Here is a 115,343-nt window from a genome sequence, read left to right on the forward strand (position 1 = left end):
TGCGGTGAGCGGCGCCGTGACGGCGGGCCTCACTGCGCTGGCAAGCCAGGCGGCCGTGGCCCTCATCAACAACCAGGGCGACGTGGGCAAGACCCTGCACGACCTGGGTTCCAGCGCCAGCGTCAAGAGCCTGTTGACCGCGATCGTCACGGGCGGGGTGCTCGGTGGATTGAACATGAACCCGACCGGCCTGCCGACGGCGGGCGCGGGCTCGCAGGAATTCCTGACGCAGTTGGGACAGAACCTCCAGGCGGGTGCGGCCAGGGCGCTGATCGACACGGCGATCAACGGGGGCAGCCTGGAGGACAGCCTGAAGAGCGGGCTGAAGGCGGCGATCCTGGACACGGTGGCGGCGCAAGCGGCCAATGCGATCGGTGGCCTGAGCATGGGCGACGATGCGGTGCTCGACGGCTTCACCAACAAGGTGGCGCATGCGATTGCGGGCTGCGCCGTGGGGGCGGTGCGTGCGGACAACGCGGGCGGCTGCGGGGCCGGGGCGCTGGGCGCGGCGGTGGGCGAGATGGCTGCCGAGGCTTATGGGCGGCAGATCGACACGACGCAGTTCGCCGCGATGCTGGGCGGGATCGCGGTGGCCATCGCGGGGGGTGACGCGACGCAGATCAACCTTGCGAGCCAAGCGGGGGCGAATGCGGCGGCGAACAACTATCTGAATCACACTGAAGCAGCCCGACTCGCGCCGGCCGCGAGTGCCTGCAATAAAGGCAACTTGGATCAGTGCAGGGTTGCCACGAACCTGATAGCGACCAGTGACGCGCGAGATGACGCGTTGGTGTCTGCTTGCCTCGCTCCACAAAGCCAAGCCTGTAGCTCCGCAATTGCAGACTTCAAAATCGCACAAGCGTCCTATGCTGGGTTCCCAGCCCTTAATGGGACGGCCGCTTTCAGATTTGTCAACGCAACGCTAAGTTGGGTGCCCGTCGGGTCAATGCCAGACACGACGCCTGGCGAGGTGTTCCACGGTTGTGGTGGGCCAACCAATGTTTGTGTGGTGACCAGCGAGAGGGACCCCCAAGGCAACTACATTTTCCGGCCCGCCAGTCCTCTTGAGGCCGCCGCTGAAAGCGGTGCCATCACCGCGATCACCCGTGATGCAATTATTCGAGGAGCGATTGACTACGGTCTGGATGCCATTGCGATAGCGGCAGCGGCTCGCCTCGGCAGTACAACAGTGACGGCATCGGATGTTGCAGGCCTACGTATCGTCAATGGAGAGGTGCTGAATAGCCGCGGCACAGTGATTGGGCGGCAGGACGCCGCGACGGGGCTCTTTGTACCGGCTACCCCGCCTGCGGGAACGCCGCCAGGGGCGAATATTGGCTCCCAGTCGCGCTTGAACGAACTCACAACACTGTTCGACAAGCAGAATGTGACGAGCGAGATATCGCTCTATGGCAGGACGTACACCGCAACGGTCGAAAGTAATCGAACAGGAACAACGAAGGTGTTCAATACGACCAATCTCTCCGATGCGCAATTGGAGGCGCAGGCCAAGGCCTACGTCAACGATTTGACTGGGGGTGCGGCGCTCAACCCGGTTGCGGGGAATCCGCCCAATGTGTGGCTAGCGAGGCTGGCGGATGGGACGACGGTGAACTTGCGGTCTGTGTCGAGCTCTGTGATTGGCGCCACTGGACGTGAGGCGCGATGGACCATTGACGTAAAAGACAACCCTCAGCTTGCGGGGGTCATCGCTCGTGATCGTGTCGAGATCAAATTCAAGTAGAGACTTCATGCTGACCAACGAACAGTTCATATTTGTGGCTGAGGGCTGCGAGGGCATGGAACTAGATGCCGTTTGGGACTATTTCGCGAAGCCATTCGGAACCCGATTCCTGGTGCATGGTCACGCATCGTTCCACGCCCGTCGCGAAGCGTTCCTCTGGGTCCTTCGCCGCTTGCTCGACGAGCACCGCATTGAGCTAGTGAACATGCAGACGCATAAACCCATTGGTGGCACTGTGGACGAGCAAGTGAACCGCTTCAGGAGTGCATTCCCCAAGGACGATGCCGAAATGAACAATGGCATCTGGTTCTTCACCGAGGCGTGCCCCGGCGGCTCCGCCTGGAAGCCGCATGTCGATGAGCCAGATGATCGTGTCGATCGCCCACACTGAGGGTCCAATAGGTTTTCCTCTTGCCCACGCCGACGGCGACCTCAACGTGCGCACCACGACCGCAGCAGGCTCCTTCGGCAACAACAGCATCGACCGCGTGGCGGGCCTGTACGTCAGCAACCCGGGCGGCACGCTGGTGGCCAGTGCCGGGCATGACGCGAACCTGATCGGCGCCATCCTGTCCAACCAGGGCCCGGGCGGCACCACCTCCGTCACCGCCAGGAACGACATCAACCTCGGCACCGTGACCGAATCCAGAACCCTGGCCGGCGCGGGCAAGGGAACATTGCTGGCGGCAAGCAGTTCCAGCGAACTGGGAGCCACCATCGCGACCCAAGGCACCACGACGCTTAATGCAGGGCGGGATGTGAACGCGCGCCAGGCCACGGTGGATGCGGGTGGCGGCTTGCTGAGCGTGCACGCCGGCCATGACATCAACATCCGCTCGGGCGCTGCACAAACCGCCGGCAACTACACCGCCGAGTTCACCGACAAGGGCCTCCTCAGCCGCACCACCACCAAGGCCTCCGGCAGCTACGAATCCAGCACCAGCGTGGGCAGCAGCTTCTCCGGCGGCCTGCTCGCGATGACCGCGGGCAACAACATCGCCATCGAAGGTTCGCGCATCCGCGGCACGCAAGGCGTGCTCGTCGACGCGGCCAACGATCTGGCCATCGTGGAAGGCCGCAGCACCGGCGGCATGCGCATCGACGTCGACAAGACCAAGAAAGGCATCAACGCTGGCGCCGCCCTGGGCGGCATGCTCACCACCGGCCTCCCCGTCCTCTTCGGCGAGGGCAGCAGCAGCGGCACCGGGATCGAAATCCAGTCCGACATCGCATCGCCCAGCACCATCGCCAGCAGCAACGGCGGCATCCTCCTGCAAGGCGGCAACAGCGTCTTCCTGCAGGGCGTGCAGGTCGATGCGGGCAAGGACGTCTCCATCAAGGGCGGCAGTGTCGTCATCCAGGCGGCCACCAACAGCCAGTCGGTGACGGGCGCGACCCGCAGCAAGAGCCCGTGGTACGACTTCGGCCATGCGGCCGTGCTGCTCGATGCGGCCGAGGGCATCAATGCGCGCGAGCAGACCTCCACCCGCATCGACGACACCCGGCTGGCGCGCACCGGCATCAGCGGGGCGAACGTCAACATCACCGCCGCCGACACCTTGGCGCTGGCGGGCACCACCATCGACGCGCCCGGCAAGGTGACCCTCAAGGCCGACACCCTCATCATGGGCACGCAGGCCAGCGAACAGACCACCTACGTCACCAGCCAGGGGCGCGACCTGGTCTACCAGATCGCCCGCGACAACGGCCATACCGACCAGACGACCGGCTACAACCAGATCAACGCGGGCAACCTGGCCATCGATGTCAACCATGTGCAAGCCGGGCTGGGCGCGCGCGACAGCATCGAGGCGCTGGCCCGGCAGCCGGGCATGGGCTGGGTGCAGCAACTGATCAACGACCCGAGCTTCAACGGCAAGGTCGACTGGGCCAAGATCGAGGAGGTGCACAAGACCTGGGACAACGGCCACCAGGGCCTGACGCCGGAGGGGGCGGCCATCGTGACGGTGGTGGTGGCGTACTTCACGGCCGGGGCGGCATCGGGGATAGGTGCGGCGCTGGGTGATGCGGTATCCACTGCGGGCGTGGCGGCCATGGGCGAAGGAGGTCTCATCGCCGCCGGGGGATTGACCGTTTCCACTGCGGTGAGCGGCGCTCCAAGCCCGAGGGCTATCGCACGGCCAGGGTCACGGCTGGATTCAATCTCAACGCAGCCTTCTGATCTTCCATGCCCATCGGTGAGCCCTCTCGCGCGGTCTTCAAGGCGGTCGGGGCGACGACCCAGCCACGACTCTGCGCCTTCTTGCGGATCGAACCTGCGAGGGCAACGAGTCAGTTCTGCGCCGCCGCAGCGGGTGGCCGCATCGCAGACCATTCGCATGCCTTGTCATAGGCATGGCCCAGGCGCAACACCGCCAGGTCGGCATTGACCGGGCCGGCCAGTTGCAAGCCCATCGGCAAGCCCTGCGCGCCAAAGCCGGCGCGCAGGTTGAGCGTCGGCACGCCGGCCAGGGTGAAGGGCGTGACGATCTCCATCCAGTGGTGATAGGTCTTGCTGGGCACGTCGGCCACGTGCGGAGGCCAGTGCAGTTCGGCGTCGAAGGGGAACATCTGTGCCGTCGGCGCGGCCACGAAATCGAACTGTTCGTAGAGGCGCACGAAGGCCCGGTAGACGTTCGACCTGAACATCGTGGCCTGGTGCAGCGACGCGGCATCGAGTTGCTTGCCCTGCTCCATTTCCCACAAGGCCTCGGGCTTGATGTGCATGTGAAATGCGGGGTCGGAGCCCAGTGCGCTGAGCTTGCCGCTGACGATGAGCTGGCGCAGGCGAAGCCAGGCGGTCCAGTTCTGCTCGCGGGGAACGTCGAGCACGCACGGCTCGACCTCGCAGCCCAGCGAGCGGAATGTCTGCAACGCGGATTCGCACAAATCGCGCACGCCGGCCTCGACGGGCAGGTCGGGCCAGATGCTGCCGAGCCATCCGATGCGCAAGCCCTTCGCGTCGCCGCTCAGGTCCAGCGCGTCGGCGGAGGGCAGGGCGTCGGTCATGGAGAGCGGCACGCGTGCGTCGAAGCCGGCCTGTACGCACAGCAGACGTGCCGTGTCTTCGACCGTGCGGCCCATCGGGCCGTCGCAGCCCAGTTGCTGAAAAAACAGCTCTTCGTCAGGCGAGCCCGGCACGCGGCCGCGCGAGGGGCGCATGCCGATCACGTTATTGAACGCGGCGGGGTTGCGCAGCGACCCCATCATGTCGCTGCCATCGGCCACCGGGAGCATTCCCAGCGCGATCGCCACCGCCGCGCCGCCGCTGCTGCCGCCGGCCGTCTTTGTCGGGTCCCAGGCATTGCGGGTGACGCCGAAGACCTTGTTGTAAGTGTGCGAGCCGAGGCCGAACTCGGGTGTGTTGGTCTTGCCGATGATGACGGCACCCGCCGCGCGTGCGCGGGCGACATGCAGGCTGTCGACGCGGGCCGGGCTCTTCGGCGCGAGCGGCGAGCCCATTGACGTGGGCAGGCCGATGGCATGGCTGAGGTCTTTCACCGCCAGCGGAAAGCCGTGCATCCAGCCCATGCGCTCGCCGCGCGCGAGCTGCGCATCGCGTTCGCGGGCATCGGCAAGGCAGGCGTCCGGGTCGCGCCGCGAGACGATCGCGTTGAAGCGCGGGTTCAGCGCATCGATGCGTGCGAGCGAGGCTTGCATGACTTCGACACAGGACACGTCCCGGCTCGCAATGCGGCGGGAGAGTTCGGTGGCGTCGAGTTCGGACAGTTGGGCGGTTGGCATGGCACCGGCATCGTAGCCCCGCTATATCTGAGCGCAAGGGCGCGCAGGTTTGGAGTTTTCCCTGCCTCGACAAGGCACTTCAAGCTCATGCCGCAAGAACATAATGTGCCGACTTATGGAAACCAAGTGGCTGGAAGATTTCGTCAGTCTGGCTGAAACGCGCAGCTTCAGCCGTTCCGCCCAACTGCGGCACGTGACACAGCCGGCGTTCTCGCGGCGCATCCAGGCGCTCGAAGGCTGGGCTGGCACCGATCTGGTCGACCGCACCTCCTATCCCACGAGCCTGACGCCGGCGGGGCAGACGCTCTACGGCCAGGCGCTGGAGATGCTGCAGGGCCTACAGAGCACGCGCGCCATGTTGCGCGGCCACACCGCGGCGGCGCAGGACGTCATCGAGTTTGCGGTGCCGCACACGCTGGCTTTCACCTTCTTCCCGGCATGGGTCACGATGCTGCGCGAGCGCTTCGGGCCGATCAAGAGCCGGCTGATCGCGCTCAACGTTCATGACGCGGTGCTGCGCCTGGTGGAAGGCAGTTGCGATTTGCTCATCTCCTACCAGCACCCTTCGCAGCCGCTGCAACTCGACGCCAACCGCTACGAAATGGTGAGCCTCGGCAACGAGCGGGTGTCGGCCTGGGTCAAGCCCGATGCCGACGGCGCGCCGTGCTACCGGCTGCCGGGCCGCGCCGGGCGGCCGCTGCCATACCTGGGCTACGCGCCGGGCGCCTACCTGGGGCGCGTGGTGGACCAGTTGCTCAAGCAGTCGGGTACCGCGATCCATCTCGACCGTGTGTATGAAACCGACATGGCCGAAGGTCTCAAGGTGATGGCGCTGGAAGGCCATGGCGTCGCCTTCCTCCCGTACAGCGCGGTGCGCCGCGAGGTGAAGGCTCGCCGGCTGGTGAGCGCGTTGCCGCCGGAGATGGACGGCCTCGACGTCACGCTCGAGATCCAGGCCTATCGCGAGCGGCCCGGCGCGGCGCCGGCTGCAAAGTCTTCGGGGCGGGCGGCCAAGGGCGCCGCCACGGATGCCGTGCCCGCCAGCAAGAGCGCGGCCGATGCGCTGTGGGCCTACCTGCGGGCCAGTCCGGTCGCGGTGACGCGCGGCAACGCCGCGTGAAGCATCCATGACGATCCTGCATGACGGCGCCCGCATACGGCATTGGCGCACGTCGGCACGCGAACATACAGTCGCCGCAGTCTTGCTGTCATGCACTCATCCACCTGCGCGCCGGGAGTGCGCATCTCTTAAAGTCGAGGCCTAGCAATGGATTCCAACTTTCGTACCGAACACGACTTCCTCGGTGAAAAGCAGATTCCCGCAGTCGCTTACTGGGGCGTGCACACGGCCCGTGCGGTCGAGAACTTTGCGATCTCCGGTACGCGCGTGTCGGCCATGCCCGACCTGGTGCGCGCGCTGGCCCACGTGAAGAAGGCCGCGGCGCGTGCCAATGCCGACCTCGGCGCGCTCGACCGGGAGCGCGCGGGCGCGATCATCCTGGCATGCGAAGACCTGATCGAGGGCAAGCTGCTCAACGAATTCGTGGTCGACGTGATCCAGGGCGGCGCGGGCACCTCGACCAACATGAACGCGAACGAGGTGATCTGCAACCTCGCGCTCGAAAAGATCGGTCACGAGAAGGCGCGCTACGACGTGCTGCATCCGAACGATCACGTCAACGCGTCGCAGAGCACCAACGACGTCTATCCGACGGCCGTGCGGCTCGCGCTGTGGTTTGCGATCGGCCGGCTTCTCGTCTGCATGGCCAACCTGCGCCAGAGCTTCGAAGCCAAGGCGCTCGAATTCCGCGATGTGCTGAAGATCGGCCGCACCCAGTTGCAGGACGCCGTGCCGATGACGCTGGGCCAGGAATTCCTGACCTACGCGATCATGATCGGCGAGGACGAGGAGCGCCTTTCCGAGGCCCGCGCGCTGATCGAGGAAATCAACCTCGGCGCGACCGCCATCGGCACCGGCATCAATGCGCCGCACGGCTATGCCAACCTGGCCTGCCAATACCTGGCGGAGCAGACGCAGGTTCCGCTGAAGCAGGCCGCCAACCTGATCGAGGCCACGCAGGACACCGGCGCCTTCGTGCAACTGTCGGGCGTGCTCAAGCGGGTCGCCACCAAGCTCAGCAAGACCTGCAACGACCTGCGCCTGCTCTCCAGCGGGCCGCAGGCCGGCTTCGGCGAGATCCGCCTGCCGGCGCGACAGGCCGGTTCGTCGATCATGCCGGGCAAGGTCAATCCAGTGATTCCGGAAGTGATGAACCAGGTCGCATTCGAGGTCATCGGCAACGACATCACCGTCACGCTGGCGTCGGAGGCGGGGCAATTGCAGCTCAACGCCTTCGAGCCGATCATGGGCTGGAGCCTGTTCAAGAGCATCCAGCACCTGGGCAACGCCTGCATCACGCTGCAGAAGAACTGCGTGGAAGGCATCGAGGCCAACCACGAGTTCCTGGCGAAGCGGGTGCGCGAGTCGGTCACGCTGGTCACGGCGCTGAATCCGATCATCGGCTACGAGAAGGCCGCGCTGATCGCCAAGACCGCGCTCAAGTCCGGCGGCCCCATCGATGAGGTGGCCGAGGCGCTGGGCATCATGACGCGCGAGCAGATGGCTGCGCTGCTGGTGCCCGAGCACCTGACGCAGCCGGTGCGGCTGGTCAAACCGGTTCCGCCGGCGGCGATTCCTTCGGGCACAAAGCCTGCTTAGCATTCGATGCAATTGCGCTGTGCGTCGATCCCGCAGGGTGCCTTGCGCACCAGAACCGGGCGCGGGTATTCCCGAGAACGTGGATGCTTAGAATTTCGGACGATGTGCCACCATTTATCCAAGGAGTCTTCATGAAGAAACAGCTACTGGTTCTTGCCATTTCCGCCGTCGCCGCAAGCGGGGCATTCGCGGAAGAGACGCTGGCCAAGATCAAGGCCTCGGGCGTCATCACCGAAGGCGTGCGCGAATCGTCAGGCCTGTCGTACACGCTGGGCAACGGCCAGTACACCGGCTTTCACTACGACGTTTGCGCCAACATCATCAAGGACCTTGAAAAGGTCGTTGGCAAGAAGCTGGAAACCAAGTACCAGCCGGTGACCTCGCAGAACCGCGTGCCGCTGGTGCAGAACGGCACCGTCGACCTGGAGTGCGGATCCACCACCAACAACGCCACCCGCGCCAAGGACGTGTCCTTCGCCGTGACCACCTACGTGGAAGAAGTGCGCATCGCCGTCAAGGCCAACTCGGGCATCTCGTCGATCAAGGACCTGAACGGCAAGACCGTGGCCACGACCACCGGCACCACGTCGGTCCAGACGCTGCGCAAGAATGAACGCGCCGGCGGCATCGACTTCAAGGAACTCTATGGCAAGGACCACTCCGACAGCTTCCTGCTGCTCGAATCGGGCCGCGCCGATGCGTTCGTGATGGACGGTTCCATCCTGGCCTCGAACATCGCCAAGGCCAAGTCGCCTGCCGACTACAAGATCGTCGGCGAAGTGCTGAGCGTCGAGCCGATCGCCATCATGATCCGCAAGGACGACCCGGCATTCAAGAAGGCCGTGGACGACAGCATCAAGAACCAGATCAAGAGCGGCGACCTGGCCAAGCTATGGGACAAGTGGTTCCTGAAGCCGATTCCGCCGGCAAACGTGACGATCAACCTGCCCTTGTCGCAAGCCACCAAGGATGCGTGGGCGAATCCGAACGACAAGCCGATGGAAGACTATCAGGCCAAGAAGTGATCGCACTGCGACGCTGACTTGCAGGACGCCCGCCAACTCGGCGGGCGTCTTACTTCACATCGGCGCTCGCCGACTTTCGATGTTTTAGAGGAGACTCCCGATGGGAAACTGGGCTTGGCTAACAGAGGATCCGGGGGGCAAGCACCCGACGTACTGGGAGTGGATGCTGAGTGCGTGGGGCTGGACGGTGTCTGTCGCCCTGTTGGCGCTGGTGGTGGCCCTGGTGCTGGGCTCGCTGATCGGCATCATCCGCACGCTGCCTGACAACCCCTGGCTGGTTCGATTCGGCAACGCCTGGGTCGAGTTGTTTCGCAACATTCCGCTGCTGGTGCAGATCTTCCTTTGGTACCACGTGATTCCGGCCCTGGTCCCGTTCATGAAGGGCGTGCCGCCGTTCATGCTGGTGGTGCTGGCGCTGGGTTTCTTCACGTCGGCGCGCATCGCCGAGCAAGTGCGCTCGGGCATCCAGGCGCTGCCCAAGGGCCAGCGCTACGCGGGCATGGCGGTGGGGTTTACCACGCCGCAGTACTACCGCTACGTGATCCTGCCGATGGCCTATCGCATCATCATGCCGCCGCTCACGAGCGAGACGATGAACATCTTCAAGAACTCGTCGGTGGCCTTCGCGGTCTCGATCGCCGAGATGACGATGTTCGCGATGCAGGTGCAGGAAGAAACGTCGCGCGGCATCGAGGTCTACCTGGCCGTGACGGCGCTCTACGTGATTTCCGCGCTGGCCATCAACCGGCTCATGTCGTTCATCGAGAGGAAGACCCGCGTGCCGGGCTTCATCGTTTCGGCCGGCGGCGGGGGGCATTGAGATGAAGCACCCCCGAAGCGCCTGCGGCGCCTCCCCCTCCAGGGGGCGCACCCAGCGGCCCGGCAAAGCCGGTTCCGCGGGGGAAATCAAGCACCCCCGAAGCGCCTGCGGCGCCTCCCCCTCCAGGGGGCGCACCCAGCGGCCCGGCAAAGCCGGTTCCGCGGGTGCCCACGAACAGACTTCGCCGTGCTCGTCCTGTGTTCATGCGTCGCGGGAGACGCTCGGCGTCATGGAGCAACTGAAATGATGCATCTCGACCTCTCCTTCTACAACTGGGACGTCATCAGCAGTTTCGTCCTGAAGGGCTTCTACTTCAGCCTGACGCTGACGCTGGTGGCCACGGTGGGTGGCGTGATCTTCGGCACCTTGCTCGCGCTGATGCGCCTGTCCGGCAAGAAGTGGCTGGACGCGCCCGCCGCGGTGTACGTCAACGGCATGCGCAGCATTCCCCTGGTGATGGTGATCCTGTGGTTCTTCCTGCTGATGCCGGCGTCGTTCTACGCGCTGTTCGGCAAGGCGGGCGTCAACTACCGCTCGGAAATATCGGCGGTGATCACCTTCATCGCCTTCGAAGCCGCTTACTTCAGCGAGATCATGCGCGCGGGCATCCAGTCGATTCCGCGCGGCCAGGTCCATGCCGCGCAGGCGATGGGCATGACCTATGGCCAGCAGATGAAGCTGGTGATCCTGCCGCAGGCGTTCCGCAACATGCTGCCGGTGCTGCTGACGCAGACCATCATCCTGTTCCAGGACACTTCGCTGGTGTATGCCATCGGCGCGTACGATTTGCTCAAGGGCTTCGAGACGGCGGGCAAGAACTTCGGACGGCCGATCGAGGCCTACCTGCTGGCTGCCGTCGTGTATTTCATCCTCTGCTACGCGCTGTCCTATCTCGTCAAGCGCCTGCACAAGAAGATCGCCATCATCCGATGATCGGAGTTAAGAAATGATTGAAATCAAGAACGTTTCCAAGTGGTACGGCCCGGTCCAGGTGCTCAACGATTGCTCGGTCAGCATCAAGCAGGGCGACGTGGTCGTGGTCTGCGGCCCGTCGGGCTCGGGCAAGTCGACGCTGATCAAGACGGTGAACGCGCTCGAGCCCTTCCAGAAGGGCGAGATCACGGTCAACGGAATTGCGCTGCACGACCCCAAGACCAACCTGCCACAGCTGCGCTCCAAGGTGGGCATGGTGTTCCAGCACTTCGAGCTGTTCCCGCACCTGTCGGTGACCGAGAACCTGACGATCGCGCAGATCAAGGTGCTCGGCCGCAGCCCTGAGGAAGCCAAGACGCGTGGCCTGAAGATGCTCGATCGCGTGGGTCTGATGGCGCACAAGGACAAGTTCCCGGGTCAGCTGTCCGGCGGCCAGCAGCAGCGCGTGGCGATTGCCCGCGCACTGAGCATGGACCCGATCGTGATGCTGTTCGACGAACCCACCTCGGCGCTCGACCCCGAGATGGTGGGCGAAGTGCTCGACGTGATGGTGACGCTGGCCAGGGAAGGCATGACCATGATGGTGGTCACGCACGAAATGGGCTTTGCCCGCAAGGTGGCCAGCCGCGTGATCTTCATCGACGTGGGCGGCCGCATCCTGGAAGACTGCTCGAAGGACGAGTTCTTCAGCCATCCGGAAAACCGCCAGCCGCGCACCAAGGATTTCCTGAACAAGATCCTGGCGCACTGAACCCTGCGCTTGCGCACCATTGAAAGCCCCCTTCGCGGGGCTTTTTCGCTTGTGGCACCGCCGACGAAGATGGCCGCACCCGGCGGCCTCGGATCAAAGCCGCTGCAGATGCGGGTGCTTCGCAAAAAGTTCCGCCGCCCAGTCGACGAAGGCCCGCACCTTCGGACTCAGGTGCCGGTTGGGCGGATACACCACGTGAACCGGCAACGGGTCGCGCGTCCAGTCGGGCAGCACCTCGACCAGTTCGCCCCGCTCGATGTGCGGCGCGGCCTGGAAGGTCACGCATTGCGAGATGCCGAAGCCGGCCAGCACCGAGGCAAGGTGCGCATTGCTCTCGTTCACCGACACGCGGTATGTCACCGACAACTCGATTCGCTCGTCGCCCTTGATGAACTCGTGCGGGTAGTTGCGTCGCGAATTCGACGCGAAGAAGCCGACGACGTGGTGCCGTTTTTCCAGATCGCCCGGATGCTGCGGCATGCCGTAGCGCTGGATGTAGGCCGGCGATGCCACCGTCGTGAATGGCATGGTGCCGATGCGCCGCGCCACCAGCGATTGGTCGGACAGGTCGCCGGCGCGGATCACGCAGTCGACGTTCTCGCCGATCAGGTCCACCGGCCGGTCGGTCACCCCGAGGTCGACCTGGATGTCCGGATACTGGTCGCAAAAGCCTTGCAGCGCCGGGATGATGATCATCTTGGCGGTGGACGAGCCCACGTCCACCCGCAGCCGCCCCTTCGGGCTGGCCTGCGCGTTGGTCATGCTCGATTCGAGGTCGTCGAAGTCGTTCAGCAGGCGCGCGGCGCGCTCGTAATAGGCGGCACCGTCCGGCGTGACGGTGACGCGGCGCGTGGTGCGGTTCAGCAGTTTCACCTGCACCCGTTCCTCCAGCGCCTGGATCTGCTTGGTGACCGTGCCCTTGGGCAAGTCGAGCGAATCTGCAGCCCGCGTGAAGTTGCCGGCTTCGACAACCCGGACGAAGGCGCGCATCGCGTGAATGGGGTCCATGGGTCAACTCCTGGGGCCCCGGCCATGTCGCCGGGGGAGCGGGATTCTCAGAGCGAAAACCCGCGATTGTTCATTGTGCGGAAACAGAGTGGGATGCTCGAGGCTGATTTCAACCCACTGAAGGCGCCTAGTATTCCAACCATCGCAGTTTTGTATTGACCCTTCGCAGGTACACCCATGTCACCCCGTCCATTGTTGCCCGCCGAGAACGCCGAAGCGTCGAGTGCCGCCGAATGCGACATCACGATCGAATTGCCGAAGCGTGGTGCGGTAAAGGCGCGCACCTACGGGGAGCGCACGGGCGTCGTCGGGTCGCCGCTGGTCCTGCATTTCCACGGCGGCACGTTTGCATGCGGTGATCTCGACGACGGACGCATGGTGGCGCGATTGCTGGCCGGCACCGGTGCGGTCGTCGTTTCGGTGGCCTATCCGCTGGCACCGGAGAACCCGTTTCCCGGCGCAATCGAACTGGGTTTCGACGTGCTGGAGTGGCTCTACAAGAACCGGGTGAAGCTTGGCGGCAAGGGTGCGCGGATGTTCCTCGCGGGCGAAGAGGCCGGCGGCAATCTGGCAGCGGCCGTTGCCCTGATTGCGCGTGACCGCGGCCATCCGCCGCTCGCGGGGCAGATCCTCTTGTCGCCGATGCTCGACCCCTGTACTGGAACGCCGTCGCTGCGCAAGGCGATGGACGACGCAGTGCAATGCAAGTGGGCAGCCGGCTGGGCCAAGTACCTCGGCCGTCCCAAGGATGCGATGCATCCCTATGCGGTGCCGGGCGCGTCGCTCCGGCTCGGCCAGTTGGCACCCACGCTGGTGCTGGTCGGGCAGGACGATGCGATGCGCGATGAAGCGATGACCTATGCGGGCCGCCTGCGTGAAGCGGGCAACGAGGTGCAGAGCATCGTGTTGCCGCCAGCCTCGCAATGGGCCGAGGCATTGTCACAGGGCGCCAGCGGCGAGTGTCCGTGCGCCGTGACGGTGAAACAGCACTTCCGCGAGTTTTTCAGCGCAACGACGCCGCCCCCGGCGAACTGAGACCGACGACGACGGGGCCGCCCGCATGAGCGCCGGCCGCCGGGATTCCAGGCCGACAGAGACCTCGGCTCTTTTTACAAGACAAATGCTTTCTGGCGCCCCCCCGCGCCGGCTGGCCCTTCGCTTTCCCGAATTGACCCAAAGGACGAAACATCATGACCAAGCAACAAATTACTTCCGCGGCGCGCAAGGGCCTGTGGCCGGCCATCACCGGCCTGACGGCGGTCGTGGCCGTTGCTTCCGCGTTGTTTGGGGGCATGCATTCGATGCAGGCCGAGGCCAGCAGCCCGCCAGCCGCGCCGCAGGCCATTCCTGTGTCGGTGGCGGCGGTGGCTGCCAGCGACGTCACGGCGTGGGACGAGTTCTCGGGCCGGCTCGAAGCGGTCGAACGCGTCGACGTGCGCTCTCGCGTGGCCGGCGCGGTGCAGGCGGTTCACTTCAAGGAAGGCTCGCTGGTGAAGCAGGGCGAGTTGCTGATCACCATCGACCCTGCGCCCTACGCAGCCGACGTGGACCGCGCCGAAGCGCAGGTTGCGGCAGCGCAAGCCCGCGTGACTCAGGCCCACAGCGAGCAGGAACGCGCCAGCCGCTTGTGGAACGAGCAAGCCATCGCGCAGCGCGAGTTCGACGAGCGCAGCAATGGCAAGCGCGAGGCGGAGGCCAACCTGCGCGCCGCGCAGGCGGCCTTGCAGACGGCGCGGCTGAGCCTCGGCTACACGCAAGTGAGGGCGCCGGTGTCGGGCCGCATCGGCAAGCTCGAAGTCACGGTCGGCAACCTCGTCGCAGCGGGCCCGGGGGCACCGGTGCTGACCACGCTGGTGTCGGTGAGCCCGATCTACGCAAGCTTCGATGCCGATGAATCCGTGATCGTCAAGGCGCTGAAGGACCTGCCCGGCGGCGCCAGCGCACGCAACCTGATCGAGCAGATTCCGGTGCAGATGGGCACCGCTGCCAGCACCGGCACGCCCATCGAAGGCAGGCTGCAGCTCATCGACAACCAGGTCGATGCCCGCAGCGGCACGGTGCGCGTGCGCGCCGCCTTCGACAACAAGGACGGCGCGTTGATCCCCGGCCAGTTCGCCCGGATCCGCATGGGCCAGGCCAGGAGCAGCAACGTGATGCTGGTGAGCGAACGCGCCATCGGTACCGACCAGAACAAGAAGTACGTGATGGTCGTCAACGGCGACAACAAGACCGAGTACCGCGAGGTCACGCTCGGCGCGCCTGCCAACGGATTGCGCGTGGTGGCCAGCGGCCTCAAGGTCGGCGAGCGCATCGTGGTCAACGGCCTGCAGCACGTGCGCCCCGGCGCGCTGGTGGCGCCGCAGACCGTGCCGATGGATGCGACTGCCCAGGCGCCCGCGGCCAGCAAGGTCGTCGCCTCGAATTCCTGAAGCGCCCGGGCGCTTCTGAAAGCACATCATGAATCTCTCGAAATTCTTCATCGACCGGCCTATCTTTGCTGGCGTGTTGTCGGTGCTGATGCTCATCGCCGGCCTGCTCGCGCTGCGCAGCCTGCCGATCTCCGAGTACCCGGAAGTCTCGCCGCCCTCGGTGGTGGTACGCGCGCAATACCCTGGCGCGAACCCCAAGGTGATAGCCGAGACCGTCGCGTCGCCGTTGGAGGAATCGATCAATGGCGTCGAAGGCATGCTCTACATGGGCAGCCAGGCGACCACCGACGGCGTGATGACGCTGACGGTGACGTTCCAGCTTGGCACCGACCCGGACAAGGCGCAGCAACTGGTGCAGAACCGCGTCTCGCAGGCCGAGCCGCGGCTGCCCGAGGAAGTGCGCCGGCTCGGCATCACGACCGTCAAGAGTGCGCCAGACCTGACGATGGTGGTGCACCTCGTGTCGCCGAACGATCGCTACGACATCAACTACCTGCGCAACTACGCGGTGCTGAACGTGAAGGACCGGCTCGCGCGCATCCAGGGCGTGGGCCAGGTGCAGATCTTCGGTGGTGGCGAGTACTCGATGCGCGTCTGGCTCGACCCGCAGAAGGTTGCGCAGCGCGGGCTCTCGGCGAGCGACGTGGTGAATGCGATCCGCAGCCAGAACATCCAGGCTGCGGCCGGTGTGGTGGGTGCCTCGCCAGGGCTCTCGGGCGTCGACATGCAGTTGTCGATCAACGCCCAAGGCCGTCTGCAGAACGAGGAAGAGTTCGGCGACATCATCGTGAAGACCGGTGGCGATGGCGCAGTCACGCGGCTGCGCGACATCGGCCGGCTCGAGCTTGGCGCGGCCGACTATTCGCTGCGCTCGCTGTTGAACAACGACGCGGCGGTCGGCATGGGCGTGTTCCAGGCGCCGGGCTCGAATGCGCTCGACATCTCGGCCAATGTGCGCAAGACGATGGACGAGCTGGCGAAGAACATGCCCGAAGGCGTGGAATACCGCATCGCCTATGACCCCACGCAGTTCGTGCGCGCGTCCATCGAATCGGTGCTGCACACGCTGCTCGAGGCGATCGCGCTCGTGGTGCTGGTGGTGATCCTCTTCCTGCAGACCTGGCGCGCGTCGATCATCCCGCTGCTGGCCGTGCCGATCTCGGTGATCGGGACGTTTGCGATGTTGCATGTACTGGGCTTCTCGATCAATGCGCTGAGCCTGTTCGGGTTGGTGCTGGCGATCGGCATCGTGGTGGACGATGCGATCGTGGTGGTCGAGAACGTGGAGCGCAACATCGAGGCGGGGCTGACGCCGCGCGAGGCGACGTACCGGGCAATGCGCGAGGTGTCGGGGCCGATCATCGCGATTGCGTTGGTGCTGGTCGCGGTGTTCGTGCCGCTGGCGTTCATCACCGGCCTCACGGGCCAGTTCTATCGGCAGTTCGCGGTGACCATCGCGATTTCGACGGTGATCTCGGCGATCAACTCGCTGACGTTGTCGCCCGCGCTCGCGGCCTTGCTGCTGCGCGGCCATGACCATCCGAAGGACGCACTCACGCGCGGCATGGACCGCGTGTTCGGCTGGCTGTTTCGCGGATTCAATCGCCTGTTCCATCGCGGCTCCGAGGCCTACAGCGGTGGTGTCAAGAACGTCATCTCGCGCAAGACGCTGATGCTCGTGATCTACCTTGCTCTGATCGGCGTGACCTTCGGCCTGTTCAAGGCCGTGCCGAGCGGCTTCGTGCCGGCGCAGGACAAGCAATACCTCATCGGCTTTGCACAACTGCCCGACGGCGCCACGCTCGACCGCACCGAGGACGTGATCCATCGCATGGGCGACATCATGAAGAAGAACCCGAACGTTCAGGATGCGGTCGCGTTCCCGGGCCTGTCGATCAACGGCTTCACCAACAGCTCCAACTCGGGCATCGTGTTCGCGACGCTCAAGCCCTTCGACGAGCGCAAGCGGCCCGACCAGAGCGGCGGTGCCGTCGCGGGCCAGTTGAACCAGCAGTTCGCGGGTATCCAGGATGCATTCATCGTGATGTTCCCGCCGCCGCCGGTGGCGGGGCTGGGCACCACGGGCGGCTTCAAGCTGCAACTGGAAGACCGCGCCTCGCTCGGCTACGACGAGATGGACGCGGCCGTGAAGGCCTTCATGGCGAAGGCCTCGAAGGCGCCTGAACTGGCCGGCATGTTCACGAGCTGGCAGGTCAACGTGCCGCAGCTCTATGCCGACATCGACCGCACCAAGGCGCGCCAGCTCGGCGTGCCCGTGACGGACATCTTCGACACCATGCAGATCTACCTCGGCAGCCTGTATGCGAACGACTTCAACAAGTTCGGCCGTACCTACAGCGTGCGCGTTCAGGCCGATGCGCCGTATCGTGCGCGCGCCGAGGACATCGGGCTGCTGAAGGTGCGCTCCAACTCCGGCGAGATGGTGCCGCTGTCGGCGCTGATGAAGGTCAATTCGAGCTTCGGCCCTGAGCGCGCCATGCGCTACAACGGCTACCTTGCGGCGGACATCAACGGTGGCCCCGCGCCGGGCTATTCGTCGGGCCAGGCGCAGGACGCGGTCGAGCGCATTGCGGCCGAGACGCTGCCCAAGGGCATCGGCTTCGAATGGACCGAGCTGACGTACCAGGAGATCCTTGCGGGCAACTCGGCGGTGCTGGTGTTCCCGCTCGCGATCCTGCTGGTGTTCCTCGTGCTCGCCGCGCAGTATGAAAGCCTGACGCTGCCGCTCGCGATCATCCTGATCGTGCCGATGGGCCTGCTCGCCGCGATGACCGGCGTGTGGATATCGAACGGCGACAACAACGTGTTCACGCAGATCGGATTGATCGTGCTGGTGGGCCTCAGTGCGAAGAACGCGATCCTGATCGTGGAGTTCGCGAGGGAACTGGAGTTCGCGGGCCGAACGCCGATACAGGCCGCGATCGAGGCGAGCCGGCTTCGCCTGCGCCCGATCCTGATGACCTCGCTGGCCTTCGTGATGGGTGTGCTGCCGCTGGTGCTCTCGACCGGCGCCGGCGCCGAGATGCGCAGCGCGATGGGCGTGGCCGTGTTCGCCGGGATGATCGGCGTGACCGCCTTCGGCCTGTTCCTCACACCGGTGTTCTATGTCGCGCTGCGCAAGCTGACCGGCAACCGGCCGCTCAAGCTGCATGGCGAGGTGCCGCACCTCGAAGCGTTCAAGACGGGCGCCGGTGGCGGCGCACTGCACGCGCAGCCAGCGGCGCCGCACGAGTCGCATGAATGAATGAGGCAGGAGTTCCGACCATGACAACGAACCGTATTTCTTCCGCCTTGCGTGGCGCATTGCTGCCGCTGGTGGCCGCTCTCGTGCTGGCCGGTTGTGCTTCGACCGCGGACCTGTCGTCCGGTGTCACCACGCCGGCGCAATTCAGGGAGCAGGCGGCGGCCAACGTTTCAAGTACGCCAGTGCAAGCCGATGGCGCGTGGTGGCGTGCCTTCAACGACGGCGAACTCGACACGCTGGTCGAGCGTGCCGCGGTCGCCAACACCACCGTGCAACAGGCTGCCGCCCGGCTGGCGGAAGCACGCGCCGTCGCCCGCGCTGTCGACGCCGATCGTTCGGTGCAAGTCGGGCTCGGCGCCGGCGGGATTCGCGGCGCGGGCCTGGACCGTGGCGACGGCAGCAAGCGGGCAGCGTCGCTGATCACCGCCGGCGCCACGGTGTCCTACGAAGTCGACCTGTTCGGCCGCCTCTCGGGCGCCAGCAACGCCGCCGCGCTCGATGCGCAATCGCGCGAAGCCCTGCTGCAAAGTGCGCGTCTTCTGGTGCAGGCCGAGGTGGCGCAGAGCTACCTCGCGCTGCGCGCGCTCGACGACGAGCGTGCCATCGTGCGCGATACGGTCGAGGCCTACCGCGGCACGCTCAGCGTGACCCAGAGCCGCTACCGCGCCGGCGATCTGGCCGAACTCGACGTGGTGCGCGTGCAGACCGAACTGGCCTCGAACGAATCCGACGCGCTTGCGCTGGACCGCCAGCGCGCGCAACTCGAGCACGCGCTCGCAGTGCTCACCGGAGCGGTGCCGTCGCAGTTCAGCGTGAGCACCGCCGAATGGACGACCGCGCTGCCGTCGATTCCCGCGGGGCTTCCGTCGACCGTGCTCGAGCGCAGGCCCGACGTCGCCGCTGCGCAAAGAACGGTAGAAGCCGCCCAGGCCCGCGTCGGCGTGGCGAAGACGGCATGGTTCCCGACGTTCTCGTTGACGGGTGCCGGTGGATACGCGTCGTCGGACTTGGGTGACCTGTTGAAGTGGTCGGCCCGGTCGTGGGGCATCGGTGCGCTGGCGTCGTTGCCGCTGCTCGACGGCGGCCGGCGCGAAGCGGACTTGAAGGGCGCATCGGCCCGGCTCGACGGGGCCCTCGTGAGCTATCGCGAGCAGGTGCTCGTTGCGTTCAGGGAGGTCGAAGATCAACTCGCGGCGCTGCGCCTGCTCGACGAACAGTCGGTGGTGCAGGCCCGCGCGGTGGCCTCGGCCCGCCGGGCCACGGTGCTGAGCGATGCGCGGTACCGCAATGGCTACGTCAGCCAACTCGACTTGCTCGATGCGCGCCGCAGCGAACTGCAGAACCGTCGCCAGGCGCTGCAGGTGAAATCGGCGCAATACCAGGCGACGGTGGCGCTGATCCGTTCGCTGGGCGGCGGCTGGGATGCGCCGGCGGTGGTCGGTGAGGCTGCGGGGAAACCTGTCGTCGCCGCTTTGCGGTAAGTCTTCCGCCGGCCGGCGCGCGGCCGGATTCGCGGGCGAAACACGGCAGCGGGCGAAGGCGTGGATGCCGCGGACGGCGAAGTGCAATGCCTTGCGACGCGCGTGCAGGGCATGGCAGGTGATTCGCAAGCATGGCCGCGGGAGTCATGTCGCCGGCGCCCGCCGCGCGATGGGACAATCGCCGCCATGACCAGCCCCGCAGACACCCTCACCATCACCCGCCCCGACGACTGGCACCTGCACGTGCGCGACGGCGCCGCGCTCGAAGCCGTTGTGCCGCACTCGGCGCGCCAGTTCGGCCGCGCGCTGATCATGCCCAACCTGCGCCCGCCCGTAACCACTGCGCAGCAGGCGATGGACTACCGCGATCGCATCCTGGCCGCCGTGCCCGATGGCATGAAGTTCGACCCGGTGATGTCGCTCTACCTCACCGACAAACTGCCGCCCGAGGAGATCGCGCTCGCCTCCCAGGCCGGCGTGCGCGCGCTCAAGCTCTATCCGGCCGGCGCCACCACCAACAGCGATGCCGGCGTGACCGACATCCGCAAGACGTACAGGACGCTGGAGGCGATGCAGAAGCACGGCCTGCTGCTGCTGGTGCACGGCGAGGTCACCGACCCGGCGGTCGACCTGTTCGACCGCGAGGCGGTCTTCGTCGACCGCGTGTTGATCCCGTTGCGGCGCGACTTCCCCGAACTCAAGGTCGTCTTCGAGCACCTGACCACGAAAGAGGGTGCCCACTACGTGCGCGACGGCGGGCCCTTCACCGCGGCCACGATCACGGCGCACCACCTGCTCTACAACCGCAATGCCATCTTCACCGGCGGCATCCGCCCGCACTACTACTGCCTGCCGGTGCTCAAGCGCGAGGTGCACCGCGTCGCGCTGGTCGAGGCGGCCACCAGCGGCAGCGACCGCTTCTTCCTCGGCACCGACAGCGCCCCGCACGCGGCCCACCTGAAGGAGCATGCACAGGGCTGCGCCGGCTGCTTCACCGCGCTGACCGCCGTCGAGTTGTATGCCGAGGCCTTCGACGGTGCCGGCGCGCTGGACAAGCTCGAAGGCTTTGCCAGCTTCCACGGCGCCGACTTCTACGGCCTGCCGCGCCGCACCGACACCATCACGCTGAAGCGCGAAAGCTGGACAGTGCCCGAGGCCGTGCCGTACGGCGACACGGTAGTCAAGCCCCTGTGCGGCGGCGAGACGCTCAACTGGAAGCTCTTGCCATGAACCCCATGCTCAAGGTGATGCTCCTCATCGACGCCGACAACGTCTCGGCCGACGTGATGGAGCAGGCCGTGCACAAGGTACTGGCCGAGCACGGCCAGTTGCATGTGCGCCGCGCCTACTGCACTGCCGAAGTCGCCTTGAAGCATCAAGCGCTGTTCAAGCGTCTAGGCGTGCGGCCGATGGTGAACCTTGCCGCCGGCAAGAACAGCACCGACATCGCGCTGGCCGTAGACGCGATGGACCTGGCCGTCATCGAGCGTCCGCAGGTCGTCTACCTGGTGTCGTCGGACTCCGACTTCGCCCCGCTCGTGATCCGCCTGCGCGAGAAAGGCTGCCGTGTCTGCGGCATCGGCCAGCAAGGCAAGACGGGCGACGAAACCACCGCGGCCTACGACGACTTCACGGACTTGCAGCACCACGACAAGTCCGGCCGCGCCAGTGCCTCGTCCGCGGCGCCTTCGGTGCCTGTCGCGCGTGCGGCCGGCCGCAAGACCACGGCAAAGGCTGCCGCGAGTGGCGCCGCAGCAAAGGTTCCGCGTGCCAAGGCTGTGCCCGCGGCCAAGAAGGCGGCCACGAAGAATGCGGCGAAGAAGTCCCAAAAGGAGTCGGCCGCCTCGGAGGCTGCCGAGTTCATTCTCCAAGCCGTGCCCGCGTTGCGCGGCGGCAGCGAGGTCGCGCTTAACGACGTGGCCCAGGCACTGCGCGCGGCCAAGTTGCTTGGCAAGCATGCGAGTTCCATCAAGCTGTTCGAGAAGCTGCCGGCGGAATTCGCCGTGTTGCAGCATCCGGACCGCATCCGCTGGATCGGCGCGCCCGCACCCTGAGCGTGGCGCCCATCGATTGGTCCCGCGAATGGCTCGCGCCGTGGCGCGTTGCGGGGGAATCGCCGGCGCTGGCGGCGGAACGCACTTCGATCGTGGAGGCGTTGCGCGATGCGGCGCCACCAGGCGCGCCGCGCTTCGTGGCGCACGACGAACTGCCTGCGGGTGAGGCCTACGAAGCCTTCATCCATCGCACCGGCACCGTCCCGACGCGCGACAACCTGCACGACTTCTTCAACGGCCTTGTGTGGTTGAAATTCCCGCGGGCCAAGCGCCGCCTGAACCAACTGCAAGCAAGCGAGATCGCCCGCGCCGGCATTGGCGCCACGCGCGGGCCGTTGCGCGATGCGCTCACCTTGTTCGACGAGAACGGTGCCGTGCTCGACGCGCCGCCGGCGCTATGGCAGGCGCTCGCCGCGCGCGACTGGCAACGCCTTTTCGTCACCGATCGCGCGTTGTGGCAGCAATCGCGGCTGCTGGTCTTCGGTCATGCCCTGATGGAAAAACTGGTCTTTCCGCGCAAGCAGGCCACGGCGCACGTGCTGTTCGCGCCCGGCCCCGATCCCTCCATTGCAAGCGACGACGCGGATATCGCAGCCGCGCTCGACGCGGCGCACCTCGCGGCCAAGCCGTTCGTGCCGCTGCCGGTGCTTGGCGTGCCGGCCTGGTGGGCCGACAACGCGAACTTTTGCTTCTATGATGACGCAGACGTTTTTCGTCGCGCCGATCCCCTGAGTAGAAAAACAACCCACACGGGGTCGCATTGCAGCGCAGCTTGAATCGGGCCAGCCGGCCCTCAACTGCGCGCTGGTGTCACACGGTGTTCCCCACGGAGATTTCAACTTGAAACGCATCCTTCTTTTTGTGCTGACCAACGTCCTCGTCGTGACGGTGCTCGGTGTCGTCGCGAGCCTGCTGGGCGTCAATCGCTACCTCACGGCCAACGGGCTCAACCTGACGTCGCTGCTCGGCTTCGCGCTGGTGATGGGTTTCGGCGGCGCGATCATCTCGCTGCTGATCAGCAAGCCGATGGCCAAGTGGTCGTCCGGCCTGCGCATGATCGACAACCCGCAAAACGCCGACGAAGCCTGGATCGTCGGCACCGTGCGCAAGTTCGCCGACAAGGCCGGCATCGGCATGCCCGAGGTCGGCATCTTCGAAGGCGAGCCCAATGCGTTTGCCACGGGCGCATTCAAGAATTCATCGCTGGTCGCAGTCTCGACCGGCCTGCTTCAAGGCATGACCCACGAGGAAATCGAGGCCGTGATTGGCCACGAGGTTGCGCACATCGCCAACGGCGACATGGTCACGATGACGCTGATCCAGGGCGTGATGAACACCTTCGTGGTGTTCCTGTCGCGCGTGATTGGCTATGCGGTCGATTCCTTCCTGCGCCGCGGCGACGACCGCAGCTCGGGGCCCGGCATCGGCTACATGATCACCACGCTGGTGCTGGACATCATTCTTGGCTTTGCCGCCGCGATCGTGGTTGCCTGGTTCTCGCGCCAGCGCGAGTTCCGCGCCGACGCGGGCGCTGCGCAGCTCATGGGCCGCAAGCAGCCGATGATGAACGCGCTGGCCCGCCTGGGCGGACTGCCGGCTGGTGAGTTGCCGAAGGCGGTCGAGGCGATGGGCATCACCGGCAAGATGGGTCAGTTGTTCGCAACCCACCCGCCGATCGAAGAGCGCATCGCCGCGCTTCAAAACGCCCAGCAGGCCTGATCAGCTCTCTTTTCAGCATTCCACCACGCGATCGCATGACCCGCGACGCGTGAAACCAGGACGAGCACTGCGAAGTCTGTTCGTGGGCACCCACGGAACCGGCTTCGCCGGGCCGCCGGTGCGCCCCCTGGAGGCCCTGGAGGGGGAGGCGCCGCAGGCGCTTCGGGGGTGGTTTCATTCTTTCAGCATGCCTCGCGCCACGGCCTCCGCCACCCTGATGCCATCCACCCCGGCTGAAAGGATGCCGCCCGCGTAGCTCGCGCCTTCGCCCGCCGGGTACAGGCCGCGCACGTTCAAGCTCTGCAAGTCTTCACCGCGCGTGATCTTGATGGGGGACGAGGTGCGCGTTTCCACACCGGTCAACACCGCGTCGTGAAGGTCGAAACCCTTGATCTTGCGCCCGAATGCGGGGAAGGCTTCGCGCATCGCTTCGATGGCATAGGCGGGCAGGGCCTGCTGCAGATCGGTGGGCGTCACGCCCGGCTTGTACGAAGGCTCGACGCTGCCCAGCGCGGTCGATGGCGTGCCCGCGACGAAGTCGCCCACCAGTTGACCGGGCGCTCGATAGTCGCTGCCGCCAAGCACGAAGGCGTTCGATTCGAGTTGGCGCTGCAGCGCGATGCCGGCGAGTGCGTCCCCGGGCGAATCGACGCTCCATCCGGGGTAGTCGCGCGGCTCGATGCCAACCACGATCCCGGCATTCGCATTGCGCTCGTTGCGCGAATACTGGCTCATGCCGTTCGTCACTACGCGCCCCGGCTCGCTCGTGGCGGCCACCACGGTGCCGCCTGGACACATGCAAAAACTGTAGACGGAACGGCCATTGCTCGCGTGATGCACCAGCTTGTAGTCGGCCGCACCGAGCAGCGGATGGCCGGCATGCCGGCCCCAGCGGGCGCGGTCGATCAGGCTCTGGGGGTGCTCGACACGGAAGCCGATCGAGAACGGCTTGGCCTCGATGTGCACCCCGCGCTCGTGCAGCATCGCGAAGGTGTCGCGCGCGCTGTGGCCGAGTGCCATCACCACATGGTCGGCGCGCAGTTCGCTCGTCATGCCGGTGGCCTGGTCGAGCACCGTGAGCCCGCGCAGGTGGCCGTCTTCGATGAGCACATCGGTCACGCGCTGCTCGAAGCGCACCTCGCCGCCCAGCGCGATGATCTCCGCGCGCATCGTCTCGACCACTTTCACCAGCTTGAACGTGCCGATGTGCGGATGCGCGACGTAGAGGATCTCGGGCGGTGCGCCCGCCTTGACGAACTCTTCCATCACCTTGCGGCCGAGGAAGCGCGGGTCCTTGATCTGGCTGTAGAGCTTGCCGTCGGAGAACGTGCCGGCGCCGCCTTCGCCGAACTGCACGTTCGACTCGGGATTGAGCACGCTCTTGCGCCACAGGCCCCAGGTGTCCCGCGTGCGCTGGCGCACGGTCTTGCCGCGCTCCAGCACGATCGGCCTGAATCCCATTTTTGCGAGCATCAGCGCCGCGAAGATGCCGCAAGGCCCAAAGCCCACGACCACCGGGCGCACGGGCAAGTCCGCCGGGGCCTGCGCGGGGACGCGATAGGCCATGTCGGGTGTCGGCATCACGCGCGGGTTGCCGTGCAGCTTGGCGAACAGGCTTGCTTCCCGCGACGGGTCCACCAGCGTGACATCGACGATGTAGACCTGCAGCAGGTCGACCTTGCGCGCGTCGAAGCTGCGCTTGTAGACCTGGATGTTGGCAATGGCCTCGGGCTCGACGCCGAGCAGGCCCTGCACCGCGCGCGGCAATGCGTCGGAAGGCGGGTCCAGGGGGAGCTTGATTTCGGAGAGTCGAATCATGGCGTGCGGCCCGTGGTGATCGGGCAGGTGGCTGTGGCCGGGGCGCCATTGTAAGAAAGCAGGAAAGGCCGGCCAGCGCTACGCGCGCTGCCGGCCTCCTGGATCGACGAGAAGCGTTCAGCCGCCGATCAGACTTCGCCCGTATCCACGGCCATTCCGTCCGGCACGTTGTGCGGCATCAACTCGTCGATCTTCTTGCGCCCGCGCAGGTTCGACCAGGTCACACCGATGAGCAGCAGCGCCGACAGGATGATGAAGGCGCAGCTGATCGGCCGTTCCACGAACACCGCCACGTCGCCGCGCGACAGCAGCATCGCGCGCCGGAAGCTCTCTTCCACCATCGGCCCGAGCACGAAGCCCAGCAGGATCGGCGCGGCCGAGAAGTCGAGCCAGATCAGCAGCGCGCCGATGAGGCCGAAGGCCAGCACCTCCCAGATGTGGAACAGGCTGTTCTGCGTGCTGAACACGCCCACCGCAATGAAGAACATGGCCGCCGGGAACAGGTACTTGTAGGGCACGCGCAGCAGCTTCACCCACACGCCGATCATCGGAACGTTGAGGATCACGAGGATCACGTTGCCGATCCAGAAGCTGGCGATCAGGCCCCAGAAGATGTCCGGATGCTCGGTGATGAGTTGCGGGCCGGGCGCAATGCCCTGGATCATCAGCGCGCCGAGGATCAGCGCCATCACCGCGTCGCCCGGAATGCCCAGGCTCATGGTCGGGATGAAGTCGACCTGCGTCTTCGAGTGCGTCGAGGCTTCGGGCGAGGCCACGCCGGCGATCATGCCGGTGCCGAATTTCTCCGGCGTCTTCGAGATCTTTCGCTCCAGCGCATAGGCGATGAAGGTGGTGATGGTCGGGCCGGTGCCCGGCATCGCGCCGAAGATGGTGCCGACCGCGGTGCCGCGCACCATCGGCCAGAACGATTCCTTCAACTCGGCCATGCTCGGGCGCATGTCGCGGATGCTGAGCTTGGCGTCGGCATCGATCGAGGCCATGCGGTTCACGTTGAGCAGGAAGTCGGCCACGCCGAACAAGCCCATCGACATCGCGACCAGTTCCAGCCCATCGCTGAGTTCCGGAATGCCCATCGAGTAGCGGAAGCTGCCCGAGTTGACGTCGGTGCCCACGATGCCGCAGAGCAGGCCGAACAGTGTCATCGCCACGCCCTTGAGCGGAGAGCCGCGCGACATGGTGGAGCCCGCCAGCAGGCCCAGCAGCATGATGGAGAAGATCTCCGCCGGCCCGAACTTGAAGGCCACCGCCACCAGCAGCGGCGAGGCGAAGATCATCACGATGATGCCCACCGACGCCGCGAAGAACGACGCGATCATGGTGATGCCCAGCGCCGTGCCGCCCTTGCCCTTCTTCGTCATCGGATACCCGTCGAGACAGGTCACCGCATGCGGCGGGTGCGAGGGCATGTTCAGCAGAATGGCGCCGATCGCGCCGCCGTACTGCGAGCCGTAGAAGATGCCTGCCAGCATCAGGATGGCGGGCACCGGGTGCATCGCGTAGGTGAGCGGCAGCAGGATCGAGATGGCCTGCAGCGCGCCCATGCCGGGCAGGACGCCGATCAGGTTGCCGACCAGAACGCCGAAGAAGGACCAGAGCAGGTTGGTGCCCTGGAAGGCAATGCCGAAGCCGTACCAGAGGTCGTTGAGCGCTTGTCCCATGATGTCAGCCTCCCCAGCGGAACAGCGGCAGTTGCAATTGCAGTGCCCACCAGAAGACGACCACCGCGATCATGCACATCGCCATCGACAGCATGAAGGCCTGGAACAGCGTGTTCGTGCGGTCGCCGAGCGCCGAGATGAACACGATGGCAAACGTCGCCGGCACCAGGCCGCCATACTCGCCGAGCAACTGGAACGCCAGCACGCTGCCGACGATGCAGATGCAGCCGCGCAGGTCGGGGGTGCCATGCGAATGGCCGTGCCCCGGCAGCGAGCCGTCTTCGGTGGCGGCGTCGCCCCGTGCGGACAACGCGATCAGCAGGCCGGTCACAGCCATCAGGACCCCGATGGCCAGCGGGAAGAAGCCCGGGCCCATGCGCGCCGGCGTGCCGACCTTGTAGCCGACGGCCACCCAGGCGGCGATCACTCCGGTCACCATCAGCAGCGCACCGCCGTAGTAGTCTTTCTTGAAGGTTCTGGGCTTCATGGGAGCCCCCGTGGGCTGATGCCCGAATGGCCTGATCGGCGTTGCATATGTCTCCTTCTAGGCGTACGGGACGCACGCCTGTGAAGGGGCAGTCTAGGAATCGAGGCTTCCAATCGCCTTTCAGTGGGCGCGCCCGCCTTCAAAATACGTGTTATCACGTACGTTGCTGCCGGATGCGAGCCGAAGCCGCAATGAGGCACAGAGCCCGCGTGAATCCTGGCCGTCGGCCAGCAGGATTTCAGCGCCGTTGCGCGCGGCATAGGCCCGCGCGATGGCCAGTCCGAGGCCCGCGCCCCGGGTGTCTCGGCTGTCTTCCGCCGACCCGCGATGAAAGCGCTCGAACACCTCGGCGCGGCGCCCGGCGGCAATGCCCGGCCCGGTGTCGCACACCTGCGCCTGCGCCCATCCATCCACGAGGCGAACCGACACCGTGATTTGCCCATGTGCGGGCGTGTACTTGATGGCGTTGTGCACCAGGTTCGCCAGCACCTCGTGGATCTCTGCCGCATGCGCGGCGACGGGTGCCACGGGAGGACTGCCGGGTGCGTCGTCGTCGGTCGCCATGTCGCCGCGCACGTCGACCCACCCCAGGTCCTGGTTCTTCTCGCGTGCCAGCGGCAGGTATTGCAGGACGACTGCGCGTGCGACCGCGTTGAGGTCGCATATCGGGCGCGGCAGGGTGCCGTCGGCGGTGTGGGTGTCGCTCGCGTGCGCCATCGCCAGCAGTTGTTCGCTCAGCCGCCGCGCGCGCGTGAGTTGGTCGATGATGGCATGGAGGGTTTCGCGCATCGGCTCGGCCTCGTGCTCGCGCACCGCATAGCCGGCCTGCGTGAGCATGATCGCGAGCGGCGTGCGCAACTGGTGCGAGGCGTCCGCCAGGAAGCGCGACTGGTCCGCCAGCATGCGCCTGTGATCGGCGATGTGGTGGTTGACCGCTTCCACCAGCGGCGCAACCTCGTGCGGTACCTCGCGCGCATCCAGCGGCTCCAGTTGCGCCGGCGTGCGTGCGCTCAATGACCGGCGCAGGCGTTCCAGCGGGCGCAGCGCCCAGGCCACGCCGATGAACACCAGCAGCACCATCACACCAACCAGCCGCACGCTGCTCCACACTGCCTGGTGCCAGGCCTCGGCCCCGGCCTGCTGGCGCGGGCCGATGCTTTCCGCGGCCTGGCTCAGCACGCGGTACGGTTGCGCATCGGCGCCCTGCAGGGTGCGGCGCAACGCCACCACGCGAAGGGGTGCGTCGCGATAGACCGCGTCGTAGAACACCGGCCTGCCGTCGGCGGCGGGCGGCGGCGGGGGCAGGTCGTCGACGCCGATCAGCGTCAGCGGCGCGTCATCGCCATGCGTCACGACGATGTGCAGGTACTTGTGCCGCGAGCGCGTCACCTCGAACATCGACTCCACCGAGAACGCCGCATCGGCACGTGGCCTGGCGTCGGGCCCGAGGTGCACGCTGTCGTCGAGCGCCTGCACCGGTTCCAGCAGGGCCTGGTCGTAGGCCTCCTGCACGATCTGCGACACGGCGCGGTAGTCGATCCAGCCGTCGATCGCCAGCACGGCGACGATGCCGGGCAACAGCAGCGCCAGCAGCAGCGAGCGGATGCCGGGCCGGCGGAAGGCAGCCATCGCGGGTTCAGGCGCCGGGAGGCGCTGGCGCCGTGGCTTCGAGCATGTAGCCCAGGCCGCGCACGGTGACGATGCGCACGTCGCCATCGGCCAGCTTGCGGCGCAGGCGGTGCAGCACGAGTTCGATGGCGTCGGGGCCGACGTTGCTCTCCAGCGGGAAGACCTTGCCCGCGAGTTGCGACTTGCTGACCGGCGTGCCGCTGCGCGTGAGCAGGGCCATCAGCGCGGCATGCTCGCGCGGCGTCAGCGCGAGCAGCGTGTCGGCGAGCGTGAAGGCGCGGCTCTCGCCGTCATAGCTGAGCGTGCCGCACCGCAGCCGCGGATGCTGGCGGCCACGGCTGCGCCGCACCAGCGCCGTCAGCCGCGCCTCCAGTTCTTCCACCGCGAACGGCTTGGTCAGGAAGTCGTCGGCGCCGATGTGCAGCGCGCGCACCTTCTCCTGCATCGAGCCCTCGGCCGTGAGCACCAGCACCGGCAGACGGCTCCCTTCGTCGCGCAGCGCGGCGAGCAGCGTCAGGCCATACATGTCCGGCAGGCGCAGGTCGAGCACGATCACGTCGTATTCCGTGGCGGCCAGGAAGGCTTGCGCCGTACGCGCATCGGGCGCCCGGTCGGGCAGGAAGCCGCGCTGCTTCAGCGCGCGCACAAGCCAGGCCGCCAGGTCGGCCTCGTCTTCGACCAACAGGATCCGCATCTCAGTTTTCCACCACGCTGTCGCATGACCCCCGACGCATGAAACCGGCGCCATCAAATGCCAGGGATACCGCGGAACCGGCTTTGCCGGGCCGCTGGTATCGCCCCCTGGAGGGGGAGGCGCCGAAGGCGCTTCGGGGGTGATTCACTTCAATTCGGCAAGAACCCTTCCACCGAAAGATAGCGTTCGCCGGTGTCGTAGTTGAAGCCCAGCACCACTGCATTGGCCGGCAATTCGGGCAGCTTCTGCGCGATCGCGGTCAGCGTTGCGCCGGAGGAGATGCCAACCAGCAAGCCTTCCTCGCGTGCGCAGCGGCGGGCCATTTCGCGGGCTGGTTCGGCATCGACCTGGATCACGCCGTCGAGCAGGCTGGTGTCCAGGATCTTCGGGATGAAGCCGGCGCCGATGCCCTGGATCGGATGCGGCGACGGCAGGCCGCCCGAGATCACCGGCGACGCAGCCGGCTCCACTGCAAAGACCTTGAGCTTCGGCCACTTCTTCTTCAGCACTTGCGCGCAGCCGGTGATGTGGCCGCCGGTGCCGACTCCGGTGATGAGCACGTCGATGCCATCCGGAAAGTCCGCCGCGATTTCCTCGGCCGTCGTACGCACGTGCACGTCGACGTTGGCGGGGTTGTTGAATTGCTGCGGCATCCAGGCGCCGGGCGTGGAGGCGACGATTTCCTCGGCGCGGGCGATCGAGGCCTTCATGCCGCCCGCGCGCGGCGTGAGGTCGAAGCTGGCACCGTAGGCCAGCATCAGGCGGCGGCGCTCCAGCGACATCGAGTCGGGCATCACCAGCACCAGCTTGTAGCCCTTCACCGCCGCGACCATCGCGAGGCCGATGCCGGTGTTGCCGGAGGTCGGCTCGACGATGGTGCCGCCGGGCTTCAGCGCGCCGGACTTCTCGGCGTCTTCCACCATCGACAGCGCGATACGGTCCTTGATGGAGCCAGCCGGATTGGCGCGTTCGGATTTGATCCAGACCTGCTGCGCAGCCTGAGCCACATCCGCGAACAGGCGCTGAATGCGGATGTGCGGCGTGTTGCCGATGGTCTCGAGGATGTTCTGGGCTTTCATGAAATTCGGGCTCCTGGAATGTCAGCGAACGGTGGACCGTGATTGTGGCGGGATAATGCAGCCCGTGAAGCACGCCAGACCGCCGCTGGTGCAAGTCTCGAAAGAGCGCACTGGAGGAACGTCCGGACTGCACAGGACAGCGCAGGAGTTAACGACTCTCCACCGCGAGGTGAGGATCAGAGCAACAGAGACGAGTCGGTGACGGGGCAACCCGGCATCGGGTGAAACGGGCAATCTCTGCGCGCAGCAACACCAAGTAGGCCAGTATCGAGGTGGTTCCGCTGAGCTGGCGGGTAGGTGGCATCGAGCCGACCGGGCGACCGGCGGCCCAGATTAATGGCGGTCACGCCGGGGGCGTCGCAAGACAAACCCGGTGCACAGAATCCGGCTTATCGGCGTGCTTCACACTTTTCCTGTATCGGATGGTCATCGGCCGTCCCGTGTGGACTGAAGATGCAGACTTCTTCGGCACCGGCATCGCCACCTGGACAACCGACCGCGTCGCCCTTTACCTCACCGCCTGAGCTTCAAACCCGCTCGCCCGGCGCCATGAAGCGCCATTCCCCAACCTCCAGCCCCGCCAGCGGCAATCTCCCGACGCGGATGCGCTTCATCTGCAGGATCCGCAGCCCGGCCATGTCGCACATCTGCGCGATCTGGCCCGGCCAACTGCCCTTGACGGCGAAGCGCAGGCCCGTGCGGGTCTCGACCTGGCGGCCGATGCTGACCTTGGCGGGAAGCATCGCGCGGCCGTCGATCACGGGCGATTGGTTCAGCCGGTGCAGTGCGGCACCGTCGACCAGGCCGGCCACGTCGACCATCACTTCGTTCTCGATCAGGGCGGCGTCCTCGACCAGCTTGCGCTGCACGCGCGGCTCCTGCGTGAACACGATCAATCCGCTCGCGCCGGATTCCAGCGGTGTGAAGCATTGCTGGCCGGCAAAGTGCCGCTGCAGCGGCGGGCGCTGCGAGCGGTCGCTTTCGCTGTGCTTCGATGCGATGAGCAACTTTTCCAGCGGCGCATCGAAAGCAATGCCGGGGGGCTTGTGCAGCAGCAGCGTCACCGGCTCGATGGCGACCGGGCGTGCGCCGGTGGCGATCTCGACTTGCTGCGCGTCGCGTACGCGTCGCGCCGGCACTTCGACCACATGGCCGTCGACGCGCACCGCGCCGTTCTCGATCAGCAGTTCGGCCTCGCGGCGCGACACGCCGGCCATCGCCGCCACCCGCTTGGCCAGGCGGACGCCTTCTTCTTCGTCCTGAGCCGCGCCGGCGCGCTTCATGTCTGCGACATCGATCGGATGCGCTCCACATGCGCCTGGAGCGAGCGTGCCGCGACCGGCCACAACCGCTTGGGCACGTCGTCATACGCGATCGGCAGCCAGTCCTCGGAGGTGCCGTCGGGCTGCTGGCGCATCGCGGCGGCAATCTTGGCCTCGCGCTTCATGCGGTGCGCCTTGAGCCTCGCGATGGCCGTGCGCGCCTGTCCGATCACGTAGCCGTGGGCCGGCAGGATGAACTCGACGGCATGCGCCAGGCAGGTCTCGTCGAGCAGGTCCAGCGAATGGAGGTACGCGGTCATGTTGCCGTCGGGCGGGTCGATCACGGTCGTGCTGCCGTTCAGGATGTGGTCGCCGCTGAACAGCAGGCTGTCTTCCTCCAGCAGCAGGCACAGGTGGTTGGCCGCGTGGCCGGGCGTGTGGATCACGCGCAGGGTGTGCGTCGGGTGCATGCCGCCTTCTGGTTGCGGCGACGACCCGGACAAGGTGATGCGCTCGTGGTTCGCCAGCGCCCGGTCCGGTGTGAAGCGTGCCGCCGTGCGCGCGGTCTTGGCCGAGGGCATGCCGAGGATCTGCGGGCGCTGCTTCTTGCAGAGCGCTTGCAGCGGCAGTGCGCCCGGCGAATGGTCGGCGTGCGAATGGGTGCACACGATTGCACGAATGTCGCCCTGGGTGATGCGCCACAGCCGCCCGATGTGGTCGAAGTGGTTCGGGCCCGGATCGATCACGACATAGCCGGTCGATGCATCGCCCACGATGTAGCTGTTGGTGCCCGGCCCGGTCATGGCGCCCGGGTTGGGCGCGGTCAGCCGCATGACGTTCTTCAGCAGGCGCACGGGCTCCTCGCACTGCCAGTCGAGCGTGTGCACCATCTGGCCGTCGGGGCAGACCAGCGCGAGTTCGCCAAAAGGCGATTCATGCTCCATGAAGCGCACTTCCTTGCCCCCCAGCAGGCCGCCGCGCGGGCAACTGGTCCAGATCGGCTGCTCGCGCGCGCACACGGCGAGCACGGCGTCGACGCTGTCGAAAGTGGCCAGCCGCTCCAGCGTGCGCACGGTCGGGAAGATCATGAAGAAGCGTTTCTTCGCATGGCGTTCCAGCGCATCGGCGGGACGCACCCAGCAGGGTTCGAACTGTTCCGCCTCGTCGGCCACCGGCACCTGGCCTTCGGGCATGCGCGCGACCAGAAAGGGCACGTCGAAGCGCTTGGGCAAGTCGCGGTCGGTGATCCAGTGCGCGAAAGTGAACACCTCGTCGGAGGCCAGGCGCAGTCCCTTCACGGCGCACTGGGCGGCCAGCGTCATCGCCGGCGGACTGCCGCGGTCCATGGCCGCGACCTCGGCGCCGCTGACCATGCGACCGTCGGCGTGGCGCGCCAGCAGGATGCCCAACTCCTCGAAGCACTCGCGGATGGCGGCAATCGATTGGGTCAACTGCAGCCGGCTTTGCGTGCGCCGCCGCGAAGCAATCGGCCGCGCCTCGACGTCGTTGTCGTCGATGCGTCCACCTGGAAACACATATGCGCCCGGCGCAAAGCTGGCGTTGTCGGAGCGCCGCGTCATCAGCACTTCGATCCCGTTGGGGGTGTCGCGCAGCAGCAGCACGGTCGCGGCGGGCAGCAAGGGGGCGGGAGTGCGTGGCGGGTGGATTTGTTGGCTTGAGCGGACCATCGCGCCATTATCGGGAGAGTGGCCGGCGCGTGCTTTGCCGTGCATTGACCGGCGCTGCGGATAACCCCAATTGCGGCGCCCGACCCGGTGTCTACTCACGGCAGGCAACAACGGAATGTTGGCGCGGCCGCCAGGTGGGCGCGGACCCAGACGCCGGCGGGCGGCAGGCGCGGTCCGAATCTTGCGGCGACTTCCACCCTGTTCGGATCGCGCCCGGGCGCTATGCTCGCCCGGGCAAGTCAAAGGAGAAGACGACATGCTGAAAAACAGCAAGGCCTTCAGCGGATATTCGGTCGACGACATGACCATTGCGATGTCGTTCTATGGCGAAACGCTGGGGCTGGACGTGTCGGAAGACAACGGCCTGATGACCCTGCATCTCGGCAGCGGCACCAAGGTGCTGGTGTACGTCAAGCCGAACCACGCGCCGGCAACCTATACCGTGCTCAACTTTCCGGTGAAGAGCGTCGACCAGACCGTGACCGCACTGAAGGAGAGGGGTGTGCGCTTCGAGTCATACAGCATGCCCGGGCTCGAGACCGATTCCAACGACGTCTGCCGAGACGCGGGCGGCCCCGTGATCGCGTGGTTCCGCGACCCGGCGGGCAACATCATTTCGGTGCTGGAGGAACGCTAGCCTAGCCCGGCTGCTCGCCCGTGGCGCGGATTTCCACGCGGCGATCCGGCTGCAGGCAGGCACTGAGTTCATTGCGTTTCTTCGCCTTGCCCTGGGCCTTGCAAACGGCTTGCGTGACCTTGAACTCGGTCTCGCCGCGGCCTTCGGCCTGGATCAGGTTGCCGGACACGCCCTGGCTCACCCCACCGCTGTTACAAACCTGTCGCTCTTTGTTGCCGTCATAGCGGTAGCGCACGTCGGTCACCAGGCGGCCCCAGCAGGCAAAGGGCCAGACGAGGCCCACGCCCGCGTTGGCCATGAAGCTCGTCTTGCTGCTGCTGGTGGACGGCCCGTTCACCTTGTCATCTCGAGGCGGAGGCGCCGCAGGCGCTTCGGGGGTGTGTCACTGGTCCCAGCGAGGCGCGAGCCCGTCCGGACTGACAAGGCGCCCGCCGCGATCGAGCGCACGGATCTGCGCCATCTCCTCGTTGTCCAGCTTGAGCGCTCGCGCCAGCAAATTGCTTTCAAGGTTGGCCGGCTTCGTCGACGACGGAATCACCGCGTGGCCCGACTGCATCGCCCAGGCCAGCGCCACCTGCGCCGTCGTCGCGCCATGAGCGAGCGCAATGCGCTGCAACACCGGATCGTTCAGCACCTTGCCATAGGCCAGCGTCATGTACGAGCTGATACCGATCCCCTGGCCGCGCGCGAAGTCTGCGAGCTTGCGGTTCTGCAGGTAGGGATGCAGTTCGACCTGGTTCGTCGCGATCTCCGGCGCGCCGACCGCCGCGATGGCCTGTTTCATCAAGTCGATGCTGAAGTTCGACACGCCGATGCGCCGCGTCAACCCCTGGGCCTTGGCTTCTGCCAGCGCCCCCATGAACTCGGCCACCGGTACCGCGTTGCCGGGCGATGGCCAGTGGATCAGCGTCAGGTCGACATGGTCGGTGCGCAGCTTGGCGAGGCTGTCTTTCAGGCTTTGCGCGAGCTTGGCCTTCGGGTAGTTGTCAGTCCAGATCTTGGTGGTGATGAACAGCTCCTTGCGCGCGACACCACTTTCGGCAATGGCCTGGCCCACCTCGGCCTCGTTGCCGTAGATCTGCGCCGTGTCGATGAGCCGGTAGCCGAGTGCCAGCGCGGTCTTGACCGAGTCGATCACTGTCTGGCCCTGCAGCCGGAAGGTGCCCAGGCCGAAGGCGGGGATGTCGTTGGTAATCATGTCGTTCCTTTGTCGAGAAGAGAGGGATTCAGTGGCCCGCCGGAATGGGGCCGTGGGTGCGCACCGGGATGCCGCTGCGCCGGTCGAGCACGCCGCTCCACTGCGTGAGCGCCAGGGAGACCAGCACCACCAGCGCGCCGATCCATGGCGTGTGCATCAGGCCGAGGTGCGTGACGATCAGGCCGCCGGCCCACGCTGCGCCCGCAATGCCGAGGTTGAACGCCGCGATGTTCAGGCCCGATGCCACGTCGACCGCCTGCGGCGTGAAGCGCTCGGCCTGCTTCACCACATACACCTGCAGCCCCGGCACATTGCCGAACGCGACCGCGCCCCAGGCCAGCACCGTGAGCAACGCCAGCCACTTGTGCGGGGCGGTGAAGTTGAAGACCAGCAGCACGGCGGCCAGCAGTCCGAAGATGATCCGCAGCGCGGGGATCGGCCCCATTCGGTCGGCCAGCCTGCCGCCCCAGATGTTGCCTACCGCGACCGACACGCCATACACCAGCATCACCCAGCCCACCGAGCCGGCGCTGAAGCCCGATACCTCGGTAAGGATCGGCGCCAGGAAGGTGAACGGAATGAACGTGCCGCCGTAGCCGACCGCCGTCTTTGCATACACCAGCAGCAGGCGTGGCTCGGCCAGAACCTTCGCCTGTTGCGAAAGCGAAGCGGGCGGCGTGTGGCGAATGTTGTTCGGCACGAAGGCCCAACTGCCGACGAAGGCGATCGCGCCCAGGGCGGACACGGCCAGGAAGGTTTCGCGCCAGCCGAAATGCTGTCCGATGAAAGTGCCCAGCGGCACGCCCGTCACCAGCGCCACGGTGAGGCCGGTGAACATGATCGCGATCGCGCTGGCAGCCTTGTCCTTCGGGACGAGGCCGGTCGCGATGGTCGAGCCGATCGAGAAGAAGACGCCGTGAGCGAGGCCGGTGAGCACGCGCGCGCCCACCAGCGTTTCGTAGCTCGGCGATTGCCACGCCAGCAGATTGCCGGCGGTGAACAGCGCCATCAGTCCGAGCAGAAGTGCCTTGCGCGGCACCTTGCCGGTGAGGGCGGTCAGCACCGGCGCGCCGACGGCAACGCCGAGCGCATAGAGGCTGACAAGCAGGCCGGCCGAGGGCAGGCCGATGCCGAGGTCGGCCGCGACGGTGGGAAGCAGGCCAACGATCACGAACTCGGTCGTGCCGATGGCAAAGGCGCTGAGCGTCAGCGCAAAGAGGGCAATGGGCATGGAAGTGGACTCCAGTGGGATTGACAGGAGTGTCGGCCAGTCTTCTTTGCAGAAAAACCCTCTAGTCTTCACAATACTGTTGACTCGAAATCAACAATGAAAACGACCCTCGACGAACTGCAGGCTTTTGCCAGCGTGGTCGGCACCGGCTCCATCACCGCCGCCGCCGTCCAGCTTGGCCAGACCGTCTCCGGCGTGAGCCGTGCGCTCGGCCGACTGGAGAAGAAGCTCGACACCACGCTGCTTCGCCGCACCACGCGCCGCATCGAACTCACGGAAGAGGGCCAGGCCTTCCTGATTCACACGCGCGCGATCCTGGCATCCATCGACGATGCCGAGGAACACATGGCCGCGCGCCGCGGGCAGCCCGCGGGCCGCCTGCGCGTGAACGCGGCGACACCTTTCATGCTGCATGCCGTCGTGCCGCTGGTACCCGAGTTCCGGCGCCTCTATCCGCAGATCGCGCTCGAACTGAATACCGACGAACTCAACATCGACCTGCTGGAGCGCCGCACCGATGTCGCGATCCGCATCGGCGAGTTGCGCGACTCGACCTTGCACGCGCGGCCCCTCGCAACCAGCCGCCTGCGCCTGCTCGCGAGTCCGGCCTACCTCGCTGCCAACGGCCGGCCCAGGAACGTCGCAGCCCTCGCGCAGCACACACTGCTCGGCTTCAGCCACCCCGAATCCCTCAACCGCTGGCCGCTGCGCGGCGCGCATGGCGACGAATGGCCGATCACGCCGTCCATCAGCGCGTCGAACGGCGAGACCCTGCGGGTGCTGGCGTTGCGGGGCGAGGGCATTGCCTGCCTGTCGGACTTCATGACTGCCATCGATCGCCAGCGCGGCGACCTGGTCCAGCTGCTGACCAAGGACACGGTGGACGTTCGCCAGGCCATCAACGCCGTGTACTACCGCAATACGCAACTGGCGGCGCGGATCGCCTGCTTCCTGGATTTTCTGGTTGCGCGATTGGGCGAGTGGTAGTCGTCGCCGCACGCTACGCCTGCATTCATATCAGTTTCCACCACGCGTCGTGTGACCCGCGACGCATGAAACCCGGACGAGCACGGCGAAGTCTGTTCGTGGACACCCGCGGAACCGGCTTTGCCGGGCCGCTGGGTGTGCCCCCTCGAGGGGGAGGCGCCGCAGGCGCTTCGGGGGTGATTCAATTCCCCCGCGGAACCGGCTTTGCCGGGCCGCTGGGTGTGCCCCCTCGAGGGGGAGGCGCCGCAGGCGCTTCGGGGGGGGGTGATCACTCCCGGATCTCCATCGCATTCGGCGCGAGCCGCCCGCTGACGCCCATCGGAATCCGGAAGGCGACCAACTCCTGCGGCATGAACCGATAGAGCAGGTGCTCGATGTCGATGTAGCCGCCGGCGTTCAGGCGCTCGACCATCCGCTCGACCATCTGGCCGTAGGCGCTCCGGACCGTGCCGAGCAGGCAGCCATCGAACGACCACAGGCGCGACATGTACTGGAAGTTGGCGGCCGGGTCGTTGCCCGTGGTTTCGGGCGCGAACTGGCTCGCGCGCCTGCCCGAGAAGACGATCCGGCCCCGGTGCTGCGAGTCGCCAACGTCGCTCCAGCAAAAACGTTCATCCAGACGGTAGCGGCCCGACAGCTTGAAGATGCGGTCGACCTTGCCAAGCAGCGCTTCCTGGGCATGGAGGAAATGATGGAAGCAGGTCATCTCGGTCAGATTCTTGATGACGTCGGGGTTCGGCACCTTGTAGATTGCCTGCACGTCAGGCAGCCCCGAGTAGTCGAACAGCCGGGTGACCTGCGCGGACAGCGCCTCGGTCTGTGCGGGCTGCAAGCCGTCGCCGCACATGTCCAGCAGGTAGATCGCCGCGCCAGGCGCGCGCCGCCGGATCGAGTCGACGGTGCCCAGCGTGTCCTGTAGCCGTTCGTGGGGCGAGAACATGCCGAATCTCGAATTGATCGCGCTCGACACGATGAAGGCAGTCCGCATGCCGCGCAGGATAATCGCGGCCATGCGAATTCGCTTCACCAAGATGCAAGGGGCCGGCAATGACTTTGTCGTGCTCGACGAAACACGCGGAACGCTCGGGCTCACGCCGGCGCAATACCGCTTCCTGGGCAACCGTCACTTCGGCGTCGGTGCCGACCAGATCCTCACGGTGCGGCCGTCGCCTGGGCCGGACATCGACTTCCAGTACGTAATCCACAACTCGGATGGCGGCGAGGTGGAGCAGTGTGGCAATGGCGCGCGCTGCTTCATGCGCTTTGTGCGCGAACGCGGTCTCACCACCAAGGACGCGGTGCGCGTGCAAACCCTGTCGGGCGTGATCGAGCCGCGCATGGGCGAGGACGGCCGCGTCACCGTCGACATGGGGGCGCCGATTTTCGAGACCGAGAAGGTGCCATTCGACCCGGCCGGCCTCACGCCGCAGCACGAAGGCGCATGGCAGACGTGGCACCTCGCCCTCAGCACGCATGCCGAGGAGGCCATCATTGCCGTCGCAGTCCTGTCGATGGGCAACCCCCATGCGGTGCAAGTCGTCGGCAACGTCGATACCGCGCCCGTCGCCACGCAAGGCCCGCTGATCGAGCACCACCCGCGCTTTCCGCAACGCGTCAATGCCGGCTTCATGCAGATCGTGAGCCGTTCGCAGATCAGGCTGCGCGTGTTCGAACGCGGGGCAGGCGAAACGCTGGCCTGCGGTACCGGCGCCTGCGCGGCCGTGGTGTCGGGCATCCGGCTCGGCCTGCTCGACCCGCGCGTCGATGTGGAAACCCGTGGCGGCCGTCTCACCATCGAATGGGCGGGCGTCGGCCAACCGGTGTTCATGACTGGCCCGGCCGTCACAGTTTTCGAAGGCGATATCGAGGTACCCGAGCAGCCATGAAACCCATCCAACCAGAAGCCATGAATCCGATCACCGAAGACGACATCGCCAATTACCTCGCCAACACGCCGGACTTCTTCGAACGCCACGCGCAACTGCTCGCGCAGGTGCAACTGACCAGCCCGCACGGCAACCGCGCCGTGAGCCTGCAGGAGCGACAGGCCGAGATGCTGCGCGAGAAGATCAAGGCGCTGGAGCATCGTGTGATGGACATGGTGCGCCATGGCACCGAGAACATGGTCACGGCCGACCGCCTGCAACGCTGGACGCGCGGCCTGCTCACCACCCGCGACGCGCGAGGCCTGCCCTGGCAGATCGCCGCGGACCTGCAGACGCTGTTCATGGTTCCGCAGACCGCCATCAAGGTGTGGGATTGCGACGTGCCCTACTGGAGCGAGGGCTACGCCCAATGGGTCACCGACGACGTGAAGACGCTGGCCACCTCGCTCACCGCGCCGTATTGCGGGCTCAATGCAGGCTTCGAGGCGGCCAACTGGCTGGGCGATGCGCGCGCCGCCGTCTCCATCGCGCTGATCCCGCTGCGCGCCGAACCCGAGGCGCCGGCCTTCGGCCTGCTGGTGCTGGCCTCGCCCGATGCGCAGCGATTCAATCCCGAGATGGGCACCGACTTCCTCGAGCGCATCGCCGATCTGGCCTCGGCGGCGCTGTCGCGGCTGCGGCCTTGAGCCTTCCCGTCCGCGCCATGGTGTGGCGCTGGCGCTGGCGCCTCGTGGCCGCGGTGCTGGTGCTGTGCGCGCTGCACGCGTCGCTGGCCGCCATGATCTGGAGGCACGCGCGCGAACGCATCGCGCATCCGCCAACGGCCCAGGCCGACGCGGCTCTGGTGCTCGGCAATCGCGCCTACCTCAGCGGCGAAATCAATCCCTGTCTCACCAACCGCGTCGATCGCGGCATCGAACTCGCACGCGCCGGCCAGGTGCGCCAGCTGGTCGTGTCCGGCGGCAAGGACACCGAAGACGCGCGCATCGAAGCACAGGTGATGGAGACCTATGCGCGGCAGTCAGGCTTCACCGGAACCCTGCTGAAAGAGGCGCTGTCGTCATCGACGCGCCAGAACCTCGCCATGTCGTGGCCCTTGCTGGAAGCGGCTGGGGTCAAGCGCGTCATCGTCGTTTCGGACCCGTACCACCTCTGGCGCATCGAGCGCCTGGCGCATGCGAGTGGATTCGATCGCGCGTTCGACGTGCAATACGCAGCGGCATCGCCGACGTGCGGGCATCGCCCGTTCCTGTTCTTCAGAGGCGCGCTGCGCGAGCCCCTGGCGATCGTCAACAATGCGCTGAACGGATATTTCTAGCGCCTGGCGCCAGTTCCGTGGCTTGTCCGGAAGGAAATTCGCTGTGAGTTCGGCCCTGATCGAGAAGTATCTTGAGCATGTGCGCGTCGAGCGCCGGCTGGCCGTGCGCACGGTCGAGTTGTATGCGATCCATCTTGGCACGCTGGCCGAGAAAGCGGCCGCGGCCAACCTGCCGCTGGACCAGGTGCAGACCGCCCACATCCGGCGCTGGATGGCGCAATTGCACGGGGCAGGGCGTGAGTCGCGCGGCATTGCGCTGGTGCTTTCGTGCTGGCGAGGCTTCTATCGCTGGCTCGGCAACGAGGGGCTGGTCGGCGGCAATCCGGTGCAGGACGTGCACGCACCCAAGGCCGACCGTCCGCTGCCCAAGGCATTGGCCGTCGACGACGCCGTGCGGCTTGCGGAACACCACGATCCCGACGGCGACCCGTGGACCGAGGCGCGCGACCGCGCCATCGTCGAATTGCTCTATGGCTGCGGCCTGCGCGTCAGCGAACTGGTCGGACTCGATGTGCAGGCCAGCAAGGTCGCACGCGGCTGGGTCGACCTGGCCTCGGGCGAGGCACAAGTCCTCGGCAAGGGCAGCAAACGCCGCGACGTGCCTGTCGGTGCCAAGGCTGGCGAGGCACTGCAGGCATGGCTGGCTGTGCGCGATGACTGCGCGGCGCTCCCGGAGGCCAGGCTGCGCGACCCGGCCGGCGCCGCGGCGCTCTTCATCGGCCGCAATGGCACGCGGTTTTCCGCGCAGGCCGTCTGGAAGCAATTGCGATTGCGCAGCCTGAAGGCCGGCTTGCCGGCGCCCGTGCACCCGCACATGCTGCGCCACTCGTTTGCGAGCCACTTGCTGCAATCCAGCAGCGACCTGCGAGCGGTGCAGGAGTTGCTCGGCCACGCCAACATCACCACCACGCAGGTCTACACGCGGCTGGATTTCCAGCATCTGGCCAAGGCCTACGACGCAGCCCATCCTCGCGCCAGGGCGCGCCCCGAGACTCCGAAGGCCAAGGCCAGGGACCACAAATGAAAGTATTGCGGCTGCGGCCGGGCAAGGAGCGGTCGCTGCTGCGCCGCCATCCCTGGATTTTCGAATCGGCCATCGCCAAGGGAGGTGCCGACGCGGGCGAGACCGTGCGCGTCGAGTCGCACGAAGGCAAGTTCCTGGCTTGGGCGGCATTCAGTCCTGTGTCGAAGATTCGCGCCCGCGCCTGGAGCTTCGACGAGACGCAGCGCATCGACGCGGCGTTCCTGGCGTCGCGCTGCCTGCGCGCGGTGAACGCGCGGCGTCTCTTCGACTTGCAAAGCGACGGCGTGCGGCTGATCCACGGCGAGGCCGACGGCCTGCCGGGCCTGATCGTCGACCGCTACGGCGACACGCTGGTCGCGCAGTTCCTGTCGGCCGGCGTCGAGCGCTGGAAGGCCGCGCTCGCCGACGCGCTGCTCGCGGCCACCGGGCTGACCAGACTCTACGAACGCTCCGATGCCAGCGGCCGCGAGCGGGAGGGCCTGAAACCGACCACCGGCTGGCTGCGCGGCGACGGGCCGACCGAACTCACCATCCGCGAGCACGACTGGCAACTCTCGCTCGACATCGCCTCCGGCCACAAGACCGGCTTCTATCTCGACCAGCGCGACAGCCGGAAGCGCTTTGCGGAAATGGCGGCGCACCGCAGGTTCCGGCGCGTGCTGAACTGCTTTTGCTACACCGGCGGCTTCACCGTGGCGGCGCTCGCCGGCCTGCGCGCCACGGGTGCGCTCGACGGCGCCGAGTTGACTTCGGTCGATTCGTCGCTGCCCGCGCTTCAACGCGCCGAGGCGCATGTCGCGCTGAACGGCTTCGAAGGCGCCGGCAACCAGTACCTCGACGCCGACGTCAACGCCACATTGCGCCGATTCATCGCCGAGGGCGCGCGCTTCGACGCCATCGTGCTCGACCCGCCGAAATTCGCCCCGACGGTCGCGCATGCCGAGCGCGCTGCCCGCGCCTACAAGGACATCAACCGGCTCGCCCTGCAATTGCTGGTGCCCGGCGGCGTGCTGCTGACGTTTTCATGCTCTGGCGGCATCAGCGCCGACCTGTTCCACAAGATCGTGGCATCGGCAGGCATCGACGCCGGCGTCGACGGCTACATCAGCGAGCGTCTGGGTGCTGCACCGGACCATCCCATGACCATCGAGTTCCCCGAAGGCGAATACCTGAAAGGGCTGGTGGTCGTTCGAAAGGCCTGACCCCACGGGAGCAGGCCCATTCCCCGCCCGCTAAACTTCCCGCCCTTTCCCCGTTTTAGTGACCGGAGCACCTCATGGCCCTCATCCCCGCCACCATCCTTACTGGCTTCCTCGGCTCGGGAAAGACCACGTTGCTCAAGCGCATCCTGACCGAAGCCCACGGCCAGAAAATTGCCGTCATCGAGAACGAGTTCGGTGAGGAAAACATCGACAGCGACATCCTGGTTACCGAATCCAAAGAGCAAATCGTGCAGATGAGCAACGGTTGTATCTGCTGCACCATCCGCGAAGACCTGCGGGAGGCGCTGCAGGTGCTGGCCGCCAAGAAGCGCAAGGGCCTGCTCGACTTCGACCGCGTGGTGATCGAAACCACCGGCCTGGCCGATCCCGGCCCGGTGGCGCAGACCTTCTTCATGGACGACGAGATCGCCGAGAGCTACCTGCTCGACTCGATCCTCACGCTGGTCGATGCCAAGCATGCGCCACAGCAACTCAACGACCGCCAGGAAGCGCGTCGCCAGGTCGGATTCGCCGACCAGATCTTCATCAGCAAGAGCGACCTGGTGGCCGCCGACGAAACCGAGGCGCTGATCCACCGCCTCAAGCACATGAACCCGCGAGCGCCGCAGCAGAAGGTTCATTTCGGCGAGGTGCCGCTGTCGTCCGTGTTCGACCTGCGCGGCTTCAACCTCAATGCCAAGCTGGACATCGACCCCGACTTCCTCAAGGAAGACGACCACGACCATCACGATCACGATCACGACCACGGCGAGAACTGCGACCATCCGTCGCATGCGCACGAGGGCCATGGCCACCATCACCACACCGACGACGACGTCAAGAGCTTCGTCTACAAGTCCGACCGCGCCTTCGACCCGGCCCGGCTGGAGGACTTCCTCGGCGCCATCGTCAATATCTACGGCCCGCGCATGCTGCGCTACAAGGGTGTTCTGAACATGAAGGGCACCGAGCGCAAGGTGATCTTCCAGGGCGTGCACCAGTTGATGGGCAGCGACCTCGGCCCGGCCTGGGGCGCCGATGAGGCTCGCCAGAGCCGCATGGTATTCATCGGAATCGAACTCCCGCGCGAAATCCTGGAGCAGGGATTGGACCAATGCCTCGTCTAGCCAGGGTCTGGCCAGAAGATCCGTTACGCCCGACAGGGCAATAGGCACTTTTCGTCTATACAATCGCGCGCCTGTTCCGGAAGCCCCGCCTCCACGCCGATCGGCAAGAAGTGACTTCCGGCACGGGAATGAGCGCGTTCGTGGTCTGAATTCGGGGGTATAACCCGTGGTCGCTACTGACGAGCTTGCACTAAAAATCGGGAACCCGCGTGGCCAGTGTCCGCCAAGGTTCTCGCGGGGGAGAAACAACCCGCAAAGCGCGTTCCAGCCCGTCCTAGGAGCCAGTACCGTGAAGAAACCCGCCGCCGAGGCCACGTCCGCCACACCGGCCGTCAAGAAGACAGCCGGCAAGGAGGCCGCGCCCGCCGAGCCCAAGGCTTCCGTCACGAAACCCGGCTTGGCCAAGCCCGAAACCGCCAAATCCGTCAAACCGGCCAGTCATCCTGCCGTCCCTTCCGCTTCTGTCACGACTCCCATGAAAAAAACGGCTGCCGCCCCCACCCCTGCTCCGGCCCCTGTCGCGCCGGCCCCCCGCGTCGGACGCGTTTCGCGCCTGTCCCAACTGACCGTGCCCTCGATGGCCCAGTCCGTGGCGTCCACCGCCGCCAAGTCGAGCTTCACGCAGGTCGCATCGACGGCGCTGGTGCCGCCGCCGCACGTGGCCGTCAAGAAAGACCCGAAGCTCGCCAACAACTGGAAGACGAAGACGCCTGAACAGTTGACCGACGCAGAGGTCATCGCCATGCCCGACGCCGAGTACATGAACGAGAAGCAGATGGCGTACTTTCGCCTGAAGCTCGTGCAGCTCAAGCAGGGCATCCTCGAAAACGCCGGTGAAACCACCGAGCATCTGCGTGAAGACACCGTGGTCGTGCCCGACCCGGCGGACCGCGCGACCATCGAGGAAGAGCATGCCCTCGAGCTGCGCACCCGCGACCGCGAGCGCAAGTTGTTGAAGAAGATCGAACAGTCGATCCAGCGCATCGACGCGGGCGACTACGGCTATTGCGACGAAACTGGCGAGCCGATCGGCGTCGGCCGGCTTCTCGCACGCCCTACGGCAACCCTGTCGCTGGAAGCGCAGCAACGCCGCGAACTCAAGCAGAAGATGTTTGGCGACTAAGAGATGGCCAAAGAGGAGCCCGGCCGGCTGCTGTCCAAAGTAGCCAAGTTCGTCCGCAATCCGCTCAAGGACTGGGCGGAACTGGACGAGCAGGATGCCGGCTCGTCCGACACCGGCTACAGCCGGGAGATGCTCAAGGAAATGATCGAGCGGCGGCAGCGCAACGATTTCGTGCGCCGCCGCGAGTTCGACATGCTGCGCAAGCTGCGCCAGCGCGAAGCCAGCGGTGGCTCGCGCGATTCCAGCGCCACGCCGTCGTCCTTCAGTGTCAGCACCAGCGGCAAGACCGCGGGCCGCGCGCTCACGCTCAAGAAGATCGACGAGATCGAAGAGCAGATGTCGCAGCAATGGTGGAAGAAACGGCAGCAGAGCGCCAACGGCGAGGCCATGACGCCTGCCGACATGGCCGCCCAGCAGGCGCGCGCCTATGCCGACACCGAGCCCGGCCAGGCCCCCCCTGTTCCCGCAGGCAGCGCGCCCGGCGAACTGAACCTTTCCCGTATGGGCATCGACAGTGGTCTCGAAGAAGCTTCGATCCGCTTCGCGCATGGCGATGATCCTGGCGCCGAGGCGATCCTGCTGCAGACGGTGGCGCCCGAGAGCCCGCAGGTCGACGGCATCGATACCTGGCGCGCGCTGCTCGACTTCTACCGCGCCACCGGCGATACCGAGAAGTTCGTACAGGCGAGTACGCGCTATGCCCAGCGCTTCAAGCGTCCTGGGCCCGAATGGATTTCGTTGCCTGCACTGGCGCGCGATGTGCAAACGGCCGGTGCGGCCGAACACGACAGCCGCGGCGCAAACGAGCCAGATGCGGCGGATTGGTTCTGCCCGCAGCAACTCTCCCGTGGCGGGCTGGCCGGCCTGACGCAGGCACTGTCGCATGCCGGCCAGGTGTGGACGCTCGACTGGCGCGGCCTGTCGGGCATCGACGCCGATGCAGCCGGTCCCTTGCGCGCGCTGATGGAGCACTGGGCCTCTTCGCCGGTGCAATTGCGCTTTGCCGGCGCCGAACGCTTGGTGGAAGTGTTGAATGCCGCCACGCCCACCAACAACCGCAACACCGAGCCGGTCTGGTGGCAATTGCGCATGGCGATCCTGCGCTTGATGAACGATGTCGACGGTTTCGAGTTGACGGCGCTCAACTATTGCATCACCTATGAGGTGTCGCCGCCGCCTTGGGAAGACCCGGTCGGCAGCTATGCGGAGGTGGATGCCGCAGCAGCGCCCGCGCAGAAGCCGTCGATCTCGCCTGCCAGCATGCATACAGGGATCGGGACTTCGGCCGGAACGGCTCCTGCGCAGGCCGTTGCGGGCTACACCCTGCTGGTCGGCGAACTGAGCGGCGAATGCCACGACATCCTGCAGAGGCTGGACGCGGAACTGGTTGATGCGGCCGTGCCGACAGTGTCGTGCGCCGCACTGGTCCGCACCGACTTTGCAGCGGCCGGCACCTTGCTCAACTGGGTCATGGCGCGCGCCGCGCGCGGCCAGCGTGTCGAATTCATCGATGTGCACCGCATGCTCGCCGCATTCTTCAAGGTGATCGGCATCGCCGATCATGCGTCGGTCGCCGTTCGCGCGAATTAACAGCAGCAGCCGGGGCGCTTGCATCGCCCCGGCGCAACCTCAGATGACTTCGATGGAACAGTTTCACGGAACGACGATCGTCAGCGTGCGCCGCAAAACCCCGAGCGGCGATCAGGTCGCAATCGGCGGTGATGGCCAGGTCACATTGGGCAACATCGTCATCAAGGGCACCGCTCGCAAGGTGCGGCGGCTCTATCACGGCAAGGTGCTCGTGGGATTTGCCGGCGCTACGGCCGACGCCTTCACATTGTTCGAGCGCTTCGAGGCCAAGCTCGAGAAGCATCAGGGCCAGTTGGCGCGTGCCGCCATCGAACTCACCAAGGACTGGCGCACCGACCGGGTGCTGCGCCGCCTGGAGGCCATGCTCGCCGTCGCCGATGCGACCACTTCGCTGATCATCACCGGCAATGGCGACGTGCTGGAACCGGAGGGCGGCATCGTGGCCATCGGTTCGGGCGGCCCCTATGCGCAGTCGGCCGCCAAGGCATTGCTGGACCATACCGACATGACGGCCGACCAGATCGTGAAGCGATCGCTCGAAATCGCGGGCGAACTCTGCATCTACACCAACATGAATCACACGATCGAAACGCTCTGAGGCAGGCCCGCTTATGTCCATGACCCCTCAGGAAATCGTCTCCGAACTTGACAACCACATCGTCGGCCAGCCGCAAGCCAAGCGCGCCGTGGCCATTGCCCTGCGCAACCGCTGGCGCCGGCAGCAGGTGGACGACAAGCTGCGATCCGAGATCACGCCGAAGAACATCCTCATGATCGGCCCGACCGGCGTCGGCAAGACCGAGATCGCGCGCCGGCTTGCGCGCCTGGCCGATGCGCCGTTCATCAAGGTCGAGGCAACCAAGTTCACCGAAGTGGGCTACGTCGGCAAGGATGTCGATTCGATCATTCGCGACCTGGCCGAGATTGCGGTCAAGCAGACCCGCGAAGCCGAGAGCGCCAAGGTGCGCATGCGCGCCGAGGATGCGGCCGAAGACCGTATCCTCGACGTCCTGTTGCCCTCCGCCCGCAATGCCGAAGGCGTGGTCGAGGCCGGCAGCAACAACCCCACGCGCCAGGCCTTCCGCAAGAAGCTGCGCGAGCATCAGCTCGACGACAAGGAAATCGAGATCGACCTGGCCGAAGCCCGCGCGCCGCTCGAGATCATGGGCCCGGCCGGCATGGAGGAAATGACCGAGCAATTGCGCGGCATGTTCGGTCAGATCGGCGGCCAGAAGCGCAAGACCCGCAAGCTCAAGATTTCCGAGGCAATGCGACTTTTGACCGACGAAGAAGCCGGTAAGCTGCTGAACGAAGACGAATTGCGCACGCAGGCCATCAGCAGCGCAGAGCAGAACGGCATTGTCTTCATCGACGAGATCGACAAGGTGGCCACGCGCAGCGAATCGCAGGGCAGCCCGGATGTGTCCCGCCAGGGCGTGCAGCGCGACCTCCTGCCACTGGTCGAAGGCACGGCCGTCAGTACCAAGTACGGCGTGGTGCGCACCGACCACATCCTGTTCATTGCCAGCGGCGCCTTCCACCTGAGCAAGCCGAGCGACCTGATTCCCGAATTGCAGGGGCGCTTTCCGATCCGGGTCGAGTTGCAATCGCTGTCGGTCTCCGACTTCGAGAGCATCCTCACCCAGACCCGCGCGTCGCTGGTCAAGCAATACCAGGCGCTGCTCGCGACCGAGGGTGTGACGCTCGAATTCACGCCGGAAGGCATCACGCGGTTGGCCAGCATTGCGTTCGAGGTCAACGAGCGCACCGAGAACATCGGCGCGCGCCGGCTCTCGACCGTGATGGAGCGCCTGCTCGACGAAGTCAGCTTCGATGCAGCCAAGCTCGGAGGCCAGACCGTTCGGATCGACGCGGCCTATGTCGACGCGCGCCTGCAGGCACTAAGTCACAACGAAGATCTTTCGCGCTTCATTCTCTAGGCGACAGCGCAGCGCCGTGCCGCTTCACGCATCACTTTCAGTGCGCGTGCTAAGTGCTTAATTTGCAACGATATTCGTGTTTTTCGGCTTCCGAAATCACCGCTAAGTCGTTGATTCCATTGCAAAAAATTGCCGCGACCCCTTGTCGCGGTGTACTTGTTTCCTGCTACAGTGGAAAAAAGTGCAGTTAAGTGGGAAAAAGTGTTGGCAATAGCCTCGTTTCGAGGCCTGCAGCATCTCACAACCGGGGTCGTTTTTAGTGTTTCAAGGCGCGTCATCGCTGAGTCTGGATGCCAAGGGGCGGCTGTCGGTGCCCACCCGGCATCGTGACGTCCTCAGCGCGACGGCGGCCGGCCAGCTCACGATCACGCGTCACCCGCATGGCTGCCTGATGATCTTTCCGCGCCCCGCATGGGAGCAGTTCCGCGAGCGCATCGCCGCGATGCCGCTCAAGGACCAATGGCTGAAGCGCCTGTTCCTCGGCAATGCCATGGATGTCGAGATGGACGGCACCGGCCGCATCCTCGTGTCGCCGGAACTGCGCGCCGCAGCCAGCATTGGCCGTGACACCCTGCTGCTCGGGATGGGCAGCCATTTCGAGCTCTGGGACAAGGCCACGCATGACGCCAAGGAAGCCGAGGCGCTCGCCGCCGGCATGGCCGAAGGCGCGTTCCAGGACCTGGCGTTCTAAAGGCGAACGTGGACAACGAATGGACCCATACGACCGTCTTGTTGAACGAAGCGGTCAACGCCCTGTTTGCCGACGAGTCGGCGGCAGCGGGAGCGTACGTGGATGCCACTTTCGGAAGAGGCGGGCATTCCCGCCTGATCCTCTCAAGGCTGGCGCCGGAGGGCCGGCTCATCGCGTTCGACAAGGACGCGGAAGCGGTCGCCGAAGCAGCGCGCATCACCGATGCGCGTTTTTCCATCCGTCACCAGGGCTTTCGCGACCTGGGCGAACTGCCTTCGGGCAGCGTGGCCGGTCTGTTGATGGATCTGGGCATCAGCTCGCCGCAGATCGACAACCCGGCGCGCGGTTTCAGTTTTCGATTCGACGGCCCGCTCGACATGCGCATGGATACAACGCGCGGCGAGAGCGTGGCCGAATGGCTGGCGACAGCCGAACAACAGCAGATTGCCGAGGTAATACGTGACTATGGCGAAGAACGGTTTGCTGTTCCGATTGCAAAGGCGATTGTTGCTCGCCGACAGGAACGGGGCCCAGTTTCAACCACCACCGAACTGGCCGAGCTCGTGGCTGGCGCGGTCAAAACCCGCGAGCCGGGCCAGAACCCTGCAACGCGCACATTTCAGGCTCTTCGGATTTTCATCAACGCCGAGCTTGAAGAGCTTCAACAAGCGCTAGAAGCGAGCATCGACGTGTTGCAACCCGGGGGGCGGCTCGCAGTGATCAGTTTTCACTCGCTGGAAGACCGCATCGTCAAGCAGTTCATCGCGAAGCATTCGCGCGAGGTGTACGACCGCCGCGCGCCTTTTGCCGCGCCGGTCGCCATGAAGCTGCGCAGCGTTGCCCGGATCTTCCCGTCGGACGCCGAAGTGGCGGCCAACCCGCGTGCCCGCAGCGCAGTGCTGCGCGTGGCCGAGCGCACCGAAACGGTCTGAACGCGATGGCCCGGCTCAACCTCCTCCTGCTGCTTTCCGTCCTGGCGACGGCGCTGTTGCTCGTGCACACGCAGTACAGGTCGCGCCAGCTGTTCACCGAGATGGAGCGGGTCAACAATGAGTCGCATCGGCTCGAGGTCGAGTACGAGCGCCTGCAGGTGGAGAAGCGGGCGCAGGCGACGCCGCTGCGGGTCGAGAAGCTGGCCAAGGAGCAGCTCAAGATGACCACCACCACGCCCGCCATCACCCTCTACGTCCGCCAGGACGGCAGCGTGATCCCGGCCGTGGTGTCGGCCGCGCCGCCGCTGCCGACGAACGCTGGCGCGCCGGCGCGCAAGGGGCACTAGTATGAAACACCCCCGACGAAGCACCTGCGGCGCTTCCCCCTCGAGGGGGCGCACCCGGCGGCCCGGCAAAGCCGGTTCCGCGGGTGCCCACGAACAGACTTCGCCGTGCTCGTCCTGGCTTCATGCGTCGCGGAAGACGCTCCAGCGTCATGGAGCACTGAGATGAGCCGCCGCAGCGTTCAATACACCACCAGTCCCTTGCTTGCGAGCAAGACGCCGGTCTGGCGCAGCAAGTTCATCGTGGCCGGCGTGGCCATCGGTTTCGTCGCGCTGGCCGGCCGGGCCGCCTTTGTGCAGGTCATCAACAACGCGTTTTTTCAGCGCCAGGGTGAAGTGCGCTTCACCCGCACGCTGGAGCTGCCGGCCAACCGCGGCCGCATCCTCGATCGCAATGGCTTGCTGCTGGCATCGAGCGTGATCGCGCCGAGCATCTGGGCGATTCCGGAAGACATCGAGCGCGACGATCCCGAAGTGCGGGCCAAGCTCAAGCAGGTGGCCAAGTTGCTCGGCATGGCACAGAAGGACTTCGACAAGAAGCTGGCAGACGAAGACAAGACCTTCGTCTGGATCCAGCGCCAGGTCGACGAACCGATCGCCAAGCAGATTGCCGCGCTCGACATCAAGGGGATCTACCAGCGCAAGGAATACAAGCGCCAGTACCCCGAGGGAGAGGCGGCGGCACACGTGGTCGGCTTCACCAATGTCGAAGACCACGGCCAGGAAGGCATCGAGCTGCAATTCGACAAGGATCTGGCCGGCAAGGCCGGTTCGCGCCGTGTGATCAAGGACCGCCTGGGCCGCGTGGTCGAGGGCGTGGGTGAATCGATTCCGCCGGTCGAGGGCAAGGACATCCAGCTGAGCATCGACAGCAAGGTGCAGTTCTTTGCATACCAGAAGCTGCGTGACGCCGTCACCACGCACCGTGCCAAGGCCGGCAGCGTGGTGGTCCTCGATTCGACGACCGGCGAAATACTCGCGCTCGCCAATTACCCGAGCTACGTGCCCGACAAGCGCCAGAACCTGACCGGCGAGCAATTGCGCAACCGCGCGTTGACCGACACCTTCGAGCCCGGCTCGACGATGAAGCCGATCACCATCGCCACCGCACTCGAACTCAGGCGCGTGACGCCGCAAACGCTGATCGACACCGCACCCGGCAAGCTCACCATCACGGGCTCGACCATCAGCGACACGCACAACTACGGCACGCTGACCGTCGAAGGCGTGATCCAGAAGTCGAGCAACATCGGTGCGACCAAGATCTCGCAGCGCCTGACGCCGCGTGAAATGTGGGACTCGTTCAGCGCGCTCGGGTTCGGCCAGAAGCCGCAGATCACCTTCCCGGGTGCCGTCACGGGACGGCTGCGTCCGTGGAAGAGCTGGCGGCCGATCGAGCAGGCCACCATGTCCTACGGCTATGGCCTGTCGGCGTCGCTGTTCCAGATGGCGCATTCGTACACCGCGTTCGCACATGACGGCCAGCTGATTCCCGCGACGATGCTGAAGAACGACACGCCGGCCGTCGGCGTGCGTGTGTTCGCGTCCGAGAACGCGCGTGCCGTGCGCCGCATGCTGCAGATGGCGGCGGGCCCCGGTGGCACCGGGCCGTTGGCGCAGACGGTCGGCTATTCGGTCGGAGGCAAGTCGGGTACCGCGCACAAGCAGGTCGGCAAGGGCTATGCCAGCAACAAATACCGCTCGTGGTTCACCGGCATGGCACCGATCGACAAGCCGCGCATCATCGTCGCGGTCATGCTCGACGAGCCGAGCAACGGCGTGTACTTCGGCGGCATCGTGGCCGCTCCGGTGTTCAGCGAAGTGGTGCAGCAAACGCTGCGCATGATGAACGTGGCACCCGACCTCGCGGTCAAGCCGCAGGTCGTGACCAAGGGCGTGGACGAGAGCTTCTGATGGACGACATCCGCTTCTCCTCCCCCAACGAAGCCGGTCACTGGCTGCGCTCGCGCGTGGGCGGGCATCTGCATGCCGACAGCCGCCGCATCGGCAACGGCGATGGGTTCATTGCATGGCCGGGTGCCGCGACCGATGGCCGCGCGCACGTGGCTGCCGCGCTGTCGCAAGGCGCGGCGGCCTGCCTGGTCGAACGCGAAGGTGTCGAGGCGTTCAATTTCGAGAGCGACCATGTGGCTGCCTATGAAGGACTCAAGGCGGCGACCGGGCCGATCGCCGCGTCTTTCTACGGCTGGCCATCGAGCCAGCTTGCGCTGCTGGCCGTGACCGGCACCAACGGCAAGACTTCAACGGCATGGTGGCTGGGCGAGGCCTTGTCGGTGCATGCCGAACTCGGCCCCTGCGCTGTGATCGGCACGCTTGGAATCGGCATGCCACCGGACCTGGCCTACACCGGCCTCACCACGCCCGACCCGGTGATGCTGCAGCGCGAATTGCGCGGGTTCGTGGCGCGCGGCTTCGGCGCCTGTGCCATCGAGGCCTCGTCGATCGGCATTGCCGAACGCCGGCTCGACGGCTGCGAAATCCGCGTGGCCGTGTTCACCAATTTCACGCAGGACCACCTCGACTATCACGGCAGCATGGATGCCTATTGGCAAGCCAAGGCCGAGTTGTTCCGCTGGCCGGGCCTGCGCGCCGCAGTCGTCAACATCGACGACGTGCATGGCGCCAGCCTCGTCGGCAATCTGCTCGACGAATACTGCGGCGCACTCGACGTGTGGACGCTCACGGCAGGTGGTGGACCGGCCCGCCTGGCCGCGCATGACATCGGCTACGGGCCGCAAGGCCTGCGCTTTTCGGTGGTGGAGCAGGGCGGTGGCAGTGAAGACCTGTCGACGCAGCTCATCGGCCAGTACAACGTGTCCAACCTGCTCGGCGTGATCGGCACCTTGCGGGCCCTCGGGCTGTCGCTGGCCGACGCGGTGCAGGCATGCCGCGGTCTCAGCAGCGTGCCCGGCCGCATGGAGCGTGTCGCCGTCGAGGGCCAGCCGCTCGTGGTGGTCGACTACGCCCATACGCCCGACGCGCTCGACAAGGCATTGGAGGGTCTGCGCCCACTCGCAACCGAGCGTGGCGGCAAGTTGTGGTGCCTGTTCGGCTGCGGCGGCGACCGCGATCCGATCAAGCGGCCGATGATGGCGGCGGTGGTGGAGAAGCGGGCCGACCGCGTGGTGGTGACCAGCGACAACCCGCGCAGCGAAAAGCCGGCATCGATCATCAGCCAGATCATGCTCGGCCTGGCCCAGCCCGATGCAGCGCAGATCGAGCCCGACCGCGCCAGGGCGATTGCCGACACCATCGCGCAAGCGGCGCCGGAAGACGTGGTGCTGCTGGCAGGACGTGGCCATGAGGCATGGCAAGAGGTCGCCGGCGAGCAGATCGCCTTCTCGGACCGCGCGCATGCCGCGGACGCGCTGGCGCGGAGGGCAGGCAAATGATGATGACGCTTGCCCAAGCCCAGGCATGGATTCCGGGCGCACGCCTGGTCGGCGACCCGGCCACGCCCATCGCACGCGTGCACACCGACACCCGCACACTCGCGGCCGGCGACATGTTCGTCGCGCTCAAGGGCGAGCGTTTCGATGCCAACGAATTCCTGGCCGACGCCAAAGCCAGTGGCGCCGCTGCAGCGATTGCGCATGGCGGTCTCGAGGCTGCAGGTCTCGCGGGGCTGGAGGTCGGCGATTCGCTGGCTGCGCTGGGCGCGCTGGCCACCGGGTGGCGCAGCCAATACACGCTGCCGTTGATCGCGGTCACCGGAAGCAACGGCAAGACCACGGTCACGCAGATGATCGCGAGCATCCTGCGGGCCGCGGCAGGCGACGATGCGCTGGCCACGGCCGGCAATCTCAACAACGAGATTGGCGTACCGCTCACGCTGCTGCGCCTGCGCGAGCACCATCGTCTGGCGGTCGTCGAGCTCGGCATGAACCATCCGGGCGAGATCGCCAGGTTGTCCGCGATCGCGAGGCCGACGGCGGCGCTGGTCAACAACGCGCAACGCGAGCATCAGGAGTTCATGGCCACGGTCGAAGCGGTGGCACTGGAGAACGGTGCCGTGTTTGCCGCGCTGCCGGTCGACGGCACTGCCGTGTTTCCGCACGGCGATGAGTTCACGCCGCTATGGACGCGGCTTGCGAGCGAAGGCGGGCGGCGCCATTGCCTCACGTTCGGAGAAGACCCTGCAGCCAGCGTCTCGCTGGTGGCGGCCGAGTGGCTGGGCCAGGCCTGGCGGCTCACCGCTCGCACGCCGTTGGGCGAATTGCGCTGCACGCTGCGCATTGCCGGCCGCCACAACGTGATGAACGCATTGGGGTCGATGGCCTGCGCCCTGGCGGCCGGCGTGTCGCTCGACCACATCGCGCATGGCCTCGATGCTTTCGAGCCGGTCAAGGGCCGCTCGCGCGCCAGTGCGGTGCAGCTTGCCAATGGCCGCACCGTCACGCTGGTGGACGACAGCTACAACGCCAACCCCGACTCGGTGCGTGCAGCCATCGATGTGCTGGCCACGCTGCCCGCGCCACGCATCCTGGTGCTGGGCGACATGGGCGAGGTCGGCGACCAGGGTGAACGCTTTCATGCCGAAGTCGGTGCCTGGGCACGCGAACGCGGCATCGACACTTTTTATGCGCTCGGCGCGGCCACGACCCACAGTGTCGCGGCCTTCGGCGGAGACCCGGGCCGGGCGCGCCATTTCGAAAGCATCGATCCGCTCAATGCGGCGGTGCTGGCACTGCTGCCGGATGCCGGCAGCGTGCTCGTCAAGGGATCGCGCTTCATGCGCATGGAGCGCGTGCTGCAGGCGATTGCCGCCGCCGCGCCCCAACGACAACAAGAGGAGACCGGTCATGCCAATTGAAACGCTCGGTTTCATTACATGCTGCTGAGCCTCGCCCAGTGGCTGCAAACGCTCACGCCCGAGTTCGGGTTCCTGCGCGTGTTCCAGTACCTGACCTTCCGCGCGCTGATGTCGGCGATGACGGCATTGGTCGTGGGGCTGGCTGCCGGTCCGTATGTGATCCGCCGGCTTGCCGCACTGAAAATCGGCCAGCCGGTGCGCGGCTATGGCATGGAGACGCACCTGAGCAAGAGCGGCACGCCCACGATGGGCGGCGTGCTGGTGCTGTTCTCGATCGCAATGGCGACGCTGCTCTGGTTCGACCTGTCGAATCGCTTTGTCTGGATCGTTCTGTTCGTCACGATCGGTTTCGGCGCGATCGGCTGGGTCGACGACTGGCGCAAGGTGGTGCGCAAGGATCCGGAAGGCATGCGCTCGCGCGAGAAATACATGTGGATGTCGATGGTCGGCTTGCTGGCCGCGTTCTATCTGCTGTTCAGCATTTCGGAAAGCTCCAACTGGCGCGTGCTGCAACTGTTCTACGCCTGGGTGCGCTCCGGCTTCGACCTCGACTTTCCGCCGAAGACCAACCTGCTGGTGCCGTTCTTCAAGGAGATCAGCTATCCGCTCGGCGGCATCGGCTTCGTCATCCTCACGTACCTGGTGATCGTGGGCGCGAGCAATGCGGTCAACCTGACCGACGGCCTCGACGGGCTGGCGATCATGCCGGTGGTGATGGTGGGCTCGGCGCTCGGCGTGTTCGCGTACGTGACGGGCAGCGTGGTGTATTCGCGCTACCTGTTCTTCCCGAACATTCCCGGCTCGGGCGAACTGCTGGTGTTCTGCTCGGCCATGGCCGGCGCGGGGCTCGCATTCCTCTGGTTCAACACGCATCCGGCCCAGGTCTTCATGGGCGACGTGGGCGCGCTCGCTTTGGGCGGCGCGCTCGGCACCATCGCGGTCATCGTGCGGCAGGAGATCGTGTTCTTCGTGATGGGCGGCATCTTCGTCGTGGAAGCAATCTCCGTGATGTTGCAGGTCTCGTATTTCAAGTACACGAAGAAGCGCTTCGGCGAGGGTCGGCGAATTCTCAAGATGGCGCCGTTGCACCACCACTTCGAGAAGAGCGGCTGGCGCGAAACGCAGGTCGTCGTGCGCTTCTGGATCATCACGATGCTGCTGTGCCTCGTGGGTCTGTCCACGTTGAAGCTGAGGTGAGGCCAGCGTGAAGCATCTGAAAGACCTTCCCGTCCTGATCCTTGGCCTTGGCGCCTCGGGGATGGCCATGGCGCGCTGGTGCGTGCGCAACGGCGCGCAGGTGACCGTGGCGGACACGCGCGATGCGCCGCCGCAATTGGGCAAGTTGCGCGAAGAGATGCCGGACGTGGCTTTCGTCGGCGGCGTGTTCACCGCCGCGCTGGTGGAAGGGACCACGATGCGAGCGGTCTATCGCTCGCCGGGGCTGGCGCCCGCGACCATCGCGCCGGTTGTCGACGCGGCAAGGGCCATGGGCTTGCCGGTGGGGGGTGAACTGGATCTGTTTGCGCGTGCGCTGCTGGACCTGCGGACGGTTGACGTGCCCGAAGTCGCCGAGCCGCAGACAGCGACGGAAGCACCGTCGGAAGAGCCAATGGCAGGGCAGCAGGCTTCGGTCACGCTGCACGAGGTGGCCGAACCCGTCGAGCCCGCTGAAATGCCCGCTGTATCTGGCGTCGCGACGGCCGGGATGGCCGGTGCGTCGCTCGCGCCGGTCGATTCCGACGCAGCCCTCGTGGCGCCGGACGAACATGCCGCGACAGAACCAGCGGAGACGCCGAGCGAAGTCCCGGTTGCCGACTCCGCGCCGTCCGCCGCGGACGCGATGCCGCCTTTCGCTTTCGATGCCGCATCGAGCGTTCCGTCCGCCTCATCTCCCGCCACGGGTGCGATCCCAGTCGCTCCGCCTCCCGGCAAGCCCTACGTGCACAGCGCGGCCAAGGAAGCGGCCGAATTCGTCGCGCGCATGGCCGAACTCTCGGTGCCTGCCGCGCTCGCGGTGCCGGAAGAAGAGTCGCCCTCGCCCCTGCCCCTGCTCGCGCCGCAACCGTTGCCGCCCACGGGGTACGCGCCCGCGGTGCTTGCCGTCACCGGCACCAACGGCAAGACGACCGTCACCGCGCTCACTGGCCAGTTGGTCGAACGCGCAGGCAAGACAGTCGCTGTCGCGGGCAACATCGGCCCGACCCTGCTGGACACCCTGTCCGCGCACATCGATGCCGACACGCTGCCGGATGTCTGGGTGCTGGAGTTGTCGAGCTTCCAACTCGACGGCGTGCAGGGCTTCGAGCCCACCGCTGCCACGGTATTGAACCTGACGCAGGACCACCTCGACTGGCACGGCGACATGGCTGCCTATGGCGCGGCCAAGGCGCGCATCTTCGGCAGCAAGGGCCTGCTGGTCCTGAACCGCGACGACGACGCCGTGATGCGGATGCTGCCGGCGCCCATCCGCGTGAAATTGCAGCGTCCGCAGGTCCGCAGTCATGTCACTTTCGGCGCGGGCATGCCGCTGCGCCCGGGCGACTTCGGCATCGAGCGCGTCCATGGCATGGCCTGGCTGGTGCGCGCACTGGAGGCCGATGAAACACAGAAGCGCAAGCGCGGTGCCGCGCAGGCCGAGGAAGAGATCTTCGTGCAGCGCCTGCTGCCGGCCAATGCGTTGCGCATCCGCGGCCAGCACAACGCGCTCAACGCGCTCGCGGCACTGGCGCTCGCAAGCGCCGCCGGCTGCCCGCTGGGCCCGATGCTCTATGGCCTGCGCGAATACCACGGCGAGCCGCATCGCGTGGAGCCGGTGACGATCGTCCGCGAGGTCGAATACTTCGACGACAGCAAGGGCACCAATGTCGGCGCCACCGTGGCTGCGCTGACTGGACTGGGCGTCGACCGGCGCATCGTCGCGATCCTCGGCGGCGAAGGCAAGGGACAGGACTTCACGCCGCTGGCCGCACCGGTGCGGCAGTATGCGCGCGCGGTCGTCCTCATCGGCCGCGATGCGCCGATCATCGAGGAGGCACTGGCGGGCACGGGCGTCACGCTCGCGCATGCCGCTTCGATGGACAAAGCCGTGCGTGAAGCCGCAAGGCATGCCCATCCGGGCGATGCCGTGTTGCTTTCACCGGCATGCGCCAGCTTCGACATGTTCAAGGACTACGCGCACCGCGCTGCCATGTTCTGCGAGGCCGTCGAGGAACTCGCGAATTCGCCGTCCGAGGGAGAAGCGCAATGAACCAGACCGTGGCTGCCACCCCGCGGGAAGGCGGTCGCTTCGGCGGCTGGTTCCGTCGTGCCAAGAGCGGCATCGACGCGTTGCCTGTGCACCTGCCCGTGCGTCTCGGCGGCGCCGACATCTCCCAGACCAAGGCTGCGCCGATGCGCGTGCTCGGCTTCGACCAGGCACTGCTCTGGGTCACGCTGGCGCTGCTGGCGTGGGGTCTCGTGATGGTCTATTCGGCCTCCATCGCGCTTGGCGACAACCCGCGCTTCTCGCGCATGAACTACAGCCAGTCGTACTTCGTGTTGCGGCATGCGTTGTTCCTCTGCGTGGCCTTCGTGGCCGCGCTGCTCGCCTTCCAGGTGCCGATGAAGACCTGGGAGCGCGCCGCGCCGTGGCTGTTCATCGCCTCCCTGCTGTTGCTGGTGGCTGTGCTGGTTCCGCACGTGGGCCGCAGCGTGAATGGCGCGCGCCGCTGGATCCCGCTCGGCTTCATGAGCTTCCAGCCTTCGGAACTGGCCAAGCTGGCGATGGTGTTCTATGCCGCCAGCTACATGGTGCGCAAGATGGAGATCAAGGAGCGCTTCTTCCGCGCCGTGTTGCCGATGGGCGTGGCGGTGGTGGTGGTCGGCATGCTGCTGCTGGCCGAGCCCGACATGGGCGCGTTCATGGTGATCGCGGTCATCGCGATGGGCATCCTGTTCCTGGGTGGCGTCAACGCACGCATGTTCTTCGTGATCGCGATGCTCGTCGTGGTGGCCTTCGGAATGATCGTGGCCTCGTCGCCGTGGCGGCGCGAGCGCATCTTTGCGTACCTCGATCCATTCGGCGAAAACAACGCGCTCGGCAAGGGCTACCAGCTGTCGCACTCGCTCATCGCGATCGGGCGCGGCGAGGTCTTCGGCGTCGGCCTTGGCGGCAGCGTCGAGAAACTGCACTGGCTGCCGGAGGCGCACACCGACTTCCTGATGGCGGTGATCGGCGAGGAGTTCGGCCTGGTCGGCGTGCTGCTGGCTATCGCGCTGTTCTTCTGGCTCACGCGCCGCATCATGCACATCGGCCGCCAGGCCATTGCGCTGGACCGCGTGTTCTCGGGCCTCGTCGCGCAAGGCATCGGCATCTGGATCGGCTTCCAGACCTTCATCAACATGGGCGTGAACCTGGGCGCATTGCCGACCAAGGGGTTGACGCTGCCGTTGATGAGCTTTGGCGGGTCCGCGATCCTGTTGAACCTCATCGCACTGGCCGTGGTGCTGCGCATCGACTACGAGAACCGTGTCCTCATGCGAGGTGGCCGCATATGAAGACGGCACTCGTCATGGCCGGCGGCACGGGCGGGCACATCTTCCCGGGCCTGGCCGTGGCCGAAGCGTTGCGCACGCGGGGCTGGCGCGTGCATTGGCTAGGCGCACCGGGCAGCATGGAGCAGCAACTGGTGCCGCCGCGCGGCTTCGCCTTCGAGCCGGTGCAGTTCGGCGGCGTGCGCGGCAAGGGCCCGATGACGCTGCTGTTGCTGCCGCTCAAGCTGCTGCGCGCGTTCATGCAGAGCATCGCGGTGGTTCGTCGCGTGCGTCCTGACGTGGTGATCGGCCTCGGCGGCTACATCACCTTCCCCGGCGGGATGATGAGCGTGCTGCTCGGCAAGCCGCTGGTGCTGCATGAGCAGAACTCGGTCGCAGGCCTGGCCAACAAGGTGCTGGCCGGCGTGGCCGACCGTGTGTTCAGCGCGTTTCCCAACGTGCTGAAGAACGCGAAGTGGGTGGGCAATCCGTTGCGCGCCGCGTTCCTGTCGCAGCCCGGTCCGCAGGAGCGTTTCGCGGGCCGCACCGGGCCGCTCAAGCTGCTGGTGGTCGGTGGCAGCCTGGGCGCGAAGGCGCTCAATGCGGTTGTGCCCAAGGCGCTGGCGCTGATCTCGCCGGCAACGCGCCCCAGCGTCCTGCACCAGAGCGGCAGCAAGCAGATCGAAGAACTGCGCGCCAACTACGCGGCAGCGGGCGTCGAAGGCACGCTGCTGCCGTTCATCGAAGACACCGCCGTCGCCTATGCCGACGCCGACCTCATCGTCGCGCGGGCCGGCGCCAGCACCGTCACCGAAATCGCAGCCGTGGGCGCTGCCACGCTGTTTGTTCCTTTTCCCTCGGCGGTCGACGACCACCAGACCACCAACGCCCGCTTCCTCGTCGATGCGGGTGGCGGCTGGCTGGTGCAGCAGACCGACCTGACCCCTGAATGGTTGGCTGATTTGCTACAGAAAACAGAACGCTCGACCTTGATGCAGCACGCGCTGCGCGCCAAGACGATGCAAAAGACAGAAGCGGTCGACGAGGTCGTCCGCGCGTGTGAGGAGTTGGCCAAATGAAGCACGCGATCCACCACATCCATTTCGTCGGCATCGGTGGCGTCGGCATGAGCGGCATCGCCGAAGTGCTGCTCAACCTCGGCTACACCATCTCTGGCTCGGACCTGGCCGACAGCGCCACGCTGCGCCGCCTTGCGGGCCTCGGCATCCACACGTACGTGGGCCACGATGCCGCCAACATCGCGGGGGCCGATGCGGTCGTCACCTCGACGGCAGTGCGGGGCGGCAGCAATCCGGAGGTGATGGCCGCGCGCGCGAAGAAGATCCCGGTGGTGCCGCGCGCGCTGATGCTGGCCGAATTGATGCGCCTCAAGCAGGGCATCGCCATCGCCGGCACGCATGGCAAGACGACCACCACCAGCCTGGTGGCCAGCGTGCTCGCCGCCGCGGGACTCGATCCGACCTTTGTCATCGGCGGCCGGCTCAACAGCGCCGGCGCCAACGCGCAACTGGGCAGCGGTGACTACATCGTGGTGGAGGCCGACGAGTCGGATGCGTCGTTCCTGAACCTGCTGCCGATCATGGCCGTGGTCACGAACATCGACGCCGACCACATGGAGACCTACGGCCACGACTTCGGCAAGCTGAAGAAGGCCTTCGTCGACTTCCTGCACCGCATGCCCTTCTACGGCGTGGCGATCCTCTGCACCGACGATCCGGCGGTGCGCGAGATCGTGCCGGAGGTGTCGTGCCCGGTGACGAGCTACGGATTCAACGAAGGCGCCCAGGTGCGTGCCATCAACGTGCGCGCGGTCGGTGGGCAGATGCATTTCACGGTGCAGCGCCGCAACGGCGTCACGCTGCCCGATCTGGACATCGTGCTGAACCTGCCCGGCGAGCACAACGTGCTCAATGCGCTGTCCGTGATTGCGGTGGGTGTCGAACTCAACGTGCCGGACGAAGCCGTCCAGCGCGGCCTCGCCGAATTCACGGGCGTGGGTCGCCGCTTCCAGCGTTACGGCGATGTTGCCGTGCAAGGCGAGCAGTCCGATGGCGGTTTCACACTGATCGACGACTACGGCCATCACCCGGTCGAAATGGCAGCCACGATCGCAGCGGCGCGCGGCGCCTTCCCGGGCCGTCGCCTGGTGCTGGCCTTCCAGCCGCATCGCTTCACCCGCACGCGCGACTGCTTCGAGGATTTCGTCAAGGTCATCGGCACTGCCGATGCGGTGCTGCTCGGCGAGGTCTACGCGGCCGGCGAGCAGCCGATCGTGGCGGCCGATGGCCGTTCGCTGGCGCGTGCATTGCGAGTGTCCGGCAAGGTCGAGCCGGTGTTCGTCGATGACATCGCCGCGATGCCGCAGGCCATCCTAGACAACGCGCGCGACGGAGATGTAGTGATCTGCATGGGTGCAGGTTCGATCGGCGCCGTGCCGGCCCGGGTCGTGGAACTCGGCGGGATGGCGTCGCAGCGGCCGGAGCGCCTTCTGCGCGAGGGGCGGGCACTGTGAGCATCGACGTCAAATCCATGGGCAAGGTGGCCGTGCTGTTCGGCGGCAGTTCCGCCGAGCGCGAAATCTCGCTGCTGTCAGGTACCGGCGTGCTGGAGGCGCTGCGGTCGCGCGGCGTCGACGCGCATGCCTTCGATCCGGCGCAACGCGACTTGGCCGAGCTCAAGCGCGAGGGCTTTGCGCGCTGCTTCATCGCGCTGCATGGCCGCCATGGCGAAGACGGGACCGTGCAGGGCGCGCTCGAACTGCTCGGCGTGCCCTACACCGGCTCCGGCGTGCTGGCGTCGAGCCTGGCCATGGACAAGGTCATGACCAAGCGCATGTGGCAGGCCGACGGCTTGCCGACTCCGAAGTACGTGCGCCTCGCGTTCGACCAGCAAAGCCGCGAGCAGATCCGCGCCGTGCCGGACGTGCTGGGCCTGCCGCTCATCGTCAAGCCGCCGCGCGAAGGTTCGTCGATCGGCGTGACCAAGGTTCAGGGCTATTCGCAGATGCAGGACGCGGTCACGCTGTCCGCCAAGTACGACGCCGATGTGCTGTGCGAAGAGTTCATCGAGGGTGAGGAAGTGACTTGCGCCGTGCTCGGCGAGGGCCTGAATGCGGTGGCGCTGCCGGTCGTGCGCATCGCCGCCCCCGAGGGTGCCTACGACTATCAGAACAAGTACTTCACCGACGACGTGAAGTACCACTGCCCAAGCGGCTTGCCCGAGGCGGAGGAGCGCGCGATCCAGCACATCACGCTGGCCGCCTACCACACGCTAGGCTGTCGCGGGTGGGGCCGCGCCGACCTGATGATCCGCGCCAGCGATCGCAAGCCCTTCCTGCTCGAGATGAACACGTCGCCCGGCATGACCTCGCATTCGCTGGTGCCGATGTCCGCGCGCGCCGCGGGTACGAGCTACGAAGACCTCTGCCTGCGCGTGCTCGCTTCGGCCGCGCTGGATTCGGGGAGGACCGCCTGACATGGCCGACAGCATCACCGTCCCCTTCGACGTCAGGCTCATGAACATCACCGCGAACCTGGTGTTCGTCGGGTGTGTGCTCGTGCTGATGGCGGCAGGGGCCTGGTGGGTGCTTCGGCAGCCGTTCTTCCCGCTGGCGGCGATCCGCGTCGATGGCGAGGTGACACACAACAACGAAGTCACGTTGCGGGCCAATGTCGCACCGCAACTCTCGGGAAACTTCTTCACCGTCGACCTGGCCAAGGCGCGCACGGCCTTCGAGTCGGTGCCGTGGGTGCGCAAGGCGGTCGTGCGCCGCGAGTTCCCGAACCGCCTGCGCGCCACGCTGACCGAGCAGCGGGCGGTGGCGCACTGGGGCGACGATTCGTCGTCGAAACTGGTCAACAACTACGGCGAAGTCTTCGAGGCCAACGTGGCCGAGGTCGACGACGACCTGCCGCGGCTCGACGGGCCGGTCGACCAGGCCGGCCAGGTGCTCGGCATGTACCGCGTGCTGGCCCCGATCTTCCAGCCCTATGACTTGCAGGTCGACGAACTGGAACTGTCCGCCCGCGGCAGTTGGCAGGTCGTGCTCAACACCGGCGCCACCATCGAACTTGGCCGCGGCCAGAGCGAGGAAGTCGCGTCGCGCCTGCAGGTGTTCCTGAAATCGGTGACGGCGGTGGCGCAGCAATACGGACGCTCGTTGTCGTCCGTCGAAGCCGCCGACCTGCGCCATCGCGATGCTTATGCGCTGCGGATGCGCGGCGTCACCACGGTCGTTCCGGATGCCAAGAAGACCGACCCCAAGAAGAAATAGAGAACCCAAGGACTTTTCATGCCCAAAGAATACAAGGACCTTGTCGTCGGACTCGATATCGGCACCGCGAAGGTGATGGTGGTCGTGGCCGAAGTGCTGGCCAATGGCGAATTGAAACTCGCAGGACTCGGGGTTGCGCCGAGCAACGGGCTCAAGCGCGGCGTGGTGGTGAACATCGACGCCACCGTGCAAAGCATCCAGCAAGCCTTGAAGGAGGCCGAGCTGATGGCCGACTGCAAGATCGGCCGCGTCTACACCGGCATCACCGGCAGCCACATCCGCGGCATCAATTCGAGCGGCATGGTGGCGGTGAAGGACAAGGAAGTCACGCCCGCCGACGTGGCGCGCGTGGTCGAGACGGCACGCGCCATCAACATCTCCAGCGACCAGCGCCTGCTGCTGGTGGAGCCGCAGGAGTTCGTGATCGACGGGCAGGACGTGAAGGAGCCGATCGGCATGAGCGGCATGCGCCTCGAGGCCAAGGTGCACATCGTGACCGGCGCACAGAGCGCGGCCGAGAACATCATCAAGTGCGTGCGCCGCTGCGGGCTCGAGGTCGACCAGTTGATGCTGAATCCGCTGGCCTCGGCGCAGGCGGTGCTGAGCGAGGACGAGCGCGAACTCGGCGTGTGCCTGGTCGACATCGGCGCCGGCACCACCGACGTGGCGATCTTCACCAACGGCGCGATTCGCCATACGGCCGTGATCCCGATCGCCGGCGACCTCATCACCAGCGACATCGCGATGGCGCTGCGCACGCCCACCAAGGACGCGGAGGACATCAAGGTCGAGAACGGCTATGCCAAGCAACTGCTGGCCGACCCCGACACGCAGGTCGAAGTGCCCGGCCTCGGCGACCGCGGCCCGCGCATGCTGAGCAAGCAGGCGCTGGCCGGCGTGATCGAGCCGCGCATCGAAGAGATCTTCTCACTGGTGCAGCAGGTGGTGCGCGAGTCGGGCTTCGAGGAATTGCTGTCGTCCGGCGTGGTGCTCACCGGCGGTAGCGCCGTCATGCCGGGCATGGTCGAGCTTGGCGAAGACATCTTCCTGAAGCCGGTGCGGCGCGGCATCCCGAAGTATTCGAGCGCGCTGTCGGACATGGTCGCGCAGCCGCGCGCCGCGACGGTGATGGGCTTGCTCGAAGAAGCCCGCTTCGCGCGCATGCGCGGCTTCAAGGTCGCGCAGAAGAACGGCTCGGTCAAGACCGCGTTCGGCCGCTTCAAGGACTTCATCGTGGGGAACTTCTGATCATGAAAGCATCCCCGCTCTGGCTTGCGCGCGCCGGACCTCCTCGCCATTTCAACGAGCGATGGCGACGCACCGGCCCACCCCCATGAAGCGACACCGGTAACTGCGCCAGATAAGAAGAAATTCATTCATTACATAACGGCAACTGCAAATTGAAGGAGTCAGACATGACCATCGAAATGATCGAAGTGGAAGAGTTCAACCAGGGCACTCAAATCAAGGTGATCGGCGTGGGTGGCGGCGGCGGCAACGCGGTCGCGCACATGATCGAGCGCGGCGTGCAGGGCGTGCAGTTCGCTTGCGCGAACACCGACGCGCAGGCGCTTTCGCGCAGCAATGCGCCCAAGCTGATCCAGCTCGGCAGCAACGGCCTGGGCGCCGGCGGCAAGCCCGACAAGGGCCGTGACGCGGCCGAGGCAGCCCTCGACGAAATCCGCGCAGCCATCGACGGCGCGCACATGCTGTTCATCACCGCCGGCATGGGCGGCGGCACCGGCACCGGCGCCGCGCCGGTGATCGCGCGCGTGGCAAAGGAAATGGGCATCCTGACCGTGGGCGTGGTCACCAAGCCCTTCGACTGGGAAGGCGGCAAGCGCATGACCAATGCCGATTGCGGCCTGGCCGAACTGGAAGCGAACGTCGACTCGCTGATCGTGATCCTGAACGAAAAGCTGCTCGAGGTGCTGGGCGACGACGTGACGCAGGCCGAAGCCTTCGCGCATGCCAACGACGTCCTGAAGAATGCCGTGGGCGGCATCTCGGAAATCATCAACGAGTACGGCGGCGTGAACGTCGACTTCGAAGACGTGCGCACCGTGATGGGCGAGCCCGGCAAGGCAATGATGGGCACGGCGGCCGCGAGCGGTCCGGACCGCGCGCGCATCGCCGCCGAGCAGGCTGTCGCCTGTCCGCTGCTGGAAGGCATCGACCTGTCGGGCGCCAAGGGCGTGCTGGTGCTGGTGACCGCATCGAAGGGTTCGCTGAAGCTGGCCGAATCCAAGCTCGCGATGAACACCATCCGCGCCTATGCCTCGGCCGATGCGCACGTGATCTACGGCGCCGCCTATGACGAGAACCTCGGCGACGAGATGCGCGTGACCGTGGTGGCCACGGGGCTGTCGCGCCAGAACACGAGCCGCAAGCCGGAACTCGAAGTGATTCGCCGCACCGGCACCGACAACGTGCCCTTCAGCGTGCCGACTCTGAACGTGGGCGTGGCCGGCCCATCCGGCAACGCGAAGTACGATGGCCTTTCGGTGCCGAGCGTGTGGCGTACCAACCGCACGATGGCGACCGCCAAGGTGGATGCGCTGTCGTCGGGTGGCATGGAAGACATCGAGATCCCCGCCTTCCTTCGTCGCCAGGCTGATTGAAGTGGACCACCCCCGATGCGCCTGCGGCGCCTCCCCCTCGAGGGGGCGATACCAGCGGCCCGGCAAAGCCGGTTCCGCGGGTGAAGTGGACCACCCCCGATGCGCCTGCGGCGCCTCCCCCTCGAGGGGGCGATACCAGCGGCCCGGCAAAGCCGGTTCCGCGGTATCCCTGGTATCTCACTGCGCCGGTTTCATGTGTCGCGGGTCACGCGATAGCGTGGTGGAAAACTGATATGGCATTGAGTTACCGCGCGCCCCGATCTCGCGCCTGCGCTGCCGGCCATGCCGACGTACGACTGCGCTGCTCGGCGCGACCTTGGGGCGCTCGCTACCCTCACTGTCACATCAATCGGTTTCGGGGGGGGATGTGTCGGCTATTGCGGCGATAGCGCGGCGTGTGGTGCGTCCGGGGCCTCCCGCTCCTAAAATCACGGCCGTGCTGCAACAACGAACTCTCAAGGCCATCACGCGCGCGGTCGGTGTGGGGCTTCACAGCGGGCAACGCGTCGAGTTGACGCTGCGCCCGGCGCCGGCGGATACCGGCATCGTGTTCCGTCGTGTCGACCTGCCGGAACCGGTCGACATCGCGATGACGCCGGAGGCAGTGACCGACACCCGCCTGGCCTCCACTGTTTCATCGGGCGGCGCCAAGGTGCAGACCATCGAACACCTGATGTCGGCCTGCGCGGGTCTGGGCATCGACAACCTGCGCATCGACATCACTGCCGACGAGGTGCCGATCCTCGACGGATCGGCTTCCTCGTTCGTGTTCCTGCTGCAAAGCGCGGGCATCGTGCTGCAGAACGCGCCGCGTCGCTTCATCCGCATCATCAGCCCGGTCGAGGTGCACGAAGGCCAGGGCCATGACGTCAAATGGGCTCGGCTCGATCCGTACCACGGCTACAAGCTCAGCTTCGAAATCGACTTCGACCACCGCGTGGTGAGTTCGACCGGACAGCGCTTCGAGTTCGACCTGGGCAGCGACTCCTACAGCCGCGACATTGCGCGTGCGCGAACCTTCGGCTTCACCAAGGAAGTCGAGTACATGCGCAGCAAGGGACTTGCTCTCGGCGGCGGACTCGACAACGCCGTTGTCATGGACGACACCAAGGTGCTCAATGCCGGCGGGTTGCGCTACGACGACGAGTTCGTCAAGCACAAGATCCTCGATGCGATGGGCGACCTCTACGTGGTCGGCCGGCCGCTGCTGGCCGCGTACAGCGCGTTCCGCTCCGGCCACGGGCTCAACAACAAGCTGCTGCGCGCGCTGATGGAGCAACCCGAAGCCTGGGAAGTCGTGACCTTCGAGGACGAAAAGCGCGCGCCTGCCGGTTTCGCCGAAGTCGCGCGCGCCTGGTAGCGCACCGCAAACCAGCCCATGCTGTTATTTCGCTGGGCCATCCTGCTGTTGCTGCTGGTGGCCGGGGTGTCCTTTGCGTTCTATGCCGGCACCGGCCAGGTCCGATACCGGCGCTTCGGATGGATCGTGCTCAAGTGGACCCTGTTGGCCGCATTCGGCTTCTTCGCGGTGCTGATCGCCGAGCGGGCGGCCTGACGGTCCCTATCAGTTTTCCACCACGCTATCGCGTGACCCACGACGCACCAGGACGAGCGCAGCGAAGTCTGTTCGTGGGCACCCGCGGAACCGGCTTTGCCGGGCCGCCGGGTGCGCCCCCTGAGGGGGAGGCGCCGCAGGCGCTTCGGGGGTGATTCATCACCGCGTGCGCCCCTGGCGGTAGCCGCCGCCGGAACCCTTCGTCACCGCCGCGCCCAGCCGCTCCATCGACTTGCCGACATGCGCGTGCGTGATCGCGATGCCCAGCGCATCGGCCGCATCGGCGCCTGGCAGCCCTGGCAGATTCAACAACCGCTTTACCATTTCCTGCACCTGCGCCTTGGCCGCATTGCCATGGCCGGCCACGGCCTGCTTCATCTGCAGCGCGGTGTATTCGGCCACGCTGAGCTTGTTGACGACCAGCGCGGTCAGGCAGGCACCGCGCGCTTGGCCGAGCATCAGCGTCGATTGCGGGTTGACGTTCACGAACACGATTTCGACGGCCGCAGCAGTCGGTTGGTAGCGCTCGGCAATCTCCCCGATGCCGTCGAACAGCACCTTGAGCCGCAATGCGAGTTCGCCGCCAACCATGTGCTTGGTGCTGATGGTGCCGCTGGCCACGTAGCGCAGTGCATGGCCATCCGCGTCGATCACGCCGAAGCCTGTGGTTTGCAGGCCGGGGTCGATGCCGAGGATTCTCATTCCGCCGCCGGGCCGCCCCAAGGCGGAATAGCCCCCTTGGGGGGTGGCGAAGCACACGAAGTGGCGAGCCTGGGGGCTGTCATACCGCCGCCGGGCCGCCCCAAGGCGGAATAGCCCCCTCGGGGGGTGGCGAAGCACACGAAGTGGCGAGCCTGGGGGCTGTCATGCCTTCACACGCCGAAGTACCAGCGCACCGAGTGAAAGAAGATCGGCGCGGCAAAGCACAGCGCATCGACGCGGTCGAGCAAGCCATTGGCTCCGGTCACGCCCACGCCTTTCTGCCCCCAGTTCGGAATACCCCGATCGCGCTTCAGCGCCTTCATCACCAGGTGGCCCATCGAACCCGCCACGCAAGCGATCAGCGACATCGCCAGCGCCTGCCCGTACTTGAACGGCGTGATGAACGACATCAGGCCGCCCACCACGGTGGCAATGGCCATGCCCACGCTCCAGCTGGTCCAGTTGAAACTGCGGCTCACGTTCGGTGCAAACGGCGTGCGCGCCAACCATCGTTGCAGCTTGCCGCTGCTTTCGGCCGGCGGATAAGTGAAGCGCCGCGCGATCAGGTGCTGTACCACCATGCAGCTCTGCACCACGAACACCAGGAAGAACACCAGAAACGCGCTCTTGCCCTGATAGTCCGGGAACGACAGCAGCAGCAGGGCCGGCACGTGGCTCATGCCGTAGACGCAGACCATGATGCCCCACTGCAGCTTCGCATTACGCTCGAGGAAATGGCTCGGGTCGTTCGCCAGCGCGCTCACGGTTGGAATGGCCAGGAACACATAGACCGGGATGAAGACGGTGAACAGGTCGAAGCGCGCCGTGCCCACCAGGATGAACTGGATCGGCAGCACGATGAAGAAGGCAAGGATCAGGCTGCGATGGTCGCCGCGCCGCGTCGGTGACAGCGTGATGAACTCGCGCAAGGCAATGAACGAGATCAGCCCGAACAGGAAGGTCGCAACGCCCGGACCCAGCACCCAGCCGATCCAGAAGACCACGGCCATGAGCCAGCTGGTGCGCAGCAGGCTGCGGAAGTCGTTCAGTTCCTGCAACCAGGCCTCTCCGTGGGCCTGGTCGCGGCGCTCGCGAAGTCCGATCAGCAAGGTCGCGATGCCCACGATCGTGAGCAGGCCGAAGACGATCAGGAACAGGGCGCCCACCTGGTGCTCCGGTGTCAGGTTGCGCAGGAACTGATTCATGAACGGGGCTTCTTCAACTTAGACATCGCGCAGCGCGACCACCGCGTCGCGGGCGCGTTCGAGAAACGGCCGACGTTGTTCGCCTTCCTGGACCTGCATCGGTGCGCCGAAGGTCACCGAGCAAAGGATCGGCACCGGCACCACCTCACCCTTGGGCATCACTCGCTGGATGTTGTCGATCCAGGCCGGCACCAGCACCACGTCCGGGAACATTTTCGCCAGCGCATAGAGGCCCGACTTGAACTTCTGCGGTTCGCCGGTGTTGCCGCGCGTGCCTTCGGGAAAGATGATGATCGAGTCGCCGCTCTTCAGCGCATCGACGAGTGGCGAGAGCGGGTCACTGCCGTCCGGGGAGGCGGGTGGCGGTGCAGCGTCGAGCTCGGGTTCGGCCGGCACCAGCGGCAACTGGATGGCGTCGACCGGCTCCATCGATGGCTCGACCCGTTCGGGCGGTGGCGGGGGCGCCGCTGCCTGGCCGCGATCGACGTAGACCGCATTGAACACCTCGGTCGTGATCCAGCGCTTGACTGGCGTGTTGGCCCAGTAGTCGCGCGCAGCGATGGGCCGGGTGATCACGCGCAGTTCCTCGGGCAACGCGGCCCAGATCATGACGATGTCGGCATGGCTCTGGTGATTGGCGAAGTAGATGCGCTGTTCCGCCTTCGGTGGACATCCGTACCAACGTGCCTGGGCACCGGTGAGCAGGCGCACGACACCGAGCAAGATCCATCCAACGAGCTTTGCCAACATGGCGGCGATGATACGGGCGCACGCACCCGATTCCTTCAAGGCAGGTCGGCCGATGGCATGCGCGCCACGATGGTCGCAGCGCGTCCGATGACGTAGGGTGAGGTCGGCCGGCGTTCGAAGAACTTCGGGCTCGGCAGCATGACCGCGAGGCGCGCCGCTTCGTTCGCGTTCAGCCGTGAAGCGGGCTTGTTGAAGTAGTGCTGCGAAGCGGCCTCGGCGCCGAAGATGCCTTCGCCCCATTCGACATTGTTGAGATAGATTTCAAGGATGCGTTGCTTGTCGAGCATCAACTCCAGCAATGTGGCCAGCACAAGTTCCTGCCCCTTGCGCATCAGCGTGCGCTCGCCCGAGAGCAACAGGTTCTTGGCGAGTTGCTGCGTGATGGTCGAGCCACCGCGCAGGCGCGGCGGGCGTGCCGGCTTGCCGCTCGCCGCCGCTTGCGCCGCGCGCTTGGCGGCAAGCTCCTCGGCCTTGGCATTGCGCTGCCGTGCCTTCTCGATGGCTTCCCACTCCACGCCCTGGTGGTAGATGAATTCGCCGTCTTCACTCGCGATCACGGCGCGCTTGAGCGTGTCTGAGATTCGCGCATAGGGCGCCCACTGCTGCTGCCAGTCGCGGTCGGCATTGGCACGGCCTCGCGTTGCAATCTGCCAGGCCTCCGAGCGCTCGAAAGCGGTCGATTGCGGATCGATGACCACCATCGCGGCGATGCGAACCACAAAGAAAAGTTGAAGCGCGAGCCCTGCCACGAGCAGGCACAACACCCAGCGAAACGCAGCGCGCATCGTCGCGATCAGCCCGAAACCAATGCGCGCAATTCGGCCAATACCTGGGCCGACGGCGGTTGCTTGCCGCGCCAGGTCACGAATGCTTCTGCTGCCTGCTCGACCAGCATGCCGAGCCCGTCGCGCGGCACCGCGCCGTTGTCGCGTGCCCAAGCCATGAAACCGGCCGCAGGGGGGCCGTACATCATGTCGACAGCCAATGCGCCGGTCTTCAGCACGCCGGCTGCCACCGGCACCGAGCCTCCGGTGAGGCTCGACGCGGTGGCATTGACGACGACGTCGAAGCTGCCGGTCACCGTGTCGAGCTCCTGCGCTTCGATTTCCGCATGGTGCGACAAGGCCAGCGCCGCATGTCGCTGCACCAGCGACACCGCCTTGCCCAGCGTGCGATTGGCCACCACCACGCGGCGAGCGCCGGCTTCCAGGAACGGCCCGAGCACGCCCGATGCACCGCCGCCAGCGCCGACCAGCAGCACATCGCGGCCTTGCAGCGCCACGCCGGCGTTGCGCGTGATGTCATTGACCAGGCCGGCGCCGTCGGTGTTGTCGCCATGGACACCGTCGTCGCGAAAGCTCAGCAAGTTGACGGCCTGCGCCAACGCGGCACGGGGGCTCACATGCTGCGCAATCGCCGCCGCATCGAACTTGAAAGGCACCGTGACGTTGCACCCGCGCGCGGTGCCTGCAGGGTCGGCACGAAACGCCGCGACCGCTTCGGCAAAGCCGCCGAGCGGCACCAGCCGCCGGCCGTAGTCCAGCGTTTCGCCGGTGAGTTCGGCAAAGCGCGCGTGAATCCAGGGCGAGCGGCTGTGCTCGATCGGGTTGCCCATCACGCAATACAGGTCCATGGCCTTCTCCCGGTGTTGGCTATCGGATCGCGAAGACGCCTCGCGTCAGGGCGCGGAGGGCCGGGCCTCGAGCGTCTCGTCGCGGGTGAAGCGGAAGCGCGAAGGCAGGACGATCTGGTCGGTCTGCCTGCGCATCGCGTCGGTGAACCGGCCGAAGTTGCCGATGCTGCGCACGATCGCCTGCGCGCGGCGGTCGAGCACCGCGTTGCCAGAGCTCTCCACGATCTCGGCGCCGACCACGCCACCGTCGTAGTTGATGGTGACCAGCATGGTCAGGGAACCGTACAGCTTCTTGCCCGCAGCCTCGGGGAAGTTCTCGGTGCCGCGCGCCTCGATGCGCCGGCGCAGCGCATCGACGTAGATCGCGTAGGCCGCCTCGCGCGTGGCGGGACTGATGTAGCGCTTCTTGGGCCGTGCGTTTTCTTCATTGACGCGCTTTTCGATTTCGGCCAGCAATTCGAGAAGCTGGCGGCGCTGTTCCTCGCGCGCATTGCTCTCAGCCGGGTCGCCCGCGTTGCGCGGATCGGGCAGCGGCATGGTGGCGAGCTGCTGCCGGATCTGCGCCAGCAGGAGTTGCTGCTGCGCCTGCATCGATTCGACCTGGCGCTGGGTGTCTTCCGTCGCATCGCCCACCGCGGTGAATGCCGACGGAGGCAGCGGGCTGGTCGCCCGGCCGCGTTCGAGGTCGCCGCCGCCCGCCAGCGACCGCTGCGCAATGGCTTGCGCCTTGTCCGGCCGCTCGTTGGTCGACGCATTGACCAGGATGACTTCGAGCGCCGTTTCCTTGAAGGCGCGGTCGAAGGCCTCGGGGTTGGCAAATCGCACGCCCAGCAACACCCCATGCGCCAGGATCGAAATCCCGAGCGCAATCTGCAGGACGCTGAAGTCGCGCAGGTTCATGCGGGCACGTTGTCCGGTGTGGCCTCGCTGTCGGCCAGGTCGACCGCAATCGCGATCGGGCCGGCGACTTCCTCGTCTTCATCGCCGCCTTCGTCTTCGATGGACGCCGCGTCAGGCGCCGTGTCGAGCCGCGCGATCACGGTCCCGTGCACATCGAGCGCGATCTCGTCGATGTCGCCGAGCTTCACGCGCACATGCGCACCACGCTCTTGAGCGCCCGCGACGGGGAACACCAGCGGCAGGGTGTCGGCGCGCACCAGCGCGCCATTCGGAAAGTCCTTCATCACCGTCGCGTCCAACTCCGTGATGCCTTGCTGCTGGAGGTATTTGAGCGTCCAGAAGCGTTCCATGCCGGCCTGGTAGCCGTTGTAGGTGCTGTAGGCCGCGTCGAAGCCCGAGAGGATCGAGAACAGATCGGCGTCCTTCGGCTTGAACGGCGCTGCCAGCGCGGCGGTCTTGCCGTGTCGTGCGGCCGCGATGATCTGCCACTGATTGACCAGGTCGGTGTAGCGGCGCAGCGGCGAGGTGCTCCACGCGTAGCTCTTGACGCCGATGCCCGCGTGCGGCGCCGGCTTGGTGCCCATTCGCACCTTCACGCCCGGCGCCAGGCTGGCCTGGCTGCGATAGAGGCCGGGCACGCCGAACTCGCCGAGCCAGCTTCCCCACGTGCTGTTGGCCAGGATCATGGCTTCGGCCACGATCAGATCGAGCGGCGCACCGCGGCGGCGGGTGCTGATGCTGACTTGCTCCTCGCCCGTGGGCTCGCCGGCGTTTCCTTCGAGGCGGAAGTTGTAGTCCGGCCGGTTGAAGTTCTCGGGCTTGCCGCGCACGACTTCGCGTTGCGCCTTCAGGCTGCGCGCCAGGCGGAACAGGAACGACAATGGCTCACGCAATTGCGTCGCGACAGCCGGTGCGTCTCCGTTCGGCACGTTCGCGTCGGCCAGCCATTCCTCGCTGACAAAAGCATCGAGCTGGTCGTGGCGCAGGTTGGCGACGATCGGCACGCGCTCCAGCTTGGTCTGCGTGCCCTTCAGCTCCAGCGAGGCTTCGTCGAAGGTTGCGTAGAGCGACACGGCCGGGCAATCGCGCCCTTCCTGCAATGTGTAGGCATCCACGATGTCGTCCGGCAGCATCGTGATCTTGTAGCCCGGCATGTAGACGGTCGACATGCGGTTGCGCGCCACCTTGTCGATCGCGCTGCCGGGCACCAGCGCCAGGCCGGGTGCCGCGATGTGGATGCCGACGACGACCGTGCCGCTGCCGAGGCCACGCACCGAGAGTGCATCGTCAATTTCGGTGGTCTGCGAGTCGTCGACCGAGAACGCCTGGACGCCCTCGGCCAGCGGCAGCGCTTCGGTGATGGCCGGCGCCTGCAGGGCAGGGAATGCCGTGCCCTTGGGAAAGTTCTCGAAAAGAAAGCGCTTCCAGTGGAACTGGTAGGCCGAATCGATCGCGCCGGCGCGTTCCAGCAAATCCAGCGGTGGCCGCTGCGAGGCGCGCGACGCGTCGACCACGGCCCGGTACTCCGGCGCGTTCTTGTCGGGCTTGAAAAGGATCTTGTAGAGCTGGTCGCGCACCGGCGCCGGGCACACGCCCTCGGCCAGCTGCTTCGCCCACTCCGCGATCTGCGCCTGCACCTGCTTCTTCTTCTCGATCGCGGCGAGCGCCTGTTGCACGATCTCGGCGGGCGCCTTCTTGAAGCGGCCCTTGCCGGCGCGGCGAAAGTAATGCGGTGCGTCGAACAGGCCGAACAGCGCGGCGGCCTGCTGCGCCAGCGTGGGCTTGTCCTGGAAATAGTCGGCCGCCAGGTCGGCGAAGCCGAATTCGCCTTCGGGCGAAAACTCCCACGCGAGGTCGAGGTCCATCGTGGCGGCGAGGGCGCGCGCTTCGGCGATCAGCTCGGCGGGGCCGGGCTTCTCGAAGCGCAACACGATGTTGGCGGCCTTGACCTTGACGCGCTTGCCGGTCTCGAGTTCGACCTGCGCCGAGGCCTCGGCCTCCGACAACACGCGTCCGCCAAGGTATTTGCCAGCTTCTTCAAACAATACAAACATGGCGACGATTGTCCCATGTGGCCGCCTCCGGCTTCCCGGGGGTCACACCTATGCGAGGTGCAGGAAACTGATGACCTCGTCCAGATGGGCCCGTTCGAAATCCGACAGCGCGTGGTCGCCCTGGTTCAGCAGCTTGATGCGGCTGCCGGGATAGCGGGCCGACATTTCGCGCCAGTCGAGCACCTCGTCGCCCTTGGCCACGATGGCGAAGCAGTTCTCCGGCCGCGGCAGCGCACCCACTTCCAGCGCCTTCAGTTCGCCGATGTATTCGGGACGGAAATGGAACTGCTGTTCCGGGTCGTGCCACTGGGTCTGCGTGCCGATGTGGCGTGCCAGGTCGCGTGCCGGGTTTACCGCCGGATTCAGCAGAACGGCGGGGCAGCGGGTCATGCCTGCCACATAGGTGGCGTAGAAGCCGCCGAGCGACGACCCCACTACCGCCATCGAATCGCGCGGCCAGGACGCAATGCCACGCATGACCATGTCGATGGCCTCTCGCGGCGACGGGGGCAGTTGCGGGCACCACCAATGCACCCCCGGATGCGACGCTGCCATGCGGCGCGCCATCACCTGTGCCTTGGTCGAATTCGGGGATGAGCGAAAGCCGTGCAGGTAAAGCAAATGGGTCGTCGGGGTTTGTCGCATGCTATGAAGTTGATAGCGGCTTGCGCAGTCTGCACGGTTGATGCGGGCCATCTCTTATGTCTGGTGATGCCATCGTATGGCGGGATGTCGGCGTCAGCAGCGACCACCGGCGGGATTTTGTAACAGTGTCGCGGGGGTCATCCACGGACGCCACGCCCGAGGACTCGAGCGATGGACGGATTCGATTCCGTGCAACTGTAATGCGGCTGAAGTCACCCCGGTTTTGCGTGCCCATTGCGCGGCAACCCGCTGGTGCGTCGGGCGATAATCGCAGACCATGTCGGCCGTCTTCCAGCAACCCTCTCTCGCGCGCCGCATCGCGCCCATCTTCCAGGGCTTCGATGGTTTCCTGGCCTTCGCCGTGTTCCTGCTGGGTTGCGCCGGGTTGGTGACGATGTATTCGTCCGGCTACGACCATGGGACCCGTTTCGTCGACCATGGCCGCAACATGCTGCTGGCGGCATTCATCATGTTCGTGGTGGCCCAGGTCCCGCCGCAGCGGCTCATGGCGTTCGCGGTGCCGCTCTACACCTTCGGCGTCGCGCTTCTGATTGCGGTGGCGGTGTTCGGCATCACCAAGAAGGGGGCACGGCGCTGGATCAACGTGGGCGTGGTCATCCAGCCCAGCGAAATCCTCAAGATCGCCATGCCGCTGATGCTGTCCTGGTGGTTCCAGCGCCGCGAAGGGCAGCTTCGGCCGCTCGATTTCGTCGTGGCCACCGTGCTGCTGGCGCTGCCGGTCGGCCTCATCATGAAACAGCCCGATCTCGGCACCGCGCTGCTGGTGCTGGCAGCCGGCATGTCGGTGATCTTTTTTGCGGGGCTGTCGTGGAAGCTCATCGTGCCGCCGGTGGTCATCGGCCTGATCGCGGTGGCGCTGATCGTCGGCTACGAATCGACGCTGTGCGCCGATGGCTTCGACTGGCGCGTGCTGCACGACTATCAAAAGCAGCGCATCTGCACGCTGCTCGACCCGACCAAGGACCCACTCGGCAAGGGCTTCCACATCATCCAGGGCATGATCGCGATCGGTTCGGGCGGCGTGGGCGGCAAGGGCTTCATGCAGGGCACGCAGACGCACCTGGAGTTCGTGCCCGAGCGCACCACCGACTTCATCTTCGCGGCCTATTCCGAGGAATTCGGCCTGGTCGGCAATGTGATCCTGATCGTCTCGTTCATCTTCCTGATCTTTCGCGGGCTCGCCATCGCGATGGACGCGCCCACGCTGTTTTCGCGCCTGCTGGCCGGGTCGGTCACCATGATCTTCTTCACCTATGCCTTCGTGAACATGGGCATGGTGAGCGGCATCCTGCCCGTGGTTGGCGTGCCCTTGCCGTTCATCAGCTACGGCGGCACCGCGATGGTGACGCTCGGGCTGGCCCTGGGCATCCTCATGTCGATATCGCGCGCCAAGCGACTCATGCAGTCGTAGGGCCCGCCCGCGAGTTCCACGGCATTCGCAAATTGATCGCCTCCGCGGACGCGGACAACCTGCGCGAGCAATAATCCCGGGATGATCTCCCGCGAACCCACCATCGAGCGCCTTGCCACGGCGCAGAACCTCCTGCTTACGCCGTTCGGGCTCGACGAGTCGCATCTGGCGCGTGCGCTGGGCGAGATCGCCTCGCACAAGGTCGACGACGCCGACCTCTACTTCCAGTACACGCGCAGCGAAGGCTGGAGCCTGGAGGAGGGCATCGTCAAGACCGGCAGTTTCAGCATCGACCAGGGTGTTGGCGTTCGCGCGGTCAGCGGCGAGAAGACGGCGTTTGCCTATTCCGACGACATTTCCGAAGCCTCGCTGCTCGATGCGGCGCGCACGGTGCGTTCCATTTCATCGGCGGGCCGCTCGGCACGCGTCAAGTCGCCGGCGCGCAAGATCGCATCGAGCCGCTCGCTCTACGACGGAATCGATCCCATCTCCACGCTCGACAGCACGGCCAAGGTCGCCCTGCTCGGCCGAGTCGAGCAACTCGCGCGGGCACGCGATCCGCGAGTGTCGCAAGTCATGGCCGGGCTCGCGAGCGAATACGACGTGGTGCTGGTCGCGCGTGCCGACGGCACCCTGGCAGCCGATGTGCGGCCGTTGGTGCGGCTATCGGTCACGGTCATCGCCGAACAGAACGGTCGCCGCGAAATGGGCTCCGGCGGTGGCGGCGGGCGCTTCGGCCTTGCGTACTTCGACGAGGCCCACATTGCCGAATACGTCGAGCAGGCCGTAAGCGCCGCGCTGGTGAACCTGGAGTCGCGCCCGGCGCCTGCTGGCGAAATGACCGTGGTCCTCGGCCCGGGCTGGCCCGGCATCCTGCTGCATGAAGCCATCGGTCATGGCCTCGAAGGCGACTTCAACCGCAAGGGTTCGAGCGCCTTCTCCGGCCGGATCGGCCAGCGCGTGGCGGCCAAAGGCGTCACGGTGCTCGACGACGGCACCATCGCCGACCGCCGCGGCTCGCTCAACGTCGACGATGAAGGCAACGCGAGCCAGCGCAACGTGCTCATCGAGGACGGCATTCTCAAGGGCTATATCCAGGACTCGCTCAATGCGCGCCTGATGAAGGTCAAGCCCACCGGCAATGGCCGCCGCGAAAGCTATGCCCACGTTCCGATGCCGCGCATGACCAACACCTACATGCTTGGCGGCGACAAGGATCCGAAGGAAGTGGTGGCCAGCATCAAGAAGGGCCTGTACGCCACCAACTTCGGCGGCGGCCAGGTCGACATCACCAGCGGCAAGTTCGTGTTCTCGGCGAGCGAGGCGTATTGGGTGGAGAACGGCAAGATCCAGTACCCGGTGAAGGGTGCGACCATCGTCGGCAACGGCCCCGATGCGCTCACACGCGTGACCATGATCGGCAACGACATGGCGCTCGATTCCGGCGTCGGCACCTGCGGCAAGGAAGGCCAGAGCGTGCCGGTCGGCGTCGGCCAGCCGACCTTGCGCATCGACGGGCTGACCGTCGGCGGCACCGCCTGAAGCTCTTGTGCTACATTCGCCCTCCATGTCTCTGCGCGCAGCTTTCTTTTTTTCGTACTTTTGGTTCCGGTCCCCCGGCGGCCCAGAGGCGAGCGCGTAAGACAAACGCACACCCCCAAGACCGCCGGCGCTCACGCCCCGGCGGTTTTTTTATGCCCTTTTGAAATCAAACCCAGGAGCCGCACGATGACCCATCCCTCCACCCCATCCGGCGATGGCTGGCATGCCAACGTCGAAAAGACCAGCCAGACCGATGACGAACGCATCAAGGACATCACCGTGTTGCCGCCTCCAGAGCATCTGATCCGCTTCTTCCCGATCCGCGGGACGCCTGTTGAAACGCTGATCACCGGCACGCGCCGCAGCATTCACAAGATCATGGCCGGCAAGGACGACCGCCTGCTGGTGATCATGGGCCCATGCTCGATCCACGACCCTGCCGCCGCGCTCGACTATGCGCGCCGCCTCAAGGTCGAACGCGAGAAGTACGCCGACACGCTCGAAATCGTGATGCGCGTGTACTTCGAAAAGCCCCGCACCACTGTTGGCTGGAAGGGCCTGATCAACGACCCGTACCTCGACGAGAGCTACCGCATCGACGAGGGGCTGCGCATCGCGCGCCAGTTGCTCATCGACATAAACCGCCTCGGCCTGCCGGCGGGCAGCGAATTCCTGGACGTGATCTCGCCGCAATACATTGGCGACCTCATCGCCTGGGGCGCGATCGGCGCACGCACCACCGAAAGCCAGGTGCATCGCGAACTGGCCTCGGGCCTGTCGGCGCCCATCGGCTTCAAGAACGGCACCGACGGCAACATCCGCATCGCCACCGACGCGATACAGGCCGCGGCGCGCGGCCATCACTTCCTCTCGGTGCACAAGAACGGCCAGGTCGCGATCGTGCAGACCAACGGCAACAAGGACTGCCACGTCATCCTGCGCGGCGGCAAGGCGCCCAACTACGATGCGGCCAGTGTCGCTGCGGCCTGCAAGGACCTGGAAGCGTCGAAGTTGCCGCCGACGCTGATGGTCGACTGCAGCCACGCCAACAGTTCCAAGCAGCACCAGAAGCAGATCGAGGTCGCAAAGGACATCGCGAAGCAGATCGCCGGTGGTAGCAGGAGCGTGTTCGGCGTGATGATCGAGAGCCATCTCACGGCAGGCGCCCAGAAATTCACGCCCGGCAAGGACAAGATCGCCGGGCTCGAATACGGCAAGAGCATCACCGACGCGTGCATCGGATGGGACGACTCGGCGCAGGTGCTGGAAACGCTGTCGCAGGCGGTGAAGCAGCGGCGCGGGTGAATTGAATCACCCCCGAAGCGCCTGCGGCGCCTCCCCCTGATGGGGCGCACCCGGCGGCCCGGCAGAGCCGGTTCCGCGGGTGCCGACGAACGGACTTCGCACTGCTCGTCCTGGTTTTATGCGCGCGGGTCACGCGATCGCGTGGTGAGAAGAGAAGCTCAGATCAGGTTGGCAAGGTCGGGCCAGTGGTGGCGTAGCGCGGCGGCCTCGTCGCCATCGGGCTTCATGAGCGAGAAGTCGGCGAAGTCGAAACCCGGCGCCACCATGCAGGCCGCCAGGCTGTAGTCGCCGCTGCTGTGCGCGACGATCGGGCGCGCTGCCTGCCATTGGCCGGCGGGCACTACGTGCTGCGGGCGCGTGCCGTGTGCGTCCACGGGGCCGATGCGCACATGGGCTGGTGCGGTGCGAAGTGCGGCATCGCAAGTCCAGAGCGCGATCGGCACGCCTTCGAGGTGGACCCATACCTCGTCCGACAGCACCCGGTGCCAGCGCGACTGCTCGCCCGCTTCGAGCAGAAAGTAGATGCTGGTCAGCGCGTCGCGCTGTGGCCGGCCATTCGGCAGGTTCACAGGCGCTGCCGACCGGAACACCTCGCGGTACCAGCCGCCCTCGGGATGGCGTTGAAGTCGAAGCGTCTCGATCAGCTCTTGCGCACGCATGGCCGTCAGCTTGCCACGTTCAGAGCCGCCAGGAGCTTTTCGTGAATGCCGCCAAAGCCGCCATTGCTCATGCAAACGATGTGATCGCCCGGGCGCGCCGACGCAACGACCTGGCTGACCAGCGGCGCAATCTCCGCAGCCACCTGCGCGCGCGCGCCCATGGGCGCCAGTGCCGCAGCCGCATCCCATCCGAGTCCTGCCGTGTGGCAGAACGCCATGTCGGCCTGTTCCAGGCTCCATGGCAATTGCGCGGCCATCGAGCCGAGCTTCATCGTGTTGCTGCGTGGCTCGAACACGGCCAGGATTCGATCAGGCCGATTCCCCTTGGCATCGAGTTGGCGGCGCAGGCCATCAAGAGTGGTGCGGATGGCGGTCGGGTGATGCGCAAAGTCGTCATAGACCGTGATCATGCCGCCGTTGCGCGCGACCGAGCCGCGCAGTTCCATGCGTCGCCGCACGTTGCGAAAAGAGGCGAGGGCGGCTGCCGAGTCGGCCGCAGGCACGCCCAGGTGATCGGCCGCCGCGATGGCCGCGAGCGCGTTCATCTGGTTGTGCAGACCCGAAAGCGTCCATTCGACGCGGCCGACCACCTGGCCTTGGCGCAAGACGTCGAACGCGTCGTGGGAGCCGCTCGCCTGCCATTCGCCGCCGGCGCCGAAGCGTGCAAGCTCGCTCCAGCAGCCCTGCGCCAGCACACGCTGCAGGCTTGCTTCGGTAGCGTTGGCGACCACGCGGCCGCTTGCGGGCACGGTGCGCAGCAGGTGATGAAACTGCCGTTCGATGGCGGCAAGGTCGTCAAAGATGTCGGCGTGGTCGAATTCGAGGTTGTTCAGCACCGCCGTGCGTGGCCGGTAATGCACGAACTTGCTGCGCTTGTCGAAGAAGGCGGTGTCATATTCGTCGGCCTCCAGCACGAACGGTGCCCCCACGCTCGCCCCTGCGTGTGCCTTGCCGGCCAGCGAGCCACCGGTGCCCAAGCGAGCCGACACATCGAAATTCAGCGGCACGCCACCCACCAGGAAGCCGGGCGCCCGGCCGGTGGCTTCCAGGACCCAGGCCAGCATCGACGTGGTCGTGGTCTTGCCGTGCGTACCGGCCACGGCCAGGACGTGGCGGCCTTGCAGCACTTCCTCCGCCAGCCACTGCGGGCCGCTGGTATAGCGCTTGCCGGCGTCGAGGATGGCTTCCATCAACGGGAATTTTGGACTTCCATCGCCCAGCCGGGCACGCGACACCACATTGCCGATCACGAAGACGTCCGGCGTCAGCGCCAGCTGGTCCGCGCCAAAGCCTTCGATCAATTCGATGCCAAGTGCGCGCAATTGGTCGCTCATCGGGGGGTAAACGCCGGCATCGCAGCCGGTGACCTTGTGGCCGGCTTCGCGCGCGAGTGCCGCGACGCCGCCCATGAACGTGCCGCAGATGCCCAGAATATGAATATGCATCGGTCGATTTTAGGGACGCGTCGAAGGGTGCTCCCTGCAACCCCCGCCTTGCGGGCAGAATGCCGGAATGGACATGTCCAAGCGTGAAATCGCCGCCGCCGCAGCGCGGCTCGTCGTCGAGGAAGGCCTTGAATACGGGCCGGCGAAGCGCCGCGCGCTGCGCGACCTCGGACTGCCGCAGCGCACGGCGTTGCCCAACAATGACGAGGTCGAGGCCGAAGTGCGCGAGTACATCGCGCTCTATTGCGCCGACACCCAGCCCGGCGAGTTGCGTGCCTTGCGCGAACTGGCCCTTCAATGGATGGAGCGGATGGCGCCGTTCCGGCCGCACGTCGGCGGCGCGGTGTGGCACGGCACCGCGACCCGCCTGTCCGATATCTATATCCAGCTGTTTTGCGACGATTCCAAGTCCGCCGAAATCGCACTGATCGACCACCATGTCGACTACGAGCCCCGCATGGTCACGGGTTTCCACGGTGAGCAGGTCGAGGCTTTGAGCGTGCATGCCGTCAGCCGCGCGCTCGGCGAAGAAATCGGCGTCCACCTCCTGGTCTACGATCTGGATGACTTGCGCGGCGCGCTCAAGCCGGACGCGCAAGGACGGGCGCCACGTGGCGATCTGACCGCGTTGCGGCGCCTGATGGAACAGGAAAGAGCGGGCAAGGGATGAATGAGATCGCGAATCAGGGCCGACGCAATTGGGTCATCGGCGGTGTGGCTGTACTGGCCGCGGCTGCCGGTGCCGGCGGTGCCTGGTGGAAGGGGCGCGCGGATGCATCCGGTGGCCCCGACGCGCTGGATGCGGCGTTCTGGAACCGGCGGTTCGATCGCCCTGAAGGCGGGAACCTCGAATTTTCGTCGCTGCGCGGTAAGCCTTTGCTGATCAATTTCTGGGCAACCTGGTGCCCGCCATGCATCGAAGAATTGCCGCTGGTAGACCGTTTCTATCGCGATCAGGCGGCCAACGGCTGGCAAGTGGTCGGCTTGGCCATCGATCAGCCAAGCGCAGTGCGCAAATTCCTGGAGCGCACGCCGGTCACTTTCCCGATCGGCCTCGCCGGCCTGGAGGGCACGGACTTGTTGCACCAATTGGGCAATTCAAGCGGCGGCCTGCCCTTTACGATGGTTGTCAGCGCGGACGGTGCGGTGGCGGCACGTAAAATGGGAAAGCTCGAGCCAGCCGACCTGGAAGCTTGGCGACGGGCTCCTGTTCACGGGTAGAATTCGGCGCGCTACGCGGCAGTTGGCCCAATAAAGCCAACGATCGCCGATTTTCAGGCGAGTTAAAACAACCTATTGACCAGCGCAGCTGGCGTTTGGAGGCCCATGGATCTTCGCAAACTCAAGACACTCATCGACCTGGTGTCTGAATCCAATATTTCCGAACTCGAGATCACCGAAGCCGAGGGCAAGGTGCGCATTGTCAAGGCCGGCGCGTCTGCGCCCATGCAATATGTGCATGCGCTTGCGGCACCTCAGGCCGCTGCCGCGCCGGCGCCCGCACCGGTTGCGGAATCGCCTGCGGCCGCGCCCGCACCGGCTGCAGCACCCAAGGGCCACGCGGTCAAGTCGCCGATGGTTGGAACGTTCTATCGCGCTTCGAGCCCAGGCGCTCCGGCATTTGTCGAGGTCGGCAGCCAGGTGAAGGAAGGCGACACGATCTGCATCATCGAGGCCATGAAGATCCTCAACGAAATCGAAGCTGACAAGTCCGGCACGATCACGCAAATCCTCGGCGAGAACGGCCAGGCCGTTGAGTATGGCCAGCCGCTGTTCATCATCGAGTGACGATGTTTAAGAAGATCCTGGTCGCCAACCGCGGCGTTCGCGCCTTGGCGCGGGCGGCCGCAGGCCGACAAATCGTGCTGGTACGCGCAGCGTGCGGGCGATGCAGCCGCGGGGTAACGCATGTTTAAGAAGATCCTGGTCGCCAACCGCGGCGAAATCGCCCTGAGGATTCAGCGCGCCTGCAGCGAGATGGGCATCAAGGCCGTGATGGTCTATTCCGAAGCCGACCGCGATGCCAAGTACGTCAAGCTGGCCCAGGAAGCGGTTTGCATCGGGCCGGCCCCCTCGTCCCAGAGCTACCTCAACATGCCGGCCATCATCTCGGCCGCCGAGGTGACCGATGCCGAGGCGATTCACCCCGGCTACGGCTTCCTGAGCGAGAACGCCAATTTCGCCGAACGTGTCGAGCAAAGCGGCTTCCAGTTCATCGGTCCGACGCCCGAGAACATCCGCACGATGGGCGACAAGGTCTCGGCCAAGCAGGCCATGATCAAGGCCGGCGTGCCGTGCGTGCCGGGCTCCGAGGGCGAACTCTCGGATGACGCCGCCACCAACAAGCGCATTGCGCGGGCAATCGGCTATCCCGTCATCATCAAGGCCGCGGGCGGCGGCGGCGGTCGCGGCATGCGCGTGGTGCACACCGAAGCGGCATTGGTCAACGCGATCCAGATGACCAAGGCGGAAGCCGGCGCGGCTTTCAACAATTCGGCCGTCTACATGGAGAAGTTTCTCCAGAACCCGCGCCACATCGAGATCCAGGTGCTCGCCGACAAGTTCAAGAATGCGGTGTACCTCGGCGAACGCGACTGCTCGATGCAGCGACGCCACCAGAAGGTGATCGAGGAGTCGCCGGCGCCCGGCATTCCGCGCAAGCTGATCGAGAAGATCGGCGAACGCTGTGCGTTGGCCTGCAAGAAGATCGGCTACCGCGGCGCCGGCACTTTCGAGTTCCTCTACGAAGACGGCGAGTTCTATTTCATCGAAATGAACACCCGGGTGCAAGTCGAGCATCCGGTGACCGAGTTCACGACCGGCATCGACATCGTCAAGACGCAGATCATGGTCGCGGCCGGGGAGAAGCTCCCGTTCACCCAGCGCCAGGTCGAAATGCGCGGCCATGCGATCGAATGCCGCATCAACGCCGAAGACGCGTGGAAGTTCACTCCGTCGCCGGGCCGCATCACGATGTGGCATCCGCCGGGCGGCCCGGGCGTGCGCGTCGACTCGCACGTGTACACCAACTACTTCGTGCCTCCGAACTACGACTCGATGGTCGGCAAGATCATTTGCTACGGCGACACGCGCGAGGAGGCCATGGCGCGCATGCGCACTGCGCTGAACGAGACGGTGATCGAAGGCATCCAGACCAACATCCCGCTGCATCGCGAGCTGATGGTGGACGCCAAGTTCATGGCCGGTGGCACCAATATCCACTACCTCGAAGAGTGGCTGGCTTCGCACAAGCGTTGAACGGTCCGGCCGGTGTTTGAACTTCGCCTGCTGGTTCCGGAGGATGGCGTCGAGAGCGTCAGCGATGCGTTGGATGCGCTCGACGCCCTGAGCGTTTCCGTCGAGGACGCGGACGCGCAGACCGACGCAGAGCAGGCGTTGTTCGGCGAACCGGGCATGCCGCCGCCCAAGGAGGGCTGGCAGCGGTCGCGCGTGATCGCGCTGTTCTCCGACGAGGCGGCCGCCCGGGAAGCCGCCGCCGTGCTGGAGTTGCAGGACTTCTTCGAAGGCTGCAGCAATCTCGGCGTGACGAATGTGCCCGAACAGGACTGGGTGCGGCTGACGCAATCGCAGTTCGCGCCCGTCGAAATCACACCCGAATTCTGGATCGTGCCGACTTGGCATGAGCCTCCCGAACAGGCGAAGCAGGTGATCCGGCTCGATCCGGGCCTGGCCTTCGGTACGGGTACGCATCCGACCACGCGCATGTGCCTGCGCTGGATTGCGACCCATGGGCTCACGGGCCAGCGTGTGCTCGACTACGGCTGCGGTTCCGGCATCCTGGCGATCGGCGCGGCGAAATACGGCGCGGCGCGCATCGATGCGGTCGACATCGACGAGGCCGCCGTCGAATCGACGCGACTCAATGCCGAGGCCAACGCCGTGCAATTGCATGCGGGCCTTCCCGACGCTGCAGAGGGTCGCTACCAGACCGTGCTTGCCAACATCCTGGCGACACCGCTCAAGGTGCTGGCGCCACTGCTGTGCAGCCATGTCGCACCCGGCGGATCGCTGGTGCTTGCCGGCATCCTCGATCGCCAGGCCGACGAGTTGAAAGAGGCCTATGCGCCGTTCGCGCGCCTGGAGGTCAGCGACGGCGAGGACGGCTGGATCCTCATGACCGCCACGGTCTAGCCCATGGCCGTTGGCGCGTGGGCTCGCCACCTACAATGCCCGCCCAATGAGTCTCGTCACCCGCTGCCCCTCCTGCGAAACCACGTTCAAAGTGGTTCGCGACCAGCTTCGAATATCGGACGGATGGGTTCGATGCGGACGTTGTAGCCAGGTCTTCGACGCGACCGTTGATCTGCGCAATGCGCCTGATGCGGTTGCCGTGCCGGTGCCGGCGACGCCAAGCGCCGAAGCTGACGGCCCCGAAGCGCATGAAGATTTCCTGATCGACATCGACCTTCCGATCGAAGCGCCGGACGCATTGCCCGCACGATTGATGCTGCGGTCGAACGAATCGGAGCCAGAGCCAGAGCCAGAGCCAGAGCCAGAGCCAGAGCCAGAGCCAGAGCCAGAGCCAGAGCCAGAGCCAGAGCCAGAGCCGGAGCCGGAGCCGCAGCCGCAGCCGCAGCCGCAGCCGGAGTCAGAAGTCCGTGACCCTGCCGCGTTGGCGCCACCACCAGCGTGGCCGGCGCTTGACATGACTTCGGATGATCGCTGGCCTGTGCCGGCCGCAGCGCCGTCGGCCGAATCCAGGCCGGCGCTGGCGCAGCACTCACTCGCCAGTTCCATCGAGGCACTGGACGATTTCGCGGCGGTGGTTGACCAGTCCAGCAATGCGCAGTTGCAGACGGCCCTGCGCCACGCACGCATTGCGGCAGTACGCAGCGCCCGTACACGCAAGGCAGCCGCATTGGCAAGCGAACAGGAGGAGGCGCCACTCGCCGCGCCCGTGATCACCGCTGCCAGCATCATCGAATCGCCATCCGAGGCGACGCCCGCCCTGCCTTCATTTGCGCAAACACCCGCGCCCGTTCGCCGCGACCGCATGCCCGGTCGCTGGCTCGTGGCCGCGCTGATCCTTGGCGCAGCATTGCTCGTGCTTCAGTGGATGCGCCACGAGCGCGACGCCCTTGTCGCGCGTGAACCCTCGTTGCAGCCGGCGCTCGAAGTGCTTTGCAAGGTCACGGCATGCCAGCTTTCGGCACTGCGCCAGATCAGCGCGATCACCATCGACGGCGCCGCATTTGCGCATGACAAGGCGGGTGACGGCTATCGCCTGGACTTCACCTTGCGCAATAGCGCGGCGACACCGCTTGCCATGCCGGCCGTTGAACTGTCGCTGCTGGACACCCAGGAGCGGCCCGTGGTGCGACGCGTGCTGATGCCGGCCGATTTTGGCGCGCCCGCGGTGCTTGCGGCCAAAGCGGAACGCGCCGCATCGTTGCCGCTCGCGCTTACCGGCCCCGACGCCGCAACGCTGCCGCCGGTCGCAGGCTACCGGGTGGTGGCCTTCTATCCCTGAGCGTCTCGCGCTCCTGTTCAATCCATTCAACACCTGGACGGCTCAACCATGGCAGCAGTGATTTGCGGTTCCCTCGCGTTCGACACGATCATGAATTTCGAGGGAAGGTTTGCCGATCAGATCCTTCCCGACCAACTGCACATCCTCAACGTGTCGTTCCTCGTGCCCGGCTTGCGGCGCGACTTCGGCGGCTGTGCCGGCAACATCGCGTACAGCCTCAATGCGCTCGGCGGCAAGGCACTGCCGATGGCGACGGTCGGAAACGATGGCGCCGACTACGTCGCGCGGCTCAACGAATTGGGCGTCGGCACCGAGTTCGTCCGGACGGTTGCCGATGCCTACACGGCGCAGGCGATGATCATGACCGACCGCGACAACAACCAGATCACGGCCTTCCATCCGGGCGCCATGCAACAGGCGCACATCACGCGCATCGCGTCGCGCCCTGATCTGAAGATCGGCATCATCTCGCCCGATGGCCGCGATGCGATGCTGCAGCATGCCGAGCAGTTCAAGGTTGCCGGTATTCCTTTTGTGTTCGATCCGGGCCAGGGCTTGCCGATGTTCGATGGCGACGAGTTGTCGCACTTCATCGAGCAGGCCGATTGGGTCACGGTGAACGACTACGAAGGCAAGATGCTCAGCGAGCGCACCGGCTGGAGCAGCGCGGACATTTCGCGCCGCGTGCGCGGACTCGTCGTTACGCTTGGCGCCGAGGGATGCGAAGTCTGGATCGACGGCGTCGTGTCCCATGTGCCCGCAGTCAAGCCGGCGGCGGTGGTCGATCCCACGGGTTGCGGCGATGCGTGGCGCGGTGCGCTGTTGTTTGGTCTGGAACAGGGCTGGCCCCTGGCGAAGTGCGCGGCGCTCGGCAACCAGATTGGCGCTCTGAAGATCGCACAACGCGGCCCGCAGAACTACCAGGTCGACCGTCGACAACTCGGCTTCTGACGGTCCTTGCCCGGCACACCGTGGCGCCGGCCTTGCCCGCCGCTGGTGTTGCCCCCAATGAGGGAGACAGCCAATGAAAAAGCCCGACACCTCGCGGTGCCGGGCTTTTGCCTGTCAGGGCCTCTGAATGACTCAGGGCTTGCTGGCCGTCGGGAACGGCCACGCAGCTTGAGGGTTCAGCGTCGTTTGTGCCGCAGGGGCAGGGGCGACGGCGGCCTTGGCGGGTGCTTTCGCAGCCTTTTTGGCAGCAGGCTTTTTCGCGGCTTTCTTGGCCGCAGCCTTTTTCGCCGGGGCCTTCTTGGCGGCGGCCTTCTTCGCCGGGGCTTTCTTGGCAGCGGCCTTCTTCGCCGGTGCCTTCTTCGCTGCGACCTTCTTGGCAACGACCTTCTTCGCTGCTGCCTTCACGACCTTCTTGGCGACGGTCTTCTTCACGGCAGCCTTCTTGGCCGCAACCTTCTTGGCGACGGCCTTCTTGGCGACGGCCTTCACGACCTTCTTCGCCACAGCCTTCTTCACAGCGGCCTTCACGACCTTTTTCGCAGCGGCTTTTTTAGCCGGCGCTTTCTTTGCAGTTGCCATTTCTTTCTCCTTGATCAAGTTGAAAAATCAACCTCTTGAAGCACTCCGCGCTCGCTTGTGAACGTGGAGCGATTCATGGCGTTGGAAACAAGCTCCAGCACCATGAACACCGTCGCCTTTTCAGTCGCCACACTCTCCGGTGCGATGTGCGCTGACGGCAATTCTTGAAATCATTGTTGTTTAAGTGAACGTCTCAGTCCCAGGAAAGAGCACCACCCGACTGGTATTCGATCACGCGGGTTTCGAAAAAATTGCGCTCTTTCTTCAGGTCAATCATTTCGCTCATCCACGGGAACGGATTCTCTTCGTTCGGGAACAGCGTCTCAAGGCCGATCTGCTGTGCACGCCGATTGGCGATGTAGCGAAGGTAGCCCTTGAACATGGAGGCATTCATGCCGAGCACGCCGCGCGGCATGGTGTCTTCGGCGTAGCGGTATTCGAGTTCGACGGCCTTGAGGAACAGGGCCTTGATCTCGGCCTTGAATTCAGCGGTCCAGAGGCCGGGGTTCTCGAGCTTCAACTGGTTGATCAGGTCAATGCCGAAGTTGCAGTGCATCGACTCGTCGCGAAGGATGTACTGGTACTGCTCGGCGGCGCCGGTCATCTTGTTCTGGCGGCCGAGCGCAAGGATCTGCGTGAAGCCGACGTAGAAGAACAGGCCTTCCATGAGGCAGGCGAACACGATCAGCGACTTGAGCAGCGTCTGGTCGGTCTCGTGCGTGCCGGTGTGGAAGTTCGGGTCGCTGATGGCGTCGATGAACGGGATCAGGAACTGGTCCTTCTCGCGGATCGACGGCACTTCGTTGTAGGCGTTGAAGATCTCGCTCTCGTCCAGGCCGAGCGACTCGACGATGTACTGGTAGGCGTGCGTGTGGATCGCTTCCTCGAAAGCCTGGCGCAGCAGGAACTGGCGGCACTCGGGCGCCGTGATGTGGCGATAAGTGCCCAGCACGATGTTGTTGGCAGCCAGCGAGTCGGCGGTCACGAAGAAACCGAGGTTGCGCTTGACGATGCGGCGCTCGTCTTCGGTGAGGCCGTTCGGGTCTTTCCACAACGCGATGTCGCGCGTCATGTTCACTTCCTGCGGCATCCAGTGGTTGGCGCAGGTGGCGAGATACTTTTCCCAAGCCCACTTGTACTTGAACGGCACCAGCTGGTTGACGTCGGTCTGGCCGTTGATGATGCGCTTGTCGGCAGCCTTCACGCGGCGTGCAACCGGCAGTGCCGGCACTGCCGTGGCAACGGTTGCTGTGGCGCGTGCGGGAACAGCGGCGCCATCATTCAAAGTGCGTGTCGTGTCGAATGAAGCGGAAGCGGGAGAAATTTGCGCAGTCGGGACTTCCATCGAGCGGCCGGTCGGTGCGCCGTGATTCGTGGAGTGCTGCAATCCTTGTTGCATGTCCTTTGGCAAGGAGGGCTTGACTTCTTCGTCCCAGGTCAACATAGAAAAATCCAATGCTCAAATTATGTGAGCAACGATGTGAGTTGCAAAGTGCTCGTTCACATCGAGCTCCAAATATCTTGTTCTTATGTTGCTCACGTGCATCGACTCTTGTGAGTCGATGCCGCGCAATTCACACAAGGATTACTGACACGCTTCGCACGTCGGGTCATCGACGCCGCAGAAAGCGATGTCGGTCGCTGGCATCGCGTTCATCTGCGATTGCGCTGCGAGTGCTGCTGCTTCGAGCGCGCTCATCTTCGGCATTGCATCGCCACCCGAAGACACCGCGTTCAAGCGGCCCGATTGCACTGTCGATTTCTCGGCATGCGTCGCGCTCTGCGTGCGCAGGTAGTAGGTCGTCTTGAGACCGCGCAGCCATGCGAGCTTGTAGGTGTCGTCGAGCTTCTTGCCCGATGCGCCGGCCATGTAGATGTTGAGTGACTGCGCCTGGTCGATCCACTTCTGGCGACGTGCAGCAGCTTCGACGAGCCATGTCGTTTCAACCTCGAAGGCCGTGGCGTACAAGGCCTTGATGTCTTGCGGCACACGGTCGATCGGGCGCAGCGAGCCGTCGAAGTGCTTGAGGTCCATCACCATCACGTCGTCCCACAGGCCGAGGCGCTTGAGGTCCTGCACCAGGTAGTGGTTGATGACGGTGAACTCGCCGGAGAGGTTCGACTTGACCGACAGGTTGCCGAAGCAAGGTTCGATCGAGGCATCGACGCCGATGATGTTCGAGATGGTCGCGGTCGGCGCGATGGCCACGCAGTTGGAGTTGCGCATGCCGTCGGCCTTGATCTTCTGGCGCAGCGCGTCCCAGTCGAGGGTGGCCGAGCGGTCCACTTCGACATAGCCGCCGCGCGCCTTCTCGAGCAGGTCGAGCGTGTCCATCGGCAAGATGCCCTTGTCCCACAGCGAACCCTTGTAGCTCGAGTACTTGCCGCGTTCCTTCGCGAGTTCGGTCGAGGCCCAGTAGGCGTGATAGCAGATCGCTTCCATCGACTCGTCGGCGAACTGCACCGCCTCTTGCGACGCATAAGGAATGCGAAGTTCGTACAGCGCATCCTGGAAGCCCATCAAGCCCAGGCCCACCGGACGATGGCGCATGTTGGAGTCGCGCGCCTTCTTCACGGCGTAGTAGTTGATGTCGATCACGTTGTCGAGCATGCGCATCGCGGTCGAGATCGTGCGCTTGAGTTTTTCCTGGTCGACCTTGCCGTTCTTCAAATGCTGCAGCAGGTTGACCGAGCCGAGGTTGCACACGGCCGTCTCGGTGTCGCTGGTGTTGAGCGTGATCTCGGTGCAGAGGTTCGACGAATGCACGACACCGGCGTGCTGCTGCGGCGAGCGAACGTTGCAGGCATCCTTGAACGTGATCCAGGGATGGCCGGTTTCGAACAGCATCGTGAGCATCTTGCGCCAGAGGTCACTGGCCGGGATGGTGCGCGCGGGCTTGATGTCGCCGCGCGCGGCCTTCTCTTCATAGGCGACGTAGGCTTGTTCGAAATCGGCACCGAACTTGTCGTGCAGGTCGGGCACGTTGCTCGGTGAGAACAACGTCCAGTTGCCCTTTTCCATCACGCGGCGCATGAACAGGTCGGGGATCCAGTTGGCCGTGTTCATGTCGTGCGTGCGGCGGCGGTCGTCGCCGGTGTTCTTGCGCAGCTCGAGGAACTCCTCGATGTCGAGGTGCCAGGTTTCGAGGTAGGTGCAGACGGCGCCCTTGCGCTTGCCGCCCTGGTTCACAGCCACGGCCGTGTCGTTGACTACCTTGAGGAAGGGCACCACGCCCTGCGACTCGCCGTTGGTGCCCTTGATGTGGCTGCCCAGGGCACGCACGCGGGTCCAGTCGTTGCCCAGGCCGCCGGCGAACTTCGACAGCAGCGCGTTTTCCTTGATCGACTCGTAAATGCCGTCGAGGTCGTCAGGCACCGTGGTCAGGTAGCAGGACGACAGCTGCGAGCGCAGCGTGCCGCTGTTGAACAGCGTGGGCGTGCTCGACATGAAGTCGAAGGACGACAGCACTTCGTAGAACTCGATGGCGCGGGCTTCGCGGTCGATCTCGTTGAGCGCCAGGCCCATGGCCACGCGCATGAAGAAAGCCTGCGGCAGTTCGATGCGGGTCTTGCGAACGTGCAGGAAGTAGCGGTCGTACAGGGTCTGCAGGCCGAGGTAGTCGAACTTCAGGTCGCGCTCGGCCTTGAGTGCGCCGCCGAGCTTGGCCAGGTCGTACTGCAGGAGCTTCTCGTCGAGCAGTTCGTTCTCGACACCCTTCTTGATGAAGTGCGGGAAGTTGTCTGCGTAGGCTTGTGCGCGTTCGGCCGGGGGCACTTCGCGGCCGAGGATCTCGCGGAAGATCGTGTGCAGCAGGAGGCGCGCGGTGGCGAAGGTGTAGTCGGGGTCCTTCTCGATGAGCGTGCGGGCGGCCAGGATCGAGGCCTTGTAGACCTCGTCGAGCGGCACGCCGTCGTACAGGTTGCGCATCGTCTCGGACTGGATCGGCGCGGCCGTGATGCTGGCGCCGAGGCCTTCGCAGGCCGATTCGATCAGGCCCTTGAGTTCATCGATGTCGAGCGCGACACGCTCGCCGCGGTCCAGCACGTGCAGCGTCGGCGCGGCGGGCATTTGCTGCACGTTCTGGCTTGCGCGCTCCTGCGTGCGGCGCTCGCGGTAGAGCACATAGGCGCGCGCAATTTCGTGGTGGCCGCCGCGCATCAGGCCGAGCTCGACCTGGTCCTGCACGTCTTCGATGTGAAAGGTGCCGCCGCCCGGCCGCGAACGCACCATCGCGCGCACCACGGCCTTGGTCAATCCCTCGACCGTCTCGCGCACGCTCGCGGAAGCCGCGCCCTGGGTGCCGTGCACGGCCAGGAAGGCTTTCATCATCGCGATGGCGATCTTGTTCGGCTCGAACGGCACCACGGCGCCGTTGCGGCGGATGATCTGGTAGTGCGCAAGCGCGTCCGCGGTCAGCGCGCCGGCGACGTCGCGCGGTTGGCTGTCGGCAGCTTGCGAGGAAATCGAAGGGCGTGGCGTGGCGGGAGTGTTCAGGGCTGTCTGCATTCGGGTCCTCGGTTGGCAATTGTTGTTGTGGCGTCAGTGCACAGGGCCTGCGGCCCGTCCGCGCTGCCGCAGGAATTTGTCAGGTTTTTGTAACGGAACATGTCTGGACGAGGGCACACTATATCTAGTGCCTCAAGGGCCTACAAGCCACTAGATGTAGTGTTTGTCATGAATCTCAAATGCCACATCACAGGGGTTTTTCAGGATGGGCTGCGGGAGCGCGCGTGGTTATTAGGCTACTTTGGCATGATCCAACGTGGACGCGGCCTGTGGCGCAATTTGAGCCCGCAGCCCGCATGGTTGCTGGTCGGAGGCGTTGATTTAATGACGTGGCGAGTCCCCGGCCACAGCCATCGCGGCGGCCTTCGCGATTGAGAAAATTCAGCGGGCGGTCACGCCTTCGGGAAACATCGCCTCAGGCCACGCCAAGGCGTCTTGCAACGCGAGCCAGTCAAAGCCGCTGCCCGGGTCGTGCTTGCGGCCCGGCGCGACATGCTCATGGCCGGCGATGAAGGCCACGGGGTAGTGCTGCGCGATCGCCGGACACAGGCTGGCCAGGGTCTCGTACTGTGCATCTTCGAAGGCTTGGCCCTCCAGGCCTTCGAGTTCGATGCCGATCGAGTCGTCGTTGCAATTGCTTCGGCCGCGCCAACTGGAGGCGCCGGCGTGCCAGGCACGGTCATCGCAACTGACGAACTGCCACAACTCGCCGTCGCGGCGTACGTAGAAGTGGGCCGAGACCTCGATGCCGCGGATGCGGTCGAAGTACGGGTCGGCATCCCAGTCGAGCTGGTTGGTGAAGAGGTCCTGCACTTCGTTGCCCCCGTAGATGCCGGGTGGCAGGCTGATCGAATGCAGCACGACGAGGTCGATGTGTGCACCGGCGGGCCGGGGGCCGAAGTTCGGCGATGCCAGGCGCCGGGCAAAACGGTACCAGCCGGCCTGCCAGAGGCCGGCGTCCGCGGAGTTATTCATCCAGCGTGCCGACGAGGCCGTCGTCGCCTGGCGGCGTGCTGATGCCGAGTCGTGCGATGCGATAGCGGATCTGGCGCAGGCTCAGGCCCAGGCGCGCGGCGGCTGCCGTGCGGTTGAAGCCGCTTTCCTGCAGCGCACGCACCAGCACTTCACGTTCTTGCTGATCGAGATAGGACTGCAGATCTGAAGGCATTGCCGGCCGCGCCGCAGGGCGCTCGCGCACGGGCGCGACGACCGCGGCCACCGGCGAAGGCACGGCAGCCTCGAGTGGCGCCGGACCGCTGAAGTCCAGGTGCAGTTCGTCGCCGTCATTGAGCGCGACGGCGCGATGCAGCAGGTTTTCGAGTTCGCGGACGTTTCCTTCGAGTGGGTGGTCCGCGAGTCGTGCGACCACGTCGGATGTCAGGCGCGGCACCGGTATGCCGCCGTCTTGCGCAATGCGCGCCAGCAACGCGTTGCACAGCGCAGGCAGATCTTCGCGCCGATCGCGCAGCGCGGGCACCGAGATCTCGATCACGTTAAGGCGGTAAAACAGGTCCTGCCGGAAACGGCCGGCCTGCACTTCGGCATGCAGGTCCTTGTGCGTCGCGCTGACGATGCGCACGTCGACGGTGTCTTCCTGAGTGGATCCGATCGGCCGCACGCTTCGCTCCTGGATCGCGCGCAGGAGCTTGGACTGCATCGGCAGCGGCAAGTCGCCGATTTCGTCGAGGAACAGCGTGCCGCCGCGAGCGGCCTGGAAGTAGCCGTCCCGGTCGGCCGCGGAGCCGGTGTAGGAGCCCTTGCGCGCGCCGAAGAACTCGGCCTCGAGCAGGTTCTCCGGAATGGCGCCGCAATTCACGGCGACAAAGGGGCCGTCGCTGCGCTGGCTGCAGGCATGGACGGCGCGGGCGACCAGTTCCTTGCCCGTGCCCGATTCCCCGCGCACCAGCACCGGCGCCATGCCGCGCGCGACCTTGGCGATGTGCGACTTGATGAGCCGCATCGGGTCCGATTCGCCGACCAGGCGTTCGAGCGCACTGGCGCCCAGGCTCGTTTGCGGTGGCAGGGCGCGGCTTTCGCTCGTGGCGGTGTTGGTCGCCGCTCTGGGCGCCGGCACCGCTTCCTGCGGCTGGCGCTGCACGGCCGAAGCCACTACCGCACGAAACTGCTTGAGGTCGACCGGCTTGGTCAGGTAGTCGAAGGCGCCGGCCTTGAGTGCCTCGACCGCGTTCTCCGCCGAGCCGTAGGCGGTCATCACCACGCAGCGCTCGCCGCGCTGGTCTTTCTGGATGCGCTGGATGATTTCCATGCCGAGCCCGTCGGGCAGGCGCATGTCGGTGATCACCGCATCGAAGCGCCCTGCGTCGAGGTGCTCCCACGCTTCCGATACGCTGCTCGCCGCTTCGACGCGATAGCCCTCGCGCAGAAGGGTCAGTTCATAGAGTGTGCGCAGGTCGGGTTCGTCGTCGACGACCAGGATTTGCGCAGGCAGGACTGCTGTGGGGTGGTGGGTGCTCACGCTGCTATTGTGTCAGCCGAGTCTCGGCAGAGGCAAAGACCACGAAGAATTCGTTGCCCTCGGGCCCGGCCGGGGAGAGCGCCCGGCGCTCGTAGCCGATGGTGGCGCCGTGCCGCTCGCAGAGTTCGCGGCAAATGAACAGGCCCAGCCCGCTGGACCGGCTTTCGGACGAGAAAAACGGTTCGAACAGATGCCGTTGCACCGCCGTTTCCAGTGGCATTCCATCGCTCCACACCTGAAGGGTGGCGCGGCCGCGCGACCCCGCCGCGGTCGTCACCTGGATCGAGCCGTCACGGTCGCCGGCGTAGCGCGCTGCGTTGTCGAGCAGGTTGACCAGGATGCGGCGCAGATGCTCGCCCTCGAAGCGCACGTCGCGACCGCCGGCATCCAGCGCCAGCAGGACGCCCTGGCGCTGGGTCTGGCGCACCCATTCCTCGGCCAGCGTGCGCACCGTGGTGTCGAGCGCGACCATGTCGCCGAGCGGCAATGAGCGCTGTTGCCGGGCTCGCGACACGTCGAGCACGTCGTCGACGATGCGCGACAGGCGCTGGGCGTTCTGCTGCACCATCGCCGTGAGCTGGCGGTGTGCGGGGTCGACCAGGTCCTCGCCGAGCAACGCGCTGGCCTGGGTGATGGCGGCCAGCGGATTGCGGATCTCGTGCGCCACGGCCGCCGACATGCGGCCCATGGCTGCGAGCTTTTCGGTGCGGATACGGGCTTCCAGTTCGCGCAGGTCTTGCAGGAACATCACGCAAAGACTGTCGATGCGCTTGTCGCCGGCCGGCGTCAGCCGGGTGCGCACCCGCACCTCGCGCGGTGCACCGCCGGCTTGCGCGATCGGCATCTCCTGCGATTGCGGCCGATGCTGCGAAAAGGTCTCGTCGGCCAGCACCGCCAATGGATGCCATGCCGGATGCTCGTCGAGTTCGAACGGCAATGCCATCGAGGCCAGGCCCCGGCCGAGGATCGCGTCGGCCGCCGGGTTGGCCGAGTGGACGCGCCCCTGAGTGTCGATCACCAGCACGCCTTCGCTCAGGGTTTCAATGACCAGGTCGTTCACCTGTGCGTGCAACTGCGCGGTGCTGCGGCTGCGCAGGGCCAGTGCTTCCTCGCGTGCCAGCCGTAGGGCCAACTGGTGCGCCAGCAGCGCGACGACGAACAGGCCGGTGCCCGTGAGTGCGGCCTGCAGGAAGCGCGTCGACGGATCGCCCGAATGCTCGAGCCATTGCCAGCCGGCGTCGCCCAGCAGGAGCAGCGTGACCGCGGCCGTGGTGCCGAGGCCGACCGATGCCGTCCCCAGCACCGCGCCCATCAGTACCGGCAGCGCGAACAGGGGCGTGTAGTTGATGCTGCCGGGTTGCACCAGCTGCAGCACGGTGAAGGTGGCCAGGTCGATGCCGATCGAGGCCAGCCACGCGCCATGAAAACCGCGGATCGGTGGGTTGAATTGCACATAGCGCGTGGCGCCGATCACGGCAAGCAGGTACAGGATGGAGATGACCAGCGCGGTCGGATGGCTCGCCTGGCTGATGCCGACGGTCACGCCCTGCAGAATCACCAGCACGGCGGCCACGAAGCTGCGCGCGGTCATGAAGCCCCGCCAGAGTCGCTGCAGGGCCGGGCTGTCGGCCTGCGGCGCTATCTCGAGGCCACCCCATTCGCTGCCGGGCTCGCCGCGCGACCAAAGCAGCGGAGAACTCATCCGGCCGCGGCCTGCCGATGGGCCACGCTGCAGTAGACCCCGTCGGGCCCGGCGATCGCGTCGCTGGCTGGCAGGTGCAGGCCGCAGTGGGCGCAACGCACCATCGCTTGCGGCGCCTCGACTTTTTGCGGCGCGGCGGGCCGTGCTTCGCGTGCGGCATCTTCCATTTCTTCACGGCGATTGCGGCGCCAGATCCAGATGGCCAGGGCGATCACGAAAAGTACGAGCAGGTACTTCATGAGACGCGGTCCAGCATGACTTCGAGCACGAACCGCGAGCCTACGTAGGCCAACACCAGCAGCGCCGCACCCGCGTACAGCACGCGCCGCGCCGTGCGACCGCGCCAGCCGACCCGCGCGCGCCCGGCCAGTAGCACTGCGAAGCAGATCCAGGCCAGGGTGGACAGCACCGTCTTGTGATCCCACTTCCATGCGCGGCCGTACAGCGTTTCGCTGAACAGGAAGCCGGCCAGCAGCGTGGCCGACAGCAGGGCGAAGCCGGCGGTGACAAAACGGAAGGTCAGCCGCTCCAGCGTGAGCAGGGGCACCCCCGCCTCGGGATCGTTGGCGAGACGAATCTGCTTCTCGGCGCGCGTGATGAGCCACGCATGGACCACCGCCGCCCCGAAGAGCCCATAGGATGCGATGGCCAGCGCCAGGTGCAGCGGCAACCACGGCGACGCCGAGACATCGAGCGGTTTGCCCGGGAAGAACGTGGCCACCAGGACCGTTGCGCCTCCGAGCAGGGCCAGCGCGCGGCGCACGGTGAGTTGCGGATACATGCGGCTTTCGATGCCGTAGACCGTGAGCACCAGCCACGCCGTCACCGAGAGGGCCGGCGCCCAGTCGAAGCGGGGCTGCGCGCCCATCAGGCTCTGCACCAGTGCAACGCCGTGCAGCACCCATGCAAGGATCAGCAGCCATTGCGTGGCCGAGCGGCTCAGGCGGGAGGCCACGACCGCGGTCACGCCGTAGGCCGACGCAGCGACGATGCCCAGTGCCACGCCGAGCGGGGAGGGGCTCGCTAAAATCATCACGAGAGTTTAATGCTCTGGAGGTTCTTGCCCTCTCCCAAGTTGGCTCCACTTCAAGGGGCGTCCACTCCCTCATCGGGGACAACACGAGCGGCCCGGCAAAGCCGGTTCCGCGGTGTTTCACGCAGTCGCCGGCGTCATTGATTCCGGTTTCTTTCGTTCTTCATCGGCTCGCGGCAGCGGGCAACAAGGCAATCCACCCATGGCCAATGCTCTCTCCGAAAAATTCTCGCGGCTCGTCAAGCAGGTCAGTGGCCAGGCTCGCATCACCGAGGCGAACGTGCAGGACATGCTGCGCGAAGTGCGCATGGCGCTGCTGGAGGCCGACGTGGCCTTGCCGGTGGTGCGCGATTTCGTCGCGCGGGTGAAGGAAAAAGCGCTCGGGCAGGAAGTGCTGGGCTCGCTGAAGCCGGGCCAGGCGCTGGTCGGCATCGTGAATCGCGAGCTCGCGGCGACCATGGGCGCGGGCGTGTCGGACATCAACCTTGCGGCCCAGCCGCCGGCGGTGATCCTCATGGCCGGCCTGCAAGGCGCGGGCAAGACCACGACCACTGCGAAGCTCGCCAAGCACCTGATCGAGAAGCGCAAGAAGAAGGTGTTGACCGTGTCGGGCGACGTGTATCGGCCTGCCGCCATCGAGCAGCTCAAGACGGTGACCAAACAGGCCGGTGCCGAATGGTTCCCGAGCACGACCGATCAGAAGCCGCTCGACATCGCACGTGCCGCCATCGACCACGCACGCCGCCACTTCTTCGACGTGCTGCTGGTCGACACGGCGGGCCGGCTCGCGATCGACGAAGTGCTGATGACCGAGATCAAGCAGCTACACGCGGCGCTGAACCCGGTCGAGACACTGTTCGTGGTCGACGCGATGCAGGGCCAGGACGCGGTCAACACCGCCAAGGCTTTCAAGGACGCGCTGCCCCTGACCGGCATCATCCTCACCAAGACCGATGGCGATTCGCGCGGCGGTGCGGCGCTGTCGGTGCGGCAGGTGACGGGCGTGCCGATCAAGTTCGCCGGCACCAGCGAGAAGATCGACGGTCTCGAAGTGTTCGATGCCGAGCGCCATGCCGGCCGCATCCTCGGCATGGGCGACATCGTCGCGCTGGTGGAACAGGTCACGGCTGGCGTCGACGTCGCGGCGGCGCAAAAGCTCGCGAACAAGGTCAAGAGCGGCGCGGGCTTCGACCTGGACGACTTCCTCGGGCAGTTGCAGCAGATGAAGCAGATGGGCGGCCTCTCCAGCATCATGGACAAGTTGCCCTCGCAAATGGCCGCCAAGGCCACCGAAGCCGACCTCACCCGGGCCGAGCGCGACATCCGCCGCAAGGAAGGCATCATCAACAGCATGACCCCGCTGGAGCGCCGCAAGCCCGAGTTGCTCAAGGCCACCCGCAAGCGTCGCATCGCAGCCGGGGCTGGCGTGCAGGTTCAGGAAGTGAACCGGCTGCTCAACGAGTTCGAGCAGATGCAGGGGATGATGAAGAAGATGAAGGGCGGCGGCCTGATGAAGATGATGAAGCGCATGGGCGGCATGAAAGGGATGCCGGGCATGGGCGGTGGCGGCGGGCCAAAGCTCCCGTTCTGAAGGGCGGGACTTGAACCCTGCATGAAAAGCCCGTGCAAGGGCGGCGCGTGAGGGTAGTCGCGCCGTTCGTCGAGCCTGCGGGTTGTCTTGCGTTCGGGTCTTGCTTGCGGGTGTCTTGAGCCCGGGGTGCGTGCCGAGGGCACTGGGTATCCCCTCCGCGAATGTCCCCCGGCCTCCGGCCTTTTCCTTTATTTCGCTGCGGGGGACGCCCAGCACCCTCGGCACGTGGAACGGTCGGTGGTGCCGCTCGATTGACGACTGCGCGTCTGGATCACGTCGATGGGTGTGCTCTGCGTGGCAAAGCAAAGGAGGAGCCGGCAGCCGTAGGCTGGCGGCGGGGGACATTCACGGAGCAGAGCACGCCGTCGGCGTGTCCCACCCCAATCCAACCCAAGCTCAGCGCATCAAGCGGTCGTCAATGAAGGGCGCGCAAGGCGCACCGCATGCATCCACGCACGTCGCAGCACGGCCGGCGAACGCGACTCTTCCGGAATCAGCAGGAAGCCACGTTCGCGCAGGCTGGTGCCGAGGCCGATCTGGCTGGTCAGCACCGTCAACGGAATGGCCAGCAGCAACGGCAGGCCGACAGGCATCAGCCAGATCAGCGCGCTCGGATCGATCAGCGCGATGCCCAAGGCCAGCGCCATCACGATCAGGCTCATCGGCGCCAGCGTCGAGGCCGCATCGCGCCACGGCACGGCAGCGGCTTCACGCGGGGGCGACTTCCAGTCGAGCTTGATGCCGGTGAGGGCGACAACCACGAACAGCGAATGCGCGATCATGCGGACCGGGGCTTGCACGATGGCGAGGGCGCTTTCAAGGGCGGCGCTCTTGACCAGGCCCCACACGCCGCCGTACTGATTCTGTTCGCCGCGCATCATCACGGCCGCGATGCCGAGGATGCGGGGCAGGAACAGCAGGCACAGCGTCCACAGCCAGAGGCCGGCGAGTTCCATCGGCAGTACGTTCCAGTCGGCGACCATGCTGGAGCCCGTGAGCCACAGCGCAGTGCCGAGCGTCAGGAAAGCCAGCCACAACGGTGCGGAAACGTAAGCCATGGTGCCCGTGACGAACATCGCGCGGTGCACCGGGTGGATGCCGGGCTCGGCCATCAGGCGGGCGTTCTGCAGGTTGCCCTGGCACCAGCGGCGGTCGCGCTGCAACTCGGCCAGCAGATCCGGCGGTTGCTGCTCGTAGCTGCCAACCAGGTCCGACACAAGCCACACGTGGTAGCCGGCGCGGCGCATCAGCGCGGCCTCGACGAAGTCGTGCGACATGATGCCGCCCGACATGCCGCCGGTTCCCTTGATCGGGGCCAGCGCGCAGTGGTCCATGAAAGGCTTCACGCGAATGATCGCGTTGTGGCCCCAGTAGTGGGATTCGCCAAGTTGCCAGAACTGCATGCCGAGCGTGAACAGGCGGCCCGTCACGCGAGAAGCGAACTGCTGGGCACGGGCGTGCAGCGTGACGTGGCCGATGGCCTGAGTCGCGGTCTGGATGATGCCGGCGGTCGGGTTGGCTTCCATCAGCTTGACCATCGAGGTCAGGCAGTCGCCGCTCATCACGGAGTCGGCATCGAGCACGACCATGTAGCGGTAGTCCTTGCCCCAGCGGCGGCAGAAGTCGGCGACGTTGCCGGCCTTGCGATGCGTGCGGCGGGTGCGCAGGCGGTAGTAGACCTCGACCTGCGGCTGGTTCGAGTTGGCGGCCAGCGCGGCGCGGAGGTCTTCCCAGGCGGCGCGCTCGGCAGCGGCGGTCTCGGGGTTGTAGCTGTCCGACAGAACGAACACGTCGAACTGCTTCGCGTGGCCGGTCGAGGCCACCGATTCACAGGTCGCACGAAGGCCGGCAAACACCGTCGCCACGTCTTCGTTGCAGATCGGCATGATGATCGCGGTGCGCGCATCGGGGTTCATCGGGTGGCCGGCCACCTGCTTGACCGACAGTGCATGCCTGTCGCCGCGCACCGAAACATAGAAACCCATGAGCGCGGTCACGAAGCCGGTAACGACCCAGCCCGAGAGCAGGGCATACAGGCCGATCTGGCCGTACTCGAGCCAGACGTTGTCGTAGTCCGGCTGGATGCTGGCAAACAGCGTGGCGGCGATCACGGTGCTGAGCAGGGTCAACGCCATAAAGGCGAGGCGGCGCTGTTCGGCCGCGCGTTGCCACGCTTGTTTCTTCGGGGCCGCGACCGGTGCCGAATGGCGCGCGCCGCCGGCGCCAAGGCGCACGAGCATGGCGGTGCCGATGCTGTTCCAGAACCCGCGCCACGGCCGGGGCGCCATCGAACCGCGATTGAGCGGCGGGGCCGTGACCGAATTCGGATGGCGCTCTTCGCGCAGCGGACTACGCGCCGGGGCGCTGTCAACCAACGCTTGAAGCGTGCTCAGCTGTGAATAATTGCTCGGCTTCATGTGCGGCTTACCAATGTTGCTTGGCAGAGCCGGGCATGTCGCCAATTGCCGGAAAGCGCTTGAAGACGCAGTCGGGAGCCGCGCCGCTGGTCGCATCGTGCGCCGCGTGCGGATGTCCCGCGCTACGGGGGCGCGAGAGCGAAACGCGCTTTAGACGAAGGCCGTCGCGCTGCGAACGCAGTGCGAAAGAGGGGCTGATTTGTGCAGTCATGCGAGTACAGGGGCAATACCTGTGCCAGCATGAAAAAGCTTATGTGCATCAACAACTTGCGCTGCTGTTCATGGGGTTTACCCGAAATAATCGGGCATGATGGCCTCCAAACCGCGATTTTTGTCGCCATGCGGCGACAAGCTCTGACGCCTTGTTTTGTAAAGTCAATGAAATCAATGACTTAGGGGCGTCGCTCGTCAACGACAGGCTCTCCTGAACTGCCGCCTGCGTCCGATTTGAAAAGGCCGGGGGTCAGTTCGTGTTTCTGCAACAAACGGTAGAACTCGGTGCGATTGCGATCGGCCATGCGTGCCGCGTCGGCCACGTTGCCGTCTGTCAGTTTCAGCAGCCCCACGAGGTAGTCGCGCTCGAACCGCTGCTTGGCTTCCGCATAGGTCTGCACCTCGACCGTCGGCACGCGCAGCGCCCGCTGCACGAGCGACAGCGGTATCAAGGGCGAGGTTGACAACGCGCACACCTGCTCGACCACGTTGAAGAGTTGACGCACATTGCCGGGCCAGGCGGACGTGGTCAGGGCCTTGAGCGCTTCGGGTGCGAAGCCCGATAGCCGCTTGCCGTACTTCGCCGACAGGCGGTTCAGGAAGTGGTTGGCGAGCAACGGAATGTCCTCGCGCCGCGCATTCAGTGGCGGCAGGGTGAGTGTCACGACGTTGAGACGGTAATAGAGGTCTTCGCGGAACTGGCCGGCTTCCATTGCGGCGTCGAGGTCGCGATGGGTGGCCGAGATGATCCGAACGTCGACCGCGATCGACTGGCTGCCGCCAAGCGGCCGCACGGCTCGCTCCTGCAGCACGCGCAGCAGCTTGACCTGCAGGGCAGGCGGCATGTCGCCGATCTCGTCGAGCAGCAGCGTGCCGCCGTCGGCCTGCTGGAAAAGGCCCTTGTGGTTGGCGACGGCGTCGGTGAAGGCGCCCTTCATGTGGCCGAAGAGTTCGGATTCGAGCAGCGCTTCGGGAATGGCGCCGCAATTGACGGCGACGAAGGGCTTTTCTGCGCGCGCGCTGGCGCGGTGGATGGCGCGGGCCAGCAACTCCTTGCCCGCGCCACTGTCTCCGCGCAGCAGCACGCTGGCGTCCGACTTGGCAATCATGCGGGCCTCGGCCAGCACTTCGGCCATCCGGTTGCTGCGGCTGACGATCTCGGCGCGCCAGCTTTCGTCGCTGCCCTTGCTCGGCATGTGGACCGGGGCGCCCAGTGCCAGCGCCTGGCCGATCTTCTCGAGCAGCTCGCGCGCGTCGTAGGGCTTGGTGAGGTAGGTAAAAACGCCGCGCGCCGTGGCTTCGACCGCGTCGGGAATGGTGCCGTGCGCGGTTAGCAGGATCACGGGCAGCGAAGGATGTCGCTTGCGGATTTCATCGAACAGCGCGAGCCCGTCGCGGCCGGGCAGGCGCACGTCGCTCAGTACCAGTTGCGGATGTTCGATTTCCAGTTGGGTAAGCGCGGATTCTGCCGACGTGACGGCCGTGACCTGGTAGCCGGCCGAGTTGAGTCGCATCGACAGCAGCCGCAGCATGTCGGGGTCGTCGTCGACCACCAGCAGGCGTGCACCGGGGATTGGCGTGTCGCTCATCGAGGCCCCCACGTTCGGCAATGCGTGTTCTCACTGCCCCCCAAGGGGGTGCGAGCTTGCTTGGGGCGGCCCGGCGCGGCGCTCGCTGGGCAACCTCCGTGCTTCGCGCTGCGTTGGGAGCGCCTTCGGGCGGCCGGGCGGCGCTCACTTGGCAACCTCCGTGCTTTTCGCACTGCGGTGGGAGCGCCTTCGGGCGGCCGGGCGGCCCTCATGGCGCCGTCCTCGTGCCACTGGCCGGCGGGGCAGGTGTGGCCGGCGGCGGTGTGCTGTTGTTGGGCCGCGCAAAGCTGCGTTCGATGGCGCGCAGCGCTTCCATGCGGTCGGTCAGTTGGTCGATGCGGCGCTGGCTCTCGCGCAATTGCTGCACCTGGCGGTCGCGATCCTCTTCGACGCGGCGCTGTTCGACGTAGCGCTGGGCCAAGGCCCGGGCCAGCGGCTGCAGCGGCTGCGCCTCGGGAGCAGGATTGCCGATCACACGCTGCATCAGGCTGATCGCGCGTATCAGGTCGGGCGGGTTGCGCGTCTGGGCCAACGCGATCGCCAGTTGCATCTGCCCCATCGGCAAATCGGCAGGATCGCCGAGGCGCGCGATTTCGTTGCCCAGCTCGTTGCCACCGAGAGGACGGATCCGGTCGGCATAGGCCAGCACCATGGCGCTCGGCGAAGGGCTGTCTGCGGGGGGTGGCAAAAGGCGCGTGGCTGGCGCGGCCGGTTCGACTTCCACCGGCATCACGCGCGGCATCGGCTGCGGCGTCGGAGGCGCTTCGACGGCGTGCTTCGTCGACGGCAAGGTGCAGCCGGCCAGAAGTAATGGCACAGCAATCGCGGCCGCCCGCGAGATTTTGCGAACAATGAGGAACAACATGAACAGGGGAACAGGGAAATCCGGCTCAGGCGGCGCGGGGTAATTCGATGCGAAAGCGTGCGCCGGGACCGTCGGGCAGCAGGGTGATATTGCCACCATGTGCAGCAATGTACTCCTGCACGATGGAAAGGCCGATGCCCGTGCCCTTGACGGCATGCTCCGGCTGGCGTTCGCCGCGGAAGAACGGTTCGAAGACGCGGTCGCGGTCGCCCGGTGCAATGCCGGGGCCGGCGTCGCTGATGTCGATGCGGGCCAGGCCCGGCTCGCTCGACACCGCAATGGTGATGGTGCCGCCGCGCGTCGAAAAGCGGATCGCGTTCGACAGCAGGTTGGCAATGGCGGTGCCCAGCTTGACCGGGTCGACCGCGGCCGAGACAGGCTCGCCCTCCGCCCGGACCTTGAGGCCTTGCGCTTGCCACTGCAGCCGCTGTGCGTCGATCTGCTCCTCGATCAGCGGCAGCAGCGCCGTGCGCTCGCGCCGCAGTTCGCGCGCCTCGAACGCAGCGGCATTGAAGCGCAGCAGCGCCTCGATCTGGCCCTGCAGCGACAGCGTGTTTTGCTGAAGGATTTGCGCGACCTCGCGTTGCGCCGGGTTCAGCGCGCCTGTCACGCCGTCTTCGAGCAACGAAACGCCTTCGCGCAGCGCGGCGAGCGGTGTCTTGAGTTCATGGGAGACGTGACGCAAAAAGCGCGCCTTGTCGGCGTCCAGTTCGGTCAGGCGCAGGCGCAGCCATTCGAGTTGCTGCGACACACGCCGCACGTCGGCCGGGCCGCGGATGTCGATCGGTTCGTCGAGACGGTTCTGGCCGAGCCCGACGATGGCGCGCTCGATGCGCTTGAATGGCCGTGCCAGCCAGACGCCGAAGGCCAGCGCCAGCGACACCGCCAGCGCGCTGGCCGCCAGCACCTGGCGCATCAGCCGTTCGCCGGCGTTCTGGATGCGCTCGGCCAGCGCCTTGTTTTGCGTCTCGATCAGGTTCTGCGCCTGCTGCGCGATGCCGGTGTTGAATCCGTCGAGTTCGCGGAACTGCAATGCCACGCTGTTTTCGCGAGCGAGGGCGGTATCGGTAGGGCCATTCATGAGGCCCTCGATCACCGCGAGTTGCGCGCGCCAGTCGGCCACCGAATCTGCCGACAGGCCGTTGTCGACCAGCCGGCCGACGACGTCCGTGGCATCGCGCACCGCGTCGTTGAAGCGGCGGCGCAGCATCGCATCGTTCAGCACCAGCGACTGCCGGCCTGCGCGCTCCATCGCCGCGCTGCGTTCGGCCAGCGACTGCGCTCCGCCTGACAGTGCCAATGCACGCGCGGCGGCGTTGCGGCTCTCCGTCATCAAGGTTTCGTACTGGAACAGCGAGCGCAAGGCCACGCCCACGAGCAGCGCGGTGATGACGAGGAATGCGAACAGCAGCAGCTGCTGGAACGAGCCGCGCGAGGATCTCGAATTCGGCATCAGGCCGCAAGCACCGCGGCCGGGACCTTTTCGCCGCGATCGCGGATCGGCACCTCGCCGCGCAGCGTATAGGCCAGCGACTTCGTGATGCGCAGGTCGATCATCTGGCCTACCAGGCGCGGGTCGCCGGCGAAGTTGACGACGCGGTTGCACTCGGTGCGGCCCATGAGTTCGGTGGCGTCCTTGCGCGATGCGCCTTCGACCAGCACGCGCCGGGTCTGGCCGACCAGGGCTTCGCCGAAGCGCTTCACGTTGCGGTCGATCACGGCCTGCAACTCGTGCAGGCGCGCGAGCTTGACGGAATGTGGCGTGTCGTCGTGCAGCGCCGCGGCCGGCGTGCCGGGGCGCGGGCTGAAGATGAAGCTGAAGCTGGCGTCGAAGTCGCAGTCGTGGATGAGCTTCATCATCTTTGCGAAGTCGTCGTCGGTCTCCCCGGGGAAGCCGACGATGAAGTCGCTCGACAAGGCCAGTTCCGGGCGAATGGCGCGCAGCTTGCGCACCGTGCTCTTGTATTCCATCGCCGTGTAGCCGCGCTTCATCGCCATCAGGATGCGGTCGCTGCCGTGCTGCACCGGCAGGTGCAGGTGCGACACAAGCTGCGGCACCTTCGCATAGGCCTCGATCAGCCGCGGCGTGAACTCGTTCGGGTGGCTGGTGGTGTAGCGGATGCGCTCGATGCCGGGAATTTCGGCGATGTACTCGATCAGCAGCGCGAAGTCGGCGATCTCGGCCGTGTCGCCCATCTTGCCGCGGTAGGCATTCACGTTCTGGCCCAGCAGCGTGATCTCGCGCACGCCCTGGTCGGCCAGGCCGGCGACCTCGACCAGCACGTCGTCGAGCGGGCGGTTGACTTCCTCGCCGCGGGTGTATGGCACCACGCAATAGCTGCAGTACTTGGAGCAGCCTTCCATGATCGACACGAAGGCGGATGCGCCCTCGACGCGTGCCGGCGGCAGGTGGTCGAACTTCTCGATCTCGGGAAAGCTGATGTCCACTTGCGGCCGGCCGAGCGACTCGCGCTGGGTCAGCAACTCGGGCAAGCGGTGCAGCGTTTGCGGGCCGAACACGATGTCGACATAAGGCGCGCGGGCGATGATGGCGTCGCCCTCCTGGCTGGCGACGCAGCCGCCGACGCCGATCTTCACGCCCTTGGCCTTCAGGTGCTTCACGCGACCGAGGTCGCTGAAGACTTTTTCTTGCGCCTTCTCGCGCACCGAGCAGGTGTTGAAGAGGATCAGGTCGGCTTCGTCGACGTTCTGCGTGGGCTCGTAGCCTTGCGCGGCGTTCAGCACGTCGGCCATCTTGTCCGAGTCGTACTCGTTCATCTGGCAGCCGAAGGTCTTGATAAATACTTTCTTGGACATGTTGGTTCCCTGTGGGGCGCCGTCAATTGCGGACTCGGTCGAGCGCCAAATGACGCGAATAATTCATGGAGGGCGAGGAAGTGCCGGAGAGAAACGTATCAACCGGATCGCCGGCTATTGCTCTGCGACTTTTTGCGAAACCCTTGCGCGCTCAGCGTTCAAGGATTCACGAAATACGGGAGGATTACTCGCCGTACTTCGGCAGTTGGTCGAACGGCGTCTTGCCGTCGTCGTGGGGACGGCTTGCAGCCACGAAAGGCCAGAAGTTGAGGAACGGCCGCTCGGCCGATTCGCGTGCGACGGAGGCCTCTTCGGGTGTCAGGATCCAGACCTGCGACACCAGTCCGGCCGGGTCGCGCGTGTAGTTGACCAGGAATTTCTGACCCTGGATGGCGCCGACCATCACCAGCATGTTCTGCCCGCTGCGGATGCGGGCGCCGGGCGAGAGCCGATCGGGCTGGCCGTCGAGCAGGACCTCGGGCGCGTTAAGGATTTGCAGCTTGCCGCGCAAGGTGCCGGTGGGAAAGTTGCGGCCGCCGACGGCTGCCTCGGGCGAGATCTGGGCTTGTGCATCGGTAGCGACAATGCTGCCGGCCCCCGCCAGTGCAAGGCAAAGCGCTATCAAAATGTGAGCAGTGGGGGACTTTTTGCAGCGATTCATGGGGTATATCCAGAGGCTGTGAAGCTGCGATTCTACCGAGGGCCCCAAATGGAATTCCCCGGCTGCACGCGTCCTTCGCAGGTGTTTGATCAATCTCTACCGCGGTTGTGGACTGCACCCTCGACCGCTGGTCCAATAGTGACTATTCGTAAACAAGCTGGCGTTTTTTACCTGATGCTGGCAGTACCTTGCAAGCCGTCCCATGAAGAAAAATATTTCGCTGACCCTCGCCGCGGTGCTGATCGCCAGCGCCGGTGGCGCTTGGTGGTGGTCGAGCCACAAGGAACAGGTCACCGCGAAGGCCAATAGCGCCGCCACGGCGCAAGGCGGCGCGCCGGCGCTGGTGACGCTGGCCGCGGCCCTCAGGCAGACCGTTCCGGTCACGGTGGAAGTCAATGGCAGCGTGGTTTCGCTCAACAGCGTCGACCTGCGCCCGCAGGTGATGAACACGGTGCGCGAAGTGCATGTGAAAGAGGGTCAATTCGTGAAGGCGGGCCAGTTGCTGTTCACGCTCGACGACCGGCCCGACCAGGCCAACCTGGCCAAGGCCCGGGCGCAGCAGCAAAAGGACGAGGCGACGCTCGCCGACTACGAGCGCCAGTACAAGCGCGGCCAGGACATGGTCGGGCAGGGCTTCATTGCCAAGAGCGCGGTCGACACGATCCTCTCGCAACTCGAGGCGCAGAAGGCCGCCATTGCCGCGGACCGTGCCGCCGTGCAGGCGGCGCAGGTGGCGCTGGGCTACGCCACGCTGCGCGCCCCGATCGCTGGACGTCTCGGCGCGGTCAATGTCTATCCGGGCAGCCTGGCGCAACCCACCGTGCCGCTGGTGACCATCACGCAGCTCGACCCGATCGCGGTGAGCTTCCCGGTGCCGGAAGGCCAACTGCAGGACCTGCTGGCCGCGACGCGCGCGCAAACGCCGGTCGAGGCCGTGATGCCCGGGCGCAAGAAGCCGCTGATGGGTGTGCTGAATTTCGTCGACAACACGGTCGATCCGCAGATCGGCACGGTGCGCGCCAAGGCTGTGTTCAACAACGAGGACCAGGCCCTGTGGCCCGGCCAGTTCGTGGCCACGCGCGTCACGGTGCGCACGCTGCGCGACGCCACCGTGGTGCCGGCGGCCGCGCTGATGATGCTCGGCGACGGCGTGTCGATCTACGTGGTCGACGCCGAGCAGAAAGCGACGCGGCGCCAGGTGAAGACGCATCACACCTTTGGCACACAGGTGGTGGTGACCGGGGTCGAGCCGGGTGAGCAGGTGGTAATCGAGGGCAAGCAGAACGTGCGCCCGGGCGGCAAGGTGCGCGTCGAGAAGCCTGCCGCATCCAAGGCGGCGCCGGGCGAGCCTTCGTCGGCCGTGTCGCCTGCGTCGCCTGCATCGCCTGCGTCGCCCTCGCCCTCGCAATCGGAGGTCCTGCCGAAGCAGGAGAAAGCATGAACATCTCGGAGCTCTGCATCCGTCGTCCCGCGATGACGGTGCTGCTGTCCGCCGCGGTGGTGGTGATCGGCATCTTTGCCTACTTCAGCATTCCGGTGGCGGCGCTGCCGAGCTACAACACGCCGGTCATCAACGTCAACGCGCAACTGCCGGGCGCAAGCCCGGACACCATGGCCTCGTCGGTCGCGCTGCCGCTGGAAAAGCAGTTCTCGACCATTCCCGGATTGCAGACGATCAGCTCGACCAACACGCAGGGCGTGAGTTCGCTGACGCTCGAGTTCGTGAGCACTCGCGACATCGATGCGGCCGCCGTCGACGTGCAGGCCGCGTTGTTGCGCGCCCAGCGCCAATTGCCGGCGGAGCTGACGCAGATGCCCTCGTACCGCAAGGTGAACCCGGCCGATGCGCCGGTGCTGTTCATCTCGCTGCAGTCGGAGTCCATGAACCCGACCGAACTGAACGACTATGCCGAGAACCTCATCTCGCCCACGCTTTCGACCATCGACGGCGTGGCGCAGGTCGCGGTGTACGGGCGCAAGGCTTTCGCGGTGCGCATCAAGGCCGATGCCAACCTGCTCAATGCGCGCAATATCACGCTCGACGAGCTGGCCAACGCGGTGCGGCTGGCCAATGCCAACACGCCGGTGGGCGTGCTCGACGGCCCGCGCCAGACGCTGACCATCCAGGCCAACGAGCAGATGCTCAAGGCGGCAGACTTCGCCCGCGTCATCGTCGGCCAGCGCAATGGCGCGCCGGTGCGGCTCGACGAGGTCGCGACCATCGAGGACAGCTTCGAGTCGGTGAAGACGGCCAGCAGCTACAACGGCAACGACTCGATCACGCTGGCCGTGCAGCGCCAGCCCAATGCCAACACCGTGCAGGTGGTGGACGCCGTGCGCGCGCTGCTGCCGCGCTTCAAGGCCGAACTGCCGCAGTCGGTGCAGATCGACATGGTCAATGACCGCTCGCTGTCGATCCGCGAGGCGGTGCATGACGTGCAGGTCACGCTGATCGGAACCATCCTGCTGGTGGTGCTGGTCATCTTCCTGTTCCTGCACCGGCTGGTGGCCACGCTGATTCCGGCGGCGACGATTCCGATCTCGCTGATCGGCGCGGTGGCCTTGCTCTATGCCTTCGGCTACAGCTTGGACAACGTGTCGCTGCTGGGCATCACGCTGGCCGTGGGGCTGGTGGTGGACGACGCGATCGTGGTGCTCGAGAACATCATGCGCTACGTCGAGAAGGGCATGCCGCCGATGGCGGCGGCGCTGCGCGGTGCGCGCGAAGTGGGCTTCACGATCGTGTCGATCTCGATCTCGCTGGTGGCGGTGTTCATCCCGATCTTCTTCATGCCCGGCGTGATCGGCCTGTTGTTCCATGAGTTCGCGGTGGTGGTGGCTCTCGCTGTGCTGGTGTCGGCCGTCGTCTCGCTGACGCTGGTGCCGATGCTGGCGAGCCGGCTGCTCAAGCAGGTCAAGCGCGAGCCGCATGCGCTCGACCACGAGGAAGAGCATCCCGAACCCGGTACGGCGGTCGGCCGTGCTTTCGAGCGCCTGTACCGTGCGGTGCATGGCGGCTACCTGCGCTCGCTCGATTGGACGCTGAAGCATCGCCCCGTGATGCTGGCGCTGGCCGGCCTGACCTTCGTCGTCACCGCCTGGTTGTTCGTCACCATTCCGAAGGGCTTCTTCCCGGAGGAAGACATCGGCCAGATCCAGATCACGACGGAGGCTTCCGAAGACATTTCCTTCACGGCGATGAAGACCTTGCAGGCACGTGTCTCCGATGCGCTGCAGGCCGACCCGAACGTGGCATACGTGACCTCGTTCGTCGGCGTCGGGGGTCCGACCGCCACGCAGAACGCGGGCCGCCTGTTTGCCGTGCTCAAGCCGCGCGGCCAGCGCATGAAGATGCCGCAGGTGCTGGAAGGGTTGCGCAAGCGCTTCCGCGAGGTTCCGGGCATTGCCGTCTACATGCGGCCGGTGCAGAACCTGCAGTTGGGCGGCCGCCAGAGCAAGGCGCGCTACCAGTACACGCTGCAAAGCGTGAGTGCCGGCGCCATGAGCGAATGGGCCGGCAAGATGATGGAGCGCATGCGTGCCGACACCGACTTCCGCGACGTCACCAGCGATTCGCAGAACCGCGGCCTGCAGGCCACGCTCGACATCGACCGCGACAAGGCCGGCGTGCTCGGCGTGCAGGTGGGCGACCTGCGCACCGCGCTCTACAACGCGTATGGCGACCGCCAGATCGGCAGCATCTACGGCGCCAGCAACACCTACCAGGTGATCTTGTCGGCGTCGGACAACGACCGCCAGTTCGAGCAGGACATTTCGCGCCTGTCGGTGCGCAACAAGGCCGGGCAACTGATCCCGCTGACCGCGTTCACGACAGTGCGGCGCACGATCGGGCCGACGGCTGTCAATCACCAGGGCCAACTGCAGGCCATCACCTTGTCGTTCAACCTCGCGCCCGATGTGCCACTGGGCAATGCAACCTCGAAGATCGACCAGTTCAAGCAGGACATCAAGATGCCCGAGTCGATCATCACCAGCTACGGTGGCGACGCGGCGGTGTTCCAGAGTTCGCAGGGCAGCCAGGCGGTGCTGCTGATCCTGGCCGTGCTGGTGATCTACGTGCTGCTCGGCGTTCTCTATGAGAGCTACATCCACCCGCTCACCATTCTGGCGGGCCTGCCTTCGGCGGCCGTCGGCGCGCTGCTGTCGCTCAAGCTGTTCGGATTCGACCTGACGTTGATCGCCACCATCGGCATCCTGCTGCTGATCGGCATCGTCAAGAAGAACGCGATCATGCTGATCGACTTCGCGCTGGAAGCTCAGCGCAGCGAGGGCATGAAGCCGGTCGAGGCGATTCGCGAAGCCTGCCGGCTGCGCTTCCGCCCGATCCTGATGACCACGCTGGCCGCGCTCATGGGGGCGCTGCCGCTTGCGCTGGGCCTGGGCGCGGGTGCCGAACTGCGGCAGCCGCTGGGTGTGGCCGTGGTGGGCGGGCTGATCTTCTCCCAGGTGATCACGCTGTACATCACGCCGGCGATCTACCTTGCGCTGGACCGCTACAGCGGCTCCGGGCCACTGCTGGTGCTGCCCGGTGAGCCGCCGTCACCGGCGACCGCGCAGAGCACATAGCCCTTTTCAGTGCTCCATCACGCTATCGCGTGACCCACGACGCATGAAACCAGGACGAGCACGGCGAAGTCTGTTCATGGGCACCCGCGGAACCGGCTTTGCCGGGCCGCCGGGTGCGCCCCCTCGAGGGGGCGGCGCCGCAGGCGCTTCGGGGGTGATTAATCTAGTCTAGTGGACACCTTCGATGCGCAATGCCTTGCGCACCGAAGGTGCAAGGCTATCCGCGCCTTCGTCCTTTTTTGAGTGCGAAGGAGGGTGCAGTGCGCCTGGCGTGCCGCCTCGGATGACGCGCAAGGTCCATTCAGAGGCAGCCGCCATGAATGTTCGCTGCGACGCCAGGGACGTCAGCCCATGGTCGATTTCGCCGATGAACCGATAGTCGACATGTCGGGCGTAGGCCTCATTTGCAAATCGCCCCAGTTGGTCGCGGCCGCGGTCGGTCACATGGACGGTCCCGGTGTAGACAAAGAACAGCGCGACCCCGCGACCCACGAGTTCCGTCATGGACGCGTGGAAGC

99 protein-coding genes, 1 other RNA gene and 1 pseudogene (1 of these 101 running past the window's edge) are annotated in these 115,343 nt (G+C 65.9%); 62 read left to right on the forward strand and 39 right to left on the reverse strand.

Annotated elements, in window-relative coordinates; genetic code table 11:
• The 3 genes from WKW80_RS00005 to WKW80_RS00015 form a co-directional block, all read left to right on the forward strand.
• On the forward strand, window positions 1–1,744 hold a 1,744-nt coding region (locus tag WKW80_RS00005), incomplete at its 5' end, for a DUF637 domain-containing protein (protein WP_340361483.1).
• A gap of 7 nt (window positions 1,745–1,751) precedes the next feature.
• Complete coding sequence (locus WKW80_RS00010; RefSeq protein WP_340361484.1) at window positions 1,752–2,135, forward strand: DUF596 domain-containing protein; 384 nt, start codon at window positions 1,752–1,754, stop codon at window positions 2,133–2,135.
• Window positions 2,101–4,134, forward strand: coding sequence for a hypothetical protein (locus WKW80_RS00015; RefSeq protein WP_340361485.1), 2,034 nt, complete (start codon window positions 2,101–2,103; stop codon window positions 4,132–4,134). Before WKW80_RS00010 ends, WKW80_RS00015 begins: the two co-directional genes overlap by 35 nt.
• Here WKW80_RS00015 and WKW80_RS00020 read toward each other — a convergent pair.
• Window positions 4,037–5,488, reverse strand: a complete 1,452-nt coding sequence (locus WKW80_RS00020) for an amidase (protein ID WP_340361486.1) — start codon at window positions 5,486–5,488, stop codon at window positions 4,037–4,039. The two genes, WKW80_RS00015 and WKW80_RS00020, sit on opposite strands and share 98 nt — an antisense overlap.
• 115 nt (window positions 5,489–5,603) lie before the next feature.
• Between WKW80_RS00020 and WKW80_RS00025 the strand changes: the two genes are divergently transcribed.
• The 6 genes from WKW80_RS00025 (at window position 5,604) to WKW80_RS00050 (ending at window position 11,736) form a co-directional block, all read left to right on the forward strand.
• The gene (locus WKW80_RS00025; protein WP_340361487.1) at window positions 5,604–6,608 is read left to right on the forward strand and encodes a LysR substrate-binding domain-containing protein; all 1,005 of its coding nucleotides are present in this window, start codon (window positions 5,604–5,606) and stop codon (window positions 6,606–6,608) included.
• 147 nt (window positions 6,609–6,755) lie between these two features.
• Window positions 6,756–8,207, forward strand: a complete 1,452-nt coding sequence (locus WKW80_RS00030) for an aspartate ammonia-lyase (protein ID WP_340361488.1) — start codon at window positions 6,756–6,758, stop codon at window positions 8,205–8,207.
• A gap of 131 nt (window positions 8,208–8,338) precedes the next feature.
• Window positions 8,339–9,232 carry a transporter substrate-binding domain-containing protein gene (locus tag WKW80_RS00035; protein WP_340361489.1) on the forward strand — a complete coding sequence of 298 codons (894 nt, stop codon included), beginning with the start codon at window positions 8,339–8,341 and terminating at the stop codon, window positions 9,230–9,232.
• A 100-nt stretch (window positions 9,233–9,332) separates the two neighbouring features.
• Window positions 9,333–10,052 (forward strand): amino acid ABC transporter permease, encoded by a 720-nt coding sequence (locus WKW80_RS00040; RefSeq protein WP_340361490.1) that lies wholly within the window; start codon window positions 9,333–9,335, stop codon window positions 10,050–10,052.
• A 243-nt stretch (window positions 10,053–10,295) separates the two neighbouring features.
• Window positions 10,296–10,985 (forward strand): amino acid ABC transporter permease, encoded by a 690-nt coding sequence (locus tag WKW80_RS00045; protein WP_340361491.1) that lies wholly within the window; start codon window positions 10,296–10,298, stop codon window positions 10,983–10,985.
• 13 nt (window positions 10,986–10,998) lie between these two features.
• A complete protein-coding gene (locus WKW80_RS00050; protein WP_340361492.1) occupies window positions 10,999–11,736 on the forward strand; it encodes an amino acid ABC transporter ATP-binding protein in 738 nt (245 codons plus the stop codon).
• Between the two features lie 93 nt (window positions 11,737–11,829).
• Here WKW80_RS00050 and WKW80_RS00055 read toward each other — a convergent pair whose 3' ends face one another.
• Entirely contained in the window at window positions 11,830–12,744 is a 915-nt protein-coding gene (locus WKW80_RS00055) for a LysR family transcriptional regulator (RefSeq protein ID WP_340361493.1), read from the reverse strand.
• A 177-nt stretch (window positions 12,745–12,921) separates the two neighbouring features.
• Here WKW80_RS00055 and WKW80_RS00060 point away from each other — a divergent pair, with 177 nt between their 5' ends.
• The 8 genes from WKW80_RS00060 to htpX all read left to right on the forward strand — a co-directional run bounded on the left by WKW80_RS00060 (window position 12,922) and on the right by htpX (window position 23,692).
• Window positions 12,922–13,779: an alpha/beta hydrolase gene (locus WKW80_RS00060; protein ID WP_340361494.1), complete on the forward strand. Its 858-nt coding sequence runs from the start codon at window positions 12,922–12,924 to the stop codon at window positions 13,777–13,779.
• Window positions 13,780–13,934: 155 nt separating this feature from the next.
• A complete protein-coding gene (locus WKW80_RS00065; protein WP_340361495.1) occupies window positions 13,935–15,173 on the forward strand; it encodes an efflux RND transporter periplasmic adaptor subunit in 1,239 nt (412 codons plus the stop codon).
• 28 nt (window positions 15,174–15,201) lie between these two features.
• On the forward strand, window positions 15,202–18,438 hold the full coding sequence (locus WKW80_RS00070) for an efflux RND transporter permease subunit (protein WP_340361496.1): 3,237 nt from the start codon (window positions 15,202–15,204) through the stop codon (window positions 18,436–18,438).
• A gap of 20 nt (window positions 18,439–18,458) precedes the next feature.
• Window positions 18,459–19,919: an efflux transporter outer membrane subunit gene (locus tag WKW80_RS00075; RefSeq protein WP_340361497.1), complete on the forward strand. Its 1,461-nt coding sequence runs from the start codon at window positions 18,459–18,461 to the stop codon at window positions 19,917–19,919.
• A 186-nt stretch (window positions 19,920–20,105) separates the two neighbouring features.
• The gene (pyrC, locus tag WKW80_RS00080; protein WP_340361498.1) at window positions 20,106–21,149 is read left to right on the forward strand and encodes a dihydroorotase; all 1,044 of its coding nucleotides are present in this window, start codon (window positions 20,106–20,108) and stop codon (window positions 21,147–21,149) included.
• Window positions 21,146–21,973 (forward strand): NYN domain-containing protein, encoded by an 828-nt coding sequence (locus WKW80_RS00085; protein WP_340361499.1) that lies wholly within the window; start codon window positions 21,146–21,148, stop codon window positions 21,971–21,973. Before pyrC ends, WKW80_RS00085 begins: the two co-directional genes overlap by 4 nt.
• Window positions 21,970–22,749, forward strand: a complete 780-nt coding sequence (locus tag WKW80_RS00090; protein ID WP_340362167.1) for a DUF3025 domain-containing protein — start codon at window positions 21,970–21,972, stop codon at window positions 22,747–22,749. Before WKW80_RS00085 ends, WKW80_RS00090 begins: the two co-directional genes overlap by 4 nt.
• Before the next feature lie 64 nt (window positions 22,750–22,813).
• Window positions 22,814–23,692 carry a protease HtpX gene (gene htpX, locus WKW80_RS00095; protein ID WP_340361500.1) on the forward strand — a complete coding sequence of 293 codons (879 nt, stop codon included), beginning with the start codon at window positions 22,814–22,816 and terminating at the stop codon, window positions 23,690–23,692.
• A 174-nt stretch (window positions 23,693–23,866) separates the two neighbouring features.
• Here htpX and WKW80_RS00100 read toward each other — a convergent pair whose 3' ends face one another.
• The 6 genes from WKW80_RS00100 to cysK form a co-directional block, all read right to left on the reverse strand.
• Window positions 23,867–25,510 (reverse strand): NAD(P)/FAD-dependent oxidoreductase, encoded by a 1,644-nt coding sequence (locus WKW80_RS00100; protein ID WP_340361501.1) that lies wholly within the window; start codon window positions 25,508–25,510, stop codon window positions 23,867–23,869.
• A gap of 128 nt (window positions 25,511–25,638) precedes the next feature.
• A complete protein-coding gene (locus tag WKW80_RS00105; RefSeq protein WP_422822826.1) occupies window positions 25,639–27,189 on the reverse strand; it encodes a tripartite tricarboxylate transporter permease in 1,551 nt (516 codons plus the stop codon).
• 4 nt (window positions 27,190–27,193) lie between these two features.
• On the reverse strand, window positions 27,194–27,676 hold the full coding sequence (locus WKW80_RS00110; RefSeq protein WP_340361502.1) for a tripartite tricarboxylate transporter TctB family protein: 483 nt from the start codon (window positions 27,674–27,676) through the stop codon (window positions 27,194–27,196).
• Between the two features lie 120 nt (window positions 27,677–27,796).
• On the reverse strand, window positions 27,797–29,305 hold the full coding sequence (locus tag WKW80_RS00115; protein ID WP_340361503.1) for a sensor histidine kinase N-terminal domain-containing protein: 1,509 nt from the start codon (window positions 29,303–29,305) through the stop codon (window positions 27,797–27,799).
• 7 nt (window positions 29,306–29,312) lie between these two features.
• Window positions 29,313–29,999 (reverse strand): response regulator, encoded by a 687-nt coding sequence (locus tag WKW80_RS00120; protein ID WP_340361504.1) that lies wholly within the window; start codon window positions 29,997–29,999, stop codon window positions 29,313–29,315.
• A 149-nt stretch (window positions 30,000–30,148) separates the two neighbouring features.
• Complete coding sequence (gene cysK, locus WKW80_RS00125; RefSeq protein ID WP_340361505.1) at window positions 30,149–31,078, reverse strand: cysteine synthase A; 930 nt, start codon at window positions 31,076–31,078, stop codon at window positions 30,149–30,151.
• Between the two features lie 66 nt (window positions 31,079–31,144).
• Here cysK and rnpB point away from each other — a divergent pair.
• An RNA gene (rnpB, locus tag WKW80_RS00130) (RNase P RNA component class A) lies at window positions 31,145–31,486 on the forward strand.
• A 14-nt stretch (window positions 31,487–31,500) separates the two neighbouring features.
• Window positions 31,501–31,602, forward strand: a complete 102-nt coding sequence (locus WKW80_RS00135; RefSeq protein WP_340361506.1) for a PIN domain-containing protein — start codon at window positions 31,501–31,503, stop codon at window positions 31,600–31,602.
• A gap of 3 nt (window positions 31,603–31,605) precedes the next feature.
• On the opposite strand, the gene WKW80_RS00140 is transcribed toward WKW80_RS00135, so the two are convergent.
• Both WKW80_RS00140 and WKW80_RS00145 read right to left on the reverse strand, forming a co-directional pair.
• Window positions 31,606–32,361 (reverse strand): RNA pseudouridine synthase, encoded by a 756-nt coding sequence (locus tag WKW80_RS00140; RefSeq protein WP_340361507.1) that lies wholly within the window; start codon window positions 32,359–32,361, stop codon window positions 31,606–31,608.
• Window positions 32,358–34,028: an MBL fold metallo-hydrolase gene (locus WKW80_RS00145; RefSeq protein ID WP_340361508.1), complete on the reverse strand. Its 1,671-nt coding sequence runs from the start codon at window positions 34,026–34,028 to the stop codon at window positions 32,358–32,360. Before WKW80_RS00145 ends, WKW80_RS00140 begins: the two co-directional genes overlap by 4 nt.
• Window positions 34,029–34,284: 256 nt before the next feature.
• On the opposite strand from WKW80_RS00145, the gene WKW80_RS00150 reads away from it, so the two are divergent.
• A complete protein-coding gene (locus WKW80_RS00150; RefSeq protein WP_340361509.1) occupies window positions 34,285–34,665 on the forward strand; it encodes a VOC family protein in 381 nt (126 codons plus the stop codon).
• Between the two features lies 1 nt (window position 34,666).
• Here WKW80_RS00150 and WKW80_RS00155 read toward each other — a convergent pair whose 3' ends face one another.
• Genes WKW80_RS00155 through WKW80_RS00165 form a run of 3 tightly spaced genes read right to left on the reverse strand, consistent with a single transcriptional unit; the run spans window position 34,667 to window position 37,094 of the window.
• Window positions 34,667–35,002 carry a hypothetical protein gene (locus WKW80_RS00155; protein ID WP_340361510.1) on the reverse strand — a complete coding sequence of 112 codons (336 nt, stop codon included), beginning with the start codon at window positions 35,000–35,002 and terminating at the stop codon, window positions 34,667–34,669.
• Between the two features lie 45 nt (window positions 35,003–35,047).
• Complete coding sequence (dkgB, locus tag WKW80_RS00160; protein ID WP_340361511.1) at window positions 35,048–35,863, reverse strand: 2,5-didehydrogluconate reductase DkgB; 816 nt, start codon at window positions 35,861–35,863, stop codon at window positions 35,048–35,050.
• A 28-nt stretch (window positions 35,864–35,891) separates the two neighbouring features.
• On the reverse strand, window positions 35,892–37,094 hold the full coding sequence (locus WKW80_RS00165) for an MFS transporter (RefSeq protein WP_340361512.1): 1,203 nt from the start codon (window positions 37,092–37,094) through the stop codon (window positions 35,892–35,894).
• 96 nt (window positions 37,095–37,190) lie between these two features.
• Between WKW80_RS00165 and WKW80_RS00170 the strand changes: the two genes are divergently transcribed.
• Window positions 37,191–38,081 (forward strand): LysR substrate-binding domain-containing protein, encoded by an 891-nt coding sequence (locus tag WKW80_RS00170; RefSeq protein WP_340361513.1) that lies wholly within the window; start codon window positions 37,191–37,193, stop codon window positions 38,079–38,081.
• A gap of 268 nt (window positions 38,082–38,349) precedes the next feature.
• On the opposite strand, the gene WKW80_RS00175 is transcribed toward WKW80_RS00170, so the two are convergent.
• Window positions 38,350–39,093 (reverse strand): hypothetical protein, encoded by a 744-nt coding sequence (locus tag WKW80_RS00175; RefSeq protein ID WP_340361514.1) that lies wholly within the window; start codon window positions 39,091–39,093, stop codon window positions 38,350–38,352.
• Here WKW80_RS00175 and dapF point away from each other — a divergent pair.
• The 27 genes from dapF to WKW80_RS00310 all read left to right on the forward strand — a co-directional run bounded on the left by dapF (window position 39,092) and on the right by WKW80_RS00310 (window position 69,074).
• A complete protein-coding gene (gene dapF / locus WKW80_RS00180; RefSeq protein WP_340361515.1) occupies window positions 39,092–39,967 on the forward strand; it encodes a diaminopimelate epimerase in 876 nt (291 codons plus the stop codon). The genes WKW80_RS00175 and dapF overlap by 2 nt on opposite strands.
• Window positions 39,964–40,653, forward strand: coding sequence for a DUF484 family protein (locus tag WKW80_RS00185; RefSeq protein WP_340361516.1), 690 nt, complete (start codon window positions 39,964–39,966; stop codon window positions 40,651–40,653). Before dapF ends, WKW80_RS00185 begins: the two co-directional genes overlap by 4 nt.
• Complete coding sequence (locus WKW80_RS00190) at window positions 40,650–41,285, forward strand: YdcF family protein (RefSeq protein ID WP_340361517.1); 636 nt, start codon at window positions 40,650–40,652, stop codon at window positions 41,283–41,285. The genes WKW80_RS00185 and WKW80_RS00190 overlap by 4 nt, the downstream gene beginning before the upstream one ends.
• Before the next feature lie 43 nt (window positions 41,286–41,328).
• The gene (locus WKW80_RS00195) at window positions 41,329–42,309 is read left to right on the forward strand and encodes a tyrosine recombinase XerC (protein WP_340361518.1); all 981 of its coding nucleotides are present in this window, start codon (window positions 41,329–41,331) and stop codon (window positions 42,307–42,309) included.
• Entirely contained in the window at window positions 42,306–43,511 is a 1,206-nt protein-coding gene (locus WKW80_RS00200) for a class I SAM-dependent rRNA methyltransferase (RefSeq protein WP_340361519.1), read from the forward strand. Before WKW80_RS00195 ends, WKW80_RS00200 begins: the two co-directional genes overlap by 4 nt.
• Before the next feature lie 74 nt (window positions 43,512–43,585).
• Window positions 43,586–44,638 (forward strand): CobW family GTP-binding protein, encoded by a 1,053-nt coding sequence (locus WKW80_RS00205; RefSeq protein ID WP_340361520.1) that lies wholly within the window; start codon window positions 43,586–43,588, stop codon window positions 44,636–44,638.
• 289 nt (window positions 44,639–44,927) lie between these two features.
• Window positions 44,928–45,761, forward strand: a complete 834-nt coding sequence (gene dksA, locus WKW80_RS00210; RefSeq protein WP_340361521.1) for an RNA polymerase-binding protein DksA — start codon at window positions 44,928–44,930, stop codon at window positions 45,759–45,761.
• A 3-nt stretch (window positions 45,762–45,764) separates the two neighbouring features.
• The gene (locus WKW80_RS00215) at window positions 45,765–47,351 is read left to right on the forward strand and encodes an STAS domain-containing protein (protein WP_340361522.1); all 1,587 of its coding nucleotides are present in this window, start codon (window positions 45,765–45,767) and stop codon (window positions 47,349–47,351) included.
• 52 nt (window positions 47,352–47,403) lie between these two features.
• Window positions 47,404–47,949, forward strand: coding sequence for an ATP-dependent protease subunit HslV (gene hslV / locus WKW80_RS00220; protein ID WP_340361523.1), 546 nt, complete (start codon window positions 47,404–47,406; stop codon window positions 47,947–47,949).
• Between the two features lie 13 nt (window positions 47,950–47,962).
• Complete coding sequence (gene hslU, locus WKW80_RS00225; RefSeq protein ID WP_340361524.1) at window positions 47,963–49,291, forward strand: ATP-dependent protease ATPase subunit HslU; 1,329 nt, start codon at window positions 47,963–47,965, stop codon at window positions 49,289–49,291.
• A gap of 259 nt (window positions 49,292–49,550) precedes the next feature.
• Window positions 49,551–49,982 (forward strand): division/cell wall cluster transcriptional repressor MraZ, encoded by a 432-nt coding sequence (mraZ, locus tag WKW80_RS00230; protein WP_340361525.1) that lies wholly within the window; start codon window positions 49,551–49,553, stop codon window positions 49,980–49,982.
• An 8-nt stretch (window positions 49,983–49,990) separates the two neighbouring features.
• The gene (gene rsmH, locus WKW80_RS00235) at window positions 49,991–50,914 is read left to right on the forward strand and encodes a 16S rRNA (cytosine(1402)-N(4))-methyltransferase RsmH (protein ID WP_340361526.1); all 924 of its coding nucleotides are present in this window, start codon (window positions 49,991–49,993) and stop codon (window positions 50,912–50,914) included.
• Window positions 50,915–50,919: 5 nt separating this feature from the next.
• Complete coding sequence (ftsL, locus tag WKW80_RS00240) at window positions 50,920–51,261, forward strand: cell division protein FtsL (protein WP_340361527.1); 342 nt, start codon at window positions 50,920–50,922, stop codon at window positions 51,259–51,261.
• 162 nt (window positions 51,262–51,423) lie between these two features.
• Complete coding sequence (locus WKW80_RS00245) at window positions 51,424–53,172, forward strand: peptidoglycan D,D-transpeptidase FtsI family protein (protein WP_340361528.1); 1,749 nt, start codon at window positions 51,424–51,426, stop codon at window positions 53,170–53,172.
• Window positions 53,172–54,671, forward strand: coding sequence for a UDP-N-acetylmuramoyl-L-alanyl-D-glutamate--2,6-diaminopimelate ligase (locus WKW80_RS00250; RefSeq protein WP_340361529.1), 1,500 nt, complete (start codon window positions 53,172–53,174; stop codon window positions 54,669–54,671). The genes WKW80_RS00245 and WKW80_RS00250 overlap by 1 nt, the downstream gene beginning before the upstream one ends.
• Window positions 54,671–56,092 carry a UDP-N-acetylmuramoyl-tripeptide--D-alanyl-D-alanine ligase gene (locus tag WKW80_RS00255; protein WP_340362169.1) on the forward strand — a complete coding sequence of 474 codons (1,422 nt, stop codon included), beginning with the start codon at window positions 54,671–54,673 and terminating at the stop codon, window positions 56,090–56,092. The genes WKW80_RS00250 and WKW80_RS00255 overlap by 1 nt, the downstream gene beginning before the upstream one ends.
• Window positions 56,093–56,110: 18 nt before the next feature.
• On the forward strand, window positions 56,111–57,289 hold the full coding sequence (gene mraY, locus WKW80_RS00260; RefSeq protein WP_340361530.1) for a phospho-N-acetylmuramoyl-pentapeptide-transferase: 1,179 nt from the start codon (window positions 56,111–56,113) through the stop codon (window positions 57,287–57,289).
• 7 nt (window positions 57,290–57,296) lie between these two features.
• Window positions 57,297–59,339 (forward strand): UDP-N-acetylmuramoyl-L-alanine--D-glutamate ligase, encoded by a 2,043-nt coding sequence (gene murD / locus WKW80_RS00265; RefSeq protein WP_340361531.1) that lies wholly within the window; start codon window positions 57,297–57,299, stop codon window positions 59,337–59,339.
• Window positions 59,336–60,628, forward strand: a complete 1,293-nt coding sequence (gene ftsW / locus WKW80_RS00270; protein WP_340361532.1) for a putative lipid II flippase FtsW — start codon at window positions 59,336–59,338, stop codon at window positions 60,626–60,628. The genes murD and ftsW overlap by 4 nt, the downstream gene beginning before the upstream one ends.
• Window positions 60,625–61,683 (forward strand): undecaprenyldiphospho-muramoylpentapeptide beta-N-acetylglucosaminyltransferase, encoded by a 1,059-nt coding sequence (murG, locus tag WKW80_RS00275; protein ID WP_340361533.1) that lies wholly within the window; start codon window positions 60,625–60,627, stop codon window positions 61,681–61,683. The genes ftsW and murG overlap by 4 nt, the downstream gene beginning before the upstream one ends.
• A complete protein-coding gene (gene murC, locus WKW80_RS00280; protein WP_340361534.1) occupies window positions 61,680–63,137 on the forward strand; it encodes a UDP-N-acetylmuramate--L-alanine ligase in 1,458 nt (485 codons plus the stop codon). Before murG ends, murC begins: the two co-directional genes overlap by 4 nt.
• A gap of 17 nt (window positions 63,138–63,154) precedes the next feature.
• Window positions 63,155–64,099, forward strand: a complete 945-nt coding sequence (locus WKW80_RS00285) for a D-alanine--D-alanine ligase (RefSeq protein WP_422822844.1) — start codon at window positions 63,155–63,157, stop codon at window positions 64,097–64,099.
• Between the two features lies 1 nt (window position 64,100).
• On the forward strand, window positions 64,101–64,898 hold the full coding sequence (locus WKW80_RS00290) for a cell division protein FtsQ/DivIB (protein ID WP_340361536.1): 798 nt from the start codon (window positions 64,101–64,103) through the stop codon (window positions 64,896–64,898).
• An 18-nt stretch (window positions 64,899–64,916) separates the two neighbouring features.
• On the forward strand, window positions 64,917–66,146 hold the full coding sequence (gene ftsA / locus WKW80_RS00295; protein ID WP_340361537.1) for a cell division protein FtsA: 1,230 nt from the start codon (window positions 64,917–64,919) through the stop codon (window positions 66,144–66,146).
• Between the two features lie 167 nt (window positions 66,147–66,313).
• Entirely contained in the window at window positions 66,314–67,519 is a 1,206-nt protein-coding gene (gene ftsZ / locus WKW80_RS00300) for a cell division protein FtsZ (protein WP_340361538.1), read from the forward strand.
• A 436-nt stretch (window positions 67,520–67,955) separates the two neighbouring features.
• Window positions 67,956–68,879 carry a UDP-3-O-acyl-N-acetylglucosamine deacetylase gene (gene lpxC / locus WKW80_RS00305; RefSeq protein WP_340361539.1) on the forward strand — a complete coding sequence of 308 codons (924 nt, stop codon included), beginning with the start codon at window positions 67,956–67,958 and terminating at the stop codon, window positions 68,877–68,879.
• Window positions 68,880–68,897: 18 nt separating this feature from the next.
• The gene (locus tag WKW80_RS00310) at window positions 68,898–69,074 is read left to right on the forward strand and encodes a hypothetical protein (RefSeq protein ID WP_340361540.1); all 177 of its coding nucleotides are present in this window, start codon (window positions 68,898–68,900) and stop codon (window positions 69,072–69,074) included.
• Window positions 69,075–69,233: 159 nt separating this feature from the next.
• On the opposite strand, the gene ruvC is transcribed toward WKW80_RS00310, so the two are convergent.
• The 8 genes from ruvC to WKW80_RS00350 form a co-directional block, all read right to left on the reverse strand.
• On the reverse strand, window positions 69,234–69,776 hold the full coding sequence (ruvC, locus tag WKW80_RS00315; RefSeq protein ID WP_340361541.1) for a crossover junction endodeoxyribonuclease RuvC: 543 nt from the start codon (window positions 69,774–69,776) through the stop codon (window positions 69,234–69,236).
• Between the two features lie 170 nt (window positions 69,777–69,946).
• Complete coding sequence (locus tag WKW80_RS00320; RefSeq protein WP_340361542.1) at window positions 69,947–70,981, reverse strand: phosphatidate cytidylyltransferase; 1,035 nt, start codon at window positions 70,979–70,981, stop codon at window positions 69,947–69,949.
• Between the two features lie 18 nt (window positions 70,982–70,999).
• Window positions 71,000–71,731 carry a lysophospholipid acyltransferase family protein gene (locus tag WKW80_RS00325; RefSeq protein WP_340361543.1) on the reverse strand — a complete coding sequence of 244 codons (732 nt, stop codon included), beginning with the start codon at window positions 71,729–71,731 and terminating at the stop codon, window positions 71,000–71,002.
• Between the two features lie 35 nt (window positions 71,732–71,766).
• Window positions 71,767–72,516, reverse strand: coding sequence for a monofunctional biosynthetic peptidoglycan transglycosylase (gene mtgA / locus WKW80_RS00330; RefSeq protein WP_340361544.1), 750 nt, complete (start codon window positions 72,514–72,516; stop codon window positions 71,767–71,769).
• Window positions 72,517–72,524: 8 nt separating this feature from the next.
• Complete coding sequence (gene aroE, locus WKW80_RS00335) at window positions 72,525–73,364, reverse strand: shikimate dehydrogenase (RefSeq protein WP_340361545.1); 840 nt, start codon at window positions 73,362–73,364, stop codon at window positions 72,525–72,527.
• Window positions 73,365–73,409: 45 nt separating this feature from the next.
• Window positions 73,410–74,264, reverse strand: a complete 855-nt coding sequence (locus WKW80_RS00340) for an energy transducer TonB (RefSeq protein ID WP_340361546.1) — start codon at window positions 74,262–74,264, stop codon at window positions 73,410–73,412.
• Window positions 74,261–76,318, reverse strand: a complete 2,058-nt coding sequence (locus WKW80_RS00345; protein ID WP_340361547.1) for a ribonuclease catalytic domain-containing protein — start codon at window positions 76,316–76,318, stop codon at window positions 74,261–74,263. The genes WKW80_RS00340 and WKW80_RS00345 overlap by 4 nt, the downstream gene beginning before the upstream one ends.
• Before the next feature lie 48 nt (window positions 76,319–76,366).
• Window positions 76,367–76,963 carry a YqiA/YcfP family alpha/beta fold hydrolase gene (locus tag WKW80_RS00350; RefSeq protein ID WP_340361548.1) on the reverse strand — a complete coding sequence of 199 codons (597 nt, stop codon included), beginning with the start codon at window positions 76,961–76,963 and terminating at the stop codon, window positions 76,367–76,369.
• Window positions 76,964–77,240: 277 nt separating this feature from the next.
• On the opposite strand from WKW80_RS00350, the gene rodA reads away from it, so the two are divergent.
• The 3 genes from rodA (at window position 77,241) to WKW80_RS00365 (ending at window position 81,242) form a co-directional block, all read left to right on the forward strand.
• Window positions 77,241–78,395 (forward strand): rod shape-determining protein RodA, encoded by a 1,155-nt coding sequence (gene rodA / locus WKW80_RS00355; RefSeq protein WP_340361549.1) that lies wholly within the window; start codon window positions 77,241–77,243, stop codon window positions 78,393–78,395.
• Between the two features lie 81 nt (window positions 78,396–78,476).
• On the forward strand, window positions 78,477–79,937 hold the full coding sequence (tldD, locus tag WKW80_RS00360) for a metalloprotease TldD (RefSeq protein ID WP_340361550.1): 1,461 nt from the start codon (window positions 78,477–78,479) through the stop codon (window positions 79,935–79,937).
• Between the two features lie 186 nt (window positions 79,938–80,123).
• Complete coding sequence (locus tag WKW80_RS00365) at window positions 80,124–81,242, forward strand: 3-deoxy-7-phosphoheptulonate synthase (RefSeq protein WP_340361551.1); 1,119 nt, start codon at window positions 80,124–80,126, stop codon at window positions 81,240–81,242.
• 158 nt (window positions 81,243–81,400) lie between these two features.
• Here the strand turns inward: WKW80_RS00365 and WKW80_RS00370 are convergent, their stop codons facing one another.
• A complete protein-coding gene (locus WKW80_RS00370; protein WP_340362170.1) occupies window positions 81,401–81,910 on the reverse strand; it encodes a cupin domain-containing protein in 510 nt (169 codons plus the stop codon).
• Window positions 81,907–83,346 (reverse strand): UDP-N-acetylmuramate:L-alanyl-gamma-D-glutamyl-meso-diaminopimelate ligase, encoded by a 1,440-nt coding sequence (gene mpl, locus WKW80_RS00375; RefSeq protein ID WP_340361552.1) that lies wholly within the window; start codon window positions 83,344–83,346, stop codon window positions 81,907–81,909. The genes WKW80_RS00370 and mpl overlap by 4 nt, the downstream gene beginning before the upstream one ends.
• Before the next feature lie 67 nt (window positions 83,347–83,413).
• Here mpl and WKW80_RS00380 point away from each other — a divergent pair, with 67 nt between their 5' ends.
• The 8 genes and pseudogenes from WKW80_RS00380 to WKW80_RS00415 all read left to right on the forward strand — a co-directional run bounded on the left by WKW80_RS00380 (window position 83,414) and on the right by WKW80_RS00415 (window position 89,788).
• Window positions 83,414–84,016, forward strand: coding sequence for a hypothetical protein (locus WKW80_RS00380; RefSeq protein WP_340361553.1), 603 nt, complete (start codon window positions 83,414–83,416; stop codon window positions 84,014–84,016).
• Window positions 84,013–84,567, forward strand: coding sequence for a TlpA disulfide reductase family protein (locus tag WKW80_RS00385; RefSeq protein ID WP_340361554.1), 555 nt, complete (start codon window positions 84,013–84,015; stop codon window positions 84,565–84,567). The genes WKW80_RS00380 and WKW80_RS00385 overlap by 4 nt, the downstream gene beginning before the upstream one ends.
• A 105-nt stretch (window positions 84,568–84,672) precedes the next feature.
• Complete coding sequence (gene accB, locus WKW80_RS00390) at window positions 84,673–85,134, forward strand: acetyl-CoA carboxylase biotin carboxyl carrier protein (RefSeq protein ID WP_340361555.1); 462 nt, start codon at window positions 84,673–84,675, stop codon at window positions 85,132–85,134.
• 120 nt (window positions 85,135–85,254) lie between these two features.
• On the forward strand, window positions 85,255–86,604 hold the full coding sequence (gene accC / locus WKW80_RS00395; RefSeq protein ID WP_340361556.1) for an acetyl-CoA carboxylase biotin carboxylase subunit: 1,350 nt from the start codon (window positions 85,255–85,257) through the stop codon (window positions 86,602–86,604).
• A 12-nt stretch (window positions 86,605–86,616) separates the two neighbouring features.
• A complete protein-coding gene (prmA, locus tag WKW80_RS00400) occupies window positions 86,617–87,498 on the forward strand; it encodes a 50S ribosomal protein L11 methyltransferase (RefSeq protein ID WP_340361557.1) in 882 nt (293 codons plus the stop codon).
• 46 nt (window positions 87,499–87,544) lie between these two features.
• Window positions 87,545–87,610: pseudogene (locus WKW80_RS37270) on the forward strand (zinc-ribbon domain-containing protein); the annotation flags it as partial.
• A gap of 402 nt (window positions 87,611–88,012) precedes the next feature.
• Window positions 88,013–88,837, forward strand: coding sequence for a DUF3426 domain-containing protein (locus tag WKW80_RS00410; protein ID WP_340362171.1), 825 nt, complete (start codon window positions 88,013–88,015; stop codon window positions 88,835–88,837).
• Window positions 88,838–88,885: 48 nt separating this feature from the next.
• Window positions 88,886–89,788 (forward strand): carbohydrate kinase family protein, encoded by a 903-nt coding sequence (locus WKW80_RS00415; RefSeq protein ID WP_340361558.1) that lies wholly within the window; start codon window positions 88,886–88,888, stop codon window positions 89,786–89,788.
• A gap of 132 nt (window positions 89,789–89,920) precedes the next feature.
• Here the strand turns inward: WKW80_RS00415 and WKW80_RS00420 are convergent, their stop codons facing one another.
• The 8 genes from WKW80_RS00420 to WKW80_RS00455 all read right to left on the reverse strand — a co-directional run bounded on the left by WKW80_RS00420 (window position 89,921) and on the right by WKW80_RS00455 (window position 100,085).
• A complete protein-coding gene (locus tag WKW80_RS00420; protein ID WP_340362172.1) occupies window positions 89,921–90,367 on the reverse strand; it encodes a histone H1-like DNA-binding protein in 447 nt (148 codons plus the stop codon).
• Window positions 90,368–90,560: 193 nt separating this feature from the next.
• Window positions 90,561–91,811 carry a ribonucleotide-diphosphate reductase subunit beta gene (locus WKW80_RS00425; RefSeq protein WP_340361559.1) on the reverse strand — a complete coding sequence of 417 codons (1,251 nt, stop codon included), beginning with the start codon at window positions 91,809–91,811 and terminating at the stop codon, window positions 90,561–90,563.
• A 141-nt stretch (window positions 91,812–91,952) separates the two neighbouring features.
• Window positions 91,953–94,874: a ribonucleoside-diphosphate reductase subunit alpha gene (locus tag WKW80_RS00430; RefSeq protein WP_340361560.1), complete on the reverse strand. Its 2,922-nt coding sequence runs from the start codon at window positions 94,872–94,874 to the stop codon at window positions 91,953–91,955.
• A gap of 381 nt (window positions 94,875–95,255) precedes the next feature.
• A complete protein-coding gene (gene ampD / locus WKW80_RS00435; RefSeq protein ID WP_340361561.1) occupies window positions 95,256–95,849 on the reverse strand; it encodes a 1,6-anhydro-N-acetylmuramyl-L-alanine amidase AmpD in 594 nt (197 codons plus the stop codon).
• Window positions 95,842–97,350, reverse strand: a complete 1,509-nt coding sequence (locus tag WKW80_RS00440; protein ID WP_340361562.1) for a sigma-54-dependent transcriptional regulator — start codon at window positions 97,348–97,350, stop codon at window positions 95,842–95,844. Before WKW80_RS00440 ends, ampD begins: the two co-directional genes overlap by 8 nt.
• Window positions 97,351–97,354: 4 nt before the next feature.
• A complete protein-coding gene (locus WKW80_RS00445) occupies window positions 97,355–99,052 on the reverse strand; it encodes a two-component system sensor histidine kinase NtrB (RefSeq protein WP_340361563.1) in 1,698 nt (565 codons plus the stop codon).
• A complete protein-coding gene (locus tag WKW80_RS00450; protein WP_340361564.1) occupies window positions 99,049–99,291 on the reverse strand; it encodes a PP0621 family protein in 243 nt (80 codons plus the stop codon). The genes WKW80_RS00445 and WKW80_RS00450 overlap by 4 nt, the downstream gene beginning before the upstream one ends.
• Window positions 99,288–100,085, reverse strand: coding sequence for a cytochrome C assembly family protein (locus WKW80_RS00455; protein ID WP_340362173.1), 798 nt, complete (start codon window positions 100,083–100,085; stop codon window positions 99,288–99,290). Before WKW80_RS00455 ends, WKW80_RS00450 begins: the two co-directional genes overlap by 4 nt.
• Window positions 100,086–100,287: 202 nt before the next feature.
• Between WKW80_RS00455 and ffh the strand changes: the two genes are divergently transcribed.
• On the forward strand, window positions 100,288–101,676 hold the full coding sequence (gene ffh / locus WKW80_RS00460; protein WP_340361565.1) for a signal recognition particle protein: 1,389 nt from the start codon (window positions 100,288–100,290) through the stop codon (window positions 101,674–101,676).
• Window positions 101,677–102,080: 404 nt separating this feature from the next.
• On the opposite strand, the gene mdoH is transcribed toward ffh, so the two are convergent.
• The 6 genes from mdoH to WKW80_RS00490 form a co-directional block, all read right to left on the reverse strand.
• Window positions 102,081–104,093 carry a glucans biosynthesis glucosyltransferase MdoH gene (gene mdoH, locus WKW80_RS00465; protein ID WP_340361566.1) on the reverse strand — a complete coding sequence of 671 codons (2,013 nt, stop codon included), beginning with the start codon at window positions 104,091–104,093 and terminating at the stop codon, window positions 102,081–102,083.
• Window positions 104,094–104,485: 392 nt separating this feature from the next.
• Window positions 104,486–105,895 carry a sigma 54-interacting transcriptional regulator gene (locus WKW80_RS00470; protein ID WP_340361567.1) on the reverse strand — a complete coding sequence of 470 codons (1,410 nt, stop codon included), beginning with the start codon at window positions 105,893–105,895 and terminating at the stop codon, window positions 104,486–104,488.
• Window positions 105,896–106,103: 208 nt separating this feature from the next.
• Window positions 106,104–106,760: a hypothetical protein gene (locus WKW80_RS00475; protein ID WP_340361568.1), complete on the reverse strand. Its 657-nt coding sequence runs from the start codon at window positions 106,758–106,760 to the stop codon at window positions 106,104–106,106.
• 25 nt (window positions 106,761–106,785) lie between these two features.
• Window positions 106,786–108,213, reverse strand: a complete 1,428-nt coding sequence (locus WKW80_RS00480; protein ID WP_340361569.1) for a sensor histidine kinase — start codon at window positions 108,211–108,213, stop codon at window positions 106,786–106,788.
• Window positions 108,213–109,577, reverse strand: a complete 1,365-nt coding sequence (miaB, locus tag WKW80_RS00485; protein ID WP_340361570.1) for a tRNA (N6-isopentenyl adenosine(37)-C2)-methylthiotransferase MiaB — start codon at window positions 109,575–109,577, stop codon at window positions 108,213–108,215. Before miaB ends, WKW80_RS00480 begins: the two co-directional genes overlap by 1 nt.
• Window positions 109,578–109,761: 184 nt before the next feature.
• On the reverse strand, window positions 109,762–110,238 hold the full coding sequence (locus WKW80_RS00490) for a hypothetical protein (protein WP_340361571.1): 477 nt from the start codon (window positions 110,236–110,238) through the stop codon (window positions 109,762–109,764).
• A gap of 202 nt (window positions 110,239–110,440) precedes the next feature.
• On the opposite strand from WKW80_RS00490, the gene WKW80_RS00495 reads away from it, so the two are divergent.
• Complete coding sequence (locus WKW80_RS00495; protein ID WP_340361572.1) at window positions 110,441–111,679, forward strand: efflux RND transporter periplasmic adaptor subunit; 1,239 nt, start codon at window positions 110,441–110,443, stop codon at window positions 111,677–111,679.
• On the forward strand, window positions 111,676–114,825 hold the full coding sequence (locus tag WKW80_RS00500; protein WP_340361573.1) for an efflux RND transporter permease subunit: 3,150 nt from the start codon (window positions 111,676–111,678) through the stop codon (window positions 114,823–114,825). Before WKW80_RS00495 ends, WKW80_RS00500 begins: the two co-directional genes overlap by 4 nt.
• Window positions 114,826–114,993: 168 nt before the next feature.
• On the opposite strand, the gene WKW80_RS00505 is transcribed toward WKW80_RS00500, so the two are convergent.
• On the reverse strand, window positions 114,994–115,343 hold the final stretch of the coding sequence (locus WKW80_RS00505) for an alpha/beta fold hydrolase (RefSeq protein ID WP_340361574.1). The gene runs 520 nt beyond the window's last position; the window shows 350 of its 870 coding nt (coding positions 521–870); its start codon lies beyond the right edge, outside the window; the stop codon is at window positions 114,994–114,996.

Origin of the sequence: Variovorax humicola (assembly GCF_037889915.1) — a bacterium.
Lineage (GTDB): Bacteria > Pseudomonadota > Gammaproteobacteria > Burkholderiales > Burkholderiaceae_C > Variovorax > Variovorax humicola.

Bases quoted from the DNA above. Each gene is read 5' to 3' on its own strand.
- WKW80_RS00010 (WP_340361484.1), top strand. From the start codon at position 1,752: ATGCTGACCAACGAACAGTTCATATTTGTGGCTGAGGGCTGCGAGGGC.
- WKW80_RS00185 (WP_340361516.1), top strand. From the start codon at position 39,964: ATGAAACCCATCCAACCAGAAGCCATGAATCCGATCACCGAAGACGAC.
- rodA (WP_340361549.1), top strand. From the start codon at position 77,241: ATGTCGGCCGTCTTCCAGCAACCCTCTCTCGCGCGCCGCATCGCGCCC.
- aroE (WP_340361545.1), bottom strand. From the start codon at position 73,364: ATGGACCTGTATTGCGTGATGGGCAACCCGATCGAGCACAGCCGCTCG.
- WKW80_RS00480 (WP_340361569.1), bottom strand. From the start codon at position 108,213: ATGCCGAATTCGAGATCCTCGCGCGGCTCGTTCCAGCAGCTGCTGCTG.
- WKW80_RS00495 (WP_340361572.1), top strand. From the start codon at position 110,441: ATGAAGAAAAATATTTCGCTGACCCTCGCCGCGGTGCTGATCGCCAGC.
- hslV (WP_340361523.1), top strand. From the start codon at position 47,404: ATGGAACAGTTTCACGGAACGACGATCGTCAGCGTGCGCCGCAAAACC.
- WKW80_RS00255 (WP_340362169.1), top strand. From the start codon at position 54,671: ATGATGACGCTTGCCCAAGCCCAGGCATGGATTCCGGGCGCACGCCTG.
- WKW80_RS00450 (WP_340361564.1), bottom strand. From the start codon at position 99,291: ATGAAGTACCTGCTCGTACTTTTCGTGATCGCCCTGGCCATCTGGATC.
- mtgA (WP_340361544.1), bottom strand. From the start codon at position 72,516: ATGCGCGCTGCGTTTCGCTGGGTGTTGTGCCTGCTCGTGGCAGGGCTC.
- accC (WP_340361556.1), top strand. From the start codon at position 85,255: ATGTTTAAGAAGATCCTGGTCGCCAACCGCGGCGAAATCGCCCTGAGG.
- tldD (WP_340361550.1), top strand. From the start codon at position 78,477: ATGATCTCCCGCGAACCCACCATCGAGCGCCTTGCCACGGCGCAGAAC.
- WKW80_RS00075 (WP_340361497.1), top strand. From the start codon at position 18,459: ATGACAACGAACCGTATTTCTTCCGCCTTGCGTGGCGCATTGCTGCCG.
- cysK (WP_340361505.1), bottom strand. From the start codon at position 31,078: ATGAAAGCCCAGAACATCCTCGAGACCATCGGCAACACGCCGCACATC.
- WKW80_RS00105 (WP_422822826.1), bottom strand. From the start codon at position 27,189: ATGGGACAAGCGCTCAACGACCTCTGGTACGGCTTCGGCATTGCCTTC.
- pyrC (WP_340361498.1), top strand. From the start codon at position 20,106: ATGACCAGCCCCGCAGACACCCTCACCATCACCCGCCCCGACGACTGG.
- WKW80_RS00165 (WP_340361512.1), bottom strand. From the start codon at position 37,094: ATGCCCATTGCCCTCTTTGCGCTGACGCTCAGCGCCTTTGCCATCGGC.
- WKW80_RS00035 (WP_340361489.1), top strand. From the start codon at position 8,339: ATGAAGAAACAGCTACTGGTTCTTGCCATTTCCGCCGTCGCCGCAAGC.
- WKW80_RS00060 (WP_340361494.1), top strand. From the start codon at position 12,922: ATGTCACCCCGTCCATTGTTGCCCGCCGAGAACGCCGAAGCGTCGAGT.
- dkgB (WP_340361511.1), bottom strand. From the start codon at position 35,863: ATGATTACCAACGACATCCCCGCCTTCGGCCTGGGCACCTTCCGGCTG.
- WKW80_RS00430 (WP_340361560.1), bottom strand. From the start codon at position 94,874: ATGCAGACAGCCCTGAACACTCCCGCCACGCCACGCCCTTCGATTTCC.
- WKW80_RS00365 (WP_340361551.1), top strand. From the start codon at position 80,124: ATGACCCATCCCTCCACCCCATCCGGCGATGGCTGGCATGCCAACGTC.
- WKW80_RS00070 (WP_340361496.1), top strand. From the start codon at position 15,202: ATGAATCTCTCGAAATTCTTCATCGACCGGCCTATCTTTGCTGGCGTG.
- WKW80_RS00340 (WP_340361546.1), bottom strand. From the start codon at position 74,264: ATGAACCTGCGCGACTTCAGCGTCCTGCAGATTGCGCTCGGGATTTCG.
- WKW80_RS00120 (WP_340361504.1), bottom strand. From the start codon at position 29,999: ATGCGGATCCTGTTGGTCGAAGACGAGGCCGACCTGGCGGCCTGGCTT.
- WKW80_RS00150 (WP_340361509.1), top strand. From the start codon at position 34,285: ATGCTGAAAAACAGCAAGGCCTTCAGCGGATATTCGGTCGACGACATG.
- WKW80_RS00145 (WP_340361508.1), bottom strand. From the start codon at position 34,028: ATGGTCCGCTCAAGCCAACAAATCCACCCGCCACGCACTCCCGCCCCC.
- WKW80_RS00015 (WP_340361485.1), top strand. From the start codon at position 2,101: ATGAGCCAGATGATCGTGTCGATCGCCCACACTGAGGGTCCAATAGGT.
- WKW80_RS00055 (WP_340361493.1), bottom strand. From the start codon at position 12,744: ATGGACCCCATTCACGCGATGCGCGCCTTCGTCCGGGTTGTCGAAGCC.
- WKW80_RS00200 (WP_340361519.1), top strand. From the start codon at position 42,306: ATGAAAGTATTGCGGCTGCGGCCGGGCAAGGAGCGGTCGCTGCTGCGC.
- ftsL (WP_340361527.1), top strand. From the start codon at position 50,920: ATGGCCCGGCTCAACCTCCTCCTGCTGCTTTCCGTCCTGGCGACGGCG.
- WKW80_RS00350 (WP_340361548.1), bottom strand. From the start codon at position 76,963: ATGCGACAAACCCCGACGACCCATTTGCTTTACCTGCACGGCTTTCGC.
- murC (WP_340361534.1), top strand. From the start codon at position 61,680: ATGAAGCACGCGATCCACCACATCCATTTCGTCGGCATCGGTGGCGTC.
- WKW80_RS00085 (WP_340361499.1), top strand. From the start codon at position 21,146: ATGAACCCCATGCTCAAGGTGATGCTCCTCATCGACGCCGACAACGTC.
- WKW80_RS00470 (WP_340361567.1), bottom strand. From the start codon at position 105,895: ATGAGCGACACGCCAATCCCCGGTGCACGCCTGCTGGTGGTCGACGAC.
- ffh (WP_340361565.1), top strand. From the start codon at position 100,288: ATGGCCAATGCTCTCTCCGAAAAATTCTCGCGGCTCGTCAAGCAGGTC.
- WKW80_RS00345 (WP_340361547.1), bottom strand. From the start codon at position 76,318: ATGTTTGTATTGTTTGAAGAAGCTGGCAAATACCTTGGCGGACGCGTG.
- WKW80_RS00320 (WP_340361542.1), bottom strand. From the start codon at position 70,981: ATGAATCAGTTCCTGCGCAACCTGACACCGGAGCACCAGGTGGGCGCC.
- WKW80_RS00045 (WP_340361491.1), top strand. From the start codon at position 10,296: ATGATGCATCTCGACCTCTCCTTCTACAACTGGGACGTCATCAGCAGT.
- WKW80_RS00175 (WP_340361514.1), bottom strand. From the start codon at position 39,093: ATGGCCGCGATTATCCTGCGCGGCATGCGGACTGCCTTCATCGTGTCG.
- accB (WP_340361555.1), top strand. From the start codon at position 84,673: ATGGATCTTCGCAAACTCAAGACACTCATCGACCTGGTGTCTGAATCC.
- WKW80_RS00290 (WP_340361536.1), top strand. From the start codon at position 64,101: ATGGCCGACAGCATCACCGTCCCCTTCGACGTCAGGCTCATGAACATC.
- WKW80_RS00490 (WP_340361571.1), bottom strand. From the start codon at position 110,238: ATGAATCGCTGCAAAAAGTCCCCCACTGCTCACATTTTGATAGCGCTT.
- WKW80_RS00455 (WP_340362173.1), bottom strand. From the start codon at position 100,085: ATGATTTTAGCGAGCCCCTCCCCGCTCGGCGTGGCACTGGGCATCGTC.
- murG (WP_340361533.1), top strand. From the start codon at position 60,625: ATGAAGACGGCACTCGTCATGGCCGGCGGCACGGGCGGGCACATCTTC.
- WKW80_RS00445 (WP_340361563.1), bottom strand. From the start codon at position 99,052: ATGAGTTCTCCGCTGCTTTGGTCGCGCGGCGAGCCCGGCAGCGAATGG.
- mdoH (WP_340361566.1), bottom strand. From the start codon at position 104,093: ATGAAGCCGAGCAATTATTCACAGCTGAGCACGCTTCAAGCGTTGGTT.
- WKW80_RS00140 (WP_340361507.1), bottom strand. From the start codon at position 32,361: ATGAAGCGCGCCGGCGCGGCTCAGGACGAAGAAGAAGGCGTCCGCCTG.
- ftsZ (WP_340361538.1), top strand. From the start codon at position 66,314: ATGACCATCGAAATGATCGAAGTGGAAGAGTTCAACCAGGGCACTCAA.
- WKW80_RS00500 (WP_340361573.1), top strand. From the start codon at position 111,676: ATGAACATCTCGGAGCTCTGCATCCGTCGTCCCGCGATGACGGTGCTG.
- WKW80_RS00410 (WP_340362171.1), top strand. From the start codon at position 88,013: ATGACTTCGGATGATCGCTGGCCTGTGCCGGCCGCAGCGCCGTCGGCC.
- WKW80_RS00420 (WP_340362172.1), bottom strand. From the start codon at position 90,367: ATGGCAACTGCAAAGAAAGCGCCGGCTAAAAAAGCCGCTGCGAAAAAG.
- WKW80_RS00250 (WP_340361529.1), top strand. From the start codon at position 53,172: ATGGACGACATCCGCTTCTCCTCCCCCAACGAAGCCGGTCACTGGCTG.
- WKW80_RS00110 (WP_340361502.1), bottom strand. From the start codon at position 27,676: ATGAAGCCCAGAACCTTCAAGAAAGACTACTACGGCGGTGCGCTGCTG.
- WKW80_RS00475 (WP_340361568.1), bottom strand. From the start codon at position 106,760: ATGTTGTTCCTCATTGTTCGCAAAATCTCGCGGGCGGCCGCGATTGCT.
- WKW80_RS00325 (WP_340361543.1), bottom strand. From the start codon at position 71,731: ATGTTGGCAAAGCTCGTTGGATGGATCTTGCTCGGTGTCGTGCGCCTG.
- ftsA (WP_340361537.1), top strand. From the start codon at position 64,917: ATGCCCAAAGAATACAAGGACCTTGTCGTCGGACTCGATATCGGCACC.
- ruvC (WP_340361541.1), bottom strand. From the start codon at position 69,776: ATGAGAATCCTCGGCATCGACCCCGGCCTGCAAACCACAGGCTTCGGC.
- WKW80_RS00205 (WP_340361520.1), top strand. From the start codon at position 43,586: ATGGCCCTCATCCCCGCCACCATCCTTACTGGCTTCCTCGGCTCGGGA.
- WKW80_RS00415 (WP_340361558.1), top strand. From the start codon at position 88,886: ATGGCAGCAGTGATTTGCGGTTCCCTCGCGTTCGACACGATCATGAAT.
- WKW80_RS00310 (WP_340361540.1), top strand. From the start codon at position 68,898: ATGCTGTTATTTCGCTGGGCCATCCTGCTGTTGCTGCTGGTGGCCGGG.
- WKW80_RS00065 (WP_340361495.1), top strand. From the start codon at position 13,935: ATGACCAAGCAACAAATTACTTCCGCGGCGCGCAAGGGCCTGTGGCCG.
- WKW80_RS00025 (WP_340361487.1), top strand. From the start codon at position 5,604: ATGGAAACCAAGTGGCTGGAAGATTTCGTCAGTCTGGCTGAAACGCGC.
- WKW80_RS00020 (WP_340361486.1), bottom strand. From the start codon at position 5,488: ATGCCAACCGCCCAACTGTCCGAACTCGACGCCACCGAACTCTCCCGC.
- WKW80_RS00215 (WP_340361522.1), top strand. From the start codon at position 45,765: ATGGCCAAAGAGGAGCCCGGCCGGCTGCTGTCCAAAGTAGCCAAGTTC.
- WKW80_RS00135 (WP_340361506.1), top strand. From the start codon at position 31,501: ATGGTCATCGGCCGTCCCGTGTGGACTGAAGATGCAGACTTCTTCGGC.
- mraY (WP_340361530.1), top strand. From the start codon at position 56,111: ATGCTGCTGAGCCTCGCCCAGTGGCTGCAAACGCTCACGCCCGAGTTC.
- ftsW (WP_340361532.1), top strand. From the start codon at position 59,336: ATGAACCAGACCGTGGCTGCCACCCCGCGGGAAGGCGGTCGCTTCGGC.
- WKW80_RS00040 (WP_340361490.1), top strand. From the start codon at position 9,333: ATGGGAAACTGGGCTTGGCTAACAGAGGATCCGGGGGGCAAGCACCCG.
- WKW80_RS00285 (WP_422822844.1), top strand. From the start codon at position 63,155: ATGGGCAAGGTGGCCGTGCTGTTCGGCGGCAGTTCCGCCGAGCGCGAA.
- WKW80_RS00245 (WP_340361528.1), top strand. From the start codon at position 51,424: ATGAGCCGCCGCAGCGTTCAATACACCACCAGTCCCTTGCTTGCGAGC.
- WKW80_RS00385 (WP_340361554.1), top strand. From the start codon at position 84,013: ATGAATGAGATCGCGAATCAGGGCCGACGCAATTGGGTCATCGGCGGT.
- mpl (WP_340361552.1), bottom strand. From the start codon at position 83,346: ATGCATATTCATATTCTGGGCATCTGCGGCACGTTCATGGGCGGCGTC.
- miaB (WP_340361570.1), bottom strand. From the start codon at position 109,577: ATGTCCAAGAAAGTATTTATCAAGACCTTCGGCTGCCAGATGAACGAG.
- ampD (WP_340361561.1), bottom strand. From the start codon at position 95,849: ATGAATAACTCCGCGGACGCCGGCCTCTGGCAGGCCGGCTGGTACCGT.
- WKW80_RS00115 (WP_340361503.1), bottom strand. From the start codon at position 29,305: ATGGCTGCCTTCCGCCGGCCCGGCATCCGCTCGCTGCTGCTGGCGCTG.
- hslU (WP_340361524.1), top strand. From the start codon at position 47,963: ATGTCCATGACCCCTCAGGAAATCGTCTCCGAACTTGACAACCACATC.
- WKW80_RS00100 (WP_340361501.1), bottom strand. From the start codon at position 25,510: ATGATTCGACTCTCCGAAATCAAGCTCCCCCTGGACCCGCCTTCCGAC.
- WKW80_RS00050 (WP_340361492.1), top strand. From the start codon at position 10,999: ATGATTGAAATCAAGAACGTTTCCAAGTGGTACGGCCCGGTCCAGGTG.
- dapF (WP_340361515.1), top strand. From the start codon at position 39,092: ATGCGAATTCGCTTCACCAAGATGCAAGGGGCCGGCAATGACTTTGTC.
- WKW80_RS00170 (WP_340361513.1), top strand. From the start codon at position 37,191: ATGAAAACGACCCTCGACGAACTGCAGGCTTTTGCCAGCGTGGTCGGC.
- WKW80_RS00030 (WP_340361488.1), top strand. From the start codon at position 6,756: ATGGATTCCAACTTTCGTACCGAACACGACTTCCTCGGTGAAAAGCAG.
- WKW80_RS00425 (WP_340361559.1), bottom strand. From the start codon at position 91,811: ATGTTGACCTGGGACGAAGAAGTCAAGCCCTCCTTGCCAAAGGACATG.
- WKW80_RS00380 (WP_340361553.1), top strand. From the start codon at position 83,414: ATGGACATGTCCAAGCGTGAAATCGCCGCCGCCGCAGCGCGGCTCGTC.